General features: G+C 59.6%; 119 protein-coding genes (2 of these 119 running past the window's edge). 60 read left to right on the forward strand and 59 right to left on the reverse strand.

What is annotated here, in order from left to right; translation table 11 throughout:
• On the reverse strand, positions 1–42 hold the start of the coding sequence (locus tag E2F43_RS13165; protein ID WP_133213420.1) for a 1-acyl-sn-glycerol-3-phosphate acyltransferase. The gene continues 1,107 nt to the left of window position 1, outside the view; only the first 42 of its 1,149 coding nucleotides appear in the window; the start codon lies at positions 40–42; its stop codon lies off the left edge, out of view.
• Between the two features lie 143 nt (positions 43–185).
• On the opposite strand from E2F43_RS13165, the gene E2F43_RS13170 reads away from it, so the two are divergent.
• Together E2F43_RS13170 and E2F43_RS13175 are read left to right on the forward strand one after the other, a co-directional pair.
• Entirely contained in the window at positions 186–410 is a 225-nt protein-coding gene (locus tag E2F43_RS13170) for a hypothetical protein (protein WP_133213422.1), read from the forward strand.
• Positions 411–663: 253 nt separating this feature from the next.
• Positions 664–930, forward strand: coding sequence for a hypothetical protein (locus tag E2F43_RS13175; protein ID WP_133213424.1), 267 nt, complete (start codon positions 664–666; stop codon positions 928–930).
• Between the two features lie 50 nt (positions 931–980).
• Here E2F43_RS13175 and E2F43_RS13180 read toward each other — a convergent pair whose 3' ends face one another.
• Positions 981–1,988, reverse strand: coding sequence for a tyrosine-protein phosphatase (locus tag E2F43_RS13180; RefSeq protein WP_133213426.1), 1,008 nt, complete (start codon positions 1,986–1,988; stop codon positions 981–983).
• Between the two features lie 56 nt (positions 1,989–2,044).
• Positions 2,045–2,680: a TetR/AcrR family transcriptional regulator gene (locus tag E2F43_RS13185; protein ID WP_165954315.1), complete on the reverse strand. Its 636-nt coding sequence runs from the start codon at positions 2,678–2,680 to the stop codon at positions 2,045–2,047.
• A 77-nt stretch (positions 2,681–2,757) separates the two neighbouring features.
• On the opposite strand from E2F43_RS13185, the gene E2F43_RS13190 reads away from it, so the two are divergent.
• Together E2F43_RS13190 and rpsT are read left to right on the forward strand one after the other, a co-directional pair.
• On the forward strand, positions 2,758–3,180 hold the full coding sequence (locus E2F43_RS13190; RefSeq protein WP_238946915.1) for a diacylglycerol kinase: 423 nt from the start codon (positions 2,758–2,760) through the stop codon (positions 3,178–3,180).
• 75 nt (positions 3,181–3,255) lie between these two features.
• Positions 3,256–3,522 carry a 30S ribosomal protein S20 gene (gene rpsT / locus E2F43_RS13195; protein WP_133213430.1) on the forward strand — a complete coding sequence of 89 codons (267 nt, stop codon included), beginning with the start codon at positions 3,256–3,258 and terminating at the stop codon, positions 3,520–3,522.
• 106 nt (positions 3,523–3,628) lie between these two features.
• Here rpsT and E2F43_RS13200 read toward each other — a convergent pair whose 3' ends face one another.
• Positions 3,629–4,828 (reverse strand): ferritin-like domain-containing protein, encoded by a 1,200-nt coding sequence (locus tag E2F43_RS13200; RefSeq protein WP_133213432.1) that lies wholly within the window; start codon positions 4,826–4,828, stop codon positions 3,629–3,631.
• A 108-nt stretch (positions 4,829–4,936) separates the two neighbouring features.
• Between E2F43_RS13200 and E2F43_RS13205 the strand changes: the two genes are divergently transcribed.
• Both E2F43_RS13205 and E2F43_RS13210 read left to right on the forward strand, forming a co-directional pair.
• Positions 4,937–5,938, forward strand: coding sequence for an AraC family transcriptional regulator (locus E2F43_RS13205; protein ID WP_133213434.1), 1,002 nt, complete (start codon positions 4,937–4,939; stop codon positions 5,936–5,938).
• Positions 5,928–6,998, forward strand: a complete 1,071-nt coding sequence (locus tag E2F43_RS13210; protein WP_133213436.1) for a patatin-like phospholipase family protein — start codon at positions 5,928–5,930, stop codon at positions 6,996–6,998. The genes E2F43_RS13205 and E2F43_RS13210 overlap by 11 nt, the downstream gene beginning before the upstream one ends.
• 1 nt (position 6,999) lies before the next feature.
• Here E2F43_RS13210 and E2F43_RS13215 read toward each other — a convergent pair whose 3' ends face one another.
• Positions 7,000–7,275, reverse strand: a complete 276-nt coding sequence (locus E2F43_RS13215; protein WP_133213438.1) for a polyhydroxyalkanoic acid system family protein — start codon at positions 7,273–7,275, stop codon at positions 7,000–7,002.
• 67 nt (positions 7,276–7,342) lie between these two features.
• The gene (locus tag E2F43_RS13220) at positions 7,343–8,812 is read right to left on the reverse strand and encodes an acetyl-CoA acetyltransferase (RefSeq protein ID WP_133213440.1); all 1,470 of its coding nucleotides are present in this window, start codon (positions 8,810–8,812) and stop codon (positions 7,343–7,345) included.
• A gap of 264 nt (positions 8,813–9,076) precedes the next feature.
• On the opposite strand from E2F43_RS13220, the gene hslO reads away from it, so the two are divergent.
• The 5 genes from hslO to E2F43_RS13245 all read left to right on the forward strand — a co-directional run bounded on the left by hslO (position 9,077) and on the right by E2F43_RS13245 (position 13,652).
• Positions 9,077–9,964 carry an Hsp33 family molecular chaperone HslO gene (gene hslO / locus E2F43_RS13225; RefSeq protein WP_133213441.1) on the forward strand — a complete coding sequence of 296 codons (888 nt, stop codon included), beginning with the start codon at positions 9,077–9,079 and terminating at the stop codon, positions 9,962–9,964.
• A gap of 136 nt (positions 9,965–10,100) precedes the next feature.
• Positions 10,101–11,660 carry a phosphoenolpyruvate carboxykinase gene (locus E2F43_RS13230; protein WP_133213443.1) on the forward strand — a complete coding sequence of 520 codons (1,560 nt, stop codon included), beginning with the start codon at positions 10,101–10,103 and terminating at the stop codon, positions 11,658–11,660.
• 183 nt (positions 11,661–11,843) lie between these two features.
• Positions 11,844–12,338, forward strand: coding sequence for a hypothetical protein (locus E2F43_RS13235; RefSeq protein WP_133213445.1), 495 nt, complete (start codon positions 11,844–11,846; stop codon positions 12,336–12,338).
• A 177-nt stretch (positions 12,339–12,515) separates the two neighbouring features.
• On the forward strand, positions 12,516–12,989 hold the full coding sequence (locus tag E2F43_RS13240; protein ID WP_133213447.1) for a phasin family protein: 474 nt from the start codon (positions 12,516–12,518) through the stop codon (positions 12,987–12,989).
• 9 nt (positions 12,990–12,998) lie between these two features.
• A complete protein-coding gene (locus E2F43_RS13245) occupies positions 12,999–13,652 on the forward strand; it encodes a TetR/AcrR family transcriptional regulator (protein ID WP_133213449.1) in 654 nt (217 codons plus the stop codon).
• On the opposite strand, the gene E2F43_RS13250 is transcribed toward E2F43_RS13245, so the two are convergent.
• Positions 13,649–14,305 (reverse strand): class I SAM-dependent methyltransferase, encoded by a 657-nt coding sequence (locus E2F43_RS13250; RefSeq protein ID WP_238946916.1) that lies wholly within the window; start codon positions 14,303–14,305, stop codon positions 13,649–13,651. The genes E2F43_RS13245 and E2F43_RS13250 overlap by 4 nt on opposite strands.
• 48 nt (positions 14,306–14,353) lie before the next feature.
• Here E2F43_RS13250 and E2F43_RS13255 point away from each other — a divergent pair, with 48 nt between their 5' ends.
• Positions 14,354–14,833: a peroxiredoxin gene (locus tag E2F43_RS13255; protein ID WP_133213451.1), complete on the forward strand. Its 480-nt coding sequence runs from the start codon at positions 14,354–14,356 to the stop codon at positions 14,831–14,833.
• Position 14,834: 1 nt separating this feature from the next.
• Here the strand turns inward: E2F43_RS13255 and E2F43_RS13260 are convergent, their stop codons facing one another.
• The 3 genes from E2F43_RS13260 to E2F43_RS13270 are packed head-to-tail and all read right to left on the reverse strand — an operon-like array spanning position 14,835 to position 17,388.
• Positions 14,835–15,362: an SRPBCC family protein gene (locus tag E2F43_RS13260; RefSeq protein WP_133213453.1), complete on the reverse strand. Its 528-nt coding sequence runs from the start codon at positions 15,360–15,362 to the stop codon at positions 14,835–14,837.
• Positions 15,352–15,972 carry a paraquat-inducible protein A gene (locus E2F43_RS13265; RefSeq protein WP_133213455.1) on the reverse strand — a complete coding sequence of 207 codons (621 nt, stop codon included), beginning with the start codon at positions 15,970–15,972 and terminating at the stop codon, positions 15,352–15,354. Before E2F43_RS13265 ends, E2F43_RS13260 begins: the two co-directional genes overlap by 11 nt.
• Before the next feature lie 45 nt (positions 15,973–16,017).
• Positions 16,018–17,388 carry an SLC13 family permease gene (locus tag E2F43_RS13270; protein WP_133213457.1) on the reverse strand — a complete coding sequence of 457 codons (1,371 nt, stop codon included), beginning with the start codon at positions 17,386–17,388 and terminating at the stop codon, positions 16,018–16,020.
• A gap of 229 nt (positions 17,389–17,617) precedes the next feature.
• Here E2F43_RS13270 and moaA point away from each other — a divergent pair, with 229 nt between their 5' ends.
• The 6 genes from moaA to E2F43_RS13295 all read left to right on the forward strand — a co-directional run bounded on the left by moaA (position 17,618) and on the right by E2F43_RS13295 (position 23,355).
• On the forward strand, positions 17,618–18,628 hold the full coding sequence (moaA, locus tag E2F43_RS13275) for a GTP 3',8-cyclase MoaA (RefSeq protein WP_133214328.1): 1,011 nt from the start codon (positions 17,618–17,620) through the stop codon (positions 18,626–18,628).
• A gap of 67 nt (positions 18,629–18,695) precedes the next feature.
• The gene (locus E2F43_RS13280; RefSeq protein ID WP_133213459.1) at positions 18,696–19,637 is read left to right on the forward strand and encodes an AAA family ATPase; all 942 of its coding nucleotides are present in this window, start codon (positions 18,696–18,698) and stop codon (positions 19,635–19,637) included.
• A gap of 2 nt (positions 19,638–19,639) precedes the next feature.
• Positions 19,640–21,070: a vWA domain-containing protein gene (locus E2F43_RS13285; RefSeq protein ID WP_133213461.1), complete on the forward strand. Its 1,431-nt coding sequence runs from the start codon at positions 19,640–19,642 to the stop codon at positions 21,068–21,070.
• A 4-nt stretch (positions 21,071–21,074) separates the two neighbouring features.
• On the forward strand, positions 21,075–21,278 hold the full coding sequence (locus E2F43_RS19550) for a hypothetical protein (RefSeq protein ID WP_420820776.1): 204 nt from the start codon (positions 21,075–21,077) through the stop codon (positions 21,276–21,278).
• Positions 21,233–22,990, forward strand: a complete 1,758-nt coding sequence (locus E2F43_RS13290; RefSeq protein WP_133213463.1) for a DUF1631 family protein — start codon at positions 21,233–21,235, stop codon at positions 22,988–22,990. Before E2F43_RS19550 ends, E2F43_RS13290 begins: the two co-directional genes overlap by 46 nt.
• Positions 22,990–23,355, forward strand: a complete 366-nt coding sequence (locus tag E2F43_RS13295; protein ID WP_133213465.1) for a PilZ domain-containing protein — start codon at positions 22,990–22,992, stop codon at positions 23,353–23,355. The genes E2F43_RS13290 and E2F43_RS13295 overlap by 1 nt, the downstream gene beginning before the upstream one ends.
• A 5-nt stretch (positions 23,356–23,360) precedes the next feature.
• On the opposite strand, the gene E2F43_RS13300 is transcribed toward E2F43_RS13295, so the two are convergent.
• A complete protein-coding gene (locus E2F43_RS13300; protein ID WP_133213467.1) occupies positions 23,361–24,617 on the reverse strand; it encodes a PilT/PilU family type 4a pilus ATPase in 1,257 nt (418 codons plus the stop codon).
• Positions 24,618–24,793: 176 nt separating this feature from the next.
• Between E2F43_RS13300 and E2F43_RS13305 the strand changes: the two genes are divergently transcribed.
• The gene (locus E2F43_RS13305; protein WP_133213469.1) at positions 24,794–25,864 is read left to right on the forward strand and encodes a phosphotransferase family protein; all 1,071 of its coding nucleotides are present in this window, start codon (positions 24,794–24,796) and stop codon (positions 25,862–25,864) included.
• A 6-nt stretch (positions 25,865–25,870) separates the two neighbouring features.
• Here E2F43_RS13305 and lon read toward each other — a convergent pair whose 3' ends face one another.
• Positions 25,871–28,294 (reverse strand): endopeptidase La, encoded by a 2,424-nt coding sequence (gene lon, locus E2F43_RS13310; RefSeq protein ID WP_133213471.1) that lies wholly within the window; start codon positions 28,292–28,294, stop codon positions 25,871–25,873.
• A 155-nt stretch (positions 28,295–28,449) separates the two neighbouring features.
• On the opposite strand from lon, the gene E2F43_RS13315 reads away from it, so the two are divergent.
• On the forward strand, positions 28,450–29,730 hold the full coding sequence (locus tag E2F43_RS13315; protein ID WP_420820777.1) for an aspartate aminotransferase type Ic: 1,281 nt from the start codon (positions 28,450–28,452) through the stop codon (positions 29,728–29,730).
• Between the two features lie 441 nt (positions 29,731–30,171).
• Here E2F43_RS13315 and E2F43_RS13320 read toward each other — a convergent pair whose 3' ends face one another.
• On the reverse strand, positions 30,172–30,516 hold the full coding sequence (locus E2F43_RS13320) for a DUF1820 family protein (protein WP_133213475.1): 345 nt from the start codon (positions 30,514–30,516) through the stop codon (positions 30,172–30,174).
• Positions 30,517–30,763: 247 nt separating this feature from the next.
• On the opposite strand from E2F43_RS13320, the gene miaB reads away from it, so the two are divergent.
• The 17 genes from miaB (at position 30,764) to E2F43_RS13405 (ending at position 50,927) form a co-directional block, all read left to right on the forward strand.
• Positions 30,764–32,098 carry a tRNA (N6-isopentenyl adenosine(37)-C2)-methylthiotransferase MiaB gene (gene miaB, locus E2F43_RS13325; protein WP_133213477.1) on the forward strand — a complete coding sequence of 445 codons (1,335 nt, stop codon included), beginning with the start codon at positions 30,764–30,766 and terminating at the stop codon, positions 32,096–32,098.
• A 64-nt stretch (positions 32,099–32,162) separates the two neighbouring features.
• Positions 32,163–33,200, forward strand: coding sequence for a PhoH family protein (locus E2F43_RS13330; protein ID WP_133213479.1), 1,038 nt, complete (start codon positions 32,163–32,165; stop codon positions 33,198–33,200).
• Positions 33,197–33,676 (forward strand): rRNA maturation RNase YbeY, encoded by a 480-nt coding sequence (gene ybeY / locus E2F43_RS13335; protein ID WP_133213481.1) that lies wholly within the window; start codon positions 33,197–33,199, stop codon positions 33,674–33,676. The genes E2F43_RS13330 and ybeY overlap by 4 nt, the downstream gene beginning before the upstream one ends.
• The gene (locus tag E2F43_RS13340; RefSeq protein WP_133213483.1) at positions 33,673–34,518 is read left to right on the forward strand and encodes an HlyC/CorC family transporter; all 846 of its coding nucleotides are present in this window, start codon (positions 33,673–33,675) and stop codon (positions 34,516–34,518) included. Before ybeY ends, E2F43_RS13340 begins: the two co-directional genes overlap by 4 nt.
• 9 nt (positions 34,519–34,527) lie before the next feature.
• Complete coding sequence (gene lnt, locus E2F43_RS13345) at positions 34,528–36,051, forward strand: apolipoprotein N-acyltransferase (RefSeq protein WP_133213485.1); 1,524 nt, start codon at positions 34,528–34,530, stop codon at positions 36,049–36,051.
• A 121-nt stretch (positions 36,052–36,172) separates the two neighbouring features.
• Positions 36,173–38,632 (forward strand): leucine--tRNA ligase, encoded by a 2,460-nt coding sequence (leuS, locus tag E2F43_RS13350; RefSeq protein ID WP_133214330.1) that lies wholly within the window; start codon positions 36,173–36,175, stop codon positions 38,630–38,632.
• 19 nt (positions 38,633–38,651) lie between these two features.
• Entirely contained in the window at positions 38,652–39,170 is a 519-nt protein-coding gene (locus tag E2F43_RS13355; protein ID WP_133213487.1) for an LPS-assembly lipoprotein LptE, read from the forward strand.
• Positions 39,170–40,186, forward strand: coding sequence for a DNA polymerase III subunit delta (holA, locus tag E2F43_RS13360; RefSeq protein WP_133213489.1), 1,017 nt, complete (start codon positions 39,170–39,172; stop codon positions 40,184–40,186). Before E2F43_RS13355 ends, holA begins: the two co-directional genes overlap by 1 nt.
• A 148-nt stretch (positions 40,187–40,334) precedes the next feature.
• Positions 40,335–41,075 carry a translesion DNA synthesis-associated protein ImuA gene (gene imuA / locus E2F43_RS13365; RefSeq protein ID WP_165954316.1) on the forward strand — a complete coding sequence of 247 codons (741 nt, stop codon included), beginning with the start codon at positions 40,335–40,337 and terminating at the stop codon, positions 41,073–41,075.
• A 94-nt stretch (positions 41,076–41,169) separates the two neighbouring features.
• Complete coding sequence (locus E2F43_RS13370) at positions 41,170–41,607, forward strand: OsmC family protein (protein ID WP_133213491.1); 438 nt, start codon at positions 41,170–41,172, stop codon at positions 41,605–41,607.
• A 31-nt stretch (positions 41,608–41,638) separates the two neighbouring features.
• Positions 41,639–41,848 carry a DUF2788 domain-containing protein gene (locus tag E2F43_RS13375; RefSeq protein WP_133213493.1) on the forward strand — a complete coding sequence of 70 codons (210 nt, stop codon included), beginning with the start codon at positions 41,639–41,641 and terminating at the stop codon, positions 41,846–41,848.
• A complete protein-coding gene (locus E2F43_RS13380) occupies positions 41,848–42,360 on the forward strand; it encodes an O-acetyl-ADP-ribose deacetylase (RefSeq protein ID WP_133213495.1) in 513 nt (170 codons plus the stop codon). Before E2F43_RS13375 ends, E2F43_RS13380 begins: the two co-directional genes overlap by 1 nt.
• Before the next feature lie 127 nt (positions 42,361–42,487).
• Entirely contained in the window at positions 42,488–44,350 is a 1,863-nt protein-coding gene (locus E2F43_RS13385) for a DUF6531 domain-containing protein (RefSeq protein WP_133213497.1), read from the forward strand.
• Between the two features lie 48 nt (positions 44,351–44,398).
• Complete coding sequence (locus tag E2F43_RS13390) at positions 44,399–47,590, forward strand: RHS repeat-associated core domain-containing protein (RefSeq protein WP_133213499.1); 3,192 nt, start codon at positions 44,399–44,401, stop codon at positions 47,588–47,590.
• Between the two features lie 480 nt (positions 47,591–48,070).
• Entirely contained in the window at positions 48,071–48,415 is a 345-nt protein-coding gene (locus tag E2F43_RS13395; protein ID WP_133213501.1) for a putative signal transducing protein, read from the forward strand.
• A 176-nt stretch (positions 48,416–48,591) separates the two neighbouring features.
• The gene (locus E2F43_RS13400) at positions 48,592–50,013 is read left to right on the forward strand and encodes a Y-family DNA polymerase (protein WP_133213503.1); all 1,422 of its coding nucleotides are present in this window, start codon (positions 48,592–48,594) and stop codon (positions 50,011–50,013) included.
• A gap of 101 nt (positions 50,014–50,114) precedes the next feature.
• Complete coding sequence (locus tag E2F43_RS13405) at positions 50,115–50,927, forward strand: universal stress protein (RefSeq protein ID WP_133213505.1); 813 nt, start codon at positions 50,115–50,117, stop codon at positions 50,925–50,927.
• A gap of 117 nt (positions 50,928–51,044) precedes the next feature.
• On the opposite strand, the gene E2F43_RS13410 is transcribed toward E2F43_RS13405, so the two are convergent.
• From E2F43_RS13410 to E2F43_RS13525, 24 genes are all read right to left on the reverse strand, one after another.
• Complete coding sequence (locus E2F43_RS13410; RefSeq protein WP_133213507.1) at positions 51,045–51,383, reverse strand: zinc ribbon domain-containing protein YjdM; 339 nt, start codon at positions 51,381–51,383, stop codon at positions 51,045–51,047.
• Between the two features lie 16 nt (positions 51,384–51,399).
• Positions 51,400–51,819, reverse strand: a complete 420-nt coding sequence (locus tag E2F43_RS13415; protein ID WP_133213509.1) for a GNAT family acetyltransferase — start codon at positions 51,817–51,819, stop codon at positions 51,400–51,402.
• Positions 51,820–52,131 carry a cupin domain-containing protein gene (locus E2F43_RS13420; protein ID WP_133213511.1) on the reverse strand — a complete coding sequence of 104 codons (312 nt, stop codon included), beginning with the start codon at positions 52,129–52,131 and terminating at the stop codon, positions 51,820–51,822. It lies immediately after the preceding gene.
• 37 nt (positions 52,132–52,168) lie between these two features.
• Entirely contained in the window at positions 52,169–52,411 is a 243-nt protein-coding gene (locus E2F43_RS13425; RefSeq protein WP_133213513.1) for a hypothetical protein, read from the reverse strand.
• A gap of 92 nt (positions 52,412–52,503) precedes the next feature.
• Complete coding sequence (locus E2F43_RS13430) at positions 52,504–52,827, reverse strand: DUF1272 domain-containing protein (protein ID WP_338054593.1); 324 nt, start codon at positions 52,825–52,827, stop codon at positions 52,504–52,506.
• 67 nt (positions 52,828–52,894) lie between these two features.
• On the reverse strand, positions 52,895–53,476 hold the full coding sequence (locus tag E2F43_RS13435) for an LOG family protein (protein WP_133213517.1): 582 nt from the start codon (positions 53,474–53,476) through the stop codon (positions 52,895–52,897).
• 194 nt (positions 53,477–53,670) lie between these two features.
• Entirely contained in the window at positions 53,671–53,880 is a 210-nt protein-coding gene (locus tag E2F43_RS13440) for a cold-shock protein (protein ID WP_133213519.1), read from the reverse strand.
• 299 nt (positions 53,881–54,179) lie between these two features.
• The gene (locus E2F43_RS13445) at positions 54,180–54,629 is read right to left on the reverse strand and encodes a GFA family protein (RefSeq protein ID WP_133213521.1); all 450 of its coding nucleotides are present in this window, start codon (positions 54,627–54,629) and stop codon (positions 54,180–54,182) included.
• Positions 54,630–54,655: 26 nt separating this feature from the next.
• Positions 54,656–55,138: a Cys-tRNA(Pro) deacylase gene (ybaK, locus tag E2F43_RS13450; protein WP_133213523.1), complete on the reverse strand. Its 483-nt coding sequence runs from the start codon at positions 55,136–55,138 to the stop codon at positions 54,656–54,658.
• 60 nt (positions 55,139–55,198) lie between these two features.
• Positions 55,199–55,396 (reverse strand): CPXCG motif-containing cysteine-rich protein, encoded by a 198-nt coding sequence (locus E2F43_RS13455; RefSeq protein WP_133213525.1) that lies wholly within the window; start codon positions 55,394–55,396, stop codon positions 55,199–55,201.
• A gap of 413 nt (positions 55,397–55,809) precedes the next feature.
• Entirely contained in the window at positions 55,810–56,610 is an 801-nt protein-coding gene (locus E2F43_RS13460; protein WP_238946917.1) for an acid phosphatase, read from the reverse strand.
• Positions 56,611–56,777: 167 nt separating this feature from the next.
• Complete coding sequence (locus tag E2F43_RS13465) at positions 56,778–57,632, reverse strand: class I SAM-dependent methyltransferase (protein ID WP_133213529.1); 855 nt, start codon at positions 57,630–57,632, stop codon at positions 56,778–56,780.
• Positions 57,629–58,357 carry a methyltransferase family protein gene (locus E2F43_RS13470; RefSeq protein WP_133213531.1) on the reverse strand — a complete coding sequence of 243 codons (729 nt, stop codon included), beginning with the start codon at positions 58,355–58,357 and terminating at the stop codon, positions 57,629–57,631. Before E2F43_RS13470 ends, E2F43_RS13465 begins: the two co-directional genes overlap by 4 nt.
• A 530-nt stretch (positions 58,358–58,887) precedes the next feature.
• Complete coding sequence (locus E2F43_RS13475; RefSeq protein ID WP_133213533.1) at positions 58,888–59,346, reverse strand: protein tyrosine phosphatase family protein; 459 nt, start codon at positions 59,344–59,346, stop codon at positions 58,888–58,890.
• A gap of 95 nt (positions 59,347–59,441) precedes the next feature.
• Positions 59,442–59,861, reverse strand: coding sequence for an MAPEG family protein (locus E2F43_RS13480; protein ID WP_133213535.1), 420 nt, complete (start codon positions 59,859–59,861; stop codon positions 59,442–59,444).
• 34 nt (positions 59,862–59,895) lie between these two features.
• Positions 59,896–60,798: a sulfotransferase domain-containing protein gene (locus tag E2F43_RS13485; RefSeq protein ID WP_133213537.1), complete on the reverse strand. Its 903-nt coding sequence runs from the start codon at positions 60,796–60,798 to the stop codon at positions 59,896–59,898.
• An 86-nt stretch (positions 60,799–60,884) separates the two neighbouring features.
• On the reverse strand, positions 60,885–61,124 hold the full coding sequence (nrtS, locus tag E2F43_RS19555) for a nitrate/nitrite transporter NrtS (protein ID WP_133213540.1): 240 nt from the start codon (positions 61,122–61,124) through the stop codon (positions 60,885–60,887).
• A gap of 140 nt (positions 61,125–61,264) precedes the next feature.
• Positions 61,265–61,477 (reverse strand): GDCCVxC domain-containing (seleno)protein, encoded by a 213-nt coding sequence (locus E2F43_RS19445; protein ID WP_133213542.1) that lies wholly within the window; start codon positions 61,475–61,477, stop codon positions 61,265–61,267.
• A gap of 537 nt (positions 61,478–62,014) precedes the next feature.
• Positions 62,015–62,332 carry a type II toxin-antitoxin system RelE/ParE family toxin gene (locus E2F43_RS13500; protein WP_133213544.1) on the reverse strand — a complete coding sequence of 106 codons (318 nt, stop codon included), beginning with the start codon at positions 62,330–62,332 and terminating at the stop codon, positions 62,015–62,017.
• Complete coding sequence (locus E2F43_RS13505) at positions 62,320–62,577, reverse strand: type II toxin-antitoxin system Phd/YefM family antitoxin (RefSeq protein ID WP_133213545.1); 258 nt, start codon at positions 62,575–62,577, stop codon at positions 62,320–62,322. Before E2F43_RS13505 ends, E2F43_RS13500 begins: the two co-directional genes overlap by 13 nt.
• Before the next feature lie 106 nt (positions 62,578–62,683).
• A complete protein-coding gene (locus tag E2F43_RS13510) occupies positions 62,684–62,947 on the reverse strand; it encodes a hypothetical protein (RefSeq protein WP_133213547.1) in 264 nt (87 codons plus the stop codon).
• A gap of 40 nt (positions 62,948–62,987) precedes the next feature.
• Positions 62,988–63,605, reverse strand: a complete 618-nt coding sequence (locus tag E2F43_RS13515) for a methyltransferase family protein (RefSeq protein ID WP_133213549.1) — start codon at positions 63,603–63,605, stop codon at positions 62,988–62,990.
• A 158-nt stretch (positions 63,606–63,763) separates the two neighbouring features.
• Entirely contained in the window at positions 63,764–64,237 is a 474-nt protein-coding gene (locus E2F43_RS13520) for a hypothetical protein (protein WP_133213551.1), read from the reverse strand.
• 148 nt (positions 64,238–64,385) lie between these two features.
• Positions 64,386–64,868: a tetratricopeptide repeat protein gene (locus tag E2F43_RS13525; protein ID WP_133213553.1), complete on the reverse strand. Its 483-nt coding sequence runs from the start codon at positions 64,866–64,868 to the stop codon at positions 64,386–64,388.
• Positions 64,869–65,208: 340 nt separating this feature from the next.
• Between E2F43_RS13525 and E2F43_RS13530 the strand changes: the two genes are divergently transcribed.
• Positions 65,209–65,892 carry a tyrosine-type recombinase/integrase gene (locus tag E2F43_RS13530; protein ID WP_238946918.1) on the forward strand — a complete coding sequence of 228 codons (684 nt, stop codon included), beginning with the start codon at positions 65,209–65,211 and terminating at the stop codon, positions 65,890–65,892.
• Positions 65,893–65,903: 11 nt separating this feature from the next.
• The gene (locus E2F43_RS13535; protein WP_133213556.1) at positions 65,904–68,996 is read left to right on the forward strand and encodes an error-prone DNA polymerase; all 3,093 of its coding nucleotides are present in this window, start codon (positions 65,904–65,906) and stop codon (positions 68,994–68,996) included.
• Between the two features lie 45 nt (positions 68,997–69,041).
• Here E2F43_RS13535 and E2F43_RS13540 read toward each other — a convergent pair whose 3' ends face one another.
• Complete coding sequence (locus E2F43_RS13540; RefSeq protein WP_133213558.1) at positions 69,042–69,407, reverse strand: VOC family protein; 366 nt, start codon at positions 69,405–69,407, stop codon at positions 69,042–69,044.
• Positions 69,408–69,511: 104 nt separating this feature from the next.
• Here E2F43_RS13540 and E2F43_RS13545 point away from each other — a divergent pair, with 104 nt between their 5' ends.
• The gene (locus E2F43_RS13545; protein ID WP_133213560.1) at positions 69,512–70,093 is read left to right on the forward strand and encodes a helix-turn-helix domain-containing protein; all 582 of its coding nucleotides are present in this window, start codon (positions 69,512–69,514) and stop codon (positions 70,091–70,093) included.
• A gap of 141 nt (positions 70,094–70,234) precedes the next feature.
• The gene (locus E2F43_RS13550; RefSeq protein ID WP_238946919.1) at positions 70,235–72,295 is read left to right on the forward strand and encodes a TonB-dependent receptor plug domain-containing protein; all 2,061 of its coding nucleotides are present in this window, start codon (positions 70,235–70,237) and stop codon (positions 72,293–72,295) included.
• 189 nt (positions 72,296–72,484) lie between these two features.
• On the opposite strand, the gene E2F43_RS13555 is transcribed toward E2F43_RS13550, so the two are convergent.
• On the reverse strand, positions 72,485–74,215 hold the full coding sequence (locus tag E2F43_RS13555; RefSeq protein ID WP_275259681.1) for a cytochrome D1 domain-containing protein: 1,731 nt from the start codon (positions 74,213–74,215) through the stop codon (positions 72,485–72,487).
• 106 nt (positions 74,216–74,321) lie between these two features.
• Positions 74,322–75,830: a 4Fe-4S binding protein gene (locus E2F43_RS13560; RefSeq protein WP_133213564.1), complete on the reverse strand. Its 1,509-nt coding sequence runs from the start codon at positions 75,828–75,830 to the stop codon at positions 74,322–74,324.
• Between the two features lie 99 nt (positions 75,831–75,929).
• Between E2F43_RS13560 and E2F43_RS13565 the strand changes: the two genes are divergently transcribed.
• From E2F43_RS13565 to E2F43_RS13580, 4 genes are all read left to right on the forward strand, one after another.
• Positions 75,930–76,337 carry a hypothetical protein gene (locus E2F43_RS13565; RefSeq protein WP_133213566.1) on the forward strand — a complete coding sequence of 136 codons (408 nt, stop codon included), beginning with the start codon at positions 75,930–75,932 and terminating at the stop codon, positions 76,335–76,337.
• Between the two features lie 143 nt (positions 76,338–76,480).
• Entirely contained in the window at positions 76,481–76,912 is a 432-nt protein-coding gene (locus E2F43_RS13570) for a DUF4870 family protein (protein ID WP_133213568.1), read from the forward strand.
• A 56-nt stretch (positions 76,913–76,968) separates the two neighbouring features.
• Positions 76,969–77,472 (forward strand): cytochrome c oxidase subunit 3 family protein, encoded by a 504-nt coding sequence (locus tag E2F43_RS13575; RefSeq protein ID WP_133213570.1) that lies wholly within the window; start codon positions 76,969–76,971, stop codon positions 77,470–77,472.
• A gap of 44 nt (positions 77,473–77,516) precedes the next feature.
• Positions 77,517–77,789, forward strand: coding sequence for a cytochrome C oxidase subunit IV family protein (locus E2F43_RS13580; RefSeq protein ID WP_165954318.1), 273 nt, complete (start codon positions 77,517–77,519; stop codon positions 77,787–77,789).
• Positions 77,790–77,840: 51 nt separating this feature from the next.
• On the opposite strand, the gene E2F43_RS13585 is transcribed toward E2F43_RS13580, so the two are convergent.
• From E2F43_RS13585 to E2F43_RS13645, 13 genes are all read right to left on the reverse strand, one after another.
• Positions 77,841–78,089, reverse strand: a complete 249-nt coding sequence (locus tag E2F43_RS13585) for a hypothetical protein (RefSeq protein WP_133213574.1) — start codon at positions 78,087–78,089, stop codon at positions 77,841–77,843.
• 10 nt (positions 78,090–78,099) lie between these two features.
• The gene (locus E2F43_RS13590; protein ID WP_133213576.1) at positions 78,100–80,037 is read right to left on the reverse strand and encodes a nitric oxide reductase activation protein NorD; all 1,938 of its coding nucleotides are present in this window, start codon (positions 80,035–80,037) and stop codon (positions 78,100–78,102) included.
• 12 nt (positions 80,038–80,049) lie between these two features.
• Positions 80,050–80,868 (reverse strand): CbbQ/NirQ/NorQ/GpvN family protein, encoded by an 819-nt coding sequence (locus E2F43_RS13595; RefSeq protein ID WP_133213578.1) that lies wholly within the window; start codon positions 80,866–80,868, stop codon positions 80,050–80,052.
• An 11-nt stretch (positions 80,869–80,879) separates the two neighbouring features.
• Entirely contained in the window at positions 80,880–82,211 is a 1,332-nt protein-coding gene (locus E2F43_RS13600) for a cbb3-type cytochrome c oxidase subunit I (RefSeq protein WP_133213580.1), read from the reverse strand.
• Between the two features lie 59 nt (positions 82,212–82,270).
• Positions 82,271–82,723 (reverse strand): c-type cytochrome, encoded by a 453-nt coding sequence (locus E2F43_RS13605; RefSeq protein ID WP_133213582.1) that lies wholly within the window; start codon positions 82,721–82,723, stop codon positions 82,271–82,273.
• A gap of 213 nt (positions 82,724–82,936) precedes the next feature.
• Positions 82,937–83,374, reverse strand: a complete 438-nt coding sequence (locus E2F43_RS13610; RefSeq protein ID WP_133213584.1) for an RrF2 family transcriptional regulator — start codon at positions 83,372–83,374, stop codon at positions 82,937–82,939.
• A gap of 74 nt (positions 83,375–83,448) precedes the next feature.
• Positions 83,449–84,039, reverse strand: a complete 591-nt coding sequence (locus E2F43_RS13615; RefSeq protein ID WP_133213586.1) for a cytochrome c3 family protein — start codon at positions 84,037–84,039, stop codon at positions 83,449–83,451.
• A gap of 11 nt (positions 84,040–84,050) precedes the next feature.
• On the reverse strand, positions 84,051–84,497 hold the full coding sequence (locus E2F43_RS13620; RefSeq protein ID WP_133213588.1) for a nitrate reductase cytochrome c-type subunit: 447 nt from the start codon (positions 84,495–84,497) through the stop codon (positions 84,051–84,053).
• 11 nt (positions 84,498–84,508) lie between these two features.
• Positions 84,509–86,995: a nitrate reductase catalytic subunit NapA gene (gene napA / locus E2F43_RS13625; RefSeq protein WP_133213590.1), complete on the reverse strand. Its 2,487-nt coding sequence runs from the start codon at positions 86,993–86,995 to the stop codon at positions 84,509–84,511.
• Positions 86,992–87,306 (reverse strand): chaperone NapD, encoded by a 315-nt coding sequence (locus E2F43_RS13630; protein WP_133213592.1) that lies wholly within the window; start codon positions 87,304–87,306, stop codon positions 86,992–86,994. Before E2F43_RS13630 ends, napA begins: the two co-directional genes overlap by 4 nt.
• A gap of 3 nt (positions 87,307–87,309) precedes the next feature.
• Positions 87,310–87,453, reverse strand: a complete 144-nt coding sequence (gene napE, locus E2F43_RS13635) for a periplasmic nitrate reductase, NapE protein (protein ID WP_238946920.1) — start codon at positions 87,451–87,453, stop codon at positions 87,310–87,312.
• A 126-nt stretch (positions 87,454–87,579) separates the two neighbouring features.
• Entirely contained in the window at positions 87,580–87,900 is a 321-nt protein-coding gene (locus E2F43_RS13640; RefSeq protein ID WP_238946921.1) for a CE1 family esterase, read from the reverse strand.
• Positions 87,901–87,944: 44 nt separating this feature from the next.
• Positions 87,945–89,165, reverse strand: a complete 1,221-nt coding sequence (locus E2F43_RS13645) for an argininosuccinate synthase (protein ID WP_133213596.1) — start codon at positions 89,163–89,165, stop codon at positions 87,945–87,947.
• 181 nt (positions 89,166–89,346) lie between these two features.
• Between E2F43_RS13645 and pyrC the strand changes: the two genes are divergently transcribed.
• Both pyrC and rnt read left to right on the forward strand, forming a co-directional pair.
• Positions 89,347–90,390: a dihydroorotase gene (pyrC, locus tag E2F43_RS13650; protein WP_133213598.1), complete on the forward strand. Its 1,044-nt coding sequence runs from the start codon at positions 89,347–89,349 to the stop codon at positions 90,388–90,390.
• A gap of 4 nt (positions 90,391–90,394) precedes the next feature.
• Positions 90,395–91,027: a ribonuclease T gene (rnt, locus tag E2F43_RS13655; RefSeq protein ID WP_133214336.1), complete on the forward strand. Its 633-nt coding sequence runs from the start codon at positions 90,395–90,397 to the stop codon at positions 91,025–91,027.
• 19 nt (positions 91,028–91,046) lie between these two features.
• Here the strand turns inward: rnt and E2F43_RS13660 are convergent, their stop codons facing one another.
• The 4 genes from E2F43_RS13660 to mpl are packed head-to-tail and all read right to left on the reverse strand — an operon-like array spanning position 91,047 to position 95,872.
• Positions 91,047–91,643 carry an LON peptidase substrate-binding domain-containing protein gene (locus E2F43_RS13660; RefSeq protein ID WP_133213600.1) on the reverse strand — a complete coding sequence of 199 codons (597 nt, stop codon included), beginning with the start codon at positions 91,641–91,643 and terminating at the stop codon, positions 91,047–91,049.
• A complete protein-coding gene (locus E2F43_RS13665) occupies positions 91,640–91,903 on the reverse strand; it encodes a YkgJ family cysteine cluster protein (protein WP_133213602.1) in 264 nt (87 codons plus the stop codon). The genes E2F43_RS13660 and E2F43_RS13665 overlap by 4 nt, the downstream gene beginning before the upstream one ends.
• A gap of 1 nt (position 91,904) precedes the next feature.
• Positions 91,905–94,505 (reverse strand): efflux RND transporter permease subunit, encoded by a 2,601-nt coding sequence (locus E2F43_RS13670; protein ID WP_133213604.1) that lies wholly within the window; start codon positions 94,503–94,505, stop codon positions 91,905–91,907.
• Entirely contained in the window at positions 94,502–95,872 is a 1,371-nt protein-coding gene (mpl, locus tag E2F43_RS13675; protein WP_133213606.1) for a UDP-N-acetylmuramate:L-alanyl-gamma-D-glutamyl-meso-diaminopimelate ligase, read from the reverse strand. The genes E2F43_RS13670 and mpl overlap by 4 nt, the downstream gene beginning before the upstream one ends.
• A gap of 170 nt (positions 95,873–96,042) precedes the next feature.
• Here mpl and E2F43_RS13680 point away from each other — a divergent pair, with 170 nt between their 5' ends.
• Both E2F43_RS13680 and E2F43_RS13685 read left to right on the forward strand, forming a co-directional pair.
• The gene (locus tag E2F43_RS13680) at positions 96,043–97,305 is read left to right on the forward strand and encodes a 6-phosphofructokinase (RefSeq protein ID WP_133213608.1); all 1,263 of its coding nucleotides are present in this window, start codon (positions 96,043–96,045) and stop codon (positions 97,303–97,305) included.
• A 352-nt stretch (positions 97,306–97,657) separates the two neighbouring features.
• Positions 97,658–98,302, forward strand: a complete 645-nt coding sequence (locus E2F43_RS13685; protein WP_133213610.1) for an inorganic pyrophosphatase — start codon at positions 97,658–97,660, stop codon at positions 98,300–98,302.
• 43 nt (positions 98,303–98,345) lie between these two features.
• Here E2F43_RS13685 and sfsA read toward each other — a convergent pair whose 3' ends face one another.
• Positions 98,346–99,740, reverse strand: a complete 1,395-nt coding sequence (gene sfsA, locus E2F43_RS19500) for a DNA/RNA nuclease SfsA (protein ID WP_338054594.1) — start codon at positions 99,738–99,740, stop codon at positions 98,346–98,348.
• Positions 99,733–100,917, reverse strand: coding sequence for a pyridoxal phosphate-dependent aminotransferase (locus tag E2F43_RS13700; protein ID WP_133213612.1), 1,185 nt, complete (start codon positions 100,915–100,917; stop codon positions 99,733–99,735). Before E2F43_RS13700 ends, sfsA begins: the two co-directional genes overlap by 8 nt.
• A 216-nt stretch (positions 100,918–101,133) precedes the next feature.
• Here E2F43_RS13700 and dksA point away from each other — a divergent pair, with 216 nt between their 5' ends.
• From dksA to acs, 11 genes are all read left to right on the forward strand, one after another.
• Entirely contained in the window at positions 101,134–101,589 is a 456-nt protein-coding gene (gene dksA, locus E2F43_RS13705; protein ID WP_133213614.1) for an RNA polymerase-binding protein DksA, read from the forward strand.
• A 4-nt stretch (positions 101,590–101,593) separates the two neighbouring features.
• Positions 101,594–102,484 carry a tRNA glutamyl-Q(34) synthetase GluQRS gene (gene gluQRS / locus E2F43_RS13710; protein WP_133213616.1) on the forward strand — a complete coding sequence of 297 codons (891 nt, stop codon included), beginning with the start codon at positions 101,594–101,596 and terminating at the stop codon, positions 102,482–102,484.
• Positions 102,485–102,547: 63 nt separating this feature from the next.
• Entirely contained in the window at positions 102,548–102,724 is a 177-nt protein-coding gene (locus E2F43_RS19085) for a hypothetical protein (RefSeq protein WP_165954319.1), read from the forward strand.
• Complete coding sequence (locus tag E2F43_RS13715) at positions 102,714–105,668, forward strand: ATP-binding protein (protein WP_133213618.1); 2,955 nt, start codon at positions 102,714–102,716, stop codon at positions 105,666–105,668. The genes E2F43_RS19085 and E2F43_RS13715 overlap by 11 nt, the downstream gene beginning before the upstream one ends.
• A gap of 84 nt (positions 105,669–105,752) precedes the next feature.
• On the forward strand, positions 105,753–107,201 hold the full coding sequence (locus E2F43_RS13720; protein ID WP_133213620.1) for a sigma-54-dependent transcriptional regulator: 1,449 nt from the start codon (positions 105,753–105,755) through the stop codon (positions 107,199–107,201).
• A gap of 530 nt (positions 107,202–107,731) precedes the next feature.
• Positions 107,732–109,033, forward strand: coding sequence for a polynucleotide adenylyltransferase PcnB (gene pcnB / locus E2F43_RS13725; RefSeq protein WP_133213622.1), 1,302 nt, complete (start codon positions 107,732–107,734; stop codon positions 109,031–109,033).
• A complete protein-coding gene (gene folK, locus E2F43_RS13730) occupies positions 109,030–109,548 on the forward strand; it encodes a 2-amino-4-hydroxy-6-hydroxymethyldihydropteridine diphosphokinase (RefSeq protein ID WP_133213624.1) in 519 nt (172 codons plus the stop codon). The genes pcnB and folK overlap by 4 nt, the downstream gene beginning before the upstream one ends.
• Before the next feature lie 33 nt (positions 109,549–109,581).
• Positions 109,582–110,238 carry a deoxynucleoside kinase gene (locus tag E2F43_RS13735; protein WP_133213626.1) on the forward strand — a complete coding sequence of 219 codons (657 nt, stop codon included), beginning with the start codon at positions 109,582–109,584 and terminating at the stop codon, positions 110,236–110,238.
• Between the two features lie 15 nt (positions 110,239–110,253).
• On the forward strand, positions 110,254–111,045 hold the full coding sequence (gene panB, locus E2F43_RS13740) for a 3-methyl-2-oxobutanoate hydroxymethyltransferase (RefSeq protein WP_133213629.1): 792 nt from the start codon (positions 110,254–110,256) through the stop codon (positions 111,043–111,045).
• Positions 111,046–111,315: 270 nt separating this feature from the next.
• Complete coding sequence (gene panC / locus E2F43_RS13745; protein WP_133213631.1) at positions 111,316–112,200, forward strand: pantoate--beta-alanine ligase; 885 nt, start codon at positions 111,316–111,318, stop codon at positions 112,198–112,200.
• Between the two features lie 95 nt (positions 112,201–112,295).
• Positions 112,296–113,993: the 5' portion of an acetate--CoA ligase gene (gene acs, locus E2F43_RS13750; protein ID WP_133213633.1), read on the forward strand. Its footprint extends 234 nt past the window's final position; only the first 1,698 of its 1,932 coding nucleotides appear in the window; its start codon is at positions 112,296–112,298; its stop codon lies beyond the right edge, outside the window.

Here is a 113,993-nt window from a genome sequence, read left to right on the forward strand (position 1 = left end):
CCCATCACGGTAGGGGCGAATATCGACAAAGGGATCGCTCAAGCGGGAAACCTCGGATGGGAAAGCGCCACACCTTACCCAAAATACTGCCACGAGTCATCACCGGGACGCATCGACGCTGACTTGCCCTGGCCTTTCTGCTAATCTTCGCCCGCATTTAAAAACCTGACACCTCTGGAGGATTTATGGACGCCAGTTCCGCCACCTTTTTGACGTTTGGCGCAGCAACCCTGCTGGCCAGCTGGGTATTGTTGTTGATCGCTTCCTGGAAGGAAGATTACAGCTGGGGGCTGTGCACGCTGTTTCTGCCCCCCCTGTCCTACCTCTACGGGCTGGCGCGCCTGGACAAGGCCGGTGAAGCCATCCTGGTGGCAGTGGTCGGCTGGGTATTTATTTTTCTCGCCCTGTAGTGCCGCAGCATCCCTGGAGAAGCGGTATTAACGCCGGTTAATGCCGCTGCCAATATCCGGCAAAAATTATTTATTTCCCTTTAAATTCAAACAATTAAGGTAAAGCAATCAGCATCCATTCCTGGACTGTTACCTAAATTCCCAATTTATTACAAATTGGTAACATCTGTTTGTTACCTGCGCCCCGTATAATGACCTCTCTTGACGGGCGACGCCCGCCCCGAGGTCCATAGTGAATTTCAAGGAAATTGTGATGAACGTCATCAAAGTTGCGGCAGTTGCCGCCCTGGCCGCATTTTCAGCCACCAGCTTCGCCGCCAAGCCCACCAGTATCGTATTTGACGCCAACGGAGAAACCAGCGATGGATCTCCCTACTCGACCTACATGGTCAAGTGCTCAAACGGCAAGAAGAAAGAACTGACGGCCTGGGACAACCGCAAGAAATGGTGTGTCGGCGACGCCACCAGCGAAACCTGCGAGAAGAAGCAGATCAAGGCTGCCAAGGCCGCCTGCAAGTAAGGCAATGCGCCTCCTGATGCCGTGGTGCCAGTTGGAACCGCGGCACCCGGTCAACCTGCCCCCTGCTCCAGATAGCGTCGCCTGAGCTCTCGCTGCTCGGGATCACCCACGCCCAGCGCTTCCTCCAGGTACTGTTCCACAGACCCGTAATTGTCATCGATACTGGCCAGGGCTCGGGCCAGGTAGTCCTCGTGGACCTCCAGCATGGGCCGAACCGCATCCGCATCCACGTGCTCCATCCCGTATTTGCTCTGTAACCGTGCCATCTCCCTGTCCGGGTTGAAGAATCGAGCCGTTAGCATATAGTCCCGCATCACTACGTCCCGGGGCACTCCCAACGCCAACAGCACAAGGGCTGCGGCAAATCCCGTGCGATCCTTGCCCGCGGCGCAATGCACCAGGAAACGGGCGTCGTCCAGTTCCAGTATTTCCCGAAACATGCGTCCATAGGTCTCGCGCTGGCCTTCGGCGAAGTCGCGGTTGATCTCGACCATGAAATCAAACATCGCCTGGCGGCCAAACTCGAGCTGTCCTTCGCCCTGTTTTTCCGCCTCCTCAAAGAAGCGCGAGTTACTGCCGGGAATGATCGGCAGGCTGGCGATTCGCGGGGGGCGCAGGGGAGGCAGGCGGCTGGGGTCGCTGGCCTGTTCCTCCTCACGGCGAAAATCGCACACCAGGTCCAGTTCCAGGCTGGCCAGCAGGTCGATATCCCGATCGCTGAGGCTGGACAGCTGGCCAGATCGGTACAGATAGCCCCATTTTACCTTGTTGCCGTCGGCGGTCCGGTAGCCACCAAAATCACGAAAATTGGGTGTGCCCTCCATGCCCAGTTTGCGCTCGCTGGCCAGAATTTCGTTGCCGTGCTGGTCGCGGAGGCGAAAAAAGTGCCGGTTGCCCGCTGGCAGCCCGCTGACCCTGGCTGCCTGCTCAAGCTGGACCACCTGTCCCTCGCCCAGCGGCTCGACTGTCACCCGGGTGTCCGGGTGACTGGCCTCCCATTCAAGGTGGTAATCGCCTCCGGCATCGCGCCAGATGTGAACTGCATCGGAAATCAACATGTTACTCAAACTCTTGGTTGGGGAGGACCAGCATGGGGGCTAATTGTGAAGGCTTTTCAATCCTGACGGTAGGCAAATACGGCCTTCAGCAGGGTATTGACCAGCGCCAGTTGCTTGTCCAGCGCCGTTTTACTGAAAGGGTCCTCGCCCAGCAGGTCCCGGTACATGGGGGCCATGGTCACGTAGGACATCACCAGGTTGTTGAACGCCATCACCGCCCAGGGTTGCAGCCCCTGACTCGAGAGGACACCGAAATAATCATCGTCCAGTTCCGCGGGCTCCGGTGAGCTGAACATGGGGCTGAACAGGCGCTCGATGATCTCGTTGGTGTGCGGCCCACCGGACAATGCGGCGTGTTGCAGCAATCGCGCCAGGTTGGGGTTGGCATGGTGCTGGCGGACTATCGTTTCCAGCCACTGTAATACCCTCTCCTGGCTCAGTTCACTGGACTCCTGCATCTCGTTGAGGGGTCGGCCAAATTCCAGCAAAAGGCGCTCAAGCACGGCCTCGTAGAGGGCTTCCTTGTTGCGAAAATGGTTATACAGGCTGGGAGAGCGGATGCCGACGCGATCGGCCACATCTCCGAGGGAGGTCGCACTGTAGCCCTTCTGGGCGAACAGGTCTTCCGCCGCGTCGAGTATCCGCTCGGCGGTCGTCGGGGCGCCATCACTGACTGGTAATTCACTGGCCATAGTAAAGGGGTATACTCGTCGCGCCGCTGACGGCATGAACAACTACTAGCCATTAGTATAACCGCAGGACGAGCCCCATGACACCGGACAAAACCGACTCCACGCTGTCGCCACGGCAGATGATGTCCAAACCGGGCAAGTCCGGCCTGGCAAGGCTGCTGGCGGCCACCCGCTACAGCTGGCAGGGATTCAGGGCCGCCTGGTTGCACGAGGCGGCATTCCGGCTTGAGGTCACCCTGGCGCTGGCGTTTGTCCCGCTGGCCTTTATCATCGGGCAGACGCTATCGCACCAGATTGCCCTGATCATAACCTGTGCCCTGGTCATCCTCGCGGAGGTTATCAACACTGCCATCGAGTCTATCATCGACCGCATTGGCACCGAGCGCGACCCACTCTCCGGCCAGGCCAAAGACCTCGGCTCAGCGGCGGTTTTCGTCACCCTGGTACTGTTCCTGCTGGTCTGGACCGCAAGCTTCTGGCATTATTTCCACGCCCCCTGAATCCGGTTGACAACCGGCAGGTGAATGTGAATAATCGCGCCTCTTGAATTTTTGACCCTCTAGAGGACGAATACAGTGGCAAACTCACCACAAGCAAAGAAGCGCGCTCGCCAGGCTGAGAAGCGTCGCACCCACAATGCCAGCCTGCGTTCGCTGGTTCGCACCAACATCAAGAAAGTCGTTGCCGCCATCGGCTCCGGCGATGCCGAGCAGGCCAGGGCCGCTTACGCCGCCGCGGTACCTGTCATCGACCGTATGGCCGACAAGGGCATTATCCACAAGAACAAGGCTGCTCGTCACAAGAGCCGCCTGAACGCCCAGGTTAAAGCACTGTCGGCGTAAGTTCCGCGTGAATTAAAAAAGGCCGGCTATATAGTCGGCCTTTTTTTTGTCTGCCCGAACAGGGCAGGGGCGCTGGCGACAGCCGGCGCCGGCTGGCATCGCGCCTTCAGGCAGCGCTGCTGGAGGCCTGTTCCGCTTCCTGCTGCTCGTGCTCTTTGGCAAACTCGGCCAGCATACTCTGCTCGTAGGACTGCGCTTCGTCAGTATCCAGTGGCCGCTCCAGCGCCGCCCAGTTGATGTCGCCGTCGGTAGCCAGGTTTTCGTACTCGAGGATACCCAGTTCCTCAAACTTGGGCCTGATCCTGTCGGTCATCAGGCCGATACGCTTGAGGTTGGGCACTACCCGCTGGAACAACAGGTTGCGGAAAGTGGCCATGACAAAGCCGTCCAGCACCCGCTGACGGGCATCTTCGACATCCCAGCCGAAATAGGCGAACACGTCGGTGGCCACCAGGCGTTCCCGGCTGACCACACAGGCCTCGTAGGCAAACTGGGCGCGGGCCTCCTTCTCCTCCTGGGGCAGGCTGTGGACAAACTGCTCCAGGTAATTGACGCCAAAGGTTACGTGGCGGGCCTCATCCCGGGTTACCAGGTAAACCACATCCTTGAGTACCGGATCAGGGGTGGTTTCACGGGTGGTGTTGAATGCTGAAAGCGCCAGACCCTCGATCACAATCTGCATGCCGATGAATTTCATATCCCAGCGCCGGTCGGTGAGAATCTTGTCGAGGATACTCTTGAGGTGGGTATTGACCGGGTACATCATGCCCAGGCGCTGCTGCAGGTACTTGTTGAACACCTCCACGTGACGGGCTTCGTCAAAGGTTTGTGAACCGGCATAGAGCTTTGCGTTCAGCGTCGGCGCACAGGAACACAGCTGGGAAGCCACCAGCAGGGCACCCTGCTCACCGTGCAGGAACTGGGACAGGCTCCAGGCATTCATATGCAGCCAGAATTCCTTTCTTCGCTCCTCGGACAGGGCCATGTAGGGCGGATAATCCCGCAGGTTCATCATGTCCGCCTGGGCGTCCTCGTCGATCTCCGGCCAGGGGCGGTCCCAGTCAATGTCCATTTCCGGGTCCCAGTTGAGCTGCTTGCCCAGGTCGTAGAGCTTCTTGATGCGGTCGTCCTGGATCGTGTAGTTCCAGTTGTAGGATCCGGTCAGGGGCGTCTCGAAAATTTCGGCAATATGGTCTACATCACCGCTGGTGAGGAGATCCTCCAGATCCGGATTTTCCCGGGGCCGATCAGCCCCGGCAAAGGTCTGGATCTTGCGCGGCGCACTCTCTGTCCACTCAATTTTCATCGTTTCCACCTGCTGTTATCGTCAGTTTCACTCCACTATGGGCGATCAATGGGCGTCCAACAAGGTAAAGTATTGTCATTTTGCGGTCATATGTGGCCAAATACGCCTATGCCAAGACCGACAACCCCCGCGCAATACGTGCTCATTCTCATCGACCTTGCCGAACAGGCCGGCTGTGAGCGATCACAGCTATTGGCGGGAACTTCCCTGGCCAGTACCGGCGTCGACAACATCGGGGCCCGGGTGGAGGACCGCGACTTCAACCGTCTCGCCCAGAACGCTTTGGCTCTCACTGGCAACCAGGCCCTGGGCATGGAGATGGGTATGCGCATGAATTTGGGCGCCCATGCGGTCCTGGGGCAGGCGTTCATGACCTGCCGCAATCTGGCCGAGGCGATAGACCTGTTTCTCAAGTACCACCATCTGCTGTCCGCCAACCTCAACGTCGACTTCAAGGACGATGAGCGCTACTGCTGCCTGACGATCCAGGACAACGGCCCCGGCGACCTGCCCCAGCACTTCATCCAGGAATCCTTCTTCGCTGCGGTACTGAACACCATCCGCGGTCTGTTGAATATGCCGGAGCTGCAGGTGCGACTGGAACTGCCCTATCCGGAGCCCGCGCATTCCGACCTCTACCGCGATGTATTCGGCGAGGAACTGCAGTTCGAGGCGCCCCAGGGCCGGGTTATTTTCCCGTCGGAATTGATGCAGGCGCAGCTGCCCTCCTCCAATCCCGCCCTGCGCGCGCTGTATGAACAGGAGTGCGCCCGGCTGCTGGCCGACCTGGAAGAAGAGGACTCGGTGGCACAGCAAACCCTGCGACTGCTGCGCAAGCTGGAGGGCCAGTACCCCCAGATGCCAACCGTCGCCCGTATGCTCAACTTCAGCCCGCGCACGTATCGCCGCCGCCTGCAGCAGGAGCAGGAGTCCTTTCAGGAGTTACTGGACCGGGTGCGCGCCGAGCATGCCACCCACTACCTGAAACACACCCGCCTGCCGCTATCGACCATTGCCTATATGGTCGGCTTTAACGACGCCTCCAATTTTCGCCGTGCCTACTATAAATGGACCGGCAATGCGCCCCGGGATATCCGCAGTGGCACGTAAGGCACTGGCAGTCCACGTTGGCGCCGAGGCGGCCGGGCAAATTGCCGAGCGGGGCTGGAACCCCGACCTGTTCAGCCTGTTGCTCGGTGCGTCGGGGGGCCCCAAGTGGTTTATCCTGGGGCACCTGGACCGGATGTTGTTCGGCGACTTCCTGCAAGGGGGCAGCCAGCCCCTGTCCACCCTCGGCTCGTCTATCGGCGCCTGGCGCAATGCGTGCCTGGTACAACCCGACCCGGTAGCCGCCATCGACAGGATGGAGCAAGGCTACCTGCACCAGCAATACGCCAGTGCCCGCCCCGGGCCGGAAGAGGTCAGCACAGTCAGCCGCGCCATTCTGCAGTCGATGCTGGGCGAAACCGGTAGTGATGCCCTGGTCACCCATCCACGTATCAACAGCCAAATTGTCACCGCCCGGGGCAGGGGTGCAGCCGCCTCACGCAGCTCCGCACTGCTTGCCACCGGTATGGGAGCCGCGGCACTGGGCAACACTGTCAGCCGAACGTTGCTGCGCCACCACTTCCAGCGGGTGGTATTTCACGCTGGCTCAACAGGCAGCCCGGGGCTCAGTTTCAACGACTTCAACACCCGGCACTGCACCCTGACACCCGAGGCGGTGCTGCCTGCGCTGCATGCCAGCGGCGCGATTCCTTTTGTGCTCAGCGGTGAGCGGGACATACCCGGGGCACCACGGGGCCAGTACTGGGACGGCGGCATTATCGACTATCACTTCGACCTGTCCCAGTACCAGGGTGAGGGCCTGATGCTCTATCCGCACTTTCGCGCCGGCATCGTCCCGGGCTGGTTTGACAAGTTCCTGCCATGGCGACAGCGGTCGGTCGGAGCAGCCCGAAAACTGGTGCTGCTATGTCCCGACGAGAATTTCGTCGCCACGCTGCCCCACGGCAAAATTCCCGACCGCAACGATTTCAACCGATTTGATCCACAAAGGCGGGTACGCTACTGGCAGCAGTGTATTGACGCCAGCGCCGCGCTGGCGGGGGAATTTGCCGATTTACTGGCACAGGATGATCCGCTGGCAGGGGTTGTAGTCCACTCCTGAATCAGGTGACGTGCTCGTCGAGAAAGCTCTGCACTTCGTTGCGGATCGAGCCTTCGAACATCGAGGTCAACAAACCCAGCTTGACGGAAATATCAATCAACCCATCGTGAAAAGACATGACCCCGTCCACGCCTGCGCCCTTGATCCTGACCTTGTCGCCTTCCCAGCGACTGCGGACTCCGTGTTCGCGGGCCAGGCTCTCCGCCAGCTCCTGCGCCGCCGAGCGCACGTCTTCCTTGGGCATGGTGTATGGTTTGGTTATGCGAAATCCGGACACTTGCCTACCTCTTTTTTGCTACCAGTATAGTGCACGACCGGGGGCGGCACACCCGGACCTGACGACATTAACCGGGCGGTCGGAACACGCCCCCTGACAGGGTGAACGCCTCACCGCAGCACTCGCGGTCGAGCATGGCCTCTATCACGGACGGCTGTTCACTGTAGGCTGCGGTCCGCCTGCCGTCAGCGAGGTCGAATACCGCCACTGCCCGCCAGGGCTCTGCCCCCTGGAACATTACCGTGTACCCGGCGACCACGGCATCACCCTCGAAATCGGCGACCAGTTCGCGTATGTCACTGACCTGGCGGACCTGTTCGGTGACGTCGTCGAACACCCAGCCATCGGGATTGGGCTGCGCTGACCACAGGGCCACCCCCTGCTTGGTGAGAAAGCCGCTGACCGTGGTCACCAGGCCCGTTTCCCCGGGTTGTTCCCGCAACAATTGGGCCATGCGCACGGTGGCCTGCAACACAAAATTGTTGAGCGGCCCGCCGCCAAAGGTCATGCCACCGGTCACGCTGAGATCGCCGTCACCGCTCATGCCGAACTCGTGCATTTGCGAGCGCACCGCCATGGGGAAACAGGAGTACAGCTCCCGCAGTTTGAGGTCCTCGAAACTGACCCCCGCACGCTGCATGGCGGTTGCGCCGGCGACCCGAAAACCAGGACAGCCTCCCAGGTCGCCGCGACTGGATACCACCGACATAAAATTGGATTCGGCAAAGGCGCGCGGGTGTATCCAGCGCCCGGGATCCAGGCCCAGCTCCCGGGCAACCGCCGCGCTGCAGAAAATCAGTCCGGCGCCCTGATCCACATTCCACTGGCTGTTGTGCAATTTGGTATAGGGAAAGGCCAGCATCCGGTTCGCGGCGGTGGGTTCGCTAATGGTCGCGGCAGCTACCGGTTCCCTCACCCAGGCCTGGGGATTGTCAGCGGCGATCTCACTGAAACGCTGGTACATCTGCCCCATTTGCCGCCGGTGTTGTTCCGGCGTCAGGCCCTGCTTGAAACGCAGGGCACTGTCCATGATTGCGTAGTAGCCCACCGGCATACCGAGGCCGGCGGCAGACTCTACCTGCGACCACAGCTCGTCCTCCGGCAGCAGTTTCAGATCTGGCTCTGCATCCTGTTGCACGGTCTCTGCCGCTTCCGTACCGGCTTTGGCGGCGCACTGTGCACGGTACTTGGCCTCGGCGCCCGCCACCAGAACCACCTCTGCCTCGCCCTCGGCAACCAGCTGGCAGGCACGCGTCAGCAGGGTCTGCTGGGATACGCCGATCTCCGCCAGCACAGTGCGTGCCTGGCTGGCGCCAAACGCATCGGCTAAGAGCCGACCGGGATCGCTGTATCCCCAGATACCCTTGGGCACCAGGATCTCGCTCGCCCGGGACAACAGGCTGTCACTGCCGGCATCTGCGGCGGCGTCGCGCAGGGCCTTCTCCATAATGGCGACAGGCTCCAGCGCCGCGTTGAAATCGGGGTTATGCTGCTGAAAGGCCGCCACGCCCACCAGCACGGGTGCATTGTCTTCCATCTCAGTCCCTCGGAATGGCCAGGCCGTGGAATCCCGCGGCCCCCGCGGCTTTCGCCTCGGGTCGATGGTGGGCGGGTTCGCCCGCCCCCGTTTGCACAGCGCATCTCATGAGGTTGCTCCTGTTATCATTGACCGATTCATACTCTAGCGCCTGGCGCTCCAGTGGTCTGCAGGCGCTTGAAATTTAAAGCATCGGCCTTACATACTGAACCCCGGGGCCCGCCACTGCGCAGGGCGCCACCCACCATCGATGGAACCAGCACTATGTCTGAAGGCGAGCTGCGAGGCAGAAACAGAACCCAGCGTTTCCTCTTCGAGGAGGCCGATATCCGCGGCGAAATCGTGCAACTGGAGGACTGTCTGGCTGACATCACCGCGATCCACCAGTACGCCCCCGGGGTCCATCAACTGCTGGGGGAATTCCTGGCCGCGGCGGTGCTGCTGGCCACCACGCTCAAGTTTGAGGGCCGCCTGGTACTGCAGGCCCGGTCCCAGGGGCAAATCCCCCTGCTCATGGCCGAGTGTGACAACGAACTCAACCTGCGGGCGATTGCCCGGGGTGCCCAGCAAGCAACCTCCGATCGCTTTGACCAGCTGCTCACCGGTGGCCAGCTGGCTATCACCATAGATCCCAGCAGCGGCAAGCGCTACCAGGGTATTGTGCCGCTGGTGGAGGACTCCCTCGCCCACAGCCTTGACGCCTACTTCCGCCAGTCAGAGCAGCTGGGGACCCGGTTCTGGCTGGCCTGCGATGGGCAGCGGGCTGCGGGGATGCTGCTGCAACAACTGCCGGCCCAGCAGGTTGAGGATCGCGTTCGCCGCGATGCCCAGTGGGAACATGTCAATGCCCTGGCCGCCACCCTGCAGCCGCAGGAGCTGCTGACCGTATCGGCGCCTGAGCTGGTACATCGGCTGTACCATGAGGACCCTCTGCGGCTGTTTGAACCGGCACCCGCCCGCTTTCACTGCAATTGCTCCAGGGAGCGCACCCTCAAGGCCCTGAGTACACTGCCGCGGGAGGAAATTCGGGAATTACTGGAGGAGCTGGGCAGCATCACCATGGATTGCGAGTTCTGTAACCAGCAATACCGCTTCCTCGAACAGGACCTGGATGGCATTTTGCAAAGTGATGACCCCGGAACATTACATTAGCGTCATTTATAGTGGGTATAAAACAATTCCTTCCCCAGGCAATTCGCATTCCTTAACGATTCTGACATAATTGTTGCCGCCAGATTACCGCCATACCAACCGGGGATATAACCCTGGTAAAAAAACAGGACACACAATGACCGCCACCGCACCCGTCGCCCAGGAATACCTGGACCTGGTTCCCGCCCAGCTGATTGAACAAGCCCTGAAAAGGGGCGAGGGCACTCTCACTGACACCGGCGCCCTGCTGGTAACCACCGGCAAGCGCACCGGACGCTCTCCTGCCGACCGTTATACAGTGAAAGAACCCAGCACCGAGGAAGCCATCGATTGGGGTAGCGTCAACCGTCCCTTTGACCCGGACAAGTTCGATGCGCTGTGGGACCGGGTAGAAAGCTATATCGCCGAGCGGGACCGGTTTGTTTCCCACCTGCACGTCGGCGCCCATGCCGACCACTACCTGCCGGTCAGGGTCACCACGGAAACCGCCTGGCAGAACCTGTTCGGCCGCAACATGTTTATCCGCCCGGAGCAGTACAATACTGCCCGCAAGGAAGAGTGGAACATCCTCAATGTGGCCAGTTTCGAGTGTGACCCGGAGCGCGATGGCACCAACTCCGAGGGCGTGGTAATCGTCAATTTTGCCCAGCGCAAGGTCTTGCTGGCAGGCATGCGCTATGCCGGCGAGATGAAGAAGTCCATGTTCGCAGTGCAGAACTTCCTGCTCCCCGAAAAGGACGTCATGCCCATGCATTGCTCGGCGAACGTGAGCGAGAGCGGCGAGACCACCCTTTTCTTCGGCCTGTCGGGCACCGGTAAAACCACCCTCTCCGCCGACCCGGATATGTACCTGATCGGTGACGATGAGCACGGCTGGGCCAAAGGCTCCGTTTTCAACCTGGAAGGTGGCTGCTATGCCAAAACCATCAACCTGTCTAAGAAGAACGAGCCCATTATCTGGGACGCCATCCGCTTTGGCGCCATCGTCGAAAACGTGGTGCTGGACGAAAACCGCCACGCCGATTACGACGACACCTCCCTCACCGAGAATGGCCGCTGCTGCTACCCGCTCGAACACGTGGCGAAACGCACAGAGTCCAATGCCGCCGGCGAACCCAAGTGCGTGATTTTCCTGACCTGTGACGTGTCCGGGGTATTGCCTCCCGTCTCCATACTTTCCAAGGAAGCGGCGGCATTCCACTTCCTGTCCGGCTACACCGCCCGCGTCGGCTCGACAGAAGTAGGGGCAGAGGCGGGTATACATCCCACCTTTTCCACCTGTTTCGGCGCACCGTTTATGCCCCGCCCCGCGAGTGATTATGCAGAGCTGCTGATGAAGCGGGTAGAAGATTTCGGCTCCCAGGTTTACCTGGTGAATACCGGCTGGACCGGCGGCTCAGGCGCTCCCGGCGGCACCGGCTCACGCTTCCCCATCCCGGTGACCCGGGCGATTGTTCACGCCTGCCAGAGCGGCGCCCTGCTGGGCGCGGCCACCGAACACCTGGACATACTCAACCTGGATTTCCCCGTCGACATTCCCGGCGTGGACGCCAGGTACGTCAACCCCCGCGCATCCTGGGGTGACGAGGCGGCCTACGACGAGCAGGCCACCAAACTGGCTACCCTGTTCACCCAGAACATCGCCAATTTCGATGTGTCCGATGCCATCATCGCTGCGGGCCCCAAAGCCGGCTAACGACCTCCGCAAGGACAGATACTTCGGGGGCCCTGCGGGGCCCTTTGTCGTTGTACCCCCTAAAACGGCCCGCCAGAGGGCCGGCAACCGGCGGATAATTAGTATGTTTATTCTAATTTTCTGCCGTAGTCTCTGTTCATCGGCGGTTATGCCGCCACATTTTGAACCGTAAGGAGTGACACCATGGCTGAACAAGCAACCGAGACAACTGCCCCTACAACTGCCAAGAAGGCCGCCCCCAAGCGCAAGGCTCCCGCCAAGCGTAAGCCCGCTGCCAAGAAGGCTCCCGCCAAGCGCAAGCCTGCTGCCAAGCGCAAGCCCGCCGCCAAGAAGTCTACCCCCGATTTTGCCGCCAAGGCGAAAGAGAACGGACGCAATGCTTTCCTCGCAAGCCTGGGTTTCTACGGCAAGGCCTACGACCAGGTGCAGGAGCAGTTCAACAGCCTGCAGGAGCAGCTGGAAGAGCGTCGCAAGAAAGCTGAGAAAGCCTACAAGGAACTGGTCAAGCGCGGTGAAAAAGTCGAGAAGAAAGCCCGTAAGGCTGTCGATGACATCGAACTGCCCAAGTTTGAGCTGGAAAGCCTGACCGACCGCAAAAAGCTGGACGCACAACTGGACAAGGCCAAGGCTCGCTTCGAAGAACTGAAGGAATCCGTAGGTTTCAAAACCGCTGCTTAACTGAGCAGCGGTCCATCCAGGACCACTTATCCCTGTTAGTCAGGGTTTTTAGGGGCTACTTTGTAGCCCCTTTTTTTATGTCTGCCAGATTTCACGCCGGCGCCGGCGCCTGTCTTTTCCGGCCCTATTCTGCTGTAATGTTGCCCCTTCCAAAGCACATGCAGAGGAGACCGCAAAATGAGCGACGAAAAGAGCGAAAAGAGCAAGGTCACCGACAAGGCGAGCGAAATCGCCAAAAACATCTGGCTGGCAGGTGTTGGCGCCTATGGCCGGGCCGTCGACGAAGCCCAGAGCAACCTGAAAAAGGCCACTCCACACCCGCCCAAGCTGTTTCGCGACCTGGTCAAAGCCGGTTCGCAGCTGGAAGAGGAAGCCTCAGAGGCCAGGGCAGCGGCCCTGAGTTCGGTGGAGGAGCGCATCGCCCAGGTACGGGAAAACTTCCATATGCAGCGACCCGCTCGCATGGAAGATCTCGCCAGTCTGCACAAGAAGGTGGACAAGCTGACCCGGAAGGTCGATGCACTGGCCCGCATGATCAAGGAGCAGCAGCCCCCCAAAGCCGCCTCTCGCAAGAAAGCTCCCGCCAAAACCGCAACGCGGAAAACCGCCGCCAGCCGGTCAACGGCGAAGGCGCCGAAAAAGAAGGCCTGACCGCGATAGATGAAAACCCGGGACCGCATTCTTCATACCAGCCTGCTGTTGTTCAACGAGGAGGGTGAAGAGCAGACCACCACCATCGATATCGCCAATGAGATGGATATCAGCCCGGGTAATCTCTACTACCACTTCAAGGGCAAGGACCAGATCATTGCCGAGCTGTTTCACCAGTATGAAACCGCACTATCCGGCACTCTCACTGCCCCTATCGAACAGCCGTTGGCAGGGCCTGGCAATGTCGAGGAGAACTGGTACTACCTGTATGTGGTGCTGGAAGAGATGTACCAGTACCGTTTTCTCTACCACAACCTGGACAACATCCTGCAGCGCTACCCGGATATCCGGCGCAACTTCAAACGCCTGATCCAGCTGAAACGCGCGACTCTCTATGCCATTTGCCAGACCCTGCTGCAACAGTCGGTGATCAATACCGGAGAACAGCAGCTGCTGGGACTGGTGGACAACATGACCCTCAACCTCACCTTCTGGTTCAGTTACGACCAGCTGCTGCACCGGGAGCGCGATCCCGTCATGACCATCCACCAGGGAGTACTGCAACTGCTGACCATGGTAGCGCCCTACCTGGGGGATGAGCAGCTGAGCTTCTACCGGGACTGTGAGGCCATCTACACCAATATGCTCGAGCAGAGCAGCTAGCACAGCCCCTGCGCTTTGCGCAGCAGGATCACGTCGGCACCGATGCGCTCCAGGCTGGCAGCCCGCTGCCGGGCCCACCACAGCCAGCTCGATTCACTGAAAAAACACACATGGGTCGGGTCGTTCTTGTAGTGCCAACGGGCAAAGGACTCGGCGTCGCGCACCAGCTTGGTCATAATTCCCAGGTAGCCGCCGGGCTCGAGATTCTCCCACAATTGCTCGAGTGCCAGGCCGGGCTCATGCAAATGCTCCACCACCTCAGTCGCGGTTATGAACTGATAGCTGCGCTGCAGCACCTCGGCATCGGGCCGGTAAAAAACATCGTACAGCGAGACCTGGTGACCGGCTTCCTTCAACATGGCCGCCAGCGCCGGGCCGGGACCGCAGCCAAAGTCCAGGCCGCGCGCTGCGGAGGGTATTCTGGCCAACAGGGGGTCGGCGAGACGTGACAGAAACCTGCGGTAACCGGGGTCGTCCACCTCGTTGCGATGCAGGTCGTACTCGGCTTTTTCCTCAGCGCTGCCCAGGTAGTACCGGGGCGGCACGAACACCAGGCCACAGTGGACACAGCGCAGGTACTGGCGACGCCGGTCGCGGTAAAAATCCTCCACTCGGCCATCGCCACACAATGGACAGTGCAAGTTGCCGTTCATCTGCTATATTCCCAGTTCACTTTCATTCCCCCACAAGAGGAAACAACCATGGCCATTCAGGTCGGTGACGCTATCCCCCAATCCACGCTCAAAACCATGGGCCCGGAAGGTCCGATGGACATCTCTACCAGCGAAATTTTCGCCGGCAAGAAAGTTCTGCTGTTTGCCGTCCCCGGCGCCTTCACCCCGGGCTGCTCGATCACCCATATGCCCGGATACGTGGTCAATGCCGACAAGATCAAGGCCGCGGGCGTCGACACCATTGCCTGCATGGCAGTGAACGATGTCTTTGTCATGGATGCCTGGGGCAAGGCACAAAATGCCGATGAAATCCTCATGCTGGCGGATGGCATGGGCGAATTCACCGGCGCCCTGGACCTCGAACTGGACGGCAGCGCTTTCGGGCTGGGTACCCGTTCCCAGCGCTTCGCGCTGATCGCTGACGACGGTGTGGTCACCCACATCAATGTCGAATCCGGCCCCGGCGTTGACGTAAGCTCAGCCGAAACCATGATGGCCCTGCTGTAACTCAGTTGCTGGCGGGGTAGACGTCTACGGCCCCCGCCAGCCGTTTCCTGTCTTCATCAGTTGCCGGTGTACCGGTTTCGTAGAAGTGTTTCATTCCCGCCGCCACCGCAACCAGCTGCTTTTTCATGACCGGCAGGATCAGGTTGCGGCCCAGCAACCTGCCAAATACCCCCAGGGGCATCACAAACGGCAGGGCCAGCGTTGCCCGCGTCCTGTCCGCACCCTCAGGGCTCAGGCGATAGTCAAATTCCGCGCGCCTGAAGGGCGGCATGGGTTTTTCGCCCTGGTGCAGCCGCAGGGTGAAGCCCTGGCCTTCACGCCAGTCGATGATGGTCTCTTCAAGGAACTTGTCGCCGGTATAAACCCGGCGCCGGGCGCCAAGCCCGGAGCTTGCGGCAGAGACTATTTCCGTGCGGGTAAGCCCCGGCACATAGTGATGCGCCAGGGAGAAATCTGCCAGCAGCGCCCAGGCATCCGCCAGTGGCATGTCAAGGGTGACACCAACCGAGCACCCCAGGCTATCGCTCATCGCGGTTCTCCATCATCAGGGTGCCCGCGAGTATAGAGAACAGACAGTAGGCCAGGAAGTAGTAAAAACCCGCCTCCAGCTGCGCGTTCATCGTCAGCAGATCTCCCATCTGCCCCGACGCGCTACCCGCCATGTAGGCGACCAGCATGGCCATGACAAAAACATCCGCCATGGACCACTTGCTGAGGCTGGCATTGAGCCACCACAGGGGCGCCCGCCACCGGGCTTGCGGCAGTGCCAACGCCGTCAACTGCAGGCACAGCTTGAATACCGGAATCACCACGCTGAAGAAAACAATGAGCAGGGCCACGGGAAGGTTCCCGGTGTTGGCAAGCTCCTCCACCGTGCCGAGGATAGAGCGAGAGCTGTCGTAGGCGGTAATCTGGCCCTCGATCCGGTCCAGGCCAAGAAAGCTGGAGAACATGCTCAGCATCTGCCGGGTCTGGGAATCGGCGTCTTCCCCCGCAATCATTTCAATGCCCAGTTCCGCAATCATGGATTTTTCCAGGGTACCGGTAAGGGTCAGCACCGGCTGGGAAATACCGGGATACAACAGGCCCAGCGAGGCAAGAATCAGCAAGAGCGTCAGCAGACGGCGTGGCATTGTCATGGCGTTCTCCTCTGTAAAATGTCCGAATCTTACCCGAGACCTGACTCAGGTAAGCTGCAGATAGCAAATCGCGCTGATAATACCGGCACCGAGAAGGTTGAGCATCAGGCCCTCTCTGGCCATCCTGGACACAGTTAACATACCGCTGCCGTACACCACCGTATTGGGCGCGGTCGCCACCGGCAACATGAAAGCGCAGCTGGCGCTCATGGCCGCAGGCACCATCAACACCTCCGGAGCAATGCCCGCAGTCAGTGCAGCGGCGGCCAGCACTGGCATCAGCAGCGTGGTGCTGGCGGTATTGGAGGTCGTCTCGGTCATGAAGGTCACCGTAAGGGCAATCAACAATATCAGCAGGTAAACCGGCACCGTCGCGATATCGCTGAACATGCCACCGAGCAGTTCACTCAGGCCCGAGCTCACAAACCCCTTGGCAAGGCAGATACCGCCGCTGAACAGCAGCAGCACACCCCAGGGAATCCTGACCGCCCTGTCCCAGGTCAAAAGCCTTTCGCCCTTGCCGTTGGGGAGCAGGAACATCAGTACCACCGCCAGCAACGCCACTGACGCGTCGTTCGCCTGGGGCAGATCCAGCCAGGACTGCCAGCCGCCGAATGGCTCACTGCGAGTCACCCAGGCCAGCGCCGTCAGCCCGAACACCAGCATCACCCGCTTTTCCTCAGAGCGCCACGCACCCTCCCGAGGCAGAGTGACCGACAGTGACCCGCGAACATTGCGGGTCAGGATCAGGGCCATGGCTGGCACCATCAGTACCACCACCGGGACCGCCCAGGTCATCCAGGTCGTGAAACTGATGCTCTGGCCCGTTGTCTCCTTGTATACCTGCATAAATATCAGGTTAGGTGGTGTGCCGATTGGCGTACCCATACCGCCCACACTGGCGGCGTAGGCCACCCCCAGCAGCAGTGGTGCCGCCAACCGGTCCTTGTCGGGCGACGCCTCCAGCACCGCCAGCACCACGGGCAGCAGCATCAGCGTGGTCGCCGTGTTCGATATCCACATACTGAGCAGGGCGGCAGCGGCCATGAAACCCAATACCAGCCTCAGCCCGCTGTGGGCGCCAAACAGGTTAACCATGCCGATAGCAATGCGCTGGTGAGCGCCGGAATGCTCCATGGCCTGGGACAACAGAAATCCGCCCAGCAACAAAAGGATCAGCGGTGAACCGTAAGCCTGGCCGACCTCCGCTGGCGTCAGGACGCCGAATAGCGGCAGTACCGCCAGTGGCAGAAGTGAAGTCACGGGAATGGGCACTGGCTCGAATACCCACCAGACGACACACAGTACGGCGACAAAGCCCACAATCACGATGTCGCTGTTGTAGCCGCCATGGGCAAGCGCCAGTGCGCACAGCGTGGCCAGAATCAGGCCAGCCCAAATCGCCCAGTTACGCACTATTGCCGCCCCCCATCGATATGGGCTGTTCGGCAATGAGCGCCTCGGGTCGAGGCCCCTTCATAGTCGTATCCCCAGTTCCAGACTGTTTTAATTCACCGCCTCCCGAGGGTACGGCTCAATCCCCATCCTGTCGCAAGCCGCTGCAGCTGTAAACCCCGGGCACTTGCTGCCCGCTGCGAGCATGTCCAGACTGGCGCCCCGGGCTGCCAGCGAATACACTGGCTGCATGGATAAAGCTCTGCCACCAACCCTCATTGACCAGTTTCAGCGACGCGTTCACTACCTGCGCCTGTCGGTGACTGACCGCTGCGATTTTCGCTGCGTGTACTGCATGGCAGAAGACATGACATTCGCCCCCAAGAGCGAAGTGCTGTCACTGGAAGAGTTATACCAGGTAGCCCGCGCCTTCAGTGAACTCGGGGTGAGCAAAATTCGACTCACTGGCGGTGAGCCGCTGGTGCGCAACAACATCCTGTCACTGGTGCAGCGCCTTGGCCAACTTCCGGGGCTGGACGAACTGGCGATAACCACCAATGGTTCCCAGCTGCAGCGACTGGCGCCCGCACTGAAAGACGCTGGCGTGGCGCGCATCAACATCAGCCTGGACAGCCTTAATCCACGCAAATTCCGCCACCTTACCCGCCACGGCAATCTCGACCAGGTGATTGCCGGCATCGACGCCGCCATTGCTGCCGGCTTCGAGGGCATTAAACTGAACGCGGTGGTTCTCAAGGGTCGCAATGAGGACGAGGTGCTGGATCTGGTCAGGTTCGCCCGGGATCGGCAGATAGATATCGCCTTTATCGAGGAAATGCCCCTGGGGCTGATCGACGATCACGACCGCCAGCTCACATTCTGCAGCAGTGATGAACTGCGGGCCATGCTGGCCCCGCATTATCACTTATCAGCCCAGGGGAACCCCGGCGACAGCAGTGGCCCGGCCCGCTACTACCGCCTGGACGACAGCCCCACCCGGGTAGGATTCATTTCCCCTCACAGCAATAACTTCTGCCACCTGTGCAATCGGGTCAGGCTTACGGTCGAGGGTCGCCTGTTGCTCTGCCTCGGCAACGAACACTCGGTAGACCTGAGGGAGATATTGCGCGCCCCAGGGTACACGCCGGAGAAACTCAAGTGGGCCATCGTCGACGCCATGGCCATCAAGCCGGAACGACATTACTTCGACCACAGCGAAGAGCCCCGTATCCTGCGTTTCATGAACACCACCGGCGGTTAGCACAGCGGTACCGGACTCCTCCGCCCTGGCGTACAATGTCCGGCCACCAGACAGGAACCGTCATCGCGTGCATACCCAGGATTTCCCCCAGCTGGACTCAGTAGACGTCATCAAACAGGGCTTCGAGTCTTTTGGCTACATTTGCTCTGACAAAATTGCCACGGCCGTATTCCTCGCATTCCAGTTGCGCAAGCCGGTTCTGGTCGAGGGCCCTCCGGGAGTGGGCAAGACCGAACTGGCAAAAACCACCGCCCAACTGCTGGATACTCCGTTGATCCGCCTGCAGTGCTACGAGGGGCTGGATGAAGCGAAAGCCCTGTACGAATGGAAGTACGGTAAGCAGTTGCTCTATACCCAGGTGCTGAAAGAAAAACTGGGCGACCTGTTACAGGGCACCCATAACCTGGCAGAGTCGGTGGAACGCTTGCACCAGTTCGGCGATATCTTCTACTCGGAAGAGTTCCTCGAGCCCAGGCCCCTGCTCAAGGCAATGCAACAGGAAAAAGGCGCGATCCTGTTGATCGACGAGGTCGACAAGTCGGACTACGAGTTCGAGTCGCTGTTGCTGGAAATTCTCTCCGACTACCAGGTATCGATCCCGGAAATCGGCACGGTAAAGGCCAAGTCGTCGCCAATGGTATTCCTCACCAGCAACAACACCCGCGACCTTTCCGATGCCCTCAAACGCCGCTGCCTGCACCTGTACATCCCCTTCCCCACGGTGGAACTGGAAGAACGCATCGTCCGCATCCGGGTACCGGAAATTGACCAGAAACTGCGCCACCAGCTGGTTGAGTTCGTCCACTCCCTGCGCCAGCTGGACCTGAAAAAACTCCCCGCCATTTCCGAGACCATCGACTGGGCGCGCAGCCTGTTATTGCTGCACGCCGACGAACTCGACGAGGAGCTGGTGCGCAGCACGCTGAACGTACTGCTGAAGTTTGAAGATGACATCGAGTCCACCGACGGCGAACTTCGCCAGCTGGTGCGCGGGGTCGCGGAAGACTAGTCATGCCCGAAAACCTGGTCAGCTTCATCCAGGTCCTGCGCAGTCACGATGTGCGCATATCGCCGGCGGAAACCCTGGACGCCATGCACGTGGCGACCACCCTCGGCTACGGCGATCGCTCCCTGTTGCGGGACGGACTGGGAATGACCCTGGCCAAAACCCCCGAGGAAGAGGCGATCTTCCTGCAGTGTTTTGAGCGCTTTTTTGATCGCGGGCTGGCCGATGTTTCCGCACCGGACGCGCCGGACGCCGACGATGCTACTGCAACCGAAGACAGCAGTGACCACCCCGGGCAGCAGGACGCCAGCCCGCTGCCGGCGCGCGCCGACGAAGCTTTAGCGCTCAAGGTCGCTGCAGAGGACAACCCGGAGCTGCAGGCGCTGATGCAATCGGAGTTGATGCGGGCACTGCTTGAAAATGACCGTAACGCGCTGAGTTTGGCAATAAACCGGGCGGGTGAAGCCACCGGCCTGCAGGCTATCCAGATGTTCACCCAGAAGGGGCAATACACCCGCCGGATGCTCGATGCCATGGGCGAGGAACAGATACGCGCCGCAGTCATTGCGCTGGAACGCGAGCAGAGCCCCGCCCTGCCCCAGCTGCAGCGCTACCGGGACCTCCTGCGGGAGCAGGTGCGCGATTACGTCGATGGCCAGTACCTGCTGCACGCCGAGGGCAAGACCCGGCAGTTCATGGAAGACGTGCTGAGCAAGACCCGCCTGAGTAACATCGAACATACCTACCTGCACCGGGTACACGAGCTGGTACGCAAGATGGCCAAAAAACTGGCCGCGCGACACAGCCGCAAGCGCCGCCAATACCGCCGCGGACAGCTGGATATGGCCCGTACCCTGCGCGCCGGCATCGCCAACGATGGTCTGATGTTCGACCTGCACTGGCGCCGCACCCGCAGGGACAAGCCGCAGATTCTTGCGGTGTGTGATGTCAGTGGCTCAGTCGCCGCCTACGCCAAGTTCCTGCTGTTGTTCCTCTACAGCCTGCAGGATGTGCTGCCACGGGTCAGAAGCTTCGCGTTTTCCAGCAAACTGGGAGAGGTGAGTGAACTGTTCGAGGAACACCCGGTGGAGAAAGCCATCGAGCTGGTCAACTGGAAGTATGGCGGCGCCACCGACTACGGCACCGCCCTCACCGATTTTGCCCGGCTCGCACTCGACGATATCAACAGCAATACCACGGTGATCATCCTCGGCGACGCGCGCAACAACAAGGGCGACCCCAGGCTGGAAATCATGCAGAGCATATACCAGCGTTCACGCCAGGTGATCTGGCTGAACCCCGAGTCCCGTCGCGCCTGGGGTACCGGTGATTCGGAAATGCACCGCTACCAAAGCGCCTGTCATTTTGCGGCCGAATGCAATAACCTTAAGCAATTGGAACGCATAGTAGACCAACTCCTCAAAAGTACCCGATAACGTTATGGCATTTTACTGCAATGATTGCAGCTACCGCGGTAAAACCAGTGGTCATGGCGGACAGTGTCCTGCCTGCGGGTCTTTTAATGTGTCGGTCCCACGGGTTAACTCCGATGAACAGAAAGCCCCGCCCCGCTGGCACAAGATTGCCCTGGTGAGCTCGTGGTCGCTGCTGCTGGTCATGATTCTCTGGAAGTTGATCCGCTGAAACTGAGCAAAACACAGTTCCCTATCCCCGCAACACTGCAATCGCTGGTTCGGCAGCAGTTTGCCGATCCGGCCCGGTCGGCTCAGGGCGACCAGGCGATGCGGCGGGATGAGCTCATCACCTACATCCGCGCCAGTGCCCGATTTGACCTGCGTCCGCTGGAAGCGGTACTGGCGCAAACAGAGCAGATAGGCGATCCGGCGCTGCCCGCGCCAGAGGACAGCGCCGTCCTCGCCTGGATTGGCGCCAGCTGCGACTACTGGGAAAAGCACCATCCTCTGGACGAGGCTGTTTCCAGCCAGTTGCGTCGTCTGCAGCCGGTCATCGCGCTGATAGCGCTCGCCGACGCCCAGTTCTACACCCCGGGCAAGCACCCCCTGCACCAGACACTGGACGCATTGCAGGCGGCGGCCGTTGGCTGGCAGGACGGGCTCGGCCGCGCCGGTGAGCCTCTGCTGAAACTCATTGACGAAACCGTGGAGGGTGCCCTCGCCAGCCTGGAGGCTGACGGCGAGGGGCTGATCTCACTGCTGCGAAACAGTACCCGGTCAGCGCAACGACTGCAAACCCGCCAACAGCGCATGGCCCAGCGTGCCGCCGATGTGGAGCGCGGCCAGCTGCGGGCCGCAAGGGCCCGCAATACCGCTGCCGCAATGATTAACCAACAGCTGCAACGCTTCCCCATTCCCGCGGAAATCGGCCAGTTTATCACTGGTCCCTGGTATGAAAGTGCGCAATTGGTGCTACTCAAGTTTGGCGAGCAGGCAGAGCAGTGGCGGGATTTCGTCAGCACCACCGCCTCCCTGCTTGATGCCCTGCAACCGCCCGGGGATACTGCCCAGCCCTCCCCCGATGGCGGGATTGGCAGGCGACTGAGCAGGTGGTTGCTAAGCCTGCAGCACGACCCCCAGGCGGCAGAGCAGGCCATCAGCAACATTGAGTACGCGCACCTGCGGGTTGCCCGCGGAGAAGACGTCCAGCGCGCCAATACGACGCTGCTGGCTGCTGACGACAAACCGGCAAGCAACGGCGAAGTGATCGCCGAAGTCGAGGCGCTTGAGATGGGCCAATGGTTTCTGGTCCAGGCTCGAAAAGGTAGCACCCTGCGCATACAGCTGGCGATGAAGCAGGACGATGAACAGCGCCTGCTGTTCTGCAACCACGCCGGGGCCCGGGTTCAGGCCATGGACTACAGCAGCTTCGCCCGGCTGCTGAGCGAGGGCAAGGCGGTTCCCCTCAGCTCGGATAACAGCTTCAGTCGCGCGCTGGCTGCCGTCGTTGGCATCGACAACCAGGAGGCTCTGGCGAAACTCACCGGCCAGCCTCCGTCCGAGGGTGAACAGGCAGCGACCGCGGGCGACAGTCCGGCACCAGATCCCGGCGCTGGCGATCCACTCCCTCCGCTGGAAGTTGAGAGCGAGGAACCAAGACAGCCGGACCTGCCGGATTCAGGCGTACCGGAGCTCCCCATGGGGACCTGGCTGGGGTTTCACGATGTGGACCCGCCCCTGCTTGCCAAGCTGGCGCTACACGACAAGGTCCGCCAACTCTTTATCTTCGTCAATCGCAAGGGTGTGGAACAGCGCCGGCTGGGGGAGGATGAGTACCTGGCGCTGATCCAGGCCGGGCAGGTGGATATCCTGGAAACCAAAGTGAACTTCCGCGAGCAGGTAGAACGTGCCCGCGACCGCATGAAGAGGCATCAACGCTAGTGGACCTGGAGCGAAAACATCTGCGACTGCCTGTCGAAAGCCGGGTCTTTATCGAGTTGGAAGCGCCGGTATCCGGCACCAATGCGCCGGGCAATATTGCGGTCTGCAAAACCCTCGACGTCTCCGCCAGCGGCCTGCAGGTCGCGCTGGACCATGAACTGATTGAGCAGTCTTACCTGCAGATTGGTGTCGAACCACCCCGCACGGCGAGCGCCAGCGCGGAACCCTTCTTCCTCGCTGCGCAGGTGAAATGGTGCCGTGCCGGAGAATCTGCGGACCAACCGTGGCTGGCGGGACTGGCATTGCTGCCCGCCGGGCAGTCAGACATCGATCAGTGGATAGAGCTGATATCCGGCCTCGAATAAGCGGCTCAGAACAGGCGCTCTTCCTCCTCCTCGATAACTTCCAGGCTCAGCCCATCCATGCTGGAACCAAAAGTTGGAGGCGGTGACGGCCTGGCAGGTTCAGCCGCCGGCTGTTCCTCCGCGATGGCGGATGCCTCAGGCTCGCTGGTCTCGAGTTCCGGCCCGGACGCCAGTGGCCCGGGCGGCGGTGCCAGACCACCGTCCTCGTGGGCAAACTTGATTTTGAGGCGGACATTATTGGGGGAGTCAGCATTGCGCAACGCTTCGTCCTCACTGATCAAACCTTCCATATAAAGCTCGAACAGGGCGGTATCAAAGGTCTTCATGCCGATGTTCTCGGACTTCTGCATGACTTCCTTGATCCCTTCTATCTGGCCGCGCAGGATGAGGTCGGCCACTCGCGGTGTGCCCAGCAGGACCTCGATCGCGGCACAGCGCTTGCCATCCACCGTGGGCACCAGTCGCTGTGAGACAAATGCCTGCAGGTTCAGCGACAGGTCCATCAGCAACTGAGCCTTACGCTCATCCGGGAAAAAGTTGATGATGCGATCCAGAGCCTGGTTGGCGTTGTTGGCGTGGAGGGTGGATATACACAGATGGCCGGTTTCGGCAAAGGCGATAGCGTGCTCCATGGTCTCGCGATCACGGATCTCACCGATCAGGATAACGTCCGGTGCCTGCCGCAGCGTATTTTTCAGGGCGTTGTGCCAGTTGCGGGTATCCACCCCCACCTCGCGCTGGTTGACGATGGACTTCTTGTGGCTGTGCACATACTCCACCGGATCCTCGATGGTCACAATGTGGCCACTGCTGTTGGCGTTGCGATAATCGATCAGCGCCGCCAGCGATGTGGACTTGCCGGAGCCGGTAGCGCCGACAAACAGCACCAGGCCGCGCTTGCGCATCATGACCTCCGGCAGTATCTCCGGCAATCGCAGGTCCTGCCAGCGGGGAATATCGGCAACGATGTTGCGGCAGACCATGGCGACTTCGTTGCGCTGCAGGAATATGTTGACCCGAAACCGGCCATAGCCGGGAATCGACGTCGCCAGGTTCATTTCCAGTTCCTGTTCAAACTCGGCCTGCTGGGTGCTGTCCATGACCTCGTAGGCAATGTCCCGGATTTCGCCGGGTTTGAGGATCTCACTGTCGATCGGCCGAAGGTGGCCATCAAACTTGGCGCAGGGCGGCGCACCGGTACTCAGGTAGAGATCCGATCCGTTTTCAGTTGCCAGGTGTTTCAGCCATTCGGTTATTCTCACCGCCTATCCCCCAATATGTTGTTCTTCCGTGATTTTTCGGCCAACCTGCCCTGAGCCGGCCACTTTCCGGGATACTCTAGCAGCTTGCATCGGGCTCTCCTATAGCCCGGGTTGGACATTCTCGACTTTGCCGCTTACCATACGAGCGTATAGTGAAAATAAAGAGGAGCGTCCGCGTGAAAGAAGACAGACCGACACCGCTGGTAGAGGATCTCGACGGCACCCGCCAGAAACTGGAGGGCTGGTTCTCGGCAAGACGCGGCACCGAGATAAGCATCCGTGACCTCAACATTCCCGAAGCCACAGGGATGTCCAATGTCACCCTGTTATTTGATATTCACTGGCAGGAGAACGGCGAGACGCAGTCACAGTCCTGCGTCGGCCGCCTGCAGCCGGAAATCGAGCGCCCGGTGTTTCCCTCCTATGACCTGCGGGAGCAATACAAGGTGATGGAAGCCGTGGGCAGGCACAGCGACATCCCGGTACCCACCCTGCTGGGCCTCGAGGCTGATCCTTCGCTGCTGGGTGTGCAGTTCTACATCATGGAATTCACCGCCGGCCGCATCCCCACCGACATGCCTCCCTACAATATGGACGGCTGGATGATGCACGAGACCACTGAAGACCAGCGAGCAAAGATGTGGCGAGCGGCGGTGGACACCATGGCGAGATACCATCAACTGGATTATCGGGAGCTGGGGTTCGGCCACCTTGCGTCGGCAGACCAGACACCCCTGCAACAGCAGTTGCGGTACTGGCAGGACTACCACGACTGGGCGATGGAGGGCACACGCCACGACATCGGTTGCGCCGCCCTGGACTGGTTACAGGCCAACCAACCCGAAAATGAACCCACCGTGCTGTGCTGGGGCGACTCCCGGATCGGCAACATTATCTTCGAGGAATCCCTGGATGGCGTGGCCGCCGTGCTGGACTGGGAGATGGCGGTACTGGGCAACCCGGTCCAGGATCTGGCCTGGTTCAACTACATCGACTCGACCTTCGCCGAAGGCCTGGGCATGCCCCGGCTGCCGGGCCTGCCCTCCTACGAGGACACCGTCGCCCAGTGGGAGCAGGCCTCGGGCCACTCCGCACAAGACTACGACTACTACCTCATATTTGCCGGCATGCGCTACGGTCTGATCCTGTCGCGAATCATGGTCGCCACCGGTCAGGAAGATCAGGTGCAGTCCAACTTTGCCTGCCAGCTGCTGAAACGGCATCTCGAGGGTGTGGGCGCGATTTGACCCATCCTAGTGCAGCGACGTCTCTCGCCGGTGCTCATGGAACACATATTCGAACACCTCCCGATAGTTGCGGGCAAAGTGCACGTTAATGCCCTCCCGCAGGTAATCCGGCAGTTCATCGAAATCGCGCCGGTTACCGTGGGGCAGAATCAGTTCCATGATTTTGCTGCGCCGGGCGGCAATCACTTTTTCCCGGATACCACCCACCGGCAGCACCTGGCCGGTGAGGGTCAGTTCACCGGTCATGGCCAGCGGGCGCTTGATGCGTTCCTTGCGGGCCAGGGATACCAGCGCGGTTGCCATGGTAATACCGGCGCTGGGGCCATCCTTGGGCGTCGCACCTTCCGGTACGTGCAGGTGCACCATACTCATGTCGAAAAAATCGGGATCGCATCCGTAGTCTTTCAGGTGTCCGATCACGTAGCTGTAGGCGATGTCAGCGGACTCGCGCATCACATCACCCAGTCGCCCGGTGAGTTTGAAGCCACGGTTTAAGGTGTGAATCTGGGAGGACTCGATCGCCAGGGTGGCGCCGCCCATGGCTGTCCATGCCAGCCCGGTGGCCACACCCAGCCCACGCAGGGGCTTGTCGTTACTGAAAGGCGGTTTGCCCAGCAGATCATCGATATCTTTTTTACCGACCCGCATCCTGTTCTCATCGGCGTCCAGCATGCGCACGATGGATTTACGCATAATACGGGCGATCTGCTTCTCCAGTGAGCGCACTCCCGCCTCGCGGCAATAGGAATCGATCACGTACTTGAGGCCGGCGTCGTTGATCTTGAGCTGCTCTTCGTTCAGGCCATGCCGCTTGAGTTGCTTGGGCCACAGGTGATTGCGGGCGATGGAGAGCTTCTCCTCGGCGACGTAGCCGGAAAGCCGGGTAATTTCCATCCGGTCCAGCAGTGGGCCGGGAATAGTGTCCAACTGGTTGGCGGTACAAACAAACAGTACCTTGGACAGGTCCACCCGCAGGTCCAGGTAGTGATCCAGGAAGTCACTGTTCTGCTCCGGATCGAGAACCTCCAGTAACGCAGACGCGGGGTCCCCCTGGAACGAGGCCCCGATCTTGTCGATTTCATCGAGCATGATGACCGGATTTGACACCTGCACTTCTTTCAGGGCCTGGACGAACTTGCCGGGCATGGCCCCGATATAGGTGCGCCGGTGCCCCTTGATTTCCGCCTCGTCGCGCATACCGCCCAGGCTGAAGCGATAAAATTCGCGTCCGAGTGCGTCAGCCACCGACCGTCCGATACTGGTTTTACCGACCCCGGGTGGCCCCACCAGCAACAGGATGGAACCGGATATTTCACCCTTGAAAGCGCCCACCGCCAGAAACTCGAGAATGCGCTCCTTCACATCTTCCAGTCCCTCGTGATGTTCGTTGAGCACCTCGCGTGCGTGTTGCAGGTCCAGGTTGTCCTCCGAGTGCACGCCCCATGGCACCGAGGTGGCCCAGTCCAGGTAGTTGCGGGTTACCCCATACTCGGGTGAGCCGGTTTCCAGCACGGACAACTTCTGCAATTCGTCATCGATGCGTTTGGCCACCGCTTCCGGCAGGTCCTTATCGGCTATGCGCTGCTCGAACATCTCCACGTCGGAGGTGCGGTCGTCCTTGGATATCCCCAGCTCTTTCTGGATGATCTTCATCTGCTCACGGAGGAAAAACTCGCGCTGCTGCTCCGAAACTTTTTCATTCACCTGGCTGGTGATCTGGCCCTGGAGCTCGGCGACTTCCCGCTCCTTGCGGAGCAGGGAAAGCACCTTCTCAATGCGCGATACCAGTGGCAGGGTTTCGAGAATTTCCTGCAGCTGCTCGCCGGAGGCTGTGGTCAGCGCGGCAGAAAAGTCCGCCAGCAGACTCGGCTGGGTAGGACTGAAGTTGGCCAGGTACTGCTTGAGTTCCTCGCTGTAAAGCGGGTTTAGCGGCAACAGTTCCTTGATCTCCTTGATCAGGGCCATGGCGTATGCCTTGATCTCGTCAGATTCCCGGTCACCCTGGCTGCGGGGATACTCGACCTGGGCCAGATAGGGCGGCTTGTCATTCAACCAGCGCACAATCCTGAACCGGCGAATGCCCTGGGCCAGGAACTGCCCCTGCTTGTCCCCCGGCACCGGCGGCTGGTGCAGCCGCACCACGCAGCCCATGGCCGGAAACTGGCGCGACGCTATTTCGCCACTGTCATTGCGGGGGACGTAGGACAGCCCGATCAGGTTCTGGCCGCTCTCGGTCACGCCCTTGAGGGTGTCCGACCACTCCTGGGGATTGATCGCCACCGGCTGAACCTGCCCGGGAAAGAATGGCCGGTTGGGCACGGGCATCAGGTAAAGGGTATCCGGGAGGACGTCATCGGCCACCGCCGGCGCGTTGTTCCCATCACCCGGTTCCAGAGTATCCGCGTCTACCGCATCGTCATACTGATCCATGCCCTGTCCTTCTCGAGACTGTTTCATGCACGCTATATGAGGCCGACAGGCGCGATTTTCAAGCGCGACTGGCAGGCGCCGTGCTGACCCTGGCGTGCACCGCTATACTGGCAGTCGACACCAACCTACAGTTTAGACCAACAGAGGACGCGGCCGTGCACATGGAGCAGCTGTCACAACAGGACATCTCCCGGCAACTCGCAACCGTCGAGGCACAGTACAAGGCACTTGCCGGACGCAAGCTGTCACTGGACCTGACCCGGGGAAAACCCGGCAGCGAACAGCTGGACCTGTGCAATCATCTCGACGGTATTCTGGGAGGTGACTACCGCAGCGAGACCGGCCTCGACGTGCGCAACTACGGCGGCCTGGACGGGTTGCCCGAGGCGAAGCGGCTGTTCGGTACCGTGCTGGGCGTATCACCGGAAAACGTGGTCATCGGCGGCAATGCCAGCCTGAGCCTGATGTACACCGTGATTGACCTGGCCCTGAGCGCCGGCCTGCGGGGTCCCGAGTCCGCCTGGGGCAATTCCGATGAGGTCAAATTCCTCTGTCCCGTGCCCGGGTACGACCGCCATTTCGCCATTTGCGAGTACCTGGGTATAGAAATGATCCCGGTACCCATGCTGGACACCGGACCCGACATGGACGTGGTGGAAAAACAGGTCGGCGAAGATGCCGACATCAAGGGCATCTGGTGCGTACCCCGCTTCTCCAACCCCACCGGCTGCGTGTACAGCGACGAGACGGTTGAGCGCCTGGCCAAACTGGGCAGCCTGGCGGGTGATCACTTCCTGGTAATGTACGACAACGCCTACGCCGTCCACAGCCTTTACGACGATGCACCCGGACTCGCCAACATCAGCGACTACTGCGAACAACACGGTACCGCCGACAGCGTGTTCCAGTTCGGTTCCACCTCAAAGATCACCTTCGCCGGCGCCGGCGTCGCCTTCCTCGCCAGCAGTACCGACAACCTGGCCGCCTTCAAACATCACCTGTCTTTCCAGAGCATCGGCCCGGACAAGGTCAACCAGCTGCGCCACGTAAAATTACTGCAGGACCCGGAAGGTATCGCCGCCCACATGCGCAAACACGCCGCCATTCTCCGCCCCCGCTTTGAGGCCGTACTGGCAACACTCGAGCGGGAGCTGGCCGGCACCGGCATGGGCGAATGGCTGGCGCCGCGCGGCGGCTACTTCATTTCTTTCAATACCCGCCCCGGGCTGGCCAAAGAGGTGGTTCGCCTCGCAGCGGAGATCGGCGTCAACCTGACGCCCGCAGGGGCCACCTTCCCCTACGGCAAAGACCCCGCGGACTCCAATATCAGGCTGGCGCCCAGTTTTCCATCGCTGGCGGAGGTGCAGGAAACGGCGGAGGCGTTCGTGGTCTGCGTGAAGCTGGCAACGCTGCGACAACAGCTCGCCAATTCTTGAGGGTTTGATATCGCGTGACGGCCCGACACCGGAGTAAAGTTGCCGAAACGACCACTGGCTCCGCTGGATTTCTGTGCCGCTGCGGAACTCGGCTTGGGTTGCTGGTCGCAACCCCAAAGCGACCGCTGACAGTACCCGATAAAGCGGGGCAGGCCCTTCTCGCGGAAAGCCCCCAGAAATCCAGCTACACCAAAGCTGTGGCCTGATTGTTTCCGCAGCTATACCCCAGCGCCCAGGGTACAGGCGCTTGCAGTTTCAGGGGAGACCGGGCCTTAATGTTGTTCATTCATACAAATGAGCAGAGGTGTCGGGGCTGGAAAGCGAATTGGCGGGGCGTCTGAGCACAGGGATGTGCGAAGCCGAACTGCCAGGGATGGCGCTTTACGCGATCCCGCAAAGGCGCTTACCAGACTCGAAACCGGGTAGTCTGAAGAAAACCAGTTATTCTTCCGTGGTCTGCTGGGGCGGCATGCCCGGCAGCGGAAAACTCCGGACATTGCCGCCTTCAACCGGCTTGACGTCGGAAATCTTCACCGAGCCTTCCTTGTCCACCTCGTCAATGCGAATAATCGCCTGCAGGGGGATATAGCTGCGGGTCACACCGGCGAATTCGTTCTTGAGCTTTTCCTCGCTGGGATCAACCACGATCTGCGAACGCTCACCGAACACGAATTCCTCGATCTCGATAAAGCCCCACATATCGCTCTGGTAGATCTGCCGGGCAAAGACCTCGAAGACCTGGTTGCCGTTCTGGAAAATCACTTTGTAGACGGATTGCGCTGGCATGGTTTCCTCTTGCGGTAGCGGAATATTCGATCCCCGGACAGCCACCGGAATATTGGATCGCGGCACGCCGGGGGAGGTTATCCCGGGCCGCGAATTTCAGGGGGCGGCAATATTACCACCATCTGCGCGAAATACCAGCCCGAAAGCCGCGCCGGGCCTAGGTTTCACGGGGGCAAATCTGTATAATCCGCTGCCCTTTTGCAGACTAGACTGCCGGCAGGCCAGACGCCGCCGGCCCAGAGGAACAGTGAGCAAGAAACTCTACATCAAGACCCACGGCTGCCAGATGAACGAATACGACTCAGCCCGTATGCGCGATCTACTGGAAGAAAGCCATGACCTGGTGACCACAGAGAACCCGGAAGAGGCCGATGTACTGTTGCTAAACACTTGTTCTATAAGGGAAAAAGCCCAGGAAAAAGTTTTTCACCAGCTGGGCCGCTGGAAGCACCTGAAGCAGAAGAACCCGAACCTGATCATCGGTGTGGGCGGCTGCGTGGCCAGCCAGGAAGGGGAAGCAATCGGCAAGCGGGCGCCCTACGTGGACCTGGTGTTCGGACCCCAGACCCTGCATCGCCTGCCGGAGATGATGGACCAGCGCAAAGGCCCCGGTGGCACCCTGGTGGTGGATGTCAGCTTCCCGGAGATCGAGAAATTCGACCGCCTGCCGGAGCCCAAAGTGGAAGGCCCCACCGCCTTTGTATCGATCATGGAAGGCTGCTCCAAATACTGCACCTTCTGCGTGGTGCCCTATACCCGCGGCGAAGAGGTTTCCCGCCCACTGGACGACGTGATTGCGGAGATCGCCCACCTCGCGTCGGAAGGGGTAAAGGAAGTGAACCTGCTGGGCCAGAACGTCAACGCCTATCGCGGCGAGAGCCACGACGGCGACATCGTCGACTTCGCCGAACTACTGCACTATGTGGCGAAGATCCCCGGCATCGCCAGGATTCGTTACACCACCTCCCATCCGGTGGAGTTCTCGGACGCCCTGATAGAGGCCTACGCAGAGATTCCGCAGCTGGTGGATCACCTGCACCTGCCAGTGCAAAGCGGATCCGACAAGATCCTGGCCGCCATGAAACGCGGTCACACCGCGCTGGAGTACAAGTCAAAGATTCGCCGGCTGCGCAAAATCCGGCCGGACATCAGCATCTCCTCGGACTTCATCATCGGCTTCCCCGGGGAAACCGAAAAAGACTTTGCCGACACCATGAAGCTGATCGAGGATATCGGCTTCGATGTGTCCTTCAGCTTTGTCTACAGCGCCCGGCCGGGCACCCCCGCTGCGGAACTGCCCGATGAGACCGCGGAGGAGACCAAGAAGCAGCGCCTGCAGGTACTCCAGGCGCGCATCAACCAGCACGCCCAGGAAATCAGTCGACGCATGGTCGGCAGCAGCCAGGCCATCCTGGTGACCGGCGTCTCCAGGAAGGATCCGGGGCAGTTACAGGGCCGTACCGAAAACAACCGGGCAGTAAATTTTTCCTGCGCCGATCACAGCCTGATTGGCGAATTTGCCCGGGTGGAGATCATAGAGGCACTGCCAAACTCACTGCGCGGCGTGCTGCAGGCCGGTTGACGGCTGGCATTTCCGGTATATTCTTTAATCTCATGACTCAGCCCACAACGGGCCAGTGGCCAATTTGAACAACGAATCCGACCCGTCGAACCCGGCCTCATCACCGGCGACGCAACAAAACCTTACCCTGGAACCCAATGACAACCGTCATCTGGCCATGCTTTGCGGCCAGCTGGACAGCCATCTGCGGCAGATCGAAGAGCGCCTGGGGATCAGCATCAGCAACCGGGGCAACCAGTTCCTGCTCAGCGGACCCTCGGTTAACGTGGCTTCCGCCAAACAGCTGTTGATTCACCTGTATGCCGAGATCTGCCAGGGCGTGGGCCTGAGCCCGGAGTCCCTGCACCTGCAGCTGCAACAGGCGGGACTGGAGCACCTGGCGGAGGTCGCCAAGGGCGACCAGCCGGTTGAAGCCATCCAGGTGATTCGCACCAAGCGCGCCTCCATCAAGCCCCGTGGCAAAAACCAGCAAAGCTACGTGCGCACCATCAAGTACTCGGACATCAATTTCGGCATTGGCCCGGCCGGCACCGGCAAAACCTATCTGGCGGTGGCCTGCGCGGTGGAGGCCCTGCTGGAAGAGCGGGTACGGCGCATCCTGCTGGTGCGCCCGGCGGTCGAGGCCGGCGAGAAGCTGGGCTTTCTCCCCGGCGACCTGAGCCAGAAGATAGACCCCTACCTGCGCCCGCTGTACGACGCGCTCTATGAAATGCTGGGCTTCGAGACCGTCAACAAGTATATCGAGCGCAATATCATCGAAGTGGCGCCGCTGGCCTTTATGCGCGGCCGCACCCTCAACAACGCCTTTATTATTCTCGACGAAGCCCAGAACACCACCCGGGAACAGATGAAAATGTTCCTCACCAGAATCGGGTTCGGCTCCACCGCCGTCATTACCGGTGACGCCACCCAGATCGACCTGCCCCGGGGCGCCCAGTCGGGCCTCACCCATGCGGGCAACATCCTGGATGGAGTGGAAGGCATCGGATTCACCTACTTTGCCAACAAGGACGTGGTGCGCCACCCTCTGGTGCAACGCATCGTGCAGGCCTACGACAATCACGAGGACAAGGCCACCCCACTGGACCAGGGCAAGCTGTGAACCTGCATCTGGATATCCAGTGCGCCAGCGCCGAACCTGTTCCGGACGAGGACGACATACGACGCTGGGTTCTGGCAGCACTCGCCGGTCGCCGCCGCAGCGATACCGAGGTCAGCCTTCGCCTGGTGGATATTGCCGAAATGACCACGCTCAACGAGAGCTACCGCCACAAGACCGGCCCCACCAACGTGCTCTCGTTTCCCTCGGACCTGCCGCCGGAGCTTGAGTTGCCACTACTGGGCGACATCGTCATCTGCGCCCCGGTGGTTCGGGAGGAAGCCCGGCAGCAGGCCAAGGCACTGGAGGCCCACTGGGCCCACATGACCGTTCACGGCACGCTTCACCTGCTGGGGTACGACCATATCGAGGAGGCGGAGGCCGAGGCTATGGAAGCGCTGGAAACCGACATCCTCACCGCCCTGAATTATCCCTGTCCCTATCAGGACAATTTACCCAAGGAGCATGCTGACGCATGAGCGACGAACATTCTGGCAGCGATTCAGGCGACAAGTCCTGGCTGGAAAAAATAGGCCAGCTTTTCTCCGGTGAGCCGCGCAACCGGAACGACCTGCTGGACGTGGTCGCAGTGGCCTCGGAGAACGAAGTAATCGACGAGGATGCCCGCAGCATCATGGAAGGTGCGATACAGGTATCGGACATGCAAGCCCGGGATATCATGATCCCGCGGGCACAGATGGTGGTGATCAAGGAAGAGTCTTCGCTGGAGGAAATCATGCCGCTGATTACCCGCTCGGCCCACTCCCGCTACCCGGTGGTGGGCGAGAGTACCGACGATGTCCTCGGCATACTGCTGGCCAAAGACCTGTTGCCGCAAATTCTCAATAACGACCACAGCGACTTCAAGATCACGTCGCTGCTGCGACCCACCGTGGTGGTCCCCGAAAGCAAGCGCCTGAACGTGCTGCTGCGCGAGTTTCGCGAAAACCGTAACCACATGGCCATCGTCATCGACGAGTACGGTGGTGTAGCCGGCCTGGTGACCATAGAAGACGTACTGGAAGAAATCGTCGGTGAAATCGAAGATGAAACCGATGCCAAGGTAGACCGCTACATTCGCAAGATTTCCGATGATGACTACTTCATCAAGGCGCTCACCCCCATCGACGATTTCAACGACTACTTCAAGACCGACTTCTCCGACGAAGAGTTCGACACCATCGGTGGTCTGGTGATGCAGGCCCTGGGCCACATGCCTTCCCGCAATGAGCTGGCAGTGATCGACAGGTTCGAGTTCAAGGTGATCAACGCCGACCAGCGCAAGATCCATAGCCTGCGCATGCGACCGCTGGACGACTAGGCCCGCTTCATGCCCGACAGCAACAGCGAATCGAGACTGTCGCCATTACAGGTGATGCTGGTCGCACCGCTGGCGGGCGCCCTGGTTACCCTGTCGCTGGCGCCCTTCGACATCTGGCCCGCCGGTATCCTCAGCTGCGCCCTGCTGGCCTGGCTGCTGAGCACCTGCACGCCCCGACAGGGTCTCTGGCGGGGCTGGCTCTACGGCCTGGGTATGTTCGGCAGCGGCGTTTCCTGGGTCTACGTCAGCATTCACGTGCACGGCTATGCCCCGGTGCCCCTGGCCGTCACCCTCACGGCCCTGTTCTGTGCCGGGCTGGCCGTGTTCCACGGCCTGTTTGGCTGGCTCTACGTGCGCCTTGTGCGCCCCCTGCCCGGCGGCATGTTAATGGGCCTGCCCCTGCTGTGGGTGCTGCTGGAATGGCTGCGCAGCTGGGTGCTCACCGGGTTTCCCTGGCTGTATCTGGGCTACGCCCATGTGGATACCTGGATCGCCGGCTGGGCGCCGGTGGTCGGCGTATTCGGCCTGTCGTTTGTCTGCGCCATCAGCGGCAGCTGCCTGTTCCTGGGCTGGCGCAGCCGGCAACCGATTGCCATTGCCACCTATGGCGTCATCGTGCTCACCCTGTGGGTGGGTGGCGGTGTGCTGAAGCCGATTCAGTGGGTGGCCCGAGCCAGCGAGAAGCCGCTGTCCACTGCGATCTACCAGCCCAACGTGCCCCAGGAACACAAATGGGACCGCAACTACTACTACCCGATCCTGAGCCAATTGGAAGAAGGCACCGCGCCGCTGCTGGGCAATGACATCCTGGTCTGGCCGGAAGCGGCGGTTCCCAACTACTACCAGAACGCCCGGGGCTTCCTGGACCCCATTGATGCCCGGGCCAGGATGGCGGGTACCACCCTGATCACCGGTATTCCCCATCGCTCTGACAACGGCCAGGGCTACCACAACAGTATTCTGGCGCTGGGTGCGGGCCACGGCGTTTACCACAAGCAGCGGCTGGTGCCCTTTGGCGAATACGTGCCGCTGGAGAGCGCACTGCGCGGGCTGATTGCTTTTTTGGACCTGCCCATGTCGTCCTTCAGCGCGGGCCCGTCCGGCCAGGCACCACTGCAGGCGGGCGGTTTCCGGATAGCGCCCTACATCTGCTACGAGATCGTCTACCCCGACCTGGTGGCCAGCAGCGCCCGCAACGCCGACCTGTTGATTACCATCAGTAATGACAGCTGGTTCGGCAATTCTATCGGCCCGCTGCAGCACCTGCAGATGGCCCGGATGCGGGCGCTGGAAAATGGCCGTTACCTGATTCGCGGCACCAACAACGGGGTGTCGGCGATCATCGATCACCGCGGCCGCATCGTCCAGGCCAGCGAGCAGTTCGTTGAAGCCAGCCTGGTGGGCGAGGTGGAGACCATGCTCGGTAAAACCCCCTTTGGCAGCCTGGGTTCCGCCCCGGTCATCATTGGCTGCGGCCTGGGTCTGGGCTTGATGTACCTCATGTACCTGGCCTTCTGGCGCGAGGAAAACTGACCCCGGCCACAGGCTGCCGGCATCGTCCCCAGTGCCTCGGGGCTACAGACGCCCCCGGCAATTGCTGGTAGAATTCGCGCTTCTTTTTTTACCCCCCGAATCAGGAAAGACCAGTCCCGTGATGGAGCAACAATACGACCCCAAGACCCTGGAACAGCAAGCCCGGGACCACTGGCTGGCGAACAACAGTTTCGCCGTACAACAGGATGACGAGCGGGAAAAGTTTTACTGCCTGGCCATGTTCCCCTACCCCAGTGGCAAGCTGCACATGGGGCACGTGCGCAACTACACCATCGCCGACGTGATCGCCCGCTTCCAGCGCATGCAGGGCAAGAACGTGCTGCAACCCATGGGCTGGGACGCCTTCGGCCTGCCGGCGGAAAACGCCGCCATCAAGAACAACGTGCCGCCGGCCCGTTGGACCGCGCAGAACATCGACTACATGCGCGAACAGCTGCGCCAGCTGGGTTTTGCCTACGACTGGGACCGGGAATTCGCCACCTGTGACCCGGACTACTATCGCTGGGAGCAGTGGTTTTTTACCCGCCTGTTCGAGAAGGGCCTGGCCTACAAGAAGAAGGCCGAGGTGAACTGGTGTGAAACCGACCAGACCGTGCTCGCCAATGAGCAGGTGGTCGACGGCTGCTGCTGGCGCTGTGACAACCCGGTAGAGCGCCGTGAAATCGACCAGTGGTTCATCAAGATCACCGACTACGCCGACCAGTTGCTCAACGACCTGGACGAACTGGACCAGTGGCCCGAGCAGGTGAAAACCATGCAGCGCAACTGGATCGGGCGCTCAGAGGGGGTGGACCTGGACTTCGATTTCAACGGCGAGCCGCTGTCGGTCTACACCACCCGCCCGGACACCCTGATGGGCGCCACCTACCTGGCGGTTGCGCCCCAGCACCCGGTTGCGAAGGCGGCCGCTGCAAACAACCCGGAGCTGGCGGCGTTCATTGAAACCCAGTCCAACATCAAGGTCGCCGAAGCCGAGATGGCCACCATGGAAAAACTGGGTATGGCCACCGGCCTTACCGCCACCCACCCGCTGAGCGGCGAACAGGTGCCTATCTGGGTCGCCAACTTCGTGCTGATGAGCTACGGCTCCGGCGCGGTGATGTCGGTGCCCGCCCACGATGAGCGCGACCACGCCTTTGCCAGCAAGTATGGCCTGCCGATTGTGCAGGTGGTGGACAAGACCGAAGACGATTACGTGTACAGCAGCAATACCTGGCAGTACTGGTACGCCGACAAAACCGGCACCATCAGCATCAACTCCGGCGAGTTTGACGGTCTGGACTTCCAGGGCGCCTTCGACGCGATTGCCGACAAGTTGGAAAGTCTGGGCAGGGGCAAGCGCACCGTGAACTATCGCCTGCGAGACTGGGGTGTTTCCCGCCAGCGCTACTGGGGAGCGCCGATTCCCATAATCAATTGCGACCGCTGCGGCACGGTGCCGGTGCCCGCCGAAGACCTGCCGGTAGTGCTGCCCACGGAGGTGGAATTCGAGGGCGTGGGTTCGCCGATCAAGAAGATGCCGGAGTTCTACCAGACCAGTTGCCCCGGCTGCGGTGGCGCCGCCACCCGCGAGACTGACACCTTCGACACTTTTATGGAGTCTTCCTGGTACTACGCCCGCTACGGCTGTGCCAACAACAACGACGCCATGCTCGACAGTGAAGCCGACTACTGGACCCCGGTGGACCAGTACGTGGGCGGCATCGAGCACGCGATCCTGCACCTGCTGTATTCGCGTTTCTATCACAAGCTGTTGCGCGACGAGGGCCTGGTGAGCTCCGACGAGCCCTTCACCCGCCTGCTGACCCAGGGCATGGTGCTCAAGGACGGGGCCAAAATGTCCAAGTCGAAGGGCAACACGGTCGACCCCCAGGCGCTGATCGACCAGTACGGTGCCGATACCGTGCGCCTGTTTTCCATGTTCGCGGCACCGCCGGAGCAGTCACTGGAGTGGGCCGATTCCGGGGTGGAGGGGGCCAACCGCTTCCTCAGGCGCCTGTGGAAACTGGTGAACAACCACCTGGCGGCTGATCCCGCGCCTGCGCTGGATACCGCTGCCCTCAATGAGCAGCAGAAGAACGCCCGCCGCAAGACCCACGAGACCATTGCCAAGGTCAGCGACGACTACGGCCGCCGCCAGACATTCAACACCGCCATCGCCGCGGTGATGGAGCTGTGCAACGAACTGGGCAAACTGGACGACAGAGACCAGAGTCGCGCGGTACTGGCTGAAGCCCTGCGGGCCGTGGTGTTGATGTTGAACCCCATTACCCCCCACGCCTGCCACGCCCTGTGGCCGATGCTGGGTGGCGAGGGCGACATCCTCAACGCCCCCTGGCCCGACGTCGACGAGACCGCCCTGACCCGCGACAGCATCGAGATGGCGGTGCAGGTCAACGGCAAGCTGCGCGCCAGGATGGACGTGGCCGCCAATGCCGACAAGGACGCGATAGAGGCCGCAGCCCTGGCCCAGGACAACGTCCAGCGTTTCCTCGACGGGGTGACCGTGCGCAAGGTGATTGTAGTGCCGGGCAAATTGGTTAATATTGTTGCCAACTAGTCCCCGACGGAATTTCCCCATGCAGCAGCGCCCGGTCCAACGCTTACTCATCCTGGCTATGGCCACGCTGCTGACCGCCTGTGGTTTTCACCTGCGCGGCACCGGCGGCGTCAATATTTCCGACGAATGGCGCTCGATGTACCTGGTGTCCAGCAACCCCAACAGCGAGTTCAGCCGCGAAGTCAAAACCCGCTTTGCCGCCAACGGCGTGCAATGGCAGGAAGACAACAAGGCCGCCAACTACAGCGTGGTACTGGGTCCCGAGCGCTTCAGCCAGCGCAACCTGTCGCTCAACTCCGAGGCCCGCGCGGCAGAATTTGAGCTGACCATGCGTTCCACCTTCTCGGTGCGCAACAGCAGCGGCGAGACGGTGATCGAAAACACCACCAGTTCCGTGGTCAAGCAAATGGAAAACGACCCGCGCAACGTGGTGGGCAAGTCCGAGGAAATCCGTATCCTCAAATCGGAGATGCGCAGCGAACTGGCACAGCAGATCATGCGCCGGATCGCCTTCTACGCCGCCGCCCAGGAAGCCTGATGCGCGTTTACCCGGAGAAGCTCGCCGGCCAGCTGCAACAACAACTTCTGCCCGTTTACCTGATCAGCGGCGACGAGCCGCTGCTGGTGCAGGAATGCTGCGACCAGGTGCGCCAGGCCGCCCGCAATGCCGGTTGTAGCGACCGCGAAATCATCGACAGCGGCGCCCCCGGCTTCAAGTGGGACGAGATCATCGCCAGTGCCTCCGCCATGTCGCTGTTTGCCGACCGCAAGCTGGTGGAACTGCGCGTGCCCAGCGGCAAGCCCGGCACCGAGGGCAGCAAGGCCCTGGTGGAATACCTGCAGGTGAGCGAGGGCAGCGACGATGTGCTGCTGATTATTGCCGGCAAGATCGACAAGCAATCCACCAACAGCAAGTGGTACAAGGCCCTGGACGCGGCCGGCGCCACGGTGCAGGTCTGGCCGGTGGACGCCAGGGACCTGCCGCGCTGGCTGCAACAGCGGGTGAGCGCCGCCGGCATGGCCATCGACAACGAAGCCCTGCAACTGCTGTGCGAGCGGGTGGAAGGCAACCTGCTGGCCGCGGTGCAGGAAGTGGAAAAACTCCAGCTACTGGCCGAAGACGGCCAGATCACGGCGGCAACCGTGACCGCCTCGGTCTCCAACAACGCCCGCTACAACCTGTTTGATATGACCGACAGCGCCCTCAAGGGCAACGCCGCCGGCAGCCTGAAAATGCTCCACGGCCTGCGCGGCGAGGGCACCGAGCCCGCCGTGGCCCTGTGGGCCCTGCTGCGGGAGATTCGCACCCTGCACCAGGCCCGGCAGGCGGTAGACTCAGGCCAGAATCCGCAGCAGGCCCTGAGCGCCCTGCGGGTATGGAAGAACCGTATGAGCCTGATGCAGGGCGCCCTTGGCCGTCACAGCCGGGCATCCCTCAACCGCCTGCTGGAGCAGGCCACCGCAGTGGACGGCAGCATCAAGGGCTTTGCCGGCGGCAAGCCCTGGGACAACCTGGAAACCCTGATCCTGGAGCTGGCCGGCGCCCGCCGCTGACCCCTTCCCGAACCTGCGACACCTGTCGCCTGATCATACAGGCCACGTTCGCGTGTAAATTTTACCGCTTGCAAAGCCCGAATTTGCCAACTACTGTATATATCAACAGTGTATGAATATACAGTTATACAGCAAAGAGGGCGCAGCCATGAACGAAGCACTCCAGCAGGTTATCAACCGCAACGACACCTGGCAGGGCCATTTTGCCGGCCCGGCATTCTCCGCCAACGGTGACAGCCACCGGACTGAGGGCCTCCTCAGCACCGGTTACAGCACCCTGGATGCCCAGTTGCGCACTAACGGCTGGCCCCTGGGCAGCACCGTGGAAGTGCTCAGCGACGGCTGCGGCCTGGGTTCCATGGGCCTGTTCCTGCCGGCCATGGAGAAGCTCAGCGCCGAGGGCCGCTGGCAGGTCTTCATCGCCCCGCCCTTCACCCCCTATGCCCCCCTGCTGAAGGCCCGGGGCATCGATACCGAACAAATCCTGCTGGTACACCCCAAAAACCGGGAAGACCTGCTGTGGGCCACCGAGCAGGCCCTGCGCAGCAGCACCAGCAGTGCCGTGTTCAGCTGGCTGGGTGCCGATGAATACAGCTACGGCGAACTGCGCAAACTGCAGCTGGCCGCCGCCAGCGGCGACAGCCTGGCAGTGCTGTTCCGCCCCCAGTCGGCGGCGCGCAACCACGCCCCCGCCAGCCTGCGCCTGCAAATGCGCGAGTACCGCAAAGTGCATATTCTCAAGCAGCGCGGTGGCAACCAGTACCTGGACGTGACCCTGCCGCCCTCGGAAGATGTACCGGAACAACCCCAGCTGTGGGAGATTCCCGCCTGGCAGGCGAGCCCCGGGCAAGCGAGTCCCACCCAACAGCCGGTACTGTCATTTGCCTGAACACCACCCGGGCATGACGAATATCAAGCAAGTGGCAACGCAGCTCTGCTAGACTCCCCGTTGCACTTTCACGCAACGGGACACGGAGCCAAACATGCAGGACTTTCCCCACCACTACCTGGTATCTGCCAACGCTGAAGCGGAAGGCAATGTCGCCCTTAAAGCCGATGATATGCCGCAACTGGTTTCCGCACCGCCCGCGGAATTTGGCGGCCCGGGGGACCAGTGGTCACCGGAACACCTGCTGGTGGCCTCGGTTGCCGACTGTTTCATCCTCACCTTCCGCGCCATTACCCGGGCTTCCAGGCTGGAATGGGAGACCCTGGAAGTCAAAGCGGAAGGTGTCCTGGACCGGGTGGATCGCGTCACCCAGTTTACCGGCTTCACCGTTCGCGCCAGCCTCACCGTGCCTGCCGACACCGACGAGACCAAGGCCCTGCGCCTGCTGGAAAAGGCAGAAAGCGCCTGCCTGGTGACAGCCTCCCTCAAGGCTCCCTGCCATCTGGAAGCTGATATAATCGCCTCCCCCTGAACAGGCGCCCCCTGCGGCCCGGGAGAATGGTGTGGACGAGTGGTTAACAGAATACGGCGTTACCCTGGGGGTGGGCGCCCTGATCCTGTTTATGATTTTTATCGTCTGGGACCTGGCCAGGCGCAGCAACGCCGGCAAATTCGGCACCCTCATTCTCTACATCGGCCTGGCCATGGGCATTTTGGGCTTCGTGATTAAATTCGTGATTACCTACCTGCTGGAAAACGCCGGAGGGATTTAGTGGCTGACACCCGCCTTGTGGTCGGTGACATCACCACCGCCGAAGTGGATGCCATCGTCAATGCGGCCAACGAGAGGATGCTCGGCGGCGGCGGCGTCGACGGCGCCATCCACCGGGCTGCCGGCCCCGACCTGCTCGCCGAGTGCAGGAAAGTACCCGCGGTCAACGGCATCCGCTGCCCCACGGGCGAGGCGCGTATTACCGGCGCCGGCAACCTGCCGGCGCGCTATGTGATTCACACCGTGGGACCGGTTTACCACCAGGTGAGTCATCCGGCAGCGCTGCTGGCGAGCGCCTATCGCAACAGCCTGCAATTAGCCCTGGACAACGCGTGTCGGTCAATTGCCTTTCCGGCAATTTCCTGTGGGGTGTTCGGGTATCCGCTGGAGGCGGCGGCGAAGGTGGCCCTGGAGACCTGTGCGGCAAGGGATTATGAATCCCTGAACATCGTGTTTTACCTCTTTGACGAGACCACTTACAGTGCCTGGCACCGGAGCCTGAGCACTCGCTGAGGACCAGGGCCCGCAGCATTTCATCAAATTCGGGCAGGCGCTGGCCAGCCGGGCCGGGAAGTCCTAGTCTCACTATCGCGACGGCACGGACGCTGTCGAGACAGCTCACTACAGGGAGGTAGTGTCGATGAAACCTGGATTCCCCGGCGGCCTGTTGCTGCTTGTTCCCGCCCTGGCACTGGGGCAATCATCCTCCAAGGACCCGGTGCAGCACACTCTCGCCCAACAGGAAGCATTCAATCCACCGCTGCAGGCACCGGATCCGGTCAGCCCGGCGCCTGGAGGGCAGGCCACCGCCGGTGCGCGGGAGACCACTACAGCCATCCAGGTGTCGGCACCGTCTTACACAGCCGGTGAACGCAATTTCTCCCGCCGTATCTCATTCTCCGAACTGCCGCTGGGAACGACCGTGAGCGACCAGTTCCGGGACCGGGGCATCCTGTTCGGGGGTTCGGGCGCCATCACCACCACCGATGCCGCTGTGGCCAGCTCTCCCGTGCTGGCGGGAACGCCACTGTTCGAGGGCGATATCACCGGCCGCTTCGTCAAACCCGGCACCGACGAAGCGGCACCGGTCTACCAGTTTATCTGGGACATTGGTCATTTCGACGCCGCGGAGTCGGTGCAGATGGATTTCTACGGCCCACAGGGACAACTGCTGTTGTCCAGCACTAACGCAGGCACCGGGAGTTATCGGTTCGCCGTCCGGGGCGGCAACTTCGGGATCGCCAGCTGGCGCATGCACCTGGTGAGCAACGATCCCGGGGGCTTTGGCATTGACAACCTCTATTTCTCGATACCCGGCAACAATGACCTTGGGCGGGAAATGGGCCTGACCGAGTGCAATCTGGGCAACCCCGTCAATCCCGCGGCCGGCAACAAGGTCCAGATCGAAACGGACTATCAGGGACAGAGACCCTTTCCACTCACGGCAAACCGGGCTTACAACTCACTCAGCGGCCAATGGACATTCTTTCCCCGGGTGTCCCACCAGGTCGGCACCATCGAGGCCCAGGTCACCCGACCGGACGGCAAAGTACTGACCTTCACCGGCGGCCAGGGCGCCGCGGACTGGCGCACCACCAGCACTGATATCACCGAACAACTGTTCAGTGAGCTCGATGGCGCGGGTAATATCACCGGCTGGCGCCTGGAGACGCTGGACGACCAGGTAGAAACCTATGACAGTAGCGGAAGGCTAATCCGGGTCAGCGAGCGCTCGGGTCTCAGCCACAGCTATCGCTACCAGCTGGACGCAATCGAGCTGGAGCACAGTCTGGGGGGGATGATTCGCTATTCGCTGGATACAGCTGGTCGCATTACCGGCTTCACCGATCCTCTGGGCCAGCATTACACTTACACCTACAACAGCGATGACATGCTCAGTTCCGTCTCTTACCCCGACAATGGCGGTGATCGCCGTTATCACTACGAAAACACAACTCATGCCGACCTCCTCACCGGCATCAGCGATGCCAACGGTAACCGCTTTGCCAGCTGGAGTTATGACACCGCCCGCCGGGCGATCCGTTCCGAACACCACAGCGGCGCCGACCGGACCAGCTTCGACTACAGCCAGCTCGATGGACCGGGAACCAGCAACACCACGGTAACGAACCCCCTGGGCAAGGAAACCACCTATTACTACACCCGTATCAACGGGGTGCAACGCGTGTTCCAGGTACAGGGACATGCCAGCGCCAACTGTGTGGCTGGCAACCAGCAATACGGCTTTGACCAGCGCGCGTTTATTCGCAGCAAAACCGACTGGAAAGGCAACGTCACTGAGTACCTGCGGGACGCCAGCGGGCGCGAGCTGATTCGACGGGAGGCCGTGGGCACGCCACAGGAGCGGGAAATCCGAACCAGCTGGCACCCCGCATTCAACCTGCCAACGTTGGTCGCTGAACCGGGTCGCGAAACCCACTACGAATATGATCTCAAGGGCAACCTGACCCGCAAGCGAGTCGTGGAGACCAGCGCACCCTGACAATCCCCTCCTGACACCAGCAACGGCTCACGAAGCAAGGAACGCATCATGAACCAGTCCAGCAAAAATCGGCTATCGCTCACCGGCAGTATTGCCCTTGCACTGGCTTGCACTGTCGCCCACGCCGACGAAAGACAGTGGAACTATCAGTACAACAACGCCGGCCAGGTCACCATCGCCGATGGCCCGCGGTCCAACACCGACGACAGCATCAGCTACAGCTACGATGCGAGTGGCAATTTAATCTCCGTCATCAATGCCCTGGGACACACCATCCATAGGCTTGATCACGATGCGCGCGGCCAACCGGGCAGGATTATCGACGCCAATGGCATTGAAACCCGACTGACCTACCATCCCCGTGGCTGGATCACGTCGCGCACCGTGGTCAGCCCCCTCGGCGATAACGCCCTGAACGCCACAACCCGCTATAGCTACGACCGGGAAGGCAGGTTGCTCAGCACCACACTTGCCGACGGCAGCAGGCTGGTCAACGAGTATGACGGCGCCCAGCGGTTGGTGGCCATCAGCAACAGTCTCGGTGAGCGGGTGGAATTCACCCTGGACAGGGCCGGAAATTCTCTCGCGGAGAAGACCTACAGCAGCAGCGGCACACTGTTGCGCGATATTTACCGGAGCTACGACGAACTCAACCGGCTGATCGCAACAACCGGGGCATCCGGACAGACCACGCGCTATACCTATGACCGCAACGGCAATCGCACCTCACGCACAGACGGCAACGGCAATATCACCGTACAACGGATAGACCCACTGGACAGGACATCCGGCACCGAAGCTGCCTATGCGCACAACGTGCACTACGGTTACGACCAGCGGGACAACCTGGCAGCGGTCACCGACCCTGGCGGCCTGGTTACCGGGTATACGCTTAACGGCTTCGACGAGTTGGTCGCGCTGAACAGCCCGGACACCGGTATCAGCAACTACTATTACGACAGCGCGGGCAATCACATCCTCAGCACCGACGCCAGGGGGACCAGCACCACATACAGCTACGACGCGCTCAACCGTCCACTGCAGGCCTCCTACCCCGACAGCGCCCTCGACATCAGCTACGGCTACGACCAGGGAAGTTTCGGCAAGGGCCGCCTCACCTCGGTAAGCGATGCCTCGGGGACGACACTGCTGGACTACGATCACCGTGGCAACCTGGTATTTGAAGGCCGCAGCACCAGTGGTCATGATTTTAACCTGAGCTATGAATACAACCTGGCAAACCGGATAACGCGCATTACCTACCCCAGTGGTCGTACAGTGAATTACAGCTATGACGGGACCGGGCGACAAATCGCGATACACACCAGTGGCCCCGAGGGAGACCGCAACATCGCCACCGGTGCCGGGTATCTCCCGTTCGGTCCGGCAACGTCACTGAGCCTGGGAAACGGCATCGAGATGAGCGCATCCTATGACCTGGACTATCGTCTGGCGTCACTGACCTTTGGTAACGCGCTGAACAGAAGCTACCGCTATGATCCCGCCGGCAACATCACCGCTATCACCAACCACACAAACGATACTTTCAGCCAGGCGCTGGGCTACGATGCTCTCAACCGGCTGGGTAACGCCAGTGGCGGCTACGGCAACCTGTCTTACAGCTATGACGCAAACGGCAATCGCCTCACCTACAGCAGTCGTACCGGAACGGATGCTTATACCTACGATGGCAACAGCAACCGGCTGCTGGGCACCAATGACTGGGAGTACCAGTACGACAACAACGGCAACCTGGTGGCAAAATCCGATCACGCGGGCACCGACAGCACGCTGTACCACTACGATGAGCGCAACCGGCTGGCGCAGGTGATTGATCGACAGACGGTCAATAATGCATACATCGATACCGTCATCGCCGAGTACCGCTACAACTTTCGCAACCAGCGGACCAGGAAGCAAACCCCGGACGAGGATATTCACTACATCTACGGCCAGCGAGGGGAACTGCTGGCGGAAATCAACGGCGATGGCATCCCGCTGCGCGAATACATTTACTTCAACGAACGCCCCATCGCTGTTGCCAGCACCAGCCTCACTTACAGCCCTGCTGAGCCCGGCGCCGAGCTGCTGCTGGACGACACCAGTGCCGGCACCAGCAGTACCGGCAACTGGGATCAGGTCAGAAAAAAGGGCGCCTACGGTGACTACTATCACCGCTCCGAAGACGCAGGCAGCCGTTATCGCTGGCATCCTGGCACACTCAAGAATCGCGATTACGAAGTCTATGCCTGGTGGCCAAAAACCAGGAAAAACAATCCATCCGCCAATTACCAGATCTTTCACGGCGGGCAGGTGTCGACCGTGACAGCCGATCAGAGCAGGCAGGGCAAGGAATGGATATACCTGGGCACCTACCCGTTCAGCGGTAACGGCAACGAATACATTGAGCTCTCTGACGCCGGAGGCCAGACCGCCGCCGATGGAATCCGCCTGGTCGAAATACTCCCTCCCCCGCCCCCGCTGATCAGCACCGAGATCTACTACATCCATACCGACCACCTGGGCACTCCGCAGACCCTGACCAATCAGGCGCAAAACGTGGTTTGGAACGCGAACTATATGCCTTTCGGCAAAGCCAATATCGACGTGGCGGCAATTACCAATAATCTGAGGTTTCCGGGGCAGTATTTTGATGGTGAGACGGGACTGCACCAGAATCATTTTCGGGATTATGACCCGATCGTTGGCAGATACCTGCAAGCGGATCCCCTGGGAATCGCTGGGGGACTTAATTTATTCCAGTACTCCAGAAACAACGCTTTCAGTTTTAGCGACCCTCTGGGACTGTGTCCTTGGTGCGTTGTTGGTGCCGGAGTAGGAGGCACAGCAGAAGCAATCCGTATCCATAGAACCGTTGGGTTCAATTCGAGTAAGTCTCCCATTAATAGAATCGCTATCGCAGCAGTACTCGGAGCAGCCACCGGTGGCTATAGTAGTGTTGTATCAGCTAGCAAACTTTCCACCAGCTTATCGCTGGCTGCCAATTCTAGCTTCATTTCCAGCGTGTCCATTTTCCATTTGGCGACTACTGCCTCATTAGAAGGAACTACCATATCGGCACAGGAATTACTCGCCGCGATCATCGCATCAGTGGGTAGCTTAGTGGCTGGGGCCGAACCAGGGCTAGATGACCTCACCTCTATACTAATCAGTGAAATTGCCGAAGAGGCTTTGACAGAATTACTCGATGATGATGACGTACTATGTAATCTCCATTGACTATCAGGTCTGACCGATGTTTGCGCTCGCCTACTATTCCAAGATCGCTTGCATAATTCTCTTGATCGGATTTTTATATCTTTCAATAGGAGAGTTATTTTCCTCACAACCAAGTTCAGTGCCACTACTTGAGTCTCTTTTCTATTTCGCAGTTCCAGCGGTACCGTTTTCAATAGTCGTTTTTGCATGGCCGGCTCACAAACTGGCGCGTCACTGGAACGTCCCACACTCAACAGTACTGAAACTCAGTGACAGAGAGAAAAAGATTCTCTCCTGGCACATGAAAACAGATGACCACCATCACGATAACTTTCCGGCAATGACGCCAAGGCTGACGCCTTCTGAACTGAATGTGACAATTGATAAAATCAAGCACTTAACCTAGCCACAAACCAAGTCAGCCACGCCCATCTACGCCATGGATTCACCCCTGGCGCTATTCCTGTCGACTGAATAGAGGCTCTGTGCTTCCATATACCCATGAAACTCCTCGGCACCTACGCCTCCATCATCGAAGCCAACCGCGTGGCCGGCTATCTCCGCGAGCAGGGAATCCTGTGCAAGGTTTCCGACGTCAATACTTACAACTACTGGGCGATTACCGGAGTCACCGATGTGCGGGTGTGGGTAGTGCTGGATCACCAGTGGGAGGACGCCCAGGCGTTGATGGCGGATGAGGACCATGTCCCGCGTAATCCCCTGCCTTCTGAAGATATCGCCTTTCTCGAGTCCAGCCAGCCGCAGCATTACCAGCAGATCATGTACGCCTGCATTGGCCTGTTGGCGCTTGTGGTACTGGTGCTGATCGCTCTTTTCAATTCCTGAATCACGGTTGCAGCGCTTAGCTGTCGGCGCAGGCGACAGGTGGCGGGCGGCTGACTGGACAAATTTTCCGGATTCACCAATACTGTATATATGTACAGTATTGGTGAGTCTAAACTGGGGTTTTTGCCCCCTGCGTATTTGCAGCTGATGGCACCGGGGCGCACAGGAGCGCTGTCGTGAGCCTGTGGCTGTGCCTGCGTTTTCACCAGTTGCCGCTGCAATGCCTCAACCGCTCGGAGACCGAGGCGGTGGTGGTACTGGCAAAACAGCGGGTGCTGCGGGCCAACGATTACGCCGCCGGGCTGGGCATTCGCGAGGGCATGGGCACCAGCACCGTACGTGCCCTGCTGGGGGATGAACCGGCCCAGTTGCTGGAGCGCGATACCGGCGCCGAGGAACGCTGCCTGCAGCAGTTGTGCTGCTGGGCCTACGGCATTACCCCCAGCCTCCACACTCACAGAGAGGACTGCCTGCAGCTGGAAATCGGGAGTTGCCTGGCCCTGTTTCGCGGGCTGGATACGCTGCTGGCCGAGGTGAGCAATGGCATTGCCAGCCGGGGCTTTCAGGTGGAATACGGGCTGGCGGCCACCCCCGCCGCCGCCTGGCTGCTGTCCTTCAATGGCTCCGGCCAGTCCCGCGACTGCGAGCGCCCACTGCAGGAACGGCTGGCGCCGCTGCCCCTGGCATTGCTCTCGGATTTTTCCACCACGGTGGATTCACTGCGGCGAGCCGGGCTGCATACCCTGGGGGACATTCTCAAGCTGCCGCCGGCGGCCCTGGCGCGGCGTTGCGGCGCACGGTTCAGCCACTACCTGCAACAGGTGCTTGGCCAGCGGGAAGACATCCACCCCGATTACCGCTTGCCCGCTACCTTCAGCGACGAGTACTGGTTTGGCTACGAGGTGCGCGGCAACGAGGAACTGTTCCCGGCCATACAGTTGCTGCTGCAGTCCCTGTGCCGGTTCCTGCGCAACACCCAGCTGCAAACCACGGAGATCGTCTGGCAGTTGATAGGTATAGACCATTCCCTCAAGGATATCTGCGTGCGCAGCACCTCCAGCCACAGTGACTGGGAGAACTGGTACCAGCTGACCCGCATTCGCCTGGAACGGCTGGAACTGAAGGTGGGCGTGGAAGGCCTGGCCCTGCTGTGCCGGCAGCTCAGCAGCGGCCAGCTGGAAAACATCGACCTGTTCAGCCCACGCAAACAGCGCGAACCACTCGCCAGCCTGCTGGACAGGCTGCGTAACCGGCTGGGCTTACAGGCGGTTAAAAAAGTCGGCTGCCGCGACGAACACCTGCCGGAATTTGCCGTGCATACCTGCCCCGACCGCCCCGCCGACGAGGGCGATGGCCACTGTGCCCAACGCCCCTTCTGGCTGATGCCCCGGCCGCAGGACCTGCCGGAGCGCCAGCAGCAATTGTATTGGCAGGGCCGGCTTGAACTGATTTACGGGCCCGAACGTATAGAAGACAACTGGTGGCAACAGCCAGTAAGCAGAGACTACTACATCGCCCGGGGTGAGGCCGGCCAGCATTACTGGGTGTTTCGTGACCGATTGGCCCGGCGCTGGTACATCCACGGCATTTTTGCCTGATTCTCCAACCGGGCGCTGTCGACTACCCATAATTAGAGTGCCAATTCTAATGGCATAGGCGAGAATGAGCGCATAGGTAGGAAAAGGAGCTGAAAACGACAATGGACCTGAAAAAATTTCTGGTGGTACATGACCCCACTCGTGAGGAACAACCCGCCATGGAAAGGGCCGCACTGGTGGCCGAAAAACTTGGAGCCGCGCTGCACCTGTTCGGCTGTATTTACGGTGATGTTTCCGGCGCCGACCGGCAGTCGGAGGCCGTAAAGGCAAAACTGAATGAACACAAGCAAATGCTGGACACCTGCGCAGCACCCTATATCGACCGGGGGATTGCCGTGGTCACGGAGGTGGAGTGGGACAAGGACTGGTACCACGCGGCGATCCGCGCCACCATCCGCAACCAGGCGGACATTGTCTACAAATCATCCTACCGGCACAGAGTCAGCCAGCGCATTCTCAAAGCCACCTCAGACTGGACCCTGATCAGGGAATGCCCGATGCCTGTGATGCTGGTAAAAGAGCGCGAACGCCCGGACGTCCCGGTCATACTGGCGGCCATCGACATCAGTGTGCGTACCGAGTCCTACGAAAAGCTCAATGAACACATACTGGAGCTGAGTCGCAAGCTGGTGGAAACCCGGGTGGCCGATGTGCACGTGGTCAATGCCTTTCCGGACTTCCGGGTAACCCCTAACCCACAAAAACTGATCGAGGTCTCCGGGCTGGACAAGAGCAAGATCCACATCAAGCTGGGCCCGCCGGACAGGGTTATTGTCGAGGAGGCCAAACGCCTGGGCGCCAACCTGGTCGTGGTCGGAAACTCACACCGTTCAGGGCTTGCTGCGATGCTTCACGGCAACACCGCGGAGAAAATACTCGACAAGCTGGACTGTAACGTACTGGCTATGCCCTGAGGGCGAGACCGTTTATTGGCGAAGGGGAGTGGCAACCTCAGCCCATTTGCCGCCGTTACGCACTGACCACACCGCGAAAGCCGGCGGGACTACCCACGTCGGCACGCGGTAAACGGGTCAGGCCTTTTTAACGAACTGTGATTTCAGCTTCATGGCGCCAATGCCATCGATCTTGCAGTCAATGTCATGGTCGCCGTCGACCAGGCGGATATTCTTGACCTTGGTACCCACCTTCACCACGGACGACGATCCCTTTACCTTGAGATCCTTGATCACGGTAACGGTGTCACCATCGGCCAGGGGATTGCCGTTGGCATCGGTTACTGTGCTCTCCTGGGCTTCTTCGGCGTTTCCATCCTGGGGCCACTCATGGCCACACTCGGGACACACGTACTGGTCCCGGTCCTCATAGGCATAGGGCGAAGAACACTGGGGGCACTGGGGTGTTTCACTCATGATATGGGGTTCCTGGTTAGTGATCGGGAATAAGGCGCTTGCCCATACTGACCATGGCATCTTCGCCATAGCCAATACTGCTGTAAAACCGGATGACTGATTCATTGCTGCGCCGGATCTGCAGATTGAGTTTGGGACAACCGCGCTGCAGCAAACGCTTTTCCAGCGCGCGCATGAGCAGGGTGCCATAGCTCTTGCGCCGGTGATCGGGGCTTACAGCGAGATAATTCACCCAGCCCCTGTGGCCTTCGTAACCGCCCATGATCGATGCCACCACCACGCCCTCAACTTCCCCGACCAGGAACAGTTCACGCCCTACCTGCAGCTTGCGGGCGATATCACGGCGCGGGTCATTGTGGGAGACGACCAACCCGCAGTCCTGCCACAGGGCAATCACAGCGGCTTCGTCGGTTTCTTCATAGGGGCGAATGTGCATTCAGTAGTGTACCGCCAGCCAGATGGTGTCTTCGTCCGGCGCGGTCCATTCCACCCGGTGCTTTTCATGGGCGGCAATAGTAACGTAATCTCCCTCGCCGAGGGTAATCGGGGGCTTGTCAGGGTAGGCGATCACGGCCCTGCCGCGAACCACCATGACCCACTCCGACTGTGCCTGGTCATACCAGCCCTGCGCCGGCGAGCTGTGCCCGCGAGAAACGATCCGTTCAATACGTACCTGGTCCGAACTGACGATATCCTCGAACAACTCCTGTGCCAGCGTTGCCGGTATCGCCTCGAGGATATTTTTCATGCGCGACCTCCCGGGCAAAAACGGGAAGGCCCGCCGATTATTCCAGCCTTCCCCGGTAATACTTGCAACCCAGCTTGCGAAATTCCGTATCCAGCTTGCGCCTGCTGCGTTTCCAGCCGTCCATCTGGCTGCCACCGCCGCCATTTCTGCGCAGCTCGTCATACCTGGCAATGCCGTCTTTCAATTTCTGGCAATGTTCCAACGATGCCTGCTGGGCAACAACGCCTCCGGTGCCGGCACACCCCATGGTGAGCACCAGCACAATTCTCCCGATCCGCATAGTCTGCACCTCCCTGTGCGAAGGTCAATCATAGCGAACCGGGCCCCCTCGCTGGGGGGCATAAGTGTCCAAATACCGTCATTACTGCCCGCTCAGCAGGTACTGGTCCTGCCCACCCGCTTGACGGACGGGGGGTAGCTCTTGAGCTTTTCCGGGGGCCGGATCGGGCGGGGAACAAAGTTGCCGCCACAGTTCGGGCACACGCCCCGCAGCACCTCGTCGACACAGGACGCGCAAAAGGTACATTCAAAGCTGCAGATTCTCGCCGCGGACGACTCCGGCGGCAGATCCCGGCCACAGCATTCGCAATTGGGTCTTAGCTCCAGCATCAGTTGTCCTCCCCGGCAGGTTTGCGGGCAATCATAAATACGACTTTGTCGCGTCCCGGGCAATGGCAAGCATCTTCTCTGACACATCCGTTGCCAGAATATGTCGCACCCGGGACCCACGCTCACTCCGGCTTCGGTTGCGCAGCCATCCCGTTCAGGTCTCACCCCGCCCTATCCATTTGTCCACGACCGGGTGTTCATAGGACGCCATCAGCGACAACAGCCGCTGGGCATCCTCTTCCACCAGCAACATGCTGCGATGGACCGGCTTGACAAACTGCTGCTCAACGGAGTGATCGAGAAACTGGATCAGCCTGTCAAAGTAGCCCTCCACATTGAGGATGGCGCAGGGTTTCTGGTGAAACCCCAGTTGTGACCAGGTGAGCACTTCCAGCAGTTCCTCAATCGTGCCGAATCCTCCCGGCATGGCAACAAAACCGTCTGACAGCTCCGCCATCAGGGCCTTTCTTTCGTGCATGGATTCCACCACCCGCAGATCGGTCACCCCACGGTGAGACACTTCCCGCTCGGCCAGCGCTCGGGGAATCACCCCGATAACCTGGCCACCGGCCTCCAGTACCGCATCGGCGATGCCACCCATTATGCCGACACTGCCACCGCCATAGACCAGGTCGATGCCGCGGGCGACCATAGCCCGGGCTAGATCGCGGGCGGCAGCCAGGTATTCGGGCTTGCGGCCCGGGCTGGACCCGCAATAAACACAGATTCGTTTCATTTTCAGCTCGCTACACGTGTTGAGGGGCCTTCGCCGGACAAGGATCCTCCACCCTGTTTAGTATCGCAGCGCTGGCAAATTACGCCAGTCTGGCAACCCGCTGCGGGTTAGACAACCGCCGCCATGTCGGAGAGACAGGCACAAAAAAAGGCAGGCCGTGAGGCCTGCCTTTTCAGAAGCATTGCTAGCAATCGTTAGATCGCGACAATGTTCTCCGCCTGGGGGCCTTTCTGGCCCTGAGTTACGGTGAACTCAACAGCCTGACCTTCGGCGAGGGTCTTGAAGCCGGAACCGGAGATTGCACTGAAGTGTGCAAATACATCGGGGCCAGATTCCTGCTCGATAAAACCAAAGCCTTTCGACTCGTTGAACCACTTTACAGTGCCAGTAGTAACATTAGACATAACAGATATCCTGTAGAAAAAAATATAAAAGTGCCTTGTTAGGGCATGACAGCGGGAAAAACAGACAAATATTTAACAACTACAGGACGAAGAACAACAAATGCGACGTACGGGAGAATGTATAAAAAGAGACTAAATTTCTAGCTGAGTGCAAAGTATAGACTATCTGCAGACAAGTCAAACACTTTCTCAGGCAATACCCCGGCTTCATTCGTTACCGTTTTCGCCCGCCCGAGGCTGCGTACGCTCTGTCGTCAGCCGATAAAGGCCCATGGCGAGCAACGCACCCTGCAGGCCGCTCAGCCGAAACCGGCTTTCTTCGCCAGTTCCAGCAATTCTGCCAGTGTCGGCTGCTCCTGGAAGACCGGCACGTCGTCGCCAAGCTGCAGCCACGGTTGCGCACTGCGGACCCACATATGGGCGATTGGCCGGAGCGAGGAAGTATCGTCAAGCGTACCCGGCTTCACCGCAACAATGCTGGAATCCCCCGGGGAGCTGAACCACAGAGCCACTCCGCAGTCGGGACAGTAGTGGCGCAGCATCCGGTCCCTGCTGGCGGTGAAGTCGTTTATTCCTGGCTCGCCTCTGGTCAGCTCGATGTCCGCCGCGTTGAGGAGCATGGACAGGCCGAAGGCAGAGCCCGACAGGGTCTGGCAGTCGGTGCAATGGCACGCGTGCACGCTCAGGGGGTTGCCGCTTACTTTATAGCGGACCGAGCCGCAGGCGCAGCCGCCGTATTTGCTACTCATTATTCATATCCTGCAAGTCCGGTTCATCAGGCAAGCCAGTCTTGCTGACAGATGTCGGCGAAGCGTCCGCCAACGAGATTGGCCAGATCAACCGCACTCAGTTCAATTTCAAGGCCTCTGCGGCCCGCACTCACATAAAGGGTCGAACAGGCTTGCGCTGACGAATCAATGATCGTCTTCAATCGCTTTTTTTGACCCAACGGGCTAACACCACCGAGCACATACCCCGTAGCTCGCTCGACCTCGGATTGATCGGCCATTGTCGCTTTTTTTGCCCCGGCCGCCTTCGCCATAAGCTTCATGCTCAGCATCGATGAGACCGGCACCACGCCCACGGCCAGTTCCTTGTTGTCGAGGCTGACAACCAGTGTCTTGAACACCCTATCCTCGGGTACACCCAGCTTTTCTGCGGCCTCCAGGCCGTAGGATTCACTGGAGGAATCATGGGTATATTCGTGGATCCTGTGGGCGATCCTGGCCTTTCTGGCCGCGTTGATTGCTGGTGTCATGTCGATCTCATCACCTGGACGCCGACGGAGGCATATCTCCGATGCTTCCTCTCTACCGGCCTAGAACGCCTCGTTTTCATCGTACGCGGCTACCAGTAACTGGCCATCAAAGCCGGTGGAAACGCTGAAGGTGATAGGCCGGCAACACACCTGGCAGTCCTCAACGTACTGCTGCCCCGCCTCTTCGGAATCCACCAGTACCGTAATGGCTTCGCCACAATAGGGGCAGTTCACCGATATTTCTTCCAACGACTCCATATTCAGTCCAACTCTATCAGTCCCGGCCGGTGCGGGTGAACACATAAAGCCGCGATCAGGGGCCCTCTGGGAGAGGGCTCGACCCCATAGCAGCCATACCGGTATGCCTTGTTAGCTGTATTTCCTGGCATACCAGCGATAGGCAAACGCCAGCCCCAAACAGGTAAACCCGGGAACCAGTAACGCCTTGAAAAGGATCTGGCTTTTTTCGCCCGGATTGGCGCCGCCTTTACATTGGTGTGGACTTCAATCCCTACAAAGACAAGCCAACCGCAACGAAAGAGACCACCGCCGCACGGATAAACCGCGCGGTGACTACCTCCTCCATGGCGGGCCTGCAGATTTTATAGCTTGCGGCCAGCGGCGTCATTCTACCCGCAGCAACAATCCCGTCAGCCGGAAACCGCGGACCACTAGGTTCCTAACGCCGCGGCTTCCGCGGCACAGTCACGCTCAGGCTTCAAACCCTTCGCTCGAATGGCCGCAAATTCTGCCTTTGCGGCCTCCAGATCTGCGCGAAACAAGGGATCCGCATGTAATCGCGCCACCGTGCCGGCCCCCATGAAACGCCCCTGCACGACGTCGCTGTGCCAATGGACGTTGCAGACATTCCGACTCTCACCATAGGCCAGCCCCCGGGCGAGGATTGCATCGGCCCGGTCCGGCGCAATTTCACTGAGAATAAGCGCCCACGCCCAGCCTATCGCGGTATGCCCCGACGGGTAGGAACCGTCCTGCTCCAGGCTCGGTTGATCCTCGGGCGTGCAGGTTGGCTCGTTGTTCACCATAAACGGACGGGGGCGGCTGTAGTTGTTCTTGGCCGTGTAGGTCGACAGCCCGGCATCCGTCAAGGTGCGCCGCAACAGCAGGTACAGATAAGGTGCGCTCTCCTCCGTTATTGGGGCGTCGAGGGCACAGGAAAATGTGCCAGCCGCGTGGGGGAAATGCAGATCGGCATCAGAAATCGCGAGTTCCCATCTTGGTGTTCCACGCAAGGCGATATTGTTACGGGCCACCTCCTCATCGAGTGCAAGCGCAGCCGACCCGCTCGCCGGCGGCGAAGGAACCAGCGTCAGGCTGTTTGGCAACGCATCCTGGGACAGGTAGCCCATGAGCAGGCCGGGGCGCACCTCGGGCACTGCCGCAGGCCCCTGGTCACCGGCAAGGTTTGCACAGCCTGCCGTCAGCACAGCCCAGCTAATGAGCAGCGCCAAACAGAGCGGCCTCCCGCTGTCAGCAAAATTTCCCATTCTGAAACCCCTCTCCTTACGCCAGGCAGTAACAGGGACACCAACTCACACTGACCGCTGCGGTGCCGAACAAGCGCAACGGCCTTGGCCCTCGACCCCGCGGCGGCGCTATTTGTGTCCCGGCCAGCCAATTATTGAATGTTGTCCTCTCGAAAACCAGGTTTTATCACCAGGGTTTCGATCAAACTGACGCGTTCCTCGTCCAGGTTGCGGTGCAAATTATAGGCCTTGGTCTGGATGTCCTCACCCACCAGGAGATAAACCCCCAGGGCCGGCAAGTTTGGCTCTCCTTCCGGTTTTTTTGCACTGGCAAAGGCCTGTTGGGCGAGATCGGTCTTGTTGTTCCAGATCTCGATGCCGAAGCCGGCCGATTCGATCGCGTCGCGGAATTGATCCGGCGGCAGCAGAAAACTCATGCTGTCATCCTGCGCCCAGGGTACCGGAAAATACAGCGGGGTATTCCTGTTGCCACAGACTTCGTACAACACTGCACGACCGCCGGGCTTGAGAACGCGACAGGTTTCCGCCAGCCATGACTGTTTGTCTTCCACATTCATGTTCATTTGCAGTGACCAGACACCGTCAAAAAAGTTATCTGCAAAAGGCAACTCCAACGCACTGCAGGCCTGAAACTGGACCTTGTCCTGCATATTGAGCAAACGCGTTAATCTCTCCGCAGTATCAATATACTCATCGCTCAAATCGATACCCGTCACCCGGCAGCCCGTATCATGCGCTAGACGACGCGTGGAACCGCCGATTCCACAACCGACATCCAGGATGTGCATGTCCGGTTGAAATCCGGCGAGCTGGATCAGCTCCCTGGTTGCAGTATCACCGCGAATATGAAATTCATCCACAGGCTGGAGGTCATCCAGGGTGACATTCGCCAAATCCTTGCCAAGTTTGTCGAGCCCATCGATGATTTTGTTGTACAGATCATTCGGGGAATAGTAGCCGTGAATGCGCCTAAGGTCGCCGCTCACCTGACTGGCCAAAACGGGATTACCGCCGGAACTCGCTTTTTATAATCCAGATATACATCTCCGAAGTGGGATATCAGCGACTTTTCCTCATAGTGCAGCCCGATAAAGATATACAGGGTCAGGCAGGTGGATAACATAAACTGGGTCATGCTCATGTAATCCGTCGACCATATCCCCAGCAAAACACCTGTTTGTATTGGATGGCGAACCATCCGATAGAGAAAGTTTTCTTTCAGCCTGTCTCCTTCGGAGGGGTTCATGGTTATGCTCTGCTTGAGCCCCATGAGGTGGAAATGGTCGATCTCGAATGTAGCCCCAACGAGGACCAGCCAGCCAAGCACATGAATCGACTTGAGGACAACAACGGCAATCGTATTATTTACGCTCCAGACCGACCCCGGCAGGGGCTGCCAGTACAGGCAGATGGCGAACATGAAAATACCGGAGACCAGAACGTAGGCACTTCGCTCCATTTCGACGGGCATGAACCGGGTAAGTTTTTCCTTGAAACTGCTGCGGGCCGCGATACTGTGATGCAGCCCAAACAAGGCCATGATCAATAAATTGATCACTATCGCCTGGGCTGTAGCGCCATTCGCCACCGCAGAATTGACGTGCATCGGCAGAAAACTCCAGCCTCCCATGTAGAGCATGAAGGCTGTCAGCCCGAGCAATCCAACAAGATAGGAGAATATCCCGAACAGCAAAATACAAAGCTTTTTCATTTTATTGCACCTTATACAAATTCAGCATCATTCGGAGATAAAGAACACAAGGCTTATAACAGCGGCAGACAGCACTGCCGCCCGCTTTGGTTGTACTTTCTATCGGCGCCGCTTCCATCTGGCGGAGTACCTGCTGCCATGCGGGACGGGAAGGACTGAAATTCCGGAGCCACGAAAGTAGTGGAAAATCGAAAAAGGACACTGGATAGCACTGCCCGATGGGTATCGCGAAGCGCCGTGGCATGAGGCAAGGTGGAATGTCGCATGGTATCTAACACCTCAAGCGCTTTATCGAGGACTTGTCCGCCTGGCTCAATCGGTCGGGGTGACAGTCACGTTTTTCATGCATATATCCATTGCCGAATCATACTCCTCAACCGTGGCCTGTCCAGATGAAAGGACCTCCTGGTTAGCCCCACGTACGAGTGAGTGTTTCAGCTGATTTTATGGCCGGCAGATGCTCGATCGGGGTCAGATCATCGAGGGAGTCATGGGATCCCGCGCTGAAGAGCGCTGGGCCACCTGCCTTGCTAAGCATTTTTTACACCCAGCATAGCATCGACGAATGCAGCCCATGCTGGATACTTCTCTATCTGCCAAATGGAGTTTATGTGTTCCCTCGCTCTATCTTCAGACCACCCCAGGTGCTTACAGGCGAATATGGCAAAGAAGGCAGATACCCGGTAATTGGCGGCGCAGTGAAGCATTACCTTTTTCCCTGACAGCTCTTTCAGCCTGGACTCGAACTGTTGGTAATCAGCTGCTTTGGGCGCCGAAAAATCAACCGGGATGTACTCGTAGGCGATGCCCTGTGCTTTGACGATCGCAGGTTCCTTCTCCACGGCGTATTCACTTTCGTCGGGCAACAGGTTGATAAGCGCTTCATAGCCTTCTGCTTTCAACAGTGCCAGCTGGCCTTCGTTAAGCAATCCGGCGGTACTCACATGATCATCAATCTTCTTGAAGTTATAGGCTTCATCTACGCTCATGCTCTCTCTCCAATGTGGGTTAACGCCTCACACAGCGGCGCACTCTGGCTCTTCCAGCCGCGACAGCGGCAACCTGCCTTCATCTGTAGGCATGACTACCCTACTAGAACGGCATACACACAAAGTACGAACAAGCCCAAAGTAGTGAACACACTCGCCATAAACAGCTTACGCCTCACCGGTACATAATTTGTACCTGTATGAACATAAGCATGACCTATGCGCAACAAAACAAAAGCCCATGCCAGCACGAGTGTCAAATAAGTCACGGCATCGAGTAAGTACAACAACACCGTAAGCACATAAAACAACACGGGGACTTCAAACTGATTGCGAATGCAGTTATTTATTTGAATGACATAGTCCGGCCAGGCATCGTCATAGAGACTACGTCTGCCCTCATCCACTTCATTCAATGCAGCTGCCCTCTTCTTTGCTCGAGCCAAGCGGATATAAAGGACAATCGTCAGCCCGATCTGGAATAACACAGGCCAAACAATAAGTTCACGATTCATATATCTTACCTAACGTCCAATGCCCTGGGGCACGCTATATTCCCTGGCCAGTGGCCAACCAATTGGCACAGCCGGCACCGAGTTCATATGCAGCCCGCTGCTCGTACTTTTCGACCTGCTGGTCAGAAAGCACATCACGCCACCGACCATTGACACCTTTATGGATAAAAGTCTCGGCGCCCCCATCCCAGAACGCCCCTCCCAGCGGGACACTCCTCATGGCGTTGGCTTTCATATAGTCAAAGCTGCAGTGGCGCAGGATTTTCTCCCATTTCGACTCATCGATTGGCGTATCAATGAAATCGGCGATTCGGCGAATCTCCCCTGCCATGTCCGATTTTAATTGCGAAAAATGCACCATATGCACATTCGGCAATTCCCGAATGTCCCACCAGGAACGTACGTTTTCCCAAAGCGACCAGAACGGATAACCATCATTTTCCAACCAGTCATCAAAATACTGGGCAATCGATGCGCATGGTGGTTCGATCGGTGGGCCAACTCTTCCCGGCGTGTTGTTCAGTGCGTCGTACCAGGCTTCGTTGGCATTTAAATGGTGGTTGTACAGACTCCAGACCACATCACGCCCATCCCGGCCAATGTAGATGTACTTAGCCTTTTCCGAGAAGACCAGAGCATCAACGGGCAAATGCGTCTTTAAAAATCGACGATGAGTCTGGGCCTCCACCGCCTGCAGCTTGATTTCCCTGGGTGGAACACGCAAATCCATCCACGGCGACATCTCGGCGACCTCCAAACCCTCCTCTCCCGAAAACAACAACTGGGACACAATCTGCTGCATCCAGGTTGTACCTGATTTGGCATACGTCGAAATCACGATATCGTCGTCGCGGAACTGGAAGTCGTTCCAGATAGTGGAGTCGAAATGGTGGTTGTGAAGCTCTCTTGTCTTCACCGGAACGCCAACTTCTTCCATCAGGCTTACTCCTCACACTTCAATTATGCGTAACGCCTCAAGCAGGGGTGAGTGTTAGCGACTCCCTGCTGTCTTGTCTTGCCTTGTTATGTGCTTTCAGGATCATTCGATCTTAATGCTCCTACAGCGGACCACGTTGAAACACCATAGGGCACTAAATATGTGAGAAAAACTTTTAGCATATCCTGGCCCGAAAGTGACATAGCCGGGATTTTGTCACCATGATTAATTAGAGCCAGGATAGTGCCTACAATGAGCGAGACCCGGATAGCTCGTGGCAACACCTGCCTGGATAGAGCCAGAGAAAAGAAACTATCCTTGCTCATTTAAGTATGGGTATCTCTCCAGAATTTCCGGTCAGGCACATAAGGCATCGCTAAGGCGCAGCCGAAACACAGTGCAGACCGACCCACAAAGGCCGAGTCTCTTTGCGGCCAGAGCATACTTGAGCAACCTGTTATTTGTTTTAACCAATACAATTTTTCCCTTGTTGTACTGGTGGGCACTGCACTGAACCAAATGAACAAAATACACAGCAGTCACCGGGATTCGGTTTCAGTAATTTTTTACATCCTTCGCATTCGTAGAAAAACAAACAAGAGTCCGTAGGCATAACCTCAGATTTTTGGTGACTGCACTCAGGACAAGTAATCGTTGATTCGAGTATCACCTGTTTCATTGATCTAAATCCTAATGACTACAATTACACTTAGCGCTTCAAGCAGGGGCGACGGTACGCCGTCACGTACCGAAGGCGCCTTGCGGCCTTTATACCCCCTGATGTTGTACCAAACTTTGTTCCTTTCACCAGTAGTAGTCTACACATTAAGCTATTTTCGTACGCGACCGAGACAGCTTCATATAACTCGTTTGAATGGCTTATGCTAAGCGGATCGTGGCCTAAAGCTTTTGACATTGGCTGCACACGCTTTGTGAATATGCCACCTTTATGATCGTAAACGTTATCTTCCGGACGAATGTGATCAATTTCAGCCGAGAAGACATATGAGCCCCTGGTTTTCGCCACCCATGAGTACTGATCGCGCTGTTTAGAACCAGGCATCGAATAAGCCACTTTTAGCCCTTTTACCCACTTTAGGGGTTTCGATGGTGCGATGGTGCCACCTCCGAGTGCTGTTATCGCTTGCTGCAGCGGCGCACGAACCGCGCAGCGGTTTGGGCGTCCGGCCCCGAAGGGGCGTACTGCCGGCACTTGTTAATTGCCCCGATCATCGCGATCCTCGAGTAGGAAATTGCGGAGTTCTCGCTCGCTGCGCATAACATAAAGGAAGAGAACCTGTCCCTTGGTATGACGATAGAATACACGGCACGGACCCACCACTAGTTCACGATAGCGGCTGCCCCCTAGTTCTTCGGGTATTTTTCCTGATCTAGGGTGGCGCTCAAGACGCTCAGCGACAGAGAACACCCGCTGGACCAACCTCCGTGCAGCAGCAGGATTTTCGAGCGCAATATACTCTGCAATTTCATCTAGATCGGATAAAGCTGACTCGGTCCAAATTAGCTCAGCCATTTCTTCATTTTGGCTTTGGCTTCATTGTGGCTTAGAACCCTGCCTTCCAGCGCAGCAGACTCACCACGAGCAATTCCCTCTAGGATCTGCATCCTGCGTTGAAGAGACTCATAGTCTTCAAAATCAACAAGATAGGCCGATGGCTTTCCGTGCTCTGTTATGAGCACGGGCTCTTTGGACTCGTGGAGCTCTGACAGGATTTTGGTAGCCTGGCGCTTCAGGGTAGTAACTAATTCGGTTTTCATAAAGTGATACTATTCTATCACTCGATATATGACAAGGGGCAATTAACGCTTCAGGCTGCGTGCGCCGAAACCGCGCAGCGGTTTTGGTGTCAGTAGCCCTGACTTGTTATGTGGCTGATGGTTCCAGGCCATCTGAGAATTTCATCCTTGATGGGTCTCTCGGTTGCTCCGATAGCGTCTCTGGATCCCACTCGCTACGATCAGTGTCTAGAAAGTCACCGCCGTAGACATGAATGGCGCCAGTAAATGTATCCAAAAGATTGTGTACGGAGTGAATCGCAGATTTATCAAAGCTCAGTGTTTCCCCAGCTTTGATTGTTTCCGCGCCTAGAGCTACCACTTCGTCGATGAATTCTTTCTGCGTAATCATGCTGTCGCCACATAACAGCTTATTATGTAATTTTTGGCATTTAAAGCCATCTTCTAACATGACCAATATAGTGTCGATAGTCTTTTGGAAACAACTTCATTAGATGGGCTTCTTCAGCAAGCGTTTGACTATGCAGTGTATATAATCCGATGATTAGGCAGACAGCGGAAAATACAGATGGTATAGCAAGCAAGAAACCGACCTGAGCTGTAGCAATACCGAGAAACATCGGGTTGCGCGAAAACCTGTAAAAGCCATCAGTTCTTAATTTTTCAGGCTTATTCGGATCGATACCCGACCTCCAGTTACTACCCAGACTAAAATGGATCACGACAGTAAATAAAAAACCAGCGGTTAACAAAATGTTGCCCGCAAGAACGACTGGCCATACATTAATATAAACAAAGAACCCCAAATAGCTATCTATACCGGGGAAGAAGTATCGGAACAGGCACACCATCCATATGGTGAGTCTAAATGCCCGAAATAGCATATGGTTCCACCAGGTTGTGCTAAAACGTTCTCCCGGAAAAACCACCTCGGGCAAACCTGCTCGTTTCTTTGCCGTTATTCTTAAGGCATAAAACGCAGCGACGCATGAATAAAAAATAGCGAGGTAAACTCGAGTAAATTCAACTATTGTGGATGAACTATCCATTGTGAACTCGAAACATACTGCGGATGTCTGCTAGTCCAATCACATAACACCCGGTTAAGCGGTGAAGACGCCGGAGGACCAATTGTGATACCCAATCACAATTGGAACCGCAGTGCTGCGCCCGAGTGAGCCCTTGGGCGAACGACTTCAACCGCATGTTATGTGCCTGTCGCTTCAAGAGCGGAGTCAAGTTGCGCCAAAAACTCATCTGGATAGAGTGCTTTTTTCTTCGACCAATAGTTTCTGAAAGTTTCGCTGTCAATTTCTTCAACAATACCAGTTATCGTGGCGCTCCATGCTCTCTCAGAGTAGCTTAACTGACCTTCAGTGGCTGAAAACATTAGCTGGACGGTGCAGAACAATTGTTCGTTATAGTAGCTCCCAAGCTTAAGCACGTCTTCTGCGCATAATTCAGCTCCTACCGACTGAGCTTTTACAATCAACGCCGATATACCCGAATCTGTGTACACGCTCCTGCGAATACTTGAGTAGGATTGAAACACATCTCTACGTGCAGTTCGCTTTAGTTCCGTGGTGTTTTGCTTAAGCTGCATAGCTACATAAATTAATGACATCACTACTGCGATTGATGAGACAAACTCTCCTAGGCTACCAAGTTGTTCAATAGTCATGGCACATAACGCCTGAGTTCAGCAACATTTGAGGCGACGCCCGTTTTCGCGGCAGCAAAAATAGGTGGCGGGTCAAATGTACGCTGCAACGATTTGTTATATGCGCCCTTCAAAGAATGCCAACCTCGCCTTTGGAAGTCGAAACAAATCACCACTTTCTGCCCAAGTCATCAGCGTAAAGCCGAATGGCCCTCTCGTAATCGCGGATCGCCTCGGATGCAGTAGTGTCGGCAAGAAGTGTGAGCAAAAGTTGTACGCTTTGTTTGTGCTCACCCTGGTTGTACAAGCACATCGCGTAGAAGGGCAAAAAAGATTCTTCTTCTGGAAATTCCGTAAGCAGCCGTTGAAACGATGCCATCGCCTCGTCGTACCGGCCGAGACTCCGTAGCGTGCTGGCTAAACCAAACAACGCTTCATATAGATCTGACTTCGACAATTCACCCGACAGTGATGCCTTGTAATGGTCAACTGCTTCTTGTTCCAGCCCCTCATTGTCGAACGACCACGCAATATGGAGATGGGCCAACGATGAAGTCTTTCGATTGTCTAGCAGACTCTCAAGAAGGGATCGTGAATCAGCATATCGCCCCTCGCGCCTCAGCGAAATCGCTTGTTCAATCGTGGCGTTCATAGGCCACCAAGCATATAACATCTTAGTACTGGGAAACCGCCTGATAGCCGTGCCCTATTTATTTTCGGTTTCATTCTTTCATTTAAGACAAAACCACCTTTCATAACAACACTTTCCAACTCTCATGATCTTGCCTGCCGTAGATACTGGGAATTTTCGGCCTGGCGATTCATCAAATTCAGCCACTTTCCGCGCCCACTAAATCATACTTACTCTTTATTTTTCAAAAAGTTACGAGTCATTATGATGGACGGCATCGATACTTCTATTTAAAAAACCACCTTGAACTATCCGGATTATATAATACTGTATATATATACAGTATTATTTGGAGGCCGTTATGGACGATATCCGGCCGGCTATCGCCTCCACGTCTACGCGTTTTATCGATTGCCTCCGGCGGGATATGCGGGACAAGGGTTACGCCTATCAAACAGAGAAAACCTACATCCTGTGGATAGTCGCTATATTCGCTTTCACCAGCGCCAGCACCCGGCGAAGATGGGCGTGGAACATATCAACGCGTTCCTCAGTTCACTCGGGCAAGGGCGGTAAAGACCGCGCCACCCTGCTCCCGGAGTCCCTGAAAGAGCGGCTGCAATTACAGGTTGATAGCACGGCCAGATTACACAAGCAGGATTTGGCCCAAGGCCACGGCGAGGTCTATATGCCCGATGCCCTGAATCGCAAGTATCCCAGCGCCGCCCGGGAACTCGGCTGGCAGTTTCTGTTTCCTGCCACCAGCATCGGGCGCGACCCACGCAGCGGCGTGCTGCGGCGCCATCACCTACAGCATACCACCCTGCGCAAGTCAGTCGGTCGCGCACGCAAGGAGGCCGGCATAAACAAGCCGGTGCGATGCCACAGCTTCCGCCACAGTTTTGCCACGCGCTTGCTGCAACAGGGCTACGACATTCGTACCATCCAGAAGTTGCTGGGTCACAGCGATGTACGCACCACGGAAATATACACCCATGTGCTGGGCCGCGGCGCCATGGGCGTCATCAGTCCACTGGACAGTTAAGGTACCACGCCATGCCTTACGCCGAACTCCACTGCCTCAGCTGCTACAGCTTCCTGCGCGGCGCTTCCCACCCCCATGAGCTGGTGGAGCGGGCCGCCGCGCTGGGTTACCGGGCCCTGGCCATTACCGACGAGTGCTCGCTGGCCGGTATCGTCAAGGCCCATGTGGCGGCAAAGGAAGTGGGCCTGCAGCTGATTGTGGGCAGCGAGTTCGTGCTGGAAGAAGGTATTCGCCTGGTGGCGCTGGCCCCCAGCCGGGCGGCCTACAGCGAGCTGTCCGGGCTGATCAGCATGGCCCGGCGGCGCAGCCCCAAGGGGGAGTACCGGGCCGGCATTCGCGATGTGATCTTCCACCTCAAGCGCTGCCTGCTGATCTGGCTGCCCCGGGGCCGGGGTGAGCACGACCGCGCCTACGGCAAGCAGCTGGCACGCCTGTGCAGGGGGCGGCTGTGGCTGGGGGTCAGTCACCTGCTGGGCAACGACGAGGGCCGGCACTTCCAGCAGGCCGGCGAGCTGGCGGCGGAACTGGACATACCCATGGTGGCCTGCGGCGATGTGCGCATGCACGCGGCGGCCCGCAAGCCCCTGCACGATGTGTTTACCGCCCTGTATCACAACACCAGCATTCCCCAGCTGGGCCGGCGGCGGCTGGGCAACAGCCAGCAGCACCTGCGCTCACTGGAACATATCGGCCGGCTTTACCCTTCCGGCCTGCTGGCCGAGTCGCTGCGCATCGCCGCCCTGTGCACATTCAGCCTGGACGAGTTGCGCTACGAATACCCAAAGGAAGTGGTGCCCGAGGGTCACGACGCCAGCAGCTACCTGCGCCTGCTGGTGGAGCAGGGCAGCGCCCGGCGCTGGCCCGGGGGCGTTCCCGCCGGGATACAGCAGCGCATCGAGCGGGAGCTGCAGCTGATCGAGGAACTGCACTACGAGTACTACTTTCTCACTGTGTATGACATCGTCGATTTCGCCCGCGGCCGCGGCATTCTCTGCCAGGGCCGGGGCTCCGCCGCCAACTCGGTGGTGTGCTACTGCCTGGGCATTACCGAGGTATCGCCGGAGCAGATCTCGCTGCTGTTCGAGCGCTTTATTTCCAAAGAGCGGGACGAGCCCCCGGATATCGACGTGGACTTCGAGCACGAGCGCCGGGAAGAAGTCATCCAGTACATTTACCGCAAGTACTCCCGCAAGCGCGCGGCGCTGGCCGCCACCCTCATCACCTACCGCTCGCGCAGCGCGGTGCGCGACGTGGGCAAGGCCCTGGGGCTGGACCCGGTATTCGTCGACGACCTGGCCAAATCCCTGGCCTGGTGGGACCGCACTGCCGACCTGTCCAGGCGATTTGAAGAACAGGGCGTGGCCGGGCACAGCCAGCAGGCGGAGCTGTTCTATCACCTGGTACAGCAGATACTGGGCTTCCCCCGCCACCTGTCCCAGCACGTGGGCGGCTTCGTGATCACCCGCAGCCCCATTTCCACCCTGGTGCCGGTGGAGAACGCCAGCATGGCCGAGCGCACGGTCATCCAGTGGGACAAGGAAGACATCGAGGCCCTGGGCCTGCTGAAAGTGGATATCCTCGCCCTGGGCATGCTGTCGGCGATCAGAAAAAGCCTGCAAATGGTCAACCGCTACCACCCGGCCATCGCCACTATCAGCGACATACCCAGGGAGGATGCCGCCACCTATCAGATGCTGCAAAAGGCCGACACCGTCGGTGTCTTCCAGATCGAGTCCCGGGCGCAGATGTCCATGCTGCCGCGGCTCAAGCCGCAGTGCTTTTACGACCTGGTGATCGAGATCGCCATCGTCCGCCCGGGGCCGATCCAGGGCGACATGGTGCACCCCTACTTGCGCCGCAAGCAGGGGCTGGAAGCGGTCACCTACCCCTCGGAGGCGATCCGGTCGGTGCTGGAGAGCACCCTCGGGGTGCCCATTTTCCAGGAACAGGTCATCCGCCTGGCCATGGTGGCGGCGGGGTTCTCCGGCGGCGAGGCCGACCAGTTACGCCGGGCCATCGCCAACTGGGGTCGCAACAGTAAATTGCTCAGCTTCGAGCAGAAACTCACCCGGGGGATGATTGAACGGGGCTACGACGCCGACTTTGCCCGGCGCCTGTTCGACCAGATCAAGGGCTTTGCCGGTTACGGTTTTCCCGAATCCCACTCCGCCAGCTTCGCCCTGCTGGCCTATGTGTCGTCCTGGCTCAAGCGCCATCACCCGGCGGCGTTTTTCGCCGGCCTGCTCAACAGCCAGCCCATGGGCTTTTACAGCCCCTCGCAACTGCTGCAGGACGCCCGCCGCCACGGCGTTAGCGCCCTGCCGATAGACGTCAACCAGAGCGATTGGGACCACCAGTTGCTGGATCATCCGGGCAGCCGCAACAAGCCCATTCGCCTGGGCCTGCGCCTGGTTAAGGGCCTGAGCCGGGAGGGCGCCCAGCGCGTGGTGGAGGCCAGGCAGCGGGCGCCCTTTCGCCAGGTCAGCGACCTGCGCCGGAGGGCGCAGCTGGACAAGCGCGACATGGAGGCCCTGGCCGATGCCGATGCCCTCGCCTCCCTGAGCGGCCACCGCCACCAGTCCCAGTGGCAGATCATGGCCCTGGAGGAGGCCCGTCCGCTGCTGCAGGACGAACAGTTCCAGGGCGCCCGGTATTTTGACGATGAGGTGCAGCTACCGGCACCGGGGGTCGCCGAGGAAGTATTGTCCGACTACCGGGCCACCGGCCTCACCCTGCGCGCCCATCCCATGAGCCTGCTCCGGGACAGGCCCCCCTTCAACCGCTGCAAGCGCCAGGTGGACCTGCCCCACATCGGCAACAACCGTTTTGTGCGCATCGCCGGACTGGTCACCTGCCGCCAGCGCCCGGGCAGCGCCTCCGGCGTCCTGTTCCTGACCCTGGAGGATGAAACCGGCAACAGCAACGTGGTGGTGTGGCAGCGCACCCAGCAGCATTTTCGCCAGGCGCTGATGTCAGCCCAGCTGCTGCTGGTCACCGGCATCGTGGAAACCAAAGACAACGTCACCCACGTGATTGCCGGCGCACTCTACGATTACACCGGCGAGCTGGACAACCTGCGGCTTACATCCCGCGATTTCCATTGAGCGCCAGCGCCGCCCTGAAGTGGGTTGCAATCGGTCCACCGCCCTTCAATACTCCACCAGCTCTATTTCGATGCCATCGGGATCGTAGAAATACAGCCGCCGTCCCGGCTCGTAGTCTTCCTCACCCTTTATCTCCACCCCCATAGCCAGCAGGGTCTCACGGTAGGCGGCGAGGTCATCCACTTCAAATCCCAGGTGGTTGAACCCGGTCACACTGTAGTCCTCCGGTGCCCGGCTGGTATTAGCGGCTTCGAACAGTGACAGATAGGTACGGTCGTCACCGATATGCGCCGCCCGGCGGCCACTGCTGTTGGTGCCCTCCCAGCGCACCCTGCCGCCCATCAGCTGCAGGTAAAAGGCGACACTGGCCTCGACGTTGTTAACCGTAATATTGGCGTGTTCAATTCTCATGACTGCTCCTCCTTGTTGGTTAGCCACGGTTTGAGAATACGCCTTTCCAGCAATATATCGTCATTACTGCTAATATTCTGACAAAAAGCCAAGAGGAGAACAGCGTGTCTGATCTGGAACACGTGTCCGCACACCTGGCGGACAACATTGTTGCGCTGCGCAAGCGCAGCGAGCTCAGCCAGGAAAAGCTGGCGGCGAAAGCGGGCATTCCCCGCTCAACCCTCACCCACATGGAATCCGGGGGAGGCAACCCGTCACTGACCAACCTGTGCAAACTGGCGGCGGCACTGGGCGTGGGAATAGAGGAACTGCTGTCGCGGCCTCGCAGCGACTGCAGCCTGCTGAAAAAAGACCAGGTACCGGTAAAGACGCACAGCGCCGGCAAGGTCAGGGTGCACAAGCTGATGCCGGACAAGGTGCGCGGTATCGAGATAGACCGGATGGAGTTTGCCAGCGGCGCGTCGATGGCGGGGAAACCCCACCTGCAGGGAACCAAGGAATACCTCGTTGGACTGGCGGGACAGGTGACCGTGTCGGTAGCAGGCCAGCACTGGAGCGTCGATCAAGGAGATGTGCTGGCCTTTCCCGGGGACCAGAAGCACGGTTACCGCAACACGGGCCGCGGCGACTCCAGGGCGCTCAGCATCGTACTGCCCCTGCCCTATCCCACCGGCGGCAACCGCTGATTGGATTGCCGGGTCATCAGCACCGCCATGCCGACCCGGCTATTTTGCCGCCAGTGGTGCTCACCTGCTGAATTACTGCGCCAGATCAACGTAAACCCCTGAGGGTTTTCTAGAATGTGCGCTAAATACAGGGGAAAGAGTATGCCTTCAAACCAATGTTGTTTACGTGCCATAACGGCGGCGGTGAGTGCCGCATCCGCCTTGATGGCCCTGAAAGCCACCGGCCAGTCACTGGAAGAAGTTATGGTTACCGCGAACCGAATAGAACAACGGGCCTTCGATAGCCCCGCTTCACTCAGTCTGGTTACCAAACAGCAGTTGGACCGTGCCACCGCGCCGACACTGGCGGAAATAATGCGCGATATTCCCGGTCTGCAGGTCACCGACTCAGGCCAGCCCGGGCTGGCAAGAGTGCGCCTGCGGGGTGAGGAATCGAGGCGCACGGCAATCCTGATTAACAACCAGGACGTCACGGATCACCATGAGGTGGGAACTCCGCTTACCCTGCATCCCTCTATGGTCGAAAGAATTGAGGTGGTCCGGGGGTCCGGTGCGGTGCTCTACGGGTCACGCGCACTCAGTGGCGTGGTCAATTTCCTCACCCGCAAGGGCGGTACCCAGCCACTGCAGGCGACGTTCTCCGCGGGTTACAACAGCGCCACCTCCGGTTATAACGCGTTTGGTAGCCTCTTCGGTAATGTCGATGGCTTCGAGTACCGCATTGCCTACTCCGAAAGCGACCACGAAAATCGTGCGACCCCCGAGGGCGAGATGGAGAATACGGCCTTCGACAACCAGAATCTGTATGCGTACGCCGGCCGGACCTGGGGTAACCAGCGGCTGGAATATACCTATGAAAACTACGAATCGGCCACCAATGTCTACGTAGAAGAAGAGCTCAAGACCAGCTTCCCGCTGACCGATTTTTACATTGACGTACCCCGACGCGACCGGGAAAAGCACGGCTTTTTCTACGATTGGGAGGTGGACAACAACTGGCTGCAGAGTGTGCAGGCCAATGCCTTTCGCCAGGTCAACGACCGCCATTTTTACACCTTTACTGAAACCGTGTGGTACCAGCGTGACATCAATACCCGCGGTGATCTCACCACTGACGGCGCCCTGCTGCAGTTCAACTTTCAACCCCTGGGCGAGCATCAATTGATTGCCGGTCTCCAGTACGTCTACGACGAGGTGGACCAGGTTCGCGACGTGGACACTCTCTCCTGGACCCCGATCGCCGTTACCGGCACGGAAACCCTCCGCGATATAGCCGACATCGAAACCTGGGCGCTGTTCGCCCAGGATCAGTGGCAGCTAAGCCCCAGCCTTACTCTGACTGCGGGCCTACGGCAGTATTTCGTTGAAGGTGAGCTGAGCTACAGCGATCGGGAAAGCCTGACTCCGGGGAAGCTGGATGACGACCAGGAACTGATCGGCGCGGCAGGTCTGGTCTGGGAATTCAGTGACACGGTCAGACTGCGAGCCAATGTCTCCGAGGGGTATGTCTATCCCTCATTGATGCAACTGGCGACAGGGGCGTATGCGGGATCACGCTATGTGAATCCCAGCGCAGACCTGGCCCCGGAAGTTTCTGTCAACTATGAAACCGGGCTGAGGGTCCAGACCGAGGCGCTGGTGGTCGATGCCACCGTGTTCTACACAACATCGGAAGATTACATACATCACCTGCCCTGTACCGCCGAGGATCAGTGCCCTGGATCGCGGGACCGCGTTTATCGCAATATTGGCGAATCACAGGCTCATGGCATTGAGCTTTACATGGCCTATGCGATAGCGGACTGGGGCCTGCAACCCTACAGCAACCTCACCTGGATGCAACGCAAGAACGAGTACGACGACTTCAGCACCTGGGACACCGGTATACCCCAGATCAGCGGCCGTCTGGGCCTGCGTTGGGAGGGCAACCTGCTGTCCATGCAGTCAACATGGGCAGACATCTACCTGCGCGGTGAGTCCGAATCCTCGCTGAAGGAGCCCGGCAGTTCCCGCGACGTCCTCGAGGACAAGGTTGGCTGGGCAACCATCAACCTGGCAACAGGACTGGCCTTCGGCGCCAGGCAGCAGCACCAGTTCACCCTGAACCTGCTCAACCTCGCCGACAAGAGCTACATCCCCTCAACTGAAAACCTGTACGGCGCAGAGCGCAGCCTGCAGGCCAAGTTCACCTTCAACTTCTAACCCTCCCTGCCACTCCCAGCCCGGATCCACAGGATTCGGGCTGGCCTCACTCACTGCGGTTACCCACAGGCAACAGAAACAGCGCTGTTGCGTCGGTGCCAGTTCAGGCGCTGGCCTCACCCACTGCAGTTATCCCAGGCATAAAAAAACCGGCGCTTTTGCGCCGGTTCCAGTTCAGGCCCAGGCCTGTTAGTAGACGTCTTTACGGGTATTGTAGACGTTGAACTTGCCGGTGGGGGTAATCAGCCGCTTGTCCTTGATGACCTTCTTCAACTTGCGAGTCTTGTCATCCACCACCACGATGGCCGATACCTGCTCCTGGCCATTCCACACCGAGAACCAGACTTCATCACCAGCGGAGTTGTACTCCGGCTGGACAACCCGCGCGGGACCTTCGCCCACATCTGCCCACTCGGCGATGGGCAGCACTTCGTAGCCCCCCTCGAGGTTGTTGATGTCGTACACCGCCACACTCTGGCTCACTTTGGCGTCAGGGTGCAGGGTGTTATCTACCCACAGGTTATTCGACTTGGGGTGAGTCTTGACGAACAGCGAGCCACCACCCTGGGCCTTCAGGGTCCGCACCACTTTCCAGGCGTACTGCGGGTGCTTGTCGGGGTCGGTACCAATAAAGGTCATGTTCTCATTACCCAACGCCGAGGTCACCCACACCGGCCCGTACTTGGGGTCGTTGATATTGGCGCCACGTCCCGGGTGCGGGATCTTGGTGACATCAACCAGAGCCTCGATTTCCCTGTCCTTGGCATCCACCACTGCAATCTTGTCCGACTGGTTGGCGGCGGTCAGGAAGTAGCGCTTGGAGGCGTCCCAGCCACCGTCGTGCAGGAAGCGTGCAGCCTCCAGGGTGGTCACGTTAAGTGCGTCCATGTCGCTGTAGTTCACCAGCAGTATCTTGCCGGTTTCTTTCACGTTGACGATAAACTCCGGGTGCTCATGAGAGGCCACAATCGCTGCAACGCGCGGTTCAGGGTGATACTCCTGGGTGTCCACGGTGTAGCCACGTGTAGAGACAATCTTCCTCGGCTCCAGTGTAGCGCCATCCATCAGCACGTACTGGGGCGGCCAGTAGGCACCCGCGATCGCGATCTTGTCCTCGTAACCCTTGTACTTGGAGGTTTCCACCGAACGGGCTTCGAGGCCTATCTTGATAGTGGCAACCACCTGCGGCGGGTTCATGTACATGTCGATCATGTCGACCTTGGCGTCACGGCCAATGGTGTAAACATAGCGCCCGGTGTGTGATGCACGGGAAATATGCACCGCGTAGCCGGTCTTGAGAATGGCGATGATGTCCTTGCTGTCACCGTCGATCAACGCCACCTCACCGGAGTCACGCAGGGTGACCGAGAAGATATTGTCGATGTCATACTTGTGCTGTGGCTTTTTGGGGCGATCCTTTTCGGCAACCAGGACTTTCCAGGTCTCCTTCATTTCCGCCATACCCCACTCGGGAGGCTGGGGCGGCTCATGCTGCAGGAAACGCGCCATGACATCGATTTGTTCTTCACTGAAGTCGCCGGAGGTTCCCCAGTTGGGCATACCCGCCGGGCTGCCGTAGTTGATCAGGATCTTGAGGAAATCCGTGCCGCGCTCCTGGGTGATGTCGGGCGTCAGCGGCTTGCCCGTTGCGCCCTTGCGCAGAACACCATGGCAGCCCGCGCAGCGCTCAAAGTAGAGCTTGGTCGCCATGTCGAATTCCGCCTGGGTCATGTCCGGTGCGCCGGGCGTGATAACCCGGGTCAAGTCGCCGGCATCGGTCGGCGCCCCCTTGTACGCCATCTCCCCCGGAGAAACACCCGGGTGGTCAGCCTTGTCGTCGCTGTGGGCAAGTCCGGCAGAAAAAGCCAGTGCAGCTGCTATCGGCAGTACCCTGGGCCAGGTTGTTGATAACATTTTCATTGCAGTTCCCCTACGTGCCAGGCGCCGATATGGCACCCTATGTAACAAGACTATTACGCTCAGCCCAAACTGCCTTGACGCACATCAACAAAACCTAGTGATTCGCTCAGGAATCTACCGCGATCACTTGTGGAGCCGATTTGGCCTGGCGTCGCTCGCGCTTCTTGCGTTGTTCAACCATGGGCGGGCAGCGCTCTTCGTCCCAGTAGGTCACCTGGCACTCAAGGCAGTAATGACATTCACGGTCATTAATCTCGCCGGTCGGTTTGATCGCCGCAATCTGGCACTGGTGTTCGCAGGCCTCACAGGGCTTGCCGCACTCACGTCGCCGCCGCAACCAATCGAACACCCTAAACCCGGTGACAAAGCTCAACCCGGCGCCCAACGGGCACAGGTACTTGCAGTAGAACTTGCTGTTCAGCGCTGAAAGAGCAAGCAGCGCCACCGCGTAGATCACAAAGCCCGGCTCGCGATCAAATCGCAGGATAAAGGTCGTCTTGAAGGGTTCGACCTCCGCTAGCTTGGCAGCGGTCACCATGGAGTCGAGTGACAGCCCGACCAGGGCGATCAGGATAAAATACTTAATCGCCCACAGGCGTTCGTGAACCATGTTTGGCAGGCGCAGGCCGGCAAAGCCGAGGCGGTTGGCTAACTTGCTGATCAGGTCCTGGGCCGCGCCAAAAGGACACAACCAGCCGCAGTACACACCCCGACCCCACAGCAGAATACTCACCGCGACAAAGGCCCAGAGGACAAATATCAGCGGCTCGATCAGCAGTGTGTCCCAACTAAAGCCACTGGCCAGGCTATGGAAAAAGGCCAGCAGGTTGATCACCGATAACTGTGCTGAACAATAAAAGCCGATAAAAAACACCGTAAACAGCAGGTATGCGACCCGCAGGCGATGAAACAGTACGGTGTGCCTGACCAGCCAGTCCTGGAAGAACAAAATTATCAGCAGCAATAGCAAAGCCAGGCCCAGAACCCACAACTCCAGTGCCCTGTCCAACCACAGTAGCACCCATTCGGGGCTCTCACTGCCGCCGTCGCCAGCCGCAGGGGGACTGGTGCTCGCGACAGGAACCTCGCCGGTTTGGGCTAATAAAATCGGCAGTAGCTGCAGCGATGCCTTGTTGATCGACGAGGTAATCACCATGGTAGTGATCGTGGCCCCGCTAATACCGTCCACTCCAACATAGCCTTCCCGGCCCCTGGCGCCGACTCGAATTCGATCGTCGACCCGCTTGCCGACAAACTGGGACGTAAACTCATCCAGATCTGCGGTGGACACGCCAATAACCAGAATGGGCTCTTGGTGCTCCAGTATCTTTATACCGGAAATGACCCCCTGGGTATCCACGCCCACCAGGGTGTTCACCGGCTTTCCGGAATAGGCGGATATGGGAGCCAGGATGCCGGTGGTGTAGGCGTAGCCCAGAGCATTGCCCCCGCGGGCAACCGCAACCACGCCGGGAGCATCTGCCACCTCGGTCACTGCCTGCGCCTGTGGAAATACCTGCTTTACCTGGTCCAGACTGGGGGACGCAGCGAACAGCGGTGTACTGACCAGGACCAGAACAATTATCAGGACGAGTTTCTTTTGCACCATAGTCATGCCGCAGCGTTCGATTAAGACTTCATGCTAGCCCCGCCAGAACGGGATACTGTTGATCTGTATCAACCCAGGCCAAGCGCAACCGGGTTTTGATAGGGCATGCACTACTGGCTGACCCTTACGTTGATCATTCCCGGCTTTCTTTATGGGGCCGATGATAGCGATGCGGTCAATGAACGCATTCCGGTCAGCGCCACCCAACTGGAAGCTCACTGGGGAATCGACTGCCCCGCGAGTTGGCTCGCCCTCGCTGCCGGGGACTGCCCGCCCCCTCCCGCTTTGTCCCGGGTGCTGCAATTGTGCGCCGCTATACACCAGCCCCCCGGCGAACCCGGCGCCGCCAACTGTCCCGATTACCAAGCAGCCACGGCCGCAGCTACCAGGAGTGATTGCCCGCAACTGCAGCACATTATTCGGGCCTCCGGTGAATGCCTGGCATTGCCAGACCAGGCAGACTCTGCGTCCGCCCGCGAGACTGGATTCGCCGCTGAGACGCCCTGGCATTGAGACTGGCACAAAGGTGCCTGCCTGATTGTTCTCTCACCATAAAACGCATATTATATACCTCATTTGACAGCATTTACTCCGAATGCTATCCATGCACTGGAATTTCAGCGGGCAAGAGAAAGCAACACTTAACGGATACAGTTATGCAATCAGCTACAGAAGTAACGGCCAATACCGGAGAAGCAGTGGAAAACCAGGGCAAAGACACCCCAGGCCGTGGCTATGTGATGGTCATTTACGGGCTGTACATTGGCAGCATCATGGCCGTTGTCACCGCACCATTGGGCGCGATTATCGCGCATGTTCGCAGGGGGCGCAGTGCGCCGTGGCTGGACACCCACCTGGTATTCCAGATCCGGACCTTCTGGCTGGGCGTCACCTTCGCCGCCCTGTCGCTGTTGCTGTGGCAACTACCGGGGCAACTGCAGCTTTCCCCTGTATACGCCTGGGCTTTCGGCTACCTGTTTTTTACTGCTGGCCTGGCCTGGATGATGGCCCGTTGCGCCGTAGGTATACACCGGCTTACCTCCAACCGGCCTGTTGACGCACCCAAAAGCTGGTTGTTTGGCCTGTGACCACGCTGGAGCAGGACGAGTGGGGACCGCTATCCAGCCTCCCTGGAAACCCGCTGATGTGGATTTTAATCCTTAGCGAACTGCTGGTTTTCTCGGCGTTTTTCGTCCTTTTTGCCTGGCAGCGGTCACTGGACCCGACACTGTTCAATGCCGGCCAGATGCAGTTGGACCCGGTTCTGGGAGGCGTCAACACGCTGCTGTTGCTGACCAGCGGGCTGTTTGCCGCGCTGGCGGTTCAGGCCATTACGCTCGGTGATGTATTGCGCTGCCGCCGCTGGCTGGCGCTCACCATGTTATTGGGCTTGGCATTCTGCGTGGTCAAGCTACTGGAGTACGCTGCCAAAATCGCGATGGGGCTGACGCCGGAGACCAGCAACTTTTTCAGCTACTACTATTTGCTCACGGCATTCCACCTGGCCCACGTCATCTTCGGCCTGGGACTGCTGGCCCTGGCCTACTGGAAAACGTCGCTACAAAACCTTGAAACCTCTACCGCCTTTTGGCACATGGTCGACCTGATCTGGGTCATGCTGTATCCCCTGCTGTACCTGCTGCGCTGATGAGAAAAGCTTTTTTGGAAACCGGCCGGCCAGCAGCCAGGCGATTGTTCACAACCTGGCTGACGCTGGTGGCGTTAACGCTACTGGCCATGTGGTCAGCGCAACTGGATCCCGTATCACGGCAGAGCTCGCTGCCAGTGTGGGGATTCACCCTGGTGTTGCTGGGCGCCGCTTACAAAGTGCAGCAAATACTATTGGTCTATCTCAACTTACGTGTTTCCAGCGCCGGCTGGCGCGGCAGTTTTCTGGCCCTGGTATGGGTGGTGATGGTCGTCGTCTGGGCAGCCTACTGGGCGTCGCTGCGCGGCCTTGTCTAAGCCTCCGCTGGTAACACCCCGATCTACCGAATAAGCCATTTCACCGCAGGATTAGAGCGGGTCCTCGGGATAGTCCGGGTCAGGAGGCAGGCTTGAAGACTCATTGCGCGACCAGCGCTCCAGGGCTTTACCCACACGCAGCAGCAGCCAGATTACCAGTGGCGAAACAAATACCAGCCCGACGCCCCAGTCATAGTATTTGATAACCAGCACAAACGGCGTCATAACCAGCGCGCACAACAGCACTCCCGTTACCAGTGCAACGACACCGCGGTTCACAACGCCTGTCCTGGATTGCATTGCGATTTCATTAGTTGCAGATAATCTGCCGGTAGATTCCCGGCAATGCCTGGGCCAGGTGCTCCGGCTTGTGCACCATGGCGTAGCCGCCCCGGCCAAACAACTGGCCGATGTAATCCTGGGCGTCGCGGTCGATGGTAACGCCAAACACTTTTAACTCCTGGCGCCGGGCATCATTAATCGCCCGCCGTGTATCCTCGATACCATAGCGCCCCTCGTAATAATCACTGTCATTGGGCTTACCGTCGGTAAGCACCAGCAGCAACCGGTGCCGGTTGGGGCGCAGGCTCAGCTGCGCTGCGGCATGGCGAATCGCCGCACCCATGCGGGTGTAATGTCCGGGCTTCAGTGCGGCGATACGCCGCTCGGTGGTGTCGCTCATGGGCTCGTCAAAGGACTTGAGTGTCTTGACCCATACCCGGTGACGCCGGTGTGAGGTAAAACTGTGGATACTGTAGTCATCGCCGCAGGTGGCCAGGCCATTGGCCAGCACCAGCAAGGCTTCTTTCTCGATATCGATCACCCGGCGGTCCTCCACCCAGGCGTCGGTAGACAGGGACACGTCGATCAGGATGGAAATGGCCAGGTCTCTGGCCTGTTCCCGAGAGGACATATAAAGACCAGTACTGCTTTCACCCACAGCAGCGATATCGCACTGGGCTCGCACAACCGCGTCCATGTCCAGTTCATTGCCATCTACCTGGCCGCGCAGCCATTCCCGCTTGGGGCGCAGTGCTTCAAACTGCTGACGAACCCGCCTGATACGGCGGCGGGTTTGCGCATCGGCTTCGGTATAGCTGCCCTCCTCCTCATGCACGCTGCTGAGCACCCGGCAGTGCCCGGGCTGGTCGCACTGTTTTCGGTAGTTCCACTCCGGGTAGGTGTGCTCCCCCTGCAGGACTTCTCCCCCGGCGCCGCCGGGAGCAAGGTCGAGATCAATCTTCAATTGCGAAGCGGCACGCTGCTGATTGGGGCTAAGGGTAATCTCGTCCATTTGCTCGGCGTTGCTCTTGGCGTTCTCATCCTCCTCATCATCAACCAGGCGATTGACATTGACCATTTCGGCAAAGGACAGGATTTTCTCGAAGCGGTTGAAGACCAGCGGATCATCCCGCTCCGACTGATCCTGCCGGCGGCGCTCGGCCTTGCGCTTGTCGCGGATTTGCTCCTGGGCCGGCGCCGGCGTATCTGCCTCCTCCGGTTCTTCTTCGTCGGCACAAACAGAAGTTCCCAGGTGACTGAGATTGGCCCACAGGGGTACGGGTAAGGGCTGGCGGTAACCGGCAGCCGCACGAAAAGGGCGCAGACTGAGCTCGGGCTCCAGCACTGCTTGAAGATATTCACAGGCCTGCTCAGACAGGGGCTGCCGGGCTCCCAGCAGGTGGCAAATGACCTCTTCCAGCGCGCCCTCGGCAGGTGGCAGGGAGCGCGGCGGCCGCATCGACAGCATTTCACTGCGCAAACGCTCATAGCGGCCACGCAAGCCGGGAAAGCCGGCCAGAGCCGCCTCGGTTGCGGCAAGCACCTGGCGAAGCGCGCTGAGATTCTGCCGCAGCGGGTCCTTGAATTCACGGGTGGGACGCATGGCGGCCAACATGGCCGCCAGCCAGAAGTAGAGGTCTCGATTCAGCGCGGCGTCTTCAAACAGGGCGATCTGCGGGGGCAGCAGCAGGTTTTCTTCATCCAGCCGGGCCAGGTCCAGCAGTTCCTCATCCAGGCCAAATCGCTGGCGCAGGCTGAGCCGATGCGAGGAGGCCTGCGCTGCAATCGAGGACACTGCGACCCCTCCGGGTCCACCGCCGGCGCGAAAAAACACAGCCAGGGGAGCGGACAGACTTTCCAGCGTTACCGCCGACCCCGGGTGATTGGGAAAACTTGTGGTGTGTGAGGAGACCCAGCGGTGCCAGAAACGGCCCACATTTTCCTCGAACTCCAACCACTCAAGCATAACTGTAAATCGTCAGTCTTCGCCGAATGTCGCGCGAATGGCTTCCATCAGGCCTTCCTGCACGTCGGCATCGTCGCTCAGCGGCTCCACCAGGGTCGCCTGCGCAGCCTGGGTAGCCGACACGCCATTTACCATCAGGGTGGCGCAGTAAATGAGCAAGCGGGTAGATACACCCTCCTCCAGGTCCTGCCCCTTCATCGCCCGTAACCGCGCCGCCAGGTTAATCAATGCAGCGCATTGCTGTGCTGGCAAACCGCTTTCGGCGGCTACAATATCCCGCTCAACCGCGGGCGGCGGGAAATCAAAGCTCATGGCGACAAAGCGCTGCCGGGTGCTGGGTTTGAGGGACTTGAGAATGTGCTGGTAGCCGGGGTTATAGGACACGACCAACATGAAGTCGTCGGGCGCCTCCAGCAGTTCGCCGGTACGCTCCAGCGGCAACAGGCGCCGGTCATCAGTCAACGGGTGCAGCACCACGGTCACGTCCTTGCGCGCTTCCACCACCTCGTCCAGATAGCAGATACCACCCTCGCGGACCGCCCGGGTCAACGGACCGTCGACCCACCGGGTCTCGCCGCCCTGCAGCAGGTAGCGACCTGTCAGGTCGGCGGCGGTGAGGTCATCATGACAGGAAACCGTGTACAGAGGACGGCCCAGCCTGGCAGCCATATGGCTGACAAAACGGGTTTTACCGCAGCCAGTGGGCCCCTTCAGCAGGAAGGGCAGGTGCTGGCGAAAAGCGTGCTCAAACAGCTCACACTCATTGCCCACCGGCTCATAAAATGGCACGTCCTGCTGACTTTGCTGGTCAACTGTGGCCGCTACATCCATGGTCTTGATCCTCAAGCCTCAGCGGTTGCCGGAGCCTGTTCTTTCACCGGCCCGAAAATTGAGATGAAGAAGGTCACCGCGGCTATCGCGACCACGACGCCAGCGCCCAGGCGCATGAAGTAAAACAGCTGCAACTGGTCCTGGACCTCCATGTAGTTCATGCCCATTACCCTTTGCAGGTGGGTTTGCACGACACCTGCGAAGGTGAGAGTGAAAGTCATGAAACACATGGCCGATGTCATCAACCAGAAACTCCACATGTTGGTCACCTGATTGTAAGGCTGCGCACGGCGCAACTGGGGCATGGCATAGGTGATTACCGCCAGTACCATCATCACGTAGGCGCCAAAGAAGGCCAGGTGGCCGTGCGCGGCTGTCACCTGGGTGCCGTGAGTATAGTAGTTGATGAAGGACAGGGTGTGCATGAAACCCCATACTCCGGCACCGAAGAACGCTAAAGTCGCACTACCCAGTGTCCACAGCATGGCACTCTTATTGGGGTGATTACGACGCCCTTTCCAGAACATGAAGAATGCAAACATCACCATGGCGAAGAAAGGCAGCACCTCCAGGGTAGAGAAGATACTGGACAGCGGCTGCCAGTATCCGGGGGCACCAATCCAGTAATAGTGGTGCCCGGTACCCAGTAACCCGGAGAACAGCGCCAGGCCGATAATAACGTAGAGCCATTTCTCGATAACTTCCCGGTCAACGCCGGTCATCTTGATCAGCAGGTATGCCAGCAATGACGCCATGATCAACTCCCAGACGCCCTCAACCCACAGGTGAACCACCCACCACCAGTACAGCTTGTCCACCGCGAGATTGCTGGGGTTGAAGAAGGCAAAAAGCCAGAATACCGCAGCCAGCCAAAGGCCCAGCATCAGCACCAGGTTTATGGCCGTCTTGCGACCCTTGAGCAGGGTCATGCTGGTGTTGTACAGGAACATCAGGAAGGAAATGGTGATTAATATCTTGGACCACAGTGGCTGTTCAAGAAACTCCCGGCCCTCGTGAATACCCAGCTGGTAGCTGAGCAGGGCGCCGGCGCCGGCAACCGCAAAAATCGCCAGCTGGATATAGGCGATCATCGGGCTGTGAATTTCCTGCTCTGCCTCCTCGGGCATCAGGTAATAAGTACAACCCATGAAGCCCATTAGTAGCCAGACAACCAGCAGATTGGTATGGCTCATGCGCATGATGTGAAACGGCATGGCTTCGGCGAGAAATTCGGGCATGACATAAACCGTCGCTGCCATAATCCCGAACACAACCTGCAGAGCAAACAGTGCCATGGCCACGGCAAAGAACGGATAAGCCACCCGCTGTGTTTCATATTTCATTGTTAAACCCCTTTAACAGTAATCTTTCGCGTAAGGTCTGGTGCCCAGTCTGTCGAGCATTACCCTGCCGGTGTTGGCGGCCAATCCTGTGTATCGATCGAGTCAGTCCACTGCAAAAAATCGATTAGCGCATCAAGCTCTTCCTCGTCCAGATCGAATTTGGGCATGACACGACGACCGGGAACATTTAGCGGCTGCGCCCGTATCCAGCCTTTCAGACCGGCCCGAGCTGTCTCGGCATTTTCGCGTCCACCGTATCGCGTCCACACATTGCCCAGCTCGGGAGCGAAATACGCACCCTCTCCGAGAATGCTGTGGCAGTTGATGCAGCTGTTTTCCTCCCACACGTGCTTGCCCCGCTTGACGCTGTCAGTCAGCGCTTCGCTATCGGTAGAGGTCGTGACCATGTACCAGTGGGTATGCGCCGTGAGTCCGGCAAAAAGTATGAAAAAGAATAACGATCCGCCATAGAAGATATTCCGCGCCGCGGACCTCGTAAGCACATCAGACATTGAGCTTCCCCCCACTTGTCGTTGTTGGTGTTTCGACTGTCTTATTAAGACCAGGCAAACTATAACATGCAAATAATATGCATTATATTGATCGGTAGCAATATTCTTTTGATTTCTTGCACCACATCACTCTTGGGCAAGGCCGCAGACATGGCCAGAGATTAAAATTCAGGATCTCGTCAATCCACAACGATTTTGCAGGGCAAAGCCGTTTCAACTGATCCGCAATAATTGCGCAAGGCTCGCTTTATCGGTGCCTCGAAAAATGTCGGCAAGGGTATGCTGGTCAAGCACATTGAAGAACGCATCTAGTGCACTGGCCAGCACCGGGCGCAAGCCGCAGACCGGGGTGATAACACAGCTGTTGTTGGCACCCAGGCACTCAGCGAGATTGAAGTCCTTCTCCACGTCACGGACCAGGGCGCCTAAATTGATCTCCTCGGGAGGCCTACTCAGGCTCAACCCGCCGTTCTTGCCACGGGTTGCGACCAGATAGCCCTTCTGGTGCAACTCCTGCACGACCTTCATCAGGTGATTTCTGGAGATGCCGTAGCGGTGGGCGATCTCCTGAATGGTCGATTTGCCCTCATCTTTGGTCGCTACGAAGGCCAGCACCCGAATAGAATAGTCGGTGAAAGTTGTCAGGCGCATAGTACCTCCAGGATATCAGCAGCGCTTAGCCTAGCATAACATGCAACTTGTCTACTTGTTATAAACGACTCAGCTCAATCCCAGCCTTCCACGCCGGACATGTCAGGCAACTGGTGGGCAATACCCTTGTGGCAATCTATACAGGTTTTCTCTCCACTGGCCAGGGCCGTGGAATGCTGATTGGCAGCCCGAGTACTCTGCCAGGTGAAGTCCATGTACTCAAAGTCGTGACAGTTGCGACACTCGAGCGAGTCATTGGCCTTGAGCCGGGCCCATTCGTGTTCAGCCAGTTCCCGACGCTTGGCCAGAAACTTTTCGCGCGTATTGATGGTGCCGAAAATCTTGCCCCAGACCTCTTTGGAGGCCTGCATCTTGCGGGCGATCTTGTCGGTCCAGTCGTGGGGTACGTGGCAATCGGAACACTTGGCACGCACACCGGAGCGATTGGTGAAGTGAATGGTAGACTGCAGCTCTTCGTATACGTTTTCACGCATTTCGTGGCAGCCGGTACAGAAGGCCTCAGTATTGGTGAATTCCATGGCGGTATTAAAGCCGCCCCAGAACATAATCCCCATGATAAACCCGCCAAGGGTAAGAAAACCCAGGCTGTAGTATTTGCTGGGGGTTGAGATAGCCTGCCAGTAGCGCTTGATGGTTTCTTTCAACGGCTTGCTCCTCAGTCCCGCGCCGAACGCAGCAATTCATCAATATCCACGAACTCATTGTTCAGCTGCGGCTTTACATCCAGTTGCACCACGTGGCACTGGTTACAGAAGTAACGCCGGGAAGAGATATCTGCCAGGAAATTACCATCCCGGTCCATGTAATGGGTAACGCTGACCATGGGTGCCTGGCTATCGGGCGTCTGGCGCCGACTGTGACAGGACATGCACTTATTGGCGTTCAGATCGACCTGGTAATTGTCGATTTTGTGGGGAATCGTTGGTGGCTGCATCGGGTAGGCGCGCTTGCGTTTGACATCGCTGTTATCCACCCGGGGGATCTTGGGCGGATCCGGCTCGATATTGATCGCGGCATCCCGTGTGGTTGCGATGTTCTGGGACAGGGCTCCGACGGAAAACGCCAGGGCCAGGAGCAGGCTTGCGGTCAACTTTGTTTTCATCGCGTCTCCTCCTATGCCTTGACGATCTTGACGGCACACTTTTTGTAATCAGTTTCCTTGGAAAGCGGATCGGTCGCATCCAGGGTCACCTTGTTGATCAACTGACTGGAATCGAACCAGGGCACAAACACCAGCCCTTCTGGCGGCTTGTTGCGGCCACGCGTTTCCACCCGGGTACGGATCTCTCCACGCCGGGAAACCACCTTGACCTCATCCCCACGCCGCAGTTTGCGCTTTCGCGCATCCTCCGGGTGCATATACACCAACGCATGTGGCACGGCCTTGTGCAGTTCCGGGACCCGGCGGGTCATCGAGCCGGAGTGCCAGTGTTCCAGCACCCGCCCGGTCGAGAGCCACAGGTCGTATTCCTCGTCCGGCGACTCCGCTGGCGGCTCGTAAGGCAGGGCAAAGATCACCGCCTTGCCGTCGGGTTTACCGTAAAACTCGAAGCCCTTGCCCTCCGCCACATAGGGATCGGAGCCTTCACGGAAACGCCACAGGGTTTCCTTGCCATCAACCACCGGCCAGCGCTTGCCGCGCACCTGGTGGTAAACATCGAAGTCATCCAGGTCGTGGGCTTTACCGCGACCAAACATGGCATATTCCTCGAACAGGCCTTTTTGCAGGTAGAAGCCAAAGTCCTCCGACTCGTGGTTGCGATAGCCCTCCTCAATATCCGAGTTGGGGTATTGATCAACCTGTCCATTGCGGTAAAGCACTTCGTACAAGGTCTTACCCCTGTACTCGGGGTTGGCTGCGAGCACTTCTGCCGGCCATACCTCATCGGTGGTGAAGCGCTTGGAAAATTCCACCAACTGCCAGAGATCTGAGCGCGCCTCTCCGGGGGCATCGACCATCTGGTGCCAGAACTGGGTGCGGCGCTCGGCATTACCGTAGGCGCCCTCTTTTTCCACCCACATGGCCGTGGGCAAAATCAGGTCGGCGGCCTGGGCGGTCACGGTCGGATAGGCGTCGGACACCACGATAAAGTTGTCTGGATTGCGATAACCCGGCAGCGTTTCTTCATTGAGGTTGGGCGCCGCCTGCACATTGTTATTCACCTGCACCCAGTAGGCATTGATCTTGCCGTCCTTGAGATCGCGATTCTGCTTCACCGCATGGGAACCCACCCAGTCAGGCAGGATACCTTCAGGCAGCTTCCAGTACTTCTCTGAAATTTCGCGGTGCTTGGGATTGGTTACCACCATGTCCGCCGGCAGGCGGTGGGAGAAAGTACCGACCTCGCGCGCGGTGCCGCAGGCTGAGGGCTGACCAGTCAGGGAGAACGGGCTGTTACCCGGCTCGGAAATCTTGCCGGTGAGCAAATGTACGTTATAAAGCATGTTGTTCACCCACACGCCCCGGGTGTGCTGATTGACACCCATGGTCCAGAGTGACATGACTTTGGTGTCGGGGTCGGCATACAGTTCGGCCAGCGCCTGCAGCCGCTCAGGGCTAATACCGCAAAGTTCCGAGACGTATTTTTCATCGTAATCAGCCACAAATTTTGCGAATTCGTCGAAACTGATCTCTTCGGAGCCACCCGCGCCGGGATTGGCGGCCTGCTGCTCCAGCGGGTGTTCTGGACGCAGGCCATAACCGATGTCGGTCACTCCCTTGCGGAAGTTTACGTGTTTGCCAACGAAATCCTTGTTGACCTTGCCTTCACGAATAATGTAATTGGCAATGTAGTTCAGGATCGCCAGGTCGCTCTGGGGAGTAAAAATGAGGGGCATATCCGCCAGTTCGAAGGAGCGGTGTTCAAAGGTTGACAGCACGGCGACCTTCACACCGGGATTGCTGAGGCGACGATCGGTAATGCGGGTCCACAATATGGGATGCATCTCCGCCATATTGGAGCCCCAAAGCACAAACGCGTCGGCATTTTCCATGTCGTCGTAACAGCCCATGGGCTCGTCGATGCCAAACGTACGCATGAAGCCCGCCACTGCAGAGGCCATGCAGTGGCGGGCGTTGGGATCAATATTATTGGACAGGAAACCGGCCTTCATCAGTTTGGAGGCGGCATAGCCCTCCCACACGGTCCACTGGCCAGAACCGAACATGCCGACACCGCGTGGCCCTTTCTCCTTGAGCGCTTTTTTGAACTTCTCTTCCATGACATCGAAAGCCTCATCCCAACTCACCGGGGTGAACTCGCCTTCCTTGTCATACTTGCCGTTCTTCTTGCGCAGTAGTGGCTGGCGCAGGCGGTCCTCGCCGTAAAGGATCTTCGCCAGGAAGTAGCCCTTGATGCAGGCCAGACCGCGATTGACCGGCGAATTGATGTCGCCGTGGGTGGCCACCACCCTGTTGTCCCGCGTGGCCACATTGATACTGCAACCGGTGCCGCAGAAACGGCAGGCCGCCTTTGACCACTTCAACTGGGTGTCGGAGGTAATAATGTTGGTCGCCTGAGCGTTGGTGCTGATGCCCGCTGCTGCGGCGGCCATGGCAATCGCGTTGGCGCGAATAAAGTCTCTACGCGTAGTGCTCATGTGCTGCTCTCCGTCTCTTGTTCGGATTCCTGTTCGTCGTCTATCTGGTGATACACCAGGGCAACGCTGATTACCCCGGTCAGCGCCTCCACCGCGCTGATACGTTGCATGACTGCACTTTCACTGGTGGTCTCCAGCAGCACCACCAGCTTACCTTCCTTGCTGTGTTCGGGAACGCTGGCATCAGGAAGCCCCTCGATGGCAGGGATAACCGATTCGATGGCATCGGGCCGGCAATGCACGACCAGGCTGGAAATGTGAATTCCACCGGAGATGTCGGCCCTGAGCAGGGCCCGTCTCGTCAGGCGCATGACTTACCCCGGGGGACCAAAAATCATCTGGCTGATCCAGACGATAAACCCGTAACCGCCAACGATGGCGATAGTAATGGCCGGGGCCAGCAAAAACGCCAGCAACAGAAAGGAACGAAATTCGGTTTTCTTATCGACTTCTTGCACCGTAATCCCCATTTAGACATGAATTATTCAGGGCACAAACACAGTATAGATGGCTCTGGCTCAGTGGCAATGGCCTTGAGCGGCCTTTCGAGGAAATTTATGGGCAATGGCTGATCGGGCTCAAATTCACCGGGAAATGGTGAGCGGAGTCAGATCCGCTCGCTGAAAAAGCGCCAGGCCCCCGGCTATCAGCTCGGGCGCCTCCAGCGCCAGGCGATAGACCATGTTCCCACCGTTGGAAAATCCGCCCAAGTGCACCCGCCCGGGGTCCACCCCATAGTCAGCGGACAGCCTGGCCACCAGAGCCCGGGTGAAGCCGACATCGTCTATCCCGCGGGTGTTGGCGGTATAGGATGCCGACTTGCGACACCCGTTCCAGTGATTGTCGAACCCATCCGGGTAGGCGACCACAAAAACCGTGGCGCTCGGCCCGGACTTCGAACCCATAGAAGGTCGCCCGCCGCATGCCGGCGTCTGTTAACCACGCTACGTTACAGCAGGTTGCGCCCCTTGTTGGCGGCGATGCGCATCCGCAGGGCATTGAGCTTGATAAAGCCCTCGGCGTCTGCCTGGTCGTAGGCGCCCGCATCTTCCTCGAAGGTAGCGATGCTCTCGTCGAACAGGCTATCCTCCGACTTGCGTCCGGCGACAATGACATTGCCCTTGTACAGCTTGAGCCTGACCACGCCGTTGACCACCTGCTGCGACTCGTCGATGGCCGCCTGCAGCATCTTGCGTTCGGGGCTCCACCAGTAGCCGTTGTAAATCAGCTTGGCGTAGCGCGGCATCAGTTCGTCCTTGAGGTGGGTCACCTCCCGGTCCAGGGTCAGTGACTCCATGGCCCGGTGGGCCTTGAGCATGATGGTGCCGCCCGGGGTTTCGTAGCAGCCACGGGATTTCATGCCCACATAGCGGTTCTCGACGATATCGTCGCGGCCAATGCCGTGGGCGCCGCCAACCTTGTTGAGGGTTTCCAGCACGGTGGCGGGGCTCATGGCCTCACCGTCGATGGCCACGATATCGCCCTGTTCAAAGGTCAGCTCGATGTAGCCGGGCTCGTCGGGCGCAGCCTCCGGGCTGACGCTCCAGCGCCACATGTCTTCCTCGGGCTCGGCCCAAGGGTCCTCCAGCAAATCACCCTCGTAGGAGATGTGCAGCAGGTTGGCATCCATGGAATAGGGCGATTTTTTCTTGGCGTTGGCAAAATCGACGGGGATGTTGCGCTCGGCACAGTAGTTCATCAGCGACTCGCGGGAGCCCAGGTCCCACTCGCGCCAGGGGGCGATAACCCGGATGCCGGGCTTGAGGGCGTAGGCGCCCAGTTCGAAGCGCACCTGGTCGTTGCCCTTGCCGGTCGCGCCATGGGAGATGGCGTCGGCGCCGGTCTCGTTGGCGATTTCAATCAGGCGCTTGGCAATCAGCGGACGGGCGATGGAGGTCCCCAGCAGGTATTCGCCCTCGTACACGGTATTGGCGCGAAACATGGGGAAGACGTAATCGCGGACGAATTCCTCGCGCAGGTCGTCGATATAGATTTCCTTGACGCCCATGGCCTCAGCCTTGGCCCGGGCCGGTTCTACCTCTTCGCCCTGGCCGATGTCGGCGGTGAAGGTGACCACCTCACAGTTGTAGGTGTCCTGCAGCCAGGCCACGATGACCGAGGTGTCGAGGCCGCCGGAATACGCCAATACGACCTTATTCACGTCTGACATGGTTCGCTCCATTGATATCTGATGAAAAAGGCCGCCATTCTACTGGAAGCGAGTGCTAAATTCACCGTTACAGATCACGCCAATAACAGCAGTCCAGGCCCAGGCACAGACCACAAGACCTGACCCGACGGCGCTTTTGCGGTAGCATGCGGGTTTCTCGATCCCCCGCTACAGGCTCCCCGTGAACGAACTGACCATTACCCGCCCCGATGACTGGCACGTGCACCTGCGCGACGGCGCCGCCCTGGCGCATACCTGCGCCGACATGGCCCGCTATTTTGGCCGCGTCATCGTGATGCCGAATCTCACACCACCGGTCACCACGGTGGCCCAGGCCGCTGCCTACCGCAAGCGCATAACGGCAGCCATGGAAAACGCCCCGCGGCAATTCGAGCCGTTGATGGTGTTGTACCTCACCGACCAGACCGATGCCGCCGAGATCCAGCTGGCGGCCGCCAGCGAGTTCGTCCACGCCGTGAAACTGTATCCCGCCGGCGCAACCACCAATTCCGATGCCGGAGTGGCCCAGCTTGATGCCCTGTACCCGGTGCTCGCCGCCATGGAAGAGGCGGATCTGCCGCTACTGATTCACGGCGAGGTGACCGATCACGAGATCGACATTTTTGATCGGGAGAAAGTGTTTATCGACCGCCACCTGGCCCCCATCGCCGCACGCTTCCCCGGCCTGCGTATCGTCCTGGAGCACATTACCACCCGCGACGCCGTGCAGTTCGTGCGCGAGGCGGGCAAGCATGTGGCAGCCACCATTACCGCCCACCACCTGATGTTCAATCGCAACGATATGCTGGTGGGCGGGATCCGTCCGCACTACTACTGCCTGCCCATCCTCAAGCGCAATGTGCACCAGAACGAGTTGATGGAAGCGGCCAGTTCCGGAAATCCCAAGTTTTTCCTCGGCACCGATTCAGCCCCCCATGCCCGCGGCGCCAAGGAAACCGAATGCGGTTGCGCGGGCGTCTACACCGGGCACGCGGCGATTGAATTTTACGCCGAGGTATTCGAGCAGCTTGATGCGCTGGACAAGCTCGAGGGCTTTGCTTCCCACTTCGGTGCCGATTTTTACCGCCTGCCGCGCAACCGGGATACCATTACCCTGCGCAAGGACCCCTGGCAGGTCCCCGCTGAACTGCCCCTGGGGGAGAGCACCCTGCAACCGCTGGCAGCGGGCGAATCCCTCAACTGGCGGGTCGTTGCCGGTGAGTGACCCCATGGAGAGCGGGCCCCACCGCATCAGTGAGCGCTTCCGCGGTTTCCTGCCCGTGGTGATCGACGTGGAAACCGGTGGTTTCAACGCCGCCACTGACGCGGTGCTGGAAATTGCCGCCAGCCTGGTGCGCATGGACGAGGACGGCATGCTGTCTGTGTACCGCACGCTGGACTACCATGTAAAGCCCTTCGAGGGAGCCAATATCGAGCAGTCTGCGCTGGAGTTTACCGGCATCGATCCCTGGCATCCCTTTCGGGAGGCCGTCGATGAAAGCGAAGCCCTGGGTGAGTTGTTCCGGGCCGTGCGCAAGGAGATTCGGGAACAGGGCTGCAGTCGTGCTATCCTGGTCGGCCACAACGCCCACTTTGATGCCGGGTTTATCAACGCGGCAGTCGAGCGCTGCGACATAAAACGCAACCCCTTTCATCCCTTTTCCTTTTTCGACACGGCAACCCTGTCGGGCCTGGCTTATGGGCAGACGGTACTGGCCAAGGCCTGCGCCGAAGCCGGTATCGCGTTTAACAACGACGACGCTCACTCCGCCGCTTACGATGCAGAGCGTACCGCCGAGTTGTTCTGTGAAATCGTCAATCGCTGGAAAGAGTCCGGGGGCTGGATGCCCAGTTTCAGCTAGCTCGACCGACGCCCGCCGTTCAACCGTCGCCGGAAATCTGGTTGAGAATGAGGTCCAGCTCTGACATGAGTTCGTCGATGCTGTCCAACCCCAGTAATTCGTACTTGATGTATTCCTCCAGCGGCAGCAATTGCACCAGGGTCCAGGCGACCTGCCAGGCATCATCATAGTCCGGGGACAGCCCCATACGCTGTACATGGGGGTGGGTCTCCAGGCTGTGCAACACGTCCAGCATGGACTGCCACTGGGGTAACATCGCGGCGGGTTCGGGGTCGGGCCGACAGGTCACTTCGCCGAGCACCAGCCCATTGGCCTGAATTTCGGTTTCGTAAAGGTCGAAACGGCCCTGCCCCTCGATAGTGATACCCAGCAACCCGTTGGGCAACTGGTCCCAGTCCACGATGCGGGCCAGGGTACCCCAGTCGCCCAGCTCCGCCGATGCCCTGCCCCGCTGGGCCACCTCGGAGCCGCGACGGATCCACACATTGCCAAAAGGCTCGCCGCTTTTCATGCTGCTGCGCACCAGGTCCAGGTATCGCTGCTCGAAAATCTGCAGCGGCATTTTGCCGTGGGGCAGTAGCACCCCCGACAGGGGAAACAGGGGAATGGTTGTCATCCGTTCTCCGGCTTGCTCAATTGTTCCAGTTCGTCCAGCAAGCGCAGCGCCTGCTCCGGCGAGTCACCGCAGACCGCAGCCTCTGCCTTGAAGTCAGCGCACAGCGCGGGGCGCCTGGGATCGCCGAACAGGCGGCAGCGCCGCTGCTCGTCCAGGTGCACACAGGCCACACCTGCAGGCTTGCCCCGGGGCATGCCGTAGAAGGGGCCGGTGATCGATGGCGCGATACAACAGGCGCCACAGCCTGGGCGACACTCCATATCAGTCGTGCTCTGGCCCCAGGGGCTTGAACATGATAATCAGCTGCGGCAACAGCAATAATGCCCCAAGCACGGCCGCAATCATCGCCAATACCGTCAATAACCCGAAATAAATACTGGGATTGAAGTTGGACAGGGTCAGCGTGGTGAAGCCGATGACGACCGTCAGGGTGGTGTAATACATCGCCCTGCCAATGGAGCTGTGGCAGCGGTGCATGGCCGCCCGGTAATCCCGGTCCAGGGAAAACTCGCGCAGGTAACGGTGCACGTAGTGAATGCAGTCATCCACCCCGATACCGACGACAATGGCGGCGATGGTAATGGTCATGATATCCAGCGGGATGCCCAGCAGCCCCATCACCCCCAGCACCAGGCCGGCGGCCAGCACATTGGGCGCCAGCGCGATCAGCGCCAGCGGCAATGACCGGAACAGCAGCAGGAACATCACCAGGATGGCGAAGAAAACCGCACCGAGGGTAAGGATCTGCGAGCGAAACAGGCTCTGCAGTACATTGTTGTACAACACCAGCATACCGGTGAGCTGCACCTGTTCGTCGGCAAAACCCATCTCTTCAACGAGGTGATTGCGCAGGTCGGTGAGGAACCGGTCCCGGCGCAGGTCTTCGCTGGTCTCCTTGACCCGGACCGTCACTCTCGCCTGTCCGGTGTCGGCGGAGAAGTAGGGGTCGACCATCATGCCCTTGATATCCGTCGGCAGGCTTTTCTGCACCAGCGCCAGTTCCACGCTGCCCACGTCCTCGCCGAGCAGGTTCTTGACCACGGCGAACACGGTAGACAGGGACAGGACCTTGCCTGTTTCGGGCAGTGAATCCACGTAGTTGTGCACCGCGTCCAGTTCGCGCATACCTTCCAGGCTGAACCAGTAGCTGGGCTGGAAATCTTCTTCACCGGCGCTGGCGAAGCTATCCACATCGCTGCCGAATTCCTCGCCCCAGTCGTCGACAAACTCATCGTCCGAGCGGCTGAAAGCATCCGCCTCGACGGCAAAGGGGTCGTCCTCGGCAACGGGAGCCGCCGCTTCCGGCGCAATGACCGGCTCCAGACCGGGCAGGGGTTCCTCGGTGCTCGGCGGTGCTATAACGATATCCAGGGGAATGGTGCCGCCCAGCTTGGAATCCAGCAGTTCCATGCCCTGGTAGATTTCCGTCGATTCATGAAAGTAATCGATAAAGCGGTTCTCCACCTGCAACCGGCTGACGCCGACTACAACCGTGACGACGGCCGCAGCGGTTACGGTGAGAATGGCTCCGCCGCGCTTGTCGGTGACCCTGGCGAACCAGGCGGTAATCGTGGGGTCGGCCCCGGCGTGATGGTGGGGCCGGCCCTCGGGCCAGACAAGCATCAGGCAGGGCACCAGCACAAACGACAGCAGCAGGGCCACAGCGATACCCACGGTCATCATCCAGCCAAAGTCGATGACCGGTTGAATACCGGACACCACCAGCGAGACAAACGCCACGATAGTCGTGATACCGGTATAGAAACAGGGCACAGCCATCAACTGCATGGTGCTGACCACGCGCTGGTATAAATCGCCATCGGGCTCCTGTGCGTGCAACTCGCGGTAGCGCACGATCAGGTGGATGCAGATAGCGAGGGTGATAATCAGCAGCACGGCGACAAAGTTTGAGGAAATCACCGTCATCCGCCAGTCGAGCGCGCCCAGCAGGCCGAGCATGACAGCGACCGTGGCACTACAGGTGACCAGCGGGATCACCACCCAGCGGACCCGGCGGAAAATGACGGCCAGCACCACCAGCATGAAGCCGAGGATGGCGCTGCCAAAGGTCACCAGGTCGCTGCGCACGAAGCTCACCATGTCGGCCGCAATCATCGGCACCCCGCCCACAAACAGGCTGGCGTGATCGCTGTAGCTTGCCGCCACCTGGCGGACCGCTTCCACCAGGGCGCTCTGTGCTGCCAGCGCCTGGGCCGTATGCGCCTTGAACTTATGCTCTACTTCCGCCAGTTCTTTGCGCTCGGCGGCAGACAAGCCGGCTTCATCCCGCTTGCTGCGCAGCGAATCGCGCGCCGACAGCAGCTCGAAGTAGCGGTGGTCGCGCTGCAGGTTGATCTGTACCGCAGTGACATCCCCGTCGCGGCTGGCCAGGAGGTCAGCGTATATCGGGCTGGTGGTCAGTTCCTCGAGCACCAGTTCGCGATCGATACCCGGCTGCTCCAGGCTCGGCAACGGCTCCGCCGAGGTCACATCCGACAGGCTGACCGGCGGGCTCTCCAGCAGCGGCACGTCCCATACCGTGACCACCGAGGACACCCCCGGGAGCTGACGCAACTTTTCGGCCATCGCCTTCAGCGGTCCCAGCGACGCATCCCCCAGCAGGGGACCGGGCGGCTGCCAGGTAATCAGCAGGAAGTCCTCCGAGGCGTAACGTTTGCTGATTTCCCGGTAGGTTTCAAGGGAGGGGTCACCCTGCAACATCAGCGCATCGGCGGACGCGTCGAGCTTGATTTTCGGGATCTGGCTGGCAAAGCCGGCCACCAGCAGGGACACCAGCAACAGAGACAACCAGGGGAACTGCAGGACCAGTTTTTCGTACAGGGAGCCCAGCTTCGCGCTCATACCATGGCCTCCAGTGCCGCCAGCAGCCGGGCATGGATCCCGCCAAAACCGCCATTGCTCATGATGACCACCTGGTCACCGGCGCGGGCATCAGCGGCCACCGCGGCCACCAGCTCGTCGATATCGCTCGCCAGCTCCGCAGCCACCTCGCTGTCATCGACAATCTCCTGCAGCGACCATTCCATGCCCCGGGGCTGGAACCAGTAAACCTTGTCGGCACCAGCGGTAGCGCTGGCCAGGCGCCCACGGTGATCACCCATACGCATGGTGTTGGAGCGCGGCTCGATGAGGGCGACCAAGCGTCCCTGGGAGCCGCGGGCGCGCAGGCCCTGCAGGGTAGTGGCGATGGCGGTCGGATGGTGAGCGAAGTCGTCGTACACGCTGACACCGGCAACGGTTCCCAGCAGTTCCAGGCGCCGTTTGACGCCGCGGAACTCGCACAGAGCCTCGGCAGCTACCGGGGGCAGCACCCCGACGTGCTGGGCCGCCGCCACGGCGGCCAGTGCATTCGCAACATTGTGCCGGCCGCAGTGGGACCAGTTTATGATTACCGGCGGACCATCGCCCACATGAATCTCGAACACGGAGCCGTCGTCCTCGAGCAGCCGGGCCTGCCAGTCCGCTTCCGCGTCGACCGCGGTAGTGGCCAGCTCGCTCCAACAGCCCTGGGCCAGGGTTTCGTCAATCGCGGCGACACCCCGGGGACAGATAATGCGTCCCTGGGAGGGCACTGTCCTGACCAGGTGATGAAACTGGCGCTGGATGGCAGCCAGGTCAGGAAAAATATCCGCGTGATCAAATTCCAGGTTATTGATCATCAGGGTGCGGGGACGGTAGTGAACAAACTTTGAGCGCTTGTCGAAAAAGGCGGTATCGTATTCGTCCGCTTCCACCACAAAAAAATCCGTATCACCCTGGCGGGCCGACAGGCCGAAGTCCGCCGGCACGCCGCCGATCAGGAATCCCGGTGCCATGCCGGCATACTCGAGTATCCACGCCAGCATGGCGCTGGTGGTGGTCTTGCCGTGCGTTCCGGAAGCCGCCAGTACCCACTTGCCCCGGAGAATGTTCTCCGCCAGCCATTGGGGACCGGAGGTATACGCCAACCCCGCGTCGAGCATGTACTCCACGGCCGCGTTACCCCGGGTCATGGCATTACCCACCACCACGCAATCGGGGGCAGGCTGCAGGTGCGCCGCCTCGTAGCCCTCCAGTAATGTAATTCCCGCCGCTTCCAGCTGGATACTCATCGGCGGGTAGACGTTAGCGTCCGAGCCGGTGACCTTGAATCCCTGTTCCCGGGCCAGCAGGGCGATGCCTCCCATGAAGGTGCCGCAAATGCCCAGGATATGAATGTGGCCTTTCAAAAAAGCTTCTCCTTGAATCAGCCGCACATGGTATCACGGCACTTTCACGCGACCACGTGTTGATGCAAATCAGGCCTGTCCGTTCCATCACGTCGGTCGGTGCCGTATCATTGCCGGAACGACAAACCCGCGAGTGGTCTGGCCGCTCTCGCCGAAAGGGACACCGCAGTATGCCGAAGAAAAATGCCTTCTACGCCCAATCCGGTGGCGTGACAGCTGTCATCAATGCCTCCGCCTGTGGCGTCATCGAGACGGCTCGCAAACATAAATCCAGGATTGGCAAAGTCTACGCAGGGCGCAACGGCATCATCGGTGCGCTGCGCGAGGAACTGATCGACACCGGCAAGGAGAGTCGTGCCGCCATTCATGGCCTGTTGACCACACCCTCGGGCGCCTTTGGCTCCTGCCGGCATAAAATGAAGAGCATCGAGGAGAACCGGGCCGAATACGAGCGCCTGATCGAGGTGTTCAAGGCCCACAACATTGGTTATTTTTTCTACAATGGCGGCGGTGACTCGGCAGACACCTGCCTCAAGGTCTCCCAGTTAAGCGACGCCATGGGTTATCCTCTGCAGGCCATCCATGTCCCCAAAACCATCGACAATGACCTGCCGCTGACCGACAACTGCCCGGGCTTCGGCTCGGTCGCCAAGTACGTCGCCGTCTCCACCCGCGAGGCTGCGCTTGATGTCGCCTCCATGTGCGAGAGTTCCACCAAGGTCTTCATCCTTGAGGTCATGGGCCGCCATGCCGGCTGGATTGCCGCCGCGGCTGGCCTGGCAGCGGAACAGGAGGGCGATGCGCCTCACATCATCCTGTTCCCGGAAATTGCCTTTAGCCGGGAAAAATTCCTGGCCAGGGTGAAGCGCACGGTGAAGGAAAACGGTTTCTGCGTCATCGTCGCCTCCGAGGGCGCCCAGTACAAGGACGGCACCTTCCTGGCGGAGTCCGGCCTCAAGGACGCCTTCGGCCACAGCCAACTCGGGGGCCTGGCTCCCAACCTGGCGCAGATGATCAAAGACGAGTTGGGCTACAAATACCACTGGGCGGTGGCCGATTACCTGCAGCGCGCCGCTCGCCACATCGCCTCGCAGACCGACGTCGACCAGGCCTACGCGGTGGGCGAAGCTGCAGTGGAAATGGCACTGGCTGGCAAGAACGCGGTCATGCCCTGCATTGTTCGCGGCAAAGGCAAGCGCTATCGCTGGAGCGTTGGCGAGGCGCCTCTGGACAAGGTCGCCAACGTGGAAAAGATGATGCCGCGCAACTTCATCACCCGTGATGGCTTCAACATCACCGACGCGGCGCGGGAGTACCTGGAACCGCTGATCCAGGGTGAGGCCTACCCCGAGTACAGGAAGGGCATGCCGAAATATGTGCGGCTGAAGAATGAGCTTGTGCCGAAGAAGCTCAGAAAATCATTTACGGTTTAGTTTGCTGTTCTTTTTGGCTATCCGGCCCAGCCTCGTGGCACGGAGGGGGGCTTGGCCGCTGGATAACCCGCACGGAAATGTCTGAGGCCAGGACGGTCGAAGCCAAGCCTGTACATGGACGTACGCTTTTTGGCGGTTTCCGTGCTCGGTATCCAGCGGCCGAGCCGGGCGGACCAAGCGAAGCAACGAAACCATCGGCCCAACAGGATACCCAACAAGTAGCCATCGGTTTTTCAGGACAACAAAAACGGTAATTCAGGCAAGGAATTCGACCATGGTAGTGCGGATTTTGCCGCGCAAGTTCTGTACAATGCGCGCCTCCATAGTGAAGCAACCATTCTGAGGAACCAACATGTACAGCAACCGCGACTTCAACCGCTGGCGTCGTCACCCCTGGCACGGACTGCACATTCGCGCCGATGATGCCCCCGAAGACATTTTCCAGGTCTACATCGAAATGACCCCCGACGACGTGGTCAAGTATGAGCTGGACAAGGCATCGGGCTTCCTGATGGTTGACCGCCCCCAGCGCACGACCTCCAGCCCCCCCGCCCTCTACGGTTTCCTGCCCCGCACCTACTGCGCAGAGGAAGTGGCCAAGCTGTGCCCCGATGTGGATGTGGCTGACGGCGACCCGCTGGACATCTGCGTATTCTCCGAACGTCACATCACCCGCGCCGATATCGTCCTCAAGGCCCGCGTGGTTGGCGGCATCCAGATGATTGACGGCGGCGAGGCCGACGACAAGATCATTGCGGTACTGGAAGGCGACAATATCTGGGGCGATGTTCACGACCTGAAAGACCTGCCCAACATCAAGACCGAGCGCCTGCAGCACTACTTCTCTACCTACAAGCTGATTCCCGGCAAGGAAGTGAACATCAAGGTGGACCACGTCTACGGTCGCGAGGAAGCCCTGAAGGTGATCGCCGCCGCCGAGAAGGACTACTGGAACCACTACGGCCACCTGCACCAGCAGGCCAAGGCCAAGGAATAAGCGGTTCTGTCCCGGTGCAGCCGCGCCGGGACACTCTCTTCCCTCAGGGGTCGGGACACCAGTGGTCCGCTACCTCGACATAGCGCGCCAGGATCTCGTCCAGGTCTCGCTCCACCAGTTCCCCCAGTTCCAGCCCACCCCGCCAGCACTGGCGCAAATCTGCCGCCCGCAGCAGACGCTCACAACGGCGTGCTAGCGGTGCGTAGCTCAAATGCCAGCGCTCAACGGCGACGCCGCCGCGATCCTCGGCGTAGGGTCGGTAGAACCCATGGGACTCACCGGCGGCCATGCGCGCATCCAGCCAGCGGTGCAGGGCATCGAACAGCCCGCCCGGGGCCACCTCGACGGGGTCCAGTTGCACCTGGTAGCCCTCGGGAACCGCGGCCGCATCAAAGACGTCGAGGTCGGTCCCCCAGTGGTGACGGGAGGTTCCGGGCAGCGCCGAAAAGCGCAGGATCGCCGCCAGCTTTTGCCTTGCCGTCAACGCCTGCAGATCCAGCACCTCACCCCGGTCGTCGTGCACCGGCCGCTGGCCACAGGCCTTGCCGTTGAAGATCGCCAGCTGGCGGTCGTAGGAGCGGTAACTGCTGGCAATCGCGAGATCAAACCCGGATGCCCGGGCATCGGCCTGCAAGCGGGCAAAAGCGGCTGCCGCCTCCGGGTGCAAACGGTGCCCGTCGGCGAGGGTCAGCAGGTGGCTGTCATCCCGGCCGGTGAGCTGGGCTATGGTGAGCGGCTCAGTCATGGGGTCCAGGCTGAACGGCAGCGGCCGGTCCAGGACGATCTCCCGGGGGGTGACCCGGGCGCCCCAGGCCATGACCTCGACCCCCTGCTCCATTACCGCCGCCAGCGTGTCCCGGTAACGGCGATCTATCTCCCCGGCGGCGCTGACCCGGTCCACGCCACCGTGCAGGGCACAGAAAAACATGATCGCCCGGGTGGCGTCATCGATAACGCCTTCCAGCTCCAGCAGGTGCTTGCGACCCCGGTCGCTCACCGCATCGGGAAACAGCCCCTGGCCGTTTTCCATACACAGGGTAACGGACTTGACCTCCACGAAGACGCGCCCGGGCGGGCCTTCCAGCAACAGGTCCGCACGACTGTTGTTACCGTACTTCACTTCACTGCGGATCTCCGGGTAGTCCTCGAAGCCGGGGATCACGCCCTGCTCCAGGCCCTGCCTGACCACCTTGTTGGCCCGGGCCGAATGAACACAGGCCATGCCCATTGCGGTTTCAACCAGTTCCCAGGTGTGGGGGTACTTGCGCGTCTTCGAGTCAGACAGCGACAACCAGACCCGGGATCCGGGCTCGGCGCAACCGGTCATCGCCCCGGTGTTGGGGCAATGGGCAGTGATCTGCTGCCCATCCGCCAGTTCCACGTCGGCCAGGAATCGCTTGTAGCGACGCAGCAGCCGGCCTTCAATCATGTCACTCATGGGTGGCCAGCACTCCCGCCAGGCGCTCCACCGCCTGTTCCAGACGATCCATTGAGGTGGTATAGGCAAAGCGCAGGTGCTCTGCCGCCCGGTGGTGGCCGAAGTCCAGTCCCGGCGTCAGGGCCACACCGTGCTGCTCCAGCAGGTCCAGGCAGAAGCCCTGGCTGTTATCGGTAAAGCGACGGGCATCGGCGTAGATATAAAAAGCACCCTGCGGCGAACAGGGAACGTCAAATCCCAGTTCCCGCACCGCCGGCAGCAGGAAATCCCGGCGCTGGCGAAATATCTCCCGGCGCTCATCCAGTATGGCGCGGGTCCCGGGCTGGAAACCCGCCAGCGCCGCATACTGGGCCATGGTGGACATGGAGATAAACAGATTCTGCGCCAGCTTCTCCATTTCAGCCACGGCGGCTTCAGGCGCCACCAGCCAACCCAGCCGCCAGCCGGTCATGCCGAAATACTTGGAGAAGCTGTTGATCACGATAGCGTCCGGGTTGACTGCCAGGGCCGAGGGTGTCTCCACATCGTAGGCCAGCCCGTGATAGATCTCGTCGACCACCAGGTGCCCCCCGCGCGCAGCCACCGCCTTCGACAGTGCCCGCAATTCATCCGCCGACAACACGGTACCGGTGGGATTGGCCGGCGATGCCACCATCACTCCCACGGTATCGGCCTGCCAGTGCTCGGCCACCAGCGCGGCATCGAGCTGGTAGCCCGTCCCGGCAGTGACCGGCACCAGCCGCCCGCGACCTTCCACCAGCCTGAGGAAATGACGGTTGCAGGGATAGCCGGGATCGGCCATCAGCAGGGTGTCGCCCGGGTTGACCAGCAGGGCGGCGACCAGCAACAGCGCCCCGGAAGCGCCGGGGGTGATCATGATCCTGGAAGGGCTGATATCCAGCCCGTAATCGCGGGCATAGTGGTCTGACAGTGCCTGGCGCAGTTCGGGAATACCTGCCGCCCCGGTGTAGTGGGTCTCCCCGCGGGCCAGTGCCGCGCGCCCGGCCTCCACGATAGGTTCGGCGGTACTGAAGTCCGGCTCACCGGCAGCCAGGTGCACAATATCCCTGCCCTGGGCCGCCAGGGTGTTGGCCCGCTGCAGCACTTCCACCACGCGGAAAGGCTCTATATCGGCGAGGCGACGGGCATAAGGACGGGGGTCCTGTTTCTCGGGCATGCTTGTTCCGCTCAGTGGCAATCGCGCATTCTAGCAACAGCCGGCCGAGAGGGAGAAGTGGCCGCTGAATCAGGCTGCCGAATCAGTCACTAAAAAAGTGGCGCACCGGCATGGTTTCTGGTAGTTTCACCGCCCTTGGTCGCAGGGGTACCTTGGTACACCTCGCCAGATTACTGTGAGTATTGTGTCTTTTGTTTTACCGTATGGAAAAAAACCATGCCTAGAGCAGCAAGAAAGTCAGCCAAAAAAGCAGCTTCCGCCGACTTCAGGAACTTCGTGCCCTACAAGCCCAAAAAGGGCGAAGAGTACATGAACGAGAAACAGCGTGAGCACTTCAAGGGCATATTGTTAACCTGGAAATCCGACCTCATGCAGGAAGTGGATCGCACTGTGACCCACATGAAAGATGAGGCGGCAAATTTCCCCGATCCCGCGGATCGCGCCACCCAGGAAGAAGAATTCAGCCTGGAGCTGCGCACCCGTGATCGCGAACGCAAACTGATCAAGAAAATCGATTCCACGATCGAGCGCCTGGAACAGGATGACTACGGTTTCTGTGACGCCTGCGGGGTGGAAATCGGTATCAAGCGCCTGGAAGCACGCCCTACTGCCAACCTCTGCATCGACTGCAAAACCCTCGATGAGATAAAGGAAAAGCAAGAGCTGGGCTGAAGCCTTGCCCGGCTCCAGCACTACCTACCGGGGGCGCTTTGCGCCCTCACCCACTGGCCCATTACACCAAGGCTCATTGATCGCCGCCCTGGCGAGCTATCTGCACGCCCGCAGCCAGCAGGGTCAGTGGCTGGTGCGAATGGAAGACCTTGATCCTCCCCGCGAGGAGCCCGGGGCCGCCGACGCCATCCTGCAGAGCCTGCGTGACCACGGGCTGGAGTGGGATGGCGACGTACTCTTCCAGAGCAAACGCAGCGACGCCTATGACAAGGCCCTGTCATCCCTGGCCGCTGCCGGTTCCCTGTTCCGCTGTGACTGCACCCGCGCCCTGCTCGGCCCCGGCGGCAGCTGCCATGGCCGCTGCGCCCCGCGCCAGGCTGAGGTGTCAGAACCCTGGGCACTTCGGCTGGCGGTAAGCCCGGGTACCGAAATCCGCTTTCAAGACCAGGTCCAGGGAAGCCAACAGGAATGCCTGGGCAGGGAACTGCCGGATTTCACCCTGCTGCGCAAGGACGGTCTCTATGCCTATCAGTTGGCCGTGGTGGTCGACGATGGCTTCCAGGGCATCTCCCACGTGGTCCGCGGCTGCGACCTGCTCGACTCCACCGCGCGACAAATTTACCTGCAGCGACAGTTGGGACTGCCACAACCGGCCTACTGCCATATCCCGGTGATTACCAATGCCGGGGGCCAGAAATTCAGCAAACAGAACCACGCGCCGGCGCTACTGTCGTCAGCGGCGCCGGACAACCTGCGCCGGGCACTCGACTTCCTGCAGCAACCGCAACCTCCGGCAACACTCAGGCGCTGCCAGCACATGCTCGAATTTGCCAGCCGGCACTGGTCCACAGCCAGCATCCCGCCGGTACTGGCCATTGCCGCCGGCCAGCGCTGAGCTGGTGCTTTCCCCCCTCGCTGGGTAGTATCGCCTGACACCCGAGCGGACGGAATCTGGATCATGTACATCAACCGTATGCTGGTACTCGGCATCGTTATCACCCTGGTGGCATTTCCCGTGCTTGCCGACTGGCTGACCTCGGATTACACCGCCTGGTACCGGCCCTACATCATCTGGTGCCTGATTATCATCTTTACCTGGTGGGCCTACCGGTCGAGGCACCCGGATGAACTATAGCCTCACCCAGATCCTGCTGGTTGTCGCCTTTTACCTGTCCGGGTTGTTTGTCGTCGCCCTGCTGGCAGACCGCAACATCATTCCCCGGCGAATCAGCCACCACCCGGCGGTATATGTACTGTCGCTCGGGGTATTTGCCGGTGCCATGGCCAGTAACGGGGTCATCGAGGTGGCAACCCGCTATGGCTATAACTTCCTGCTCTATTACGCCGGGGTCGGCATGATGTTCGTGCTGGCCGCCCTGTTGCTGATCCCGCTGCTGCGGCTGTCACGGATCTACCAGCTGGCCTCGGTCGCCGACTTGCTCACCTTTCGCTTCCGCAGCCCGCGGGTGGGCGCGGCCGTGACCATCGCCATGTGCCTGGCAATGCTCCCCATGCTGGCGCTGCAGATACAGGCAGTGGGCGACAGCGTGCATATCCTCGCCGGACACAGCCACCTTGAGGAACAGGAGGGTTTCCACCACCAGGGCGTGGCCCTGCTGACCTGCCTGATCATCGGCGTATTCGCCATCCTGTTCGGCACCCGTCACGTGTCCTCCCAGGACCGCAACACCGGCCTGGTCACTGCCATGGCCTTTGAGTCCCTGGTCAAACTGGGGGCGATGTTCCTGCTCATGCTGGTGGCCGTCACCCAGGTGTTTGACGGACCGGCCGATATCCAGAAGTGGCTGCATGAATTCCCGCCAGCCCGGGACCAGATGACCCACAAGCTGCCAATCGACAACGCCCATGCCTCCCTGCTGGTGTTTTTCGCCGGCGCGGTCTGCATGCCGCACATCTTTCACATGCTGTTTGCCGAAAACACCGAGAGCGAAGACCTGCGGCGGGCCTCCTGGGGCATGCCACTTTACCTGATGCTGCTCAGCCTTCCGGTGCTGCCGGTGGCCTGGGCCGGGATGCGGCTGGAGCACACCCTGCCCATGGCCTATTCCGGCCTGGCCATGGGCATCCGTCTGGACTCGGTCCCGGTGGCGGGGGCTGCTTTCATTGCCACCCTGTCCGCGGCCAGTGCCACCATTGTGGTTACCACGCTGGCGCTGGCCAACATGTGCCTGAATCACCTGGTGCTGCCGTCACGCGTTCTCAATCTGGGCCACGACGACGATATTTACCGCAACCTGCGCTGGCTCAGGCGCGCCCTGATCACCATCCTGCTGCTGGCCGGATTCCTGTTTTACCTGGGCCTCAACGGCCGCCAGAGCCTGGTGGAACTGGCCCTGGTGGCATTCTCCGGTACCCTGCAGTTCCTGCCGGGCCTGGTGGCCACGGCCTACTGGCCCAATGCCAACCGAAAAGGACTGCTGGCGGGGCTCTGGGGCGGCCTGGGATTCTGGTTGATAACCGTGATGCTGCCCGCCACCCGCGGCTATGTTCCGGAAATCGGCCAGCTGTTCAGCTCCATGATCGCCGACCAGAACGGCATCTGGACAATCGCCACCATGCTCGCCCTCGCCATTAACGTCGCCCTGTTTGTGGTGGTGTCGCTGCTGACCCCGACCAGCGAGGAGGAGCGGGTGGCGGCGGAGATCTGTTCCATGGACGACCTCTCGCGACCGATTCGCCAGCCACTGCCGGTGGGCAGTGCCGCCGAGTTTGCCGAGAAGCTGGCGCCGGCGCTGGGCGAGCGAACCGCCTCCGCGGAGGTCGACAGGGCCCTTGCCCAACTGCAGTTTGACCAGCAGGAAAGCCGCCCCTACGCCCTGCGGCGATTGCGACGCCGGGTGGAGGCCAACCTCTCCGGCCTGCTCGGTCCGGCGGTCGCGCACAATATCATCGAACGCTGCATACCCTACGCGGCCGGCGGTACCGAGGACATCAACCTGATCGAGCGCAGCCTGGACGCACCCCATATCCAGTTCACCGGGCTGGCGGCCGACCTGGACGCCCTGCGCCGCCGCTACCGGGAAACCCTGGACACCCTGCCCGTGGGTATTTGCTCCCTGGGGGCTGACGGCGAGCTACTGATGTGGAACCTCAGCATGCAGGAAATGACCGACGTGCACGCCGGTGACGTGCTGGGCTCATTGATCACCGCCCTTCCCGATCCCTGGCGCAGCCTGCTGGTGGAGTTCAGCGCCAGTGACAGCGACATTATCCTCAAGACCGAAGTCACCATCGACGCCGACAACCCACGCTGGGTAAGCCTGCACAAAACCATTACCGCCGATGGCGACACCATCATCCTGGTGGAGGACATCAGCGCGATTGAACTCATGGAGGAGGAACTGCTGCACAACGAGCGGCTCGCCTCCATCGGCCGCCTGGCCGCGGGCGTGGCGCATGAAATCGGCAACCCGGTGACGGGCATCGCCTGCCTGGCGCAGAACCTGGAATACGAGGACGATCCGGAAGAAGTCGGCATCGCCGCCCGCGACATTCTCAAACAGACGGAGCGGGTCAGCCGGATTGTGGAATCCCTGGTCAACTTTTCCCACGTGGGCTCCAGCGGCTCGGAACTGGAGCTGGGGCCCTGCAACCTGGCCGACTGTGTCGACGAGGCCATTCACCTGCTCACCCTGGACCGGGAGGCCCAGCAGGTCACCTACCGCAACCAGTGCGATCGCGAACTGCTGGTTCTGGCGGACACCCAGCGCCTGTTGCAGGTATTTGTCAATATTCTGGGTAACGCCCGCGATGCCTGTGATGCAGACGGCCTGGTGCTGGTGCGCGCCTATACCGATGGTGAACGGGTGCTGGTGGATGTGGACGATAATGGCAGCGGCATTCCCAGCCACCTGCAAAGCCAGATTTTCGAGCCCTTTTTCACCACCAAGGAGCCAGGGTCCGGCACCGGCCTGGGGCTCGCACTGGTGTACAGTATCATGGAGGAACTGGGCGGCACGGTGCAACTCACCAGCCCCCTCCACGAGGGGCCTTCGCCCGGCACCCGCTTCACCCTGCAGCTCAATCGCGCCAGTTATGGTGGCGCCTTCGATGTGTAACCCTACTCCACACGTTACCGGCAAACTGGCAAATTTTTCACAGTCAGAGTATGTTGTTACGGGTGATTCGCCAGGTAACACCTTATGCAAAAAATACTCGTGGTCGAGGATGAATCGGTCATCCGCAATGCCCTGCGCCGCCTGCTTGAGCGCAGTGGCTACGAGGTCAGCGAAGCAGGTTCGGTTCAACAGGCAGAGGCTGACTTCCGTTTTGCCGACTTCGACCTGATCATCTCTGACCTGCGTCTGCCGGGAGCCCCCGGCACCGACCTGATTAAGAAGGCCGGTGACGTACCGGTGCTGATCATGACCAGCTACGCCAGCCTGCGATCCGCGGTCGACTCGATGCGCATGGGCGCGGTGGACTATATCGCCAAGCCTTTCGATCACGGTGACATGGTCAGTGCGGTGGAGCGCATCATCGCCGACCATCCTACCGCCCGGGCCCAGAAGCGGAATTCGGCCGGCAACGACGGCCAGGGCAGCCCGGGGCATGGCTCGGGCATTATCGGCAACTGCCCTGCCATGCAGACCCTGTATACCCAAATCAGCCGAATGGCCCCCACCGAATCGACCGTGCTGGTACTCGGTGAAACCGGCACCGGCAAGGAGCTGGTCGCCCGCAGTATCCACCGGCAAAGCAGTCGCGCTGACAAAACCCTGATTTCCGTCAACTGTGCGGCGATTCCCGACACCCTGATCGAGTCGGAGTTGTTCGGCTACGAAAAGGGCGCCTTTACCGGCGCCAATGCCAGCCGCATGGGCCTGATCGAGGCTGCAGACGGAGGAACCCTGTTCCTCGACGAAATTGGCGAATTGCCCATGGAGGCCCAGGCCCGCCTGCTGCGATTCATCCAGGAAGGGGAAATCAGGCGCATCGGCTCGGTCCACTCACGCAAGGTCAATGTACGACTCATATGTGCCACCCACCGCAACCTGCAGCAGCTGTCTGTCGAGGGCCAGTTCCGCCAGGACCTTTACTACCGCATCAACGTCCTGCGCCTGTCGCTGCCACCGCTGCGCGAGCGCGGCAAGGACATCCTTCATCTGGCAGAGAGCATGCTGCAGGCGCAAACGCAAAAGCTGGGGAAACCGGCAATGCACCTGTCGCCGCGAGCCATACAGGCCATCACCACCTACCAGTGGCCGGGCAATGTGCGCGAGCTGGAACACGCCATCGAGCGGGCGGTCATTCTTTCCGAAACCGAGGAAATCGACAATGACAGCCTCGGCATCGACCTGGAACTGGTCAATATCAATCGCATCCGCGGCCAGGACGGCCTGCCCGCAGCCGGTAGCAGCCGCAGCGGAGCAAGTAGCAGCGCCAACGAACCCCAGGAAGACCTCTCGCTGGAGGATTACTTCCAGCGTTTCGTGCTGGAGCACCAGGATTCCATGAGCGAGACCGAACTGGCCCAGAAACTCGGTGTCAGCCGTAAATGCCTGTGGGAGCGACGCCAGCGGTTCGGCATACCCCGGAGCAAGTCAGGCACCGCCGCGCGTCGCCGCAAGAGCCAGTCCCGGGCCAACTAGGCGTTACCTGGCACTCCCCGCGTTACAAAATCCGGTGTAATAACGTAACAGTGGCCCATTTTAACAAGAATATAACAATTGCTATAAATACCTATCTTGTTGATTTTTAAAGTTATTTAATGGGTTGGCACGCTGAATGCAATTACCGGCGCGGTGTCACCAATAAAAATAACAGGCGCTGCAATAAAAATAACACTATTCACTATGGACCTGGATGGGGAAGTTTACTTCCCCTTCAATTTCCTTGTATTTTTTTCAGGCAGGCGCTGGCCGTTGAGGGTCGATTGCTCATGCCTGAACCCGGTGAATAATTACCGTTTTTGCTTTAGGCATAACAATAAAACTATGTTTCTATAGTGCCTATAACAATAACAGCACCCCAGAAATAACAATAACTCCTGACGTGAGACCTGGATGGGGAAGACTTTGTCTTCCCCGTCATTCATGCTGCCGTTACCGCCTCTTGAGACCCGCCATCTGTGGTAGACTGCGCGCCTCCAAACAGGCCAAAAGTACAGGCGTAAATCTCTTTGAAAGTCATCCCCAGGGACCAGCACTGCATTTCCCGTAAAAACATCAGCGACGGCGCGCTGAAGGTCATGTCCCGCCTGCGCTCCCAGGGCCACCAGGCCTACCTCGTCGGCGGCGCGGTTCGCGACCTGCTACTGGGCGGTCACCCCAAGGACTTTGATATTGCCACCGACGCCACCCCGGAAGAAGTCCACGGATTGTTTCGCAATTCGCGGATCATAGGCCGGCGTTTCCGCATCGTGCACGTGCGCTTTGGCAGGGAGGTCATCGAAGTCACCACCTTTCGCGGGCACCATGAAAGCGGCGACGAGGCCAGCCCCGCCACCGGCGGCAATCATTCCCGTCAGTCCGACAAGGGACTGCTGCTGCGCGATAACGTATACGGCACCCTGGAGGAGGACGCAGTTCGCCGTGACCTCACCGTTAATGCCCTGTACTACGACGCCGGCAAATTCGAGGTCTTCGACCATGTACACGGCCTCGATGACCTGCAAAACCGTCAGGTTTGCGTCATTGGCGAGCCGGAAGTGCGCTACCGCGAAGACCCGGTCAGAATGCTGCGGGCGGTGCGCTTTGCCGCCAAGCTGGACTTCGACATAGAGGCGCAGACCGCCGCGGCCATCCCGAAGTGCGCCCACCTGTTGCGGGAAATCCCCCCGGCGCGACTGTTTGACGAATTTCTCAAGCTGTTTCTCTCAGGTTATGGCGCAGCAACGCTGGAACAGTTGTTGGAACACGACCTCCTGCAATACCTGTTCGACGAGACCAGCCACCTGGTTCACGAGGATCCGGAATCACTGGCCCTGATCCGTGCGGCGATGACCAACACCGACCAGCGTATTGCCGAGGAGAAGCCGGTCACCCCGGCATTTATTCTCGCCGCCCTGCTCTGGCCCGTTGCCTCACGCACCGCCAGCGAACTGGAAAGCCGCGGCGACTCACCCATGGTGGCCATTCACAGTGCCGCCCAGCAAACCATTGCCGAGGCCAGCACCCAGTTGTCCATCCCCCGCCGTTTCAGCCAGCCCATGCGGGAAATCTGGGAATTCCAGTTACGCCTGCAGCGGCGCCAGGGCAAGAAAGCGGCAGAACTGGTCGAACACCGGCGCTTTCGGGCCGCCTACGACTTTCTCCTGCTGCGGGAACAGGCCGGCGAGGAGACCGCTGATCTGGGCGCCTGGTGGACCGAGTTCCAGACCCTCAATATGGACCAGCGCATGGACCAGGCAGGCAGTGCCCCCGGAAGTACGTCCGGCCGCAGGCGCAGGCCACGCCGGCGCCGCAACCCGAAACAGGCATGATCGACGTTTTTGTTGCCCTGGGCAGTAACCTGCAGCAGCCGCTGGCACAACTGCAACAGGCCACCGCGGCCATCGCCGCCCTGCCAGCCTCTGCCCTCATCCGCACCTCGAGCGTTTACCGCAGCGCTGCGGTGGGCCCCGGGGACCAGCCCGATTACCTCAACGCCGTGGTGCAGCTACGGACGACAATGGCGCCACTGACCCTGCTGGACGCGCTGCAGGCGATAGAAAACCGGCAGGGCCGGGTACGGGAACAGCGATGGGGTGCGCGCACCCTGGACCTGGACATCCTGCTCTATGGCGCCGAAGCCCTGCAAACGCCACGACTGGCGATTCCCCACCCCCGCATGACAGCGCGCGATTTCGTGCTTTATCCCCTGCTGGAGATCAGCGGCCCAAATTTGATGCTGCCCGGAGGCGCGGAACTTGGTACATTAATAGCCGCCTGTCCACGGGGCCAGTTGCAGAAAACCGATTTCTCCCTGCTCCCCGGCAACAACGACAGCGATGATTAACCAGGCCCGGAGCGGGAGACTTAGGCCATTAAAATCGACCTGAAAGGGCGCACCCCCCCATCGTACATTGCCGTAGAAGGCCCCATCGGGGTGGGCAAAACAACGCTCACCAAACGGCTGGCCACGACCTTCAACTACCAGGTTCTGCTGGAGGAAGCGGAGCAGAACCCTTTCCTGGAAAAGTTCTACCGCAATCGCCAGCAGGCCGCCCTGGCGACCCAGTTATTCTTCCTTTTCCAGCGCTCGCAGAAGATCCAGGACCTGCGCCAGGCTGACATCTTCGAGCCGGTGAGAGTGGCGGACTTCCTGATCGAGAAAGACCCGCTGTTCGCCCGCATCAACCTCGACCGGGAAGAATTCCAGCTCTATGAAAAGGTCTACCAGCAGTTGACCATCGACTCTCCCCGGCCCGATCTGGTGATCTACCTGCAGGCCTCAACCGATGTGCTGTTGTCGCGCATAGAGAGCCGTGGAATCGCCGCCGAACAGGTCATTGAGCGGGACTACCTGGAGCGCCTCAACGAAGTGTACAGTGAGTTCTTTCTATATTACGATGGCGCCCCACTGCTCATCGTCAATGCCAGCGAAATCGACCTGGCCAATAGCGATGCAGACTACAGCCACCTGGTGGACTACCTGCTGGATATTCGCAGCGGTCGCCATTATTTCAACCCGACATTTTTCGGATAAAACACAAGGCAGGCTATGGGCAAGGTCACCATAAGCACCCTGGACAAGATGAAGGCGGCAGGCGAGAAGTTTGTCTGCATTACGGCCTACGATGCCACCTTCGCCCGCCTTGTCAGTGAAGCGGGTGCAGAAACCATACTGGTCGGTGACTCCCTGGGTATGGTGCTGCAGGGCCACGACAGCACCATCCAGGTGACTGTCGACGATATGGCCTATCACACCGAATGTGTGTGTCGGGCGGCTCCGGACTCACTGGTGATCGCCGATATGCCCTTCATGAGCTACACCACGCCCGAGCAGACCATGGTCAATGCCACTGCCCTGATGCAGGCGGGCGCGCAGATGATCAAGATGGAAGGCGGCACCTGGCTTTCAGAGAGCATCAGCATGCTGGTTGAGCGCGGCCTGCCGGTGTGTGCCCACCTGGGCCTGACGCCACAATCGGTCAACCAGTTCGGCGGTTTCAAAGTGCAGGGCCGCACCCCCAAGGAGGCCAAGTCCATTCTCGCCGACGCGGTGGAAATCCAGGACGCCGGCGCCAGCCTGCTGGTGCTGGAATGCATCCCGGCCCACCTGGCGGCCGATATTTCCTCCAAACTGGACATCCCGGTCATCGGCATTGGCGCCGGCGCCGGCACCGACGCCCAGGTCCTGGTGATGCATGACCTGCTCGGGCTTTCCAGCCACAGCGCCCGCTTCGTGCAGAACTTCATGGAGGGCCAGGACACCATCCAGGGCGCCCTCAAGGCCTTCGTCGATGCCGTTAAATCCGGTGACTACCCGCGGGAAGAGCACACCTACAGCTAGGCACTACCCTCCATCGACTGCCTGGCGCGTTTTGCACCATTTTAGTGCAAATCGCGACCAAACGACCACCTCCCGCCTGCGCGATAGCCGGTGACCACGGCTGCGTCCGCCGGTCACAGGGCCCGCTAATTTTCCCGTTTGTACCGTTGCCCGTGCCCGGAGCATGGGGCATACTTGCCCTCCCTCCAGCACTGCATTCTGGAGCGGGTTTATCGACTAGTGTGACTACTGGTTTAGCGTCGCCAATCCATTCCGCGGGATGAGGTAGATATGCGAACTTGCAACAGCAACGCTCAGCTACATGCAGCTCTGAAATGCTATCGCAGCGAGGGTCAGAGCATTGCCTTTGTGCCCACCATGGGCAACCTGCACGAGGGCCACCTGGACCTGGTGCGCAAGGCCCGTACCCTGTGCGACATCGTGGTGGTGTCTATTTTCGTCAATCCCCTGCAGTTCGGTGCCGGCGAGGACCTGGACGCCTATCCCCGCACCCTGGCGGCGGACAAGGAAAAACTGTTCAGCGAGGGCGTACAGCTGCTGTTCGCACCCGGGGTGGAGGACATCTACCCCGAAGGCATGGACAAGCAAACCGTGGTCGGTGTCCCTGACCTCGGTGATACCCTGTGTGGCACCAGCCGCCCCGGCCATTTCGACGGGGTCACGACGGTGGTCTGCAAACTGTTCAATATCGTCCAGCCCGATGTCTCGGTGTTCGGCGAGAAAGACTTCCAGCAACTGTCCATCGTGCGCAAGATGGTGACCGACCTGTGTATGCCGGTGGAGATCGTTGGCGTGGCCACCACCCGCGATGAGGACGGCCTGGCCAAGAGCTCGCGCAACGGTTATCTCAGCCGGGAAGAACGGGATATTGCGCCGCTCATCCACCAGACACTCAATACCTGCAGGGAAGCCATCGCCTGCGGCTTCGATAACTTCCTGCAACTGGAATCCCACGCCCGCATGAAATTACTGCAGGCGGGCTTCGAACCGGACTACTTCGCCATCCGCGATGCCCGCACCCTGCGCGCGGTGACCGAGGACACGGAAGAAATCGCCATTCTGGCCGCCGCCCGCCTGGGCAATACCCGGCTCATCGACAATGTCCGCCTGTCGCTGAATCCGGTGGGCGACTGGAAAATGCTCGCCGACGGCTGAACCCACCCCGCTTCATTCGACCTTGGTCGGCTTGAATACCGTCCATGGCCACGTATTATCTAGCCTCCAGCTAATACTAAAACGGAGCGGTACCCATGTCCGAATTCCCTACTCATCCGGTTCCGGCCAATTTCAAGGATGCTCACATCAACGCGGAGCAATACCAGGCGATGTACAAGCGCTCTATCGACGACCCTGAGGGCTTCTGGGGCGAGATGGCCAGCGAATTCCTGAGCTGGGACAAACCCTGGGACAAGGTCATGGAATACGACTTTGTAAAGGGTGACGCGGCCTGGTTCGCCGGCGGCAAACTCAATGTCAGCTATAACTGCATTGATCGCCACCTGCCGGAACGCGCCGACCAGACTGCCCTGATCTGGGAAGGCGACGACCCGGCCGACAGCAAGCACATCACCTACGCCGAACTGAAGGACAGCGTTTGCCGGCTGGCCAACGCCCTCAAGGCCCGCGGCGTCAGCAAGGGCGACCGGGTGTGCATTTACATGCCGATGATTCCGGAGGCGGCCTATGCCATGCTGGCCTGCACCCGCATCGGCGCCGTGCATTCCATCGTTTTCGGCGGCTTCTCACCGGAAGCGCTGAAAGACCGTATTCTCGACTCCGACTGCCAGACCGTGATCACCGCCGACGAGGGCGTCCGCGGTGGCCGCACCGTGCCCCTCAAGGTAAACGCCGACAAGGCCCTGGAGGCCTGCCCCAACGTGCACACCTGCCTGGTGGTCAAGCGCACCGGTGCCGATGTGGCCTGGACCGAGGGCCGCGATGTCTGGTACGAAGCACTGGTGGCCAGCCAGAGCAACGATTGCCCGCCCGAGTCCATGGATGCCGAGGATCCGCTGTTTATCCTTTACACCTCTGGTTCAACCGGAAAGCCCAAGGGTGTGCTGCACACCACCGGCGGCTACCTGCTGCAAACCAGCATGACCTTCAAATACGCCTTCGACTACCGCGAGGGAGAGATCTACTGGTGCACCGCCGACGTCGGCTGGGTCACCGGCCACAGCTATATTGTGTACGGACCGCTGGCCAATGGCGCCACCAGCCTGATGTTTGAAGGTGTACCCACCTACCCCGACGCCGGCCGCTGCTGGGAGGTCGTCGACAAGCACCAGGTGAATACCTTCTACACCGCACCGACCGCCATTCGCGCCCTGCAAGCGGTGGGCGACGAGCCGGTGAAGCGCTCCTCGCGGGCCAGCCTGCGCCTGCTGGGCACGGTAGGCGAACCCATCAACCCGGAAGCCTGGACCTGGTACTACGAGGTGGTGGGCGACGGTCGCTGCCCCATTGTCGACACCTGGTGGCAGACCGAAACCGGGGCCCACATGATTACCCCGCTGCCGGGAGCCACCCCTCTCAAGCCGGGCTCAGCCACCTTCCCCTTCTTCGGGGTCAACCTGGCACTGCTCAACGAGGACGGCACCGAAATCGAGGGCCCGGGCTCCGGCTACCTGGTGGTCAAATCCTCCTGGCCCAGCCAGATCCGCAGCGTATATGGCGATCACCAGCGCATGATAGACACTTATTTCAGCACCTACCCCGGCTATTACTTTACCGGTGACGGCGCCACCCGGGACGAGGACGGCTACTACTGGATTACCGGCCGGGTCGATGATGTCCTCAACGTCTCCGGCCACCGCATGGGCACCGCCGAAGTCGAAAGCGCCCTGGTGCTGCACGAGGATATTGCCGAGGCCGCGGTCGTCGGCTTCCCTCACGACATCAAGGGCCAGGGCATTTACGCCTACGTCACCCCGATGCAGGGTGTGGAA

This window comes from Seongchinamella unica (assembly GCF_004354085.1).
Classification (GTDB): Bacteria; Pseudomonadota; Gammaproteobacteria; order Pseudomonadales; family Halieaceae; genus Halioglobus; species Halioglobus unicus.

Bases quoted from the DNA above. Each gene is read 5' to 3' on its own strand.
- E2F43_RS13170 (WP_133213422.1), top strand. From the start codon at position 186: ATGGACGCCAGTTCCGCCACCTTTTTGACGTTTGGCGCAGCAACCCTG.
- E2F43_RS13175 (WP_133213424.1), top strand. From the start codon at position 664: ATGAACGTCATCAAAGTTGCGGCAGTTGCCGCCCTGGCCGCATTTTCA.
- E2F43_RS13180 (WP_133213426.1), bottom strand. From the start codon at position 1,988: ATGTTGATTTCCGATGCAGTTCACATCTGGCGCGATGCCGGAGGCGAT.
- E2F43_RS13185 (WP_165954315.1), bottom strand. From the start codon at position 2,680: ATGGCCAGTGAATTACCAGTCAGTGATGGCGCCCCGACGACCGCCGAG.
- E2F43_RS13190 (WP_238946915.1), top strand. From the start codon at position 2,758: ATGACACCGGACAAAACCGACTCCACGCTGTCGCCACGGCAGATGATG.
- E2F43_RS13200 (WP_133213432.1), bottom strand. From the start codon at position 4,828: ATGAAAATTGAGTGGACAGAGAGTGCGCCGCGCAAGATCCAGACCTTT.
- E2F43_RS13205 (WP_133213434.1), top strand. From the start codon at position 4,937: ATGCCAAGACCGACAACCCCCGCGCAATACGTGCTCATTCTCATCGAC.
- E2F43_RS13220 (WP_133213440.1), bottom strand. From the start codon at position 8,812: ATGGAAGACAATGCACCCGTGCTGGTGGGCGTGGCGGCCTTTCAGCAG.
- hslO (WP_133213441.1), top strand. From the start codon at position 9,077: ATGTCTGAAGGCGAGCTGCGAGGCAGAAACAGAACCCAGCGTTTCCTC.
- E2F43_RS13230 (WP_133213443.1), top strand. From the start codon at position 10,101: ATGACCGCCACCGCACCCGTCGCCCAGGAATACCTGGACCTGGTTCCC.
- E2F43_RS13235 (WP_133213445.1), top strand. From the start codon at position 11,844: ATGGCTGAACAAGCAACCGAGACAACTGCCCCTACAACTGCCAAGAAG.
- E2F43_RS13240 (WP_133213447.1), top strand. From the start codon at position 12,516: ATGAGCGACGAAAAGAGCGAAAAGAGCAAGGTCACCGACAAGGCGAGC.
- E2F43_RS13245 (WP_133213449.1), top strand. From the start codon at position 12,999: ATGAAAACCCGGGACCGCATTCTTCATACCAGCCTGCTGTTGTTCAAC.
- E2F43_RS13250 (WP_238946916.1), bottom strand. From the start codon at position 14,305: ATGAACGGCAACTTGCACTGTCCATTGTGTGGCGATGGCCGAGTGGAG.
- E2F43_RS13255 (WP_133213451.1), top strand. From the start codon at position 14,354: ATGGCCATTCAGGTCGGTGACGCTATCCCCCAATCCACGCTCAAAACC.
- E2F43_RS13260 (WP_133213453.1), bottom strand. From the start codon at position 15,362: ATGAGCGATAGCCTGGGGTGCTCGGTTGGTGTCACCCTTGACATGCCA.
- E2F43_RS13265 (WP_133213455.1), bottom strand. From the start codon at position 15,972: ATGACAATGCCACGCCGTCTGCTGACGCTCTTGCTGATTCTTGCCTCG.
- moaA (WP_133214328.1), top strand. From the start codon at position 17,618: ATGGATAAAGCTCTGCCACCAACCCTCATTGACCAGTTTCAGCGACGC.
- E2F43_RS13285 (WP_133213461.1), top strand. From the start codon at position 19,640: ATGCCCGAAAACCTGGTCAGCTTCATCCAGGTCCTGCGCAGTCACGAT.
- E2F43_RS19550 (WP_420820776.1), top strand. From the start codon at position 21,075: ATGGCATTTTACTGCAATGATTGCAGCTACCGCGGTAAAACCAGTGGT.
- lon (WP_133213471.1), bottom strand. From the start codon at position 28,294: ATGGATCAGTATGACGATGCGGTAGACGCGGATACTCTGGAACCGGGT.
- E2F43_RS13320 (WP_133213475.1), bottom strand. From the start codon at position 30,516: ATGCCAGCGCAATCCGTCTACAAAGTGATTTTCCAGAACGGCAACCAG.
- E2F43_RS13340 (WP_133213483.1), top strand. From the start codon at position 33,673: ATGAGCGACGAACATTCTGGCAGCGATTCAGGCGACAAGTCCTGGCTG.
- lnt (WP_133213485.1), top strand. From the start codon at position 34,528: ATGCCCGACAGCAACAGCGAATCGAGACTGTCGCCATTACAGGTGATG.
- leuS (WP_133214330.1), top strand. From the start codon at position 36,173: ATGGAGCAACAATACGACCCCAAGACCCTGGAACAGCAAGCCCGGGAC.
- E2F43_RS13355 (WP_133213487.1), top strand. From the start codon at position 38,652: ATGCAGCAGCGCCCGGTCCAACGCTTACTCATCCTGGCTATGGCCACG.
- holA (WP_133213489.1), top strand. From the start codon at position 39,170: ATGCGCGTTTACCCGGAGAAGCTCGCCGGCCAGCTGCAACAACAACTT.
- imuA (WP_165954316.1), top strand. From the start codon at position 40,335: ATGAACGAAGCACTCCAGCAGGTTATCAACCGCAACGACACCTGGCAG.
- E2F43_RS13370 (WP_133213491.1), top strand. From the start codon at position 41,170: ATGCAGGACTTTCCCCACCACTACCTGGTATCTGCCAACGCTGAAGCG.
- E2F43_RS13385 (WP_133213497.1), top strand. From the start codon at position 42,488: ATGAAACCTGGATTCCCCGGCGGCCTGTTGCTGCTTGTTCCCGCCCTG.
- E2F43_RS13390 (WP_133213499.1), top strand. From the start codon at position 44,399: ATGAACCAGTCCAGCAAAAATCGGCTATCGCTCACCGGCAGTATTGCC.
- E2F43_RS13395 (WP_133213501.1), top strand. From the start codon at position 48,071: ATGAAACTCCTCGGCACCTACGCCTCCATCATCGAAGCCAACCGCGTG.
- E2F43_RS13405 (WP_133213505.1), top strand. From the start codon at position 50,115: ATGGACCTGAAAAAATTTCTGGTGGTACATGACCCCACTCGTGAGGAA.
- E2F43_RS13410 (WP_133213507.1), bottom strand. From the start codon at position 51,383: ATGAGTGAAACACCCCAGTGCCCCCAGTGTTCTTCGCCCTATGCCTAT.
- E2F43_RS13415 (WP_133213509.1), bottom strand. From the start codon at position 51,819: ATGCACATTCGCCCCTATGAAGAAACCGACGAAGCCGCTGTGATTGCC.
- E2F43_RS13420 (WP_133213511.1), bottom strand. From the start codon at position 52,131: ATGAAAAATATCCTCGAGGCGATACCGGCAACGCTGGCACAGGAGTTG.
- E2F43_RS13425 (WP_133213513.1), bottom strand. From the start codon at position 52,411: ATGCGGATCGGGAGAATTGTGCTGGTGCTCACCATGGGGTGTGCCGGC.
- E2F43_RS13430 (WP_338054593.1), bottom strand. From the start codon at position 52,827: ATGTGTCAGAGAAGATGCTTGCCATTGCCCGGGACGCGACAAAGTCGT.
- E2F43_RS13435 (WP_133213517.1), bottom strand. From the start codon at position 53,476: ATGAAACGAATCTGTGTTTATTGCGGGTCCAGCCCGGGCCGCAAGCCC.
- E2F43_RS13440 (WP_133213519.1), bottom strand. From the start codon at position 53,880: ATGTCTAATGTTACTACTGGCACTGTAAAGTGGTTCAACGAGTCGAAA.
- E2F43_RS13445 (WP_133213521.1), bottom strand. From the start codon at position 54,629: ATGAGTAGCAAATACGGCGGCTGCGCCTGCGGCTCGGTCCGCTATAAA.
- ybaK (WP_133213523.1), bottom strand. From the start codon at position 55,138: ATGACACCAGCAATCAACGCGGCCAGAAAGGCCAGGATCGCCCACAGG.
- E2F43_RS13455 (WP_133213525.1), bottom strand. From the start codon at position 55,396: ATGGAGTCGTTGGAAGAAATATCGGTGAACTGCCCCTATTGTGGCGAA.
- E2F43_RS13470 (WP_133213531.1), bottom strand. From the start codon at position 58,357: ATGAAAAAGCTTTGTATTTTGCTGTTCGGGATATTCTCCTATCTTGTT.
- E2F43_RS13475 (WP_133213533.1), bottom strand. From the start codon at position 59,346: ATGAGCGTAGATGAAGCCTATAACTTCAAGAAGATTGATGATCATGTG.
- E2F43_RS13480 (WP_133213535.1), bottom strand. From the start codon at position 59,861: ATGAATCGTGAACTTATTGTTTGGCCTGTGTTATTCCAGATCGGGCTG.
- E2F43_RS13485 (WP_133213537.1), bottom strand. From the start codon at position 60,798: ATGGAAGAAGTTGGCGTTCCGGTGAAGACAAGAGAGCTTCACAACCAC.
- nrtS (WP_133213540.1), bottom strand. From the start codon at position 61,124: ATGAGCAAGGATAGTTTCTTTTCTCTGGCTCTATCCAGGCAGGTGTTG.
- E2F43_RS19445 (WP_133213542.1), bottom strand. From the start codon at position 61,477: ATGAAACAGGTGATACTCGAATCAACGATTACTTGTCCTGAGTGCAGT.
- E2F43_RS13500 (WP_133213544.1), bottom strand. From the start codon at position 62,332: ATGGCTGAGCTAATTTGGACCGAGTCAGCTTTATCCGATCTAGATGAA.
- E2F43_RS13505 (WP_133213545.1), bottom strand. From the start codon at position 62,577: ATGAAAACCGAATTAGTTACTACCCTGAAGCGCCAGGCTACCAAAATC.
- E2F43_RS13510 (WP_133213547.1), bottom strand. From the start codon at position 62,947: ATGATTACGCAGAAAGAATTCATCGACGAAGTGGTAGCTCTAGGCGCG.
- E2F43_RS13515 (WP_133213549.1), bottom strand. From the start codon at position 63,605: ATGGATAGTTCATCCACAATAGTTGAATTTACTCGAGTTTACCTCGCT.
- E2F43_RS13520 (WP_133213551.1), bottom strand. From the start codon at position 64,237: ATGACTATTGAACAACTTGGTAGCCTAGGAGAGTTTGTCTCATCAATC.
- E2F43_RS13525 (WP_133213553.1), bottom strand. From the start codon at position 64,868: ATGAACGCCACGATTGAACAAGCGATTTCGCTGAGGCGCGAGGGGCGA.
- E2F43_RS13530 (WP_238946918.1), top strand. From the start codon at position 65,209: ATGGACGATATCCGGCCGGCTATCGCCTCCACGTCTACGCGTTTTATC.
- E2F43_RS13535 (WP_133213556.1), top strand. From the start codon at position 65,904: ATGCCTTACGCCGAACTCCACTGCCTCAGCTGCTACAGCTTCCTGCGC.
- E2F43_RS13540 (WP_133213558.1), bottom strand. From the start codon at position 69,407: ATGAGAATTGAACACGCCAATATTACGGTTAACAACGTCGAGGCCAGT.
- E2F43_RS13550 (WP_238946919.1), top strand. From the start codon at position 70,235: ATGCCTTCAAACCAATGTTGTTTACGTGCCATAACGGCGGCGGTGAGT.
- E2F43_RS13555 (WP_275259681.1), bottom strand. From the start codon at position 74,215: ATGAAAATGTTATCAACAACCTGGCCCAGGGTACTGCCGATAGCAGCT.
- E2F43_RS13560 (WP_133213564.1), bottom strand. From the start codon at position 75,830: ATGACTATGGTGCAAAAGAAACTCGTCCTGATAATTGTTCTGGTCCTG.
- E2F43_RS13565 (WP_133213566.1), top strand. From the start codon at position 75,930: ATGCACTACTGGCTGACCCTTACGTTGATCATTCCCGGCTTTCTTTAT.
- E2F43_RS13570 (WP_133213568.1), top strand. From the start codon at position 76,481: ATGCAATCAGCTACAGAAGTAACGGCCAATACCGGAGAAGCAGTGGAA.
- E2F43_RS13575 (WP_133213570.1), top strand. From the start codon at position 76,969: ATGTGGATTTTAATCCTTAGCGAACTGCTGGTTTTCTCGGCGTTTTTC.
- E2F43_RS13585 (WP_133213574.1), bottom strand. From the start codon at position 78,089: ATGCAATCCAGGACAGGCGTTGTGAACCGCGGTGTCGTTGCACTGGTA.
- E2F43_RS13590 (WP_133213576.1), bottom strand. From the start codon at position 80,037: ATGCTTGAGTGGTTGGAGTTCGAGGAAAATGTGGGCCGTTTCTGGCAC.
- E2F43_RS13595 (WP_133213578.1), bottom strand. From the start codon at position 80,868: ATGGATGTAGCGGCCACAGTTGACCAGCAAAGTCAGCAGGACGTGCCA.
- E2F43_RS13600 (WP_133213580.1), bottom strand. From the start codon at position 82,211: ATGAAATATGAAACACAGCGGGTGGCTTATCCGTTCTTTGCCGTGGCC.
- E2F43_RS13605 (WP_133213582.1), bottom strand. From the start codon at position 82,723: ATGTCTGATGTGCTTACGAGGTCCGCGGCGCGGAATATCTTCTATGGC.
- E2F43_RS13610 (WP_133213584.1), bottom strand. From the start codon at position 83,374: ATGCGCCTGACAACTTTCACCGACTATTCTATTCGGGTGCTGGCCTTC.
- E2F43_RS13620 (WP_133213588.1), bottom strand. From the start codon at position 84,497: ATGAAAACAAAGTTGACCGCAAGCCTGCTCCTGGCCCTGGCGTTTTCC.
- napA (WP_133213590.1), bottom strand. From the start codon at position 86,995: ATGAGCACTACGCGTAGAGACTTTATTCGCGCCAACGCGATTGCCATG.
- E2F43_RS13630 (WP_133213592.1), bottom strand. From the start codon at position 87,306: ATGCGCCTGACGAGACGGGCCCTGCTCAGGGCCGACATCTCCGGTGGA.
- E2F43_RS13640 (WP_238946921.1), bottom strand. From the start codon at position 87,900: ATGGGTTCGAAGTCCGGGCCGAGCGCCACGGTTTTTGTGGTCGCCTAC.
- E2F43_RS13645 (WP_133213596.1), bottom strand. From the start codon at position 89,165: ATGTCAGACGTGAATAAGGTCGTATTGGCGTATTCCGGCGGCCTCGAC.
- rnt (WP_133214336.1), top strand. From the start codon at position 90,395: ATGGAGAGCGGGCCCCACCGCATCAGTGAGCGCTTCCGCGGTTTCCTG.
- E2F43_RS13660 (WP_133213600.1), bottom strand. From the start codon at position 91,643: ATGACAACCATTCCCCTGTTTCCCCTGTCGGGGGTGCTACTGCCCCAC.
- E2F43_RS13665 (WP_133213602.1), bottom strand. From the start codon at position 91,903: ATGGAGTGTCGCCCAGGCTGTGGCGCCTGTTGTATCGCGCCATCGATC.
- E2F43_RS13670 (WP_133213604.1), bottom strand. From the start codon at position 94,505: ATGAGCGCGAAGCTGGGCTCCCTGTACGAAAAACTGGTCCTGCAGTTC.
- E2F43_RS13680 (WP_133213608.1), top strand. From the start codon at position 96,043: ATGCCGAAGAAAAATGCCTTCTACGCCCAATCCGGTGGCGTGACAGCT.
- E2F43_RS13685 (WP_133213610.1), top strand. From the start codon at position 97,658: ATGTACAGCAACCGCGACTTCAACCGCTGGCGTCGTCACCCCTGGCAC.
- sfsA (WP_338054594.1), bottom strand. From the start codon at position 99,740: ATGAGTGACATGATTGAAGGCCGGCTGCTGCGTCGCTACAAGCGATTC.
- E2F43_RS13700 (WP_133213612.1), bottom strand. From the start codon at position 100,917: ATGCCCGAGAAACAGGACCCCCGTCCTTATGCCCGTCGCCTCGCCGAT.
- dksA (WP_133213614.1), top strand. From the start codon at position 101,134: ATGCCTAGAGCAGCAAGAAAGTCAGCCAAAAAAGCAGCTTCCGCCGAC.
- E2F43_RS19085 (WP_165954319.1), top strand. From the start codon at position 102,548: ATGTACATCAACCGTATGCTGGTACTCGGCATCGTTATCACCCTGGTG.
- E2F43_RS13715 (WP_133213618.1), top strand. From the start codon at position 102,714: ATGAACTATAGCCTCACCCAGATCCTGCTGGTTGTCGCCTTTTACCTG.
- E2F43_RS13720 (WP_133213620.1), top strand. From the start codon at position 105,753: ATGCAAAAAATACTCGTGGTCGAGGATGAATCGGTCATCCGCAATGCC.
- folK (WP_133213624.1), top strand. From the start codon at position 109,030: ATGATCGACGTTTTTGTTGCCCTGGGCAGTAACCTGCAGCAGCCGCTG.
- panB (WP_133213629.1), top strand. From the start codon at position 110,254: ATGGGCAAGGTCACCATAAGCACCCTGGACAAGATGAAGGCGGCAGGC.
- panC (WP_133213631.1), top strand. From the start codon at position 111,316: ATGCGAACTTGCAACAGCAACGCTCAGCTACATGCAGCTCTGAAATGC.